This is a genomic window from Centipeda artemidis DSM 19719 (assembly GCF_000426665.1).
GTDB classification, from domain to species: domain Bacteria; phylum Bacillota; class Negativicutes; order Selenomonadales; family Selenomonadaceae; genus Centipeda; species Centipeda artemidis.
The window spans coordinates 1-105726 of sequence record NZ_AUFU01000009.1 but is presented as its reverse complement, the minus strand read 5'-3'; the positions used below and the strand labels follow the sequence as shown (position 1 = coordinate 105726).

Here is a 105726-nt window from a genome sequence, read left to right as displayed (position 1 = left end):
TGCTCTTTGTGTTTTTTGGGGCTTTCGGATGTATGTTTACCGGCGCACATCAGATCGCACCGCAAAATATATCTCATAAAGAATGGAAATATTGGATGCTGACTTTAGCCGGGTTCTGGATCGTATGCTGTGGTGGTCTAGCTGCACTGACATTTTTATAAGGCGTCATAATGGGGGAGAACAGCAATTAGCTTTATGGACAAGGTTTATATGGAAAGTCTTCCAATGGTTCTCCGGAATGATCTTTCGTTATAATATTTTGCAGCAAACCAAATGAAGAGTGGTAAAACATATGAAGAAAAATATCAGTATTCTTGTGGCTGTCATTGGCGTATTTGCCGGTCGAGCCTTGGCGAGTCAGGGAAATACGGATATGGAAGTCATTATATTAATTTTAGCGGCATTGCCCGTACTTTCTTTTGGTGTCTACGTCTATAAAAAACGCATACCTGGTTCTTTCTTATAGGAGGCATCTTACTGTTTGGCTGCCTACCCTTCATCAATAAATTGGGGGACATTGGAAAAGTTTCTCATGTCATGTTTTTTGGGGCATTTAGCGTTGTATTTTTTGCGTTTTGTATGGCTATCGGTTGTCTGTTCACCGGCTGCTGTCAAATCTCACCGCACGCTATATCCCGGAAAAAATGTAAATATTGTCTCATAGGATTAGCCTTAACGTGGGGGCTATGCTGCGGAGGTGTAGCAGCCGTGTTGTTTCTATTGGAACCGCCGAATAGATAGAGTGTAGAATTATCTTTATTGATAGGCTTATTCAGAGCAATCTTAAGGAGACTTTCGGAACGATTCTTTCGGTAATCTAAACGGAGGAGAGTAGGTAATTGTGAAAAGAAATATCGGTATTTTTTTCGCCGTCATTGGCGTATTTGCAGGTAGAGCCGTGTCAAGATGGGGAAATTCGGAGCTGCAGCTCATAGTATTTTCTTTGGCATTTCTAGGGATACTTCTTTTTGGGCTCTATATTTACAAGAAAAACCATAATTACTTTTTACCATTGGGATGCGTGTTGCTGGTTACTTGTCTGCCTCTTCTTGAAGTGCTGCAAGACAGCATAAAATCTTCTGAAGTTACCTTTTTTTGTGTCTCTAACGGGGTGATCTTTCTTCTTTGTTTTGCTGTTGCTTGCATGATTACCGGTGCACATCAGATCGCACCGCAAGATATATCTCACAAACAATGGAAATACTGGATGATGGCTTTAGCCGGGTTCTGGCTCGTATGCTGCGGCGGCGCAGCGGCACTGACATTTTTATAAGGCATTATAATGGGGGAGAACAGCAATTAGCTTTATGGACAAGGTTCATATGGAAAGCCTTCAATGCTTCTCTGGAATGATTTTTCATTGTCTATGAGGGTAAGCTTATGAACGTTGGGACGTACAAGCGTATCATGGGATCGAAACTTGCCGCACTGAAAAAGTAAACGGTACAACTAAAAAAGCCGACGATGCTCCACACAGCTATGCAGCCTCGTCGGTTTTTTGAGTGCCTTGTATCCTAAAAAATATAGAAAATATATTGCTCTCCTAAATAAAATAAAAGAAAGAACCAATATCTTTAAGGTAAAAATAACAGGACTTATTATATTTTATAATAATAAAGCGGGAAAATAAATCTGTATAGTAATACTGGCAAGGAGGAATTGAAATGAACGATAATAATAACGACAATTCCTATGGCGGCTACGGCAGCAACGATGCCGATTCCGGCGACAATTCCTATGGCGGCTATAGCGGTGATGATGTAGGCAACGGTTACGGAAGCGATGATACGAATGACGGCTATGGCGGTTACAGCGGCGGTAATGATGGCGGTGACTATGGTGCAGACAACGATTCGTCCGAGGGCTATGGCGGCGACGGCTGGGGCGGTACCGGAGACGATGCCGATGGCGGCTGGGGGGATATCGGTGAGGAAAATGGCGGATATGGCAACGACGATTCCGACGACAATTCCTATGGCGGCTATAGTGGTGATGATATAGGCAGCGGCTACGGAAACGACGATACGAATGACGGCTATGGTGGTTACAGCGGAGATGATGACGGCGGCTATGGCGCAGACAACGACTCGTCCGAAGGGGTTGGCGGTTGGGGCGGCTTTGGTCAAGAGGTCGACAGCGCCGAACTCTCCGATGAAAACGATAGCAGTTGGGGTGGCTTTGACGACGATGCGGTCGGCGGTTGGAGCAATGATGGGGAAGAAACCGGCGGCTGGGGCGGCATCGGTAGTTGGGGCGGCTTTGGTCAAGAGGTCGACAGCGCAGAGCTCTCCGATGAAGACGACGGCAGTTGGGGTGGCTTTGATGACGATGCAATCGGTGGCTGGAGCAGTGATGGGGAAGAAAGCGGCGGCTGGGGAGGTATCAGTAGTTGGGGTGGCTTCGGTCAAGAGATTGACAGCGCAGAACTCTCCGGTGACAACGATGGCAGTTGGGGTGGATTTGACGACGATGCGATCGGCGGTCGGGACGATGATGGAGAAGAAAACGGCGGCTGGGGAGGCATCAGCAGTTGGGGCGGCTTCGGTCAAGAGATTGACAGCGCAGAACTTTCCGATGAAGAAGACGACAGTTGGGACGCCTTTGACGATGATGCGATCGACGCATGGAGTGGCTTCAAGGATACTGATATGGAGACCACGGAAACTTATGGAGCAGCTTTAGCGGCGACCTCTTGGGCGCCTTCTAAAGATGAGACCTCTTTGGCAAAGAACAGTATCGTTGCCATAGATAATAAGATGATAGATGCCATGCTTGATGAAGCGAGTAGTTCCAAAGGAATTGCGCGAGGTTCTTTGTCAAAGGCGGTAAGCAAGGCGGGACCTGCATCCGTTCTGTTTTCTGCCAATGACATCTACAATGATTTGGCTGGACATCAATATAATGATATGACGACAGGATACAAGGCAGCTGCTATTGATATCGGTGCCTTCGCGACAGGAGCCGTTCTAGTTGATGCAATAGAAACTGTAGCTGCTGCAGTGGTAGCAGCAGCGCTTGCGCCGGAAGCTGCTGTTGCCGTAGCAAGTTTGGGCTTGATTGCCTATGTCGGATATAAAATAGATAAAGTCGTGGATATCACAAAAGCACAAGTTTGTGACGAACCAAACGAAGGGCAATAAACTTTATGAAGAAAGAAAATAGGATACTTTTGCTTGTCGGCGGGCTGCTTGTCGGTCGAGCCTTAGCGAGATGGGGCAATACGGATCTGCAGGTCATAGTATTGTCTTTGTCGTCCGTAGTTGTATTGGCTTTTGCTGCCTATATCTATAAGAAAACACATAATCTGCTTTTTCCTCTGGGGTGTATACTGTTACTTTCTGGGGTGCCCTTCCTTGAGTTGGTACAGGATAGTGTAAAGTCCTCGAATCTTATGCTTTTGGGAGTGTTTAGCGGGGTGTCCTCCCTTGGCTGTCTTGCTTTTGCCTGTATGATTACCGGCGTTCACCAGATGACGCCGCAAAATATATCTCGCAAACAATGGAAATACTGGATAATGACTTTAGTTGGGCTCTGGCTCGTATGCTGCGGCGGTCTGGCGGTGCTGATATTTCTATGAGGAAGTGCATAGCGAGAGGATAGATCGGTGGGGATAACAATAAACTTCATGAATCGGTTTATACGGAAAGATTTCCAATGGTTCTCGGGGGCGATCCTTCGTTATAAAGTATATTTGGCGGAGATCGTCATGGCAGCCTTTCTGTTCCAGCTTCTTGGATTGGTCGTTCCGCTGTGCACGCAGGTCATTATCGACAAGGTGATTGTCAACCGGGGGCTCGTTACCCTCAACGGTCTGGCGATAGGCATGGTCATCGTTATATTATTTCAGTTGATCATGGACAGTATGCGCCGGTACCTCTTTTCTCATACAACGAATAAGATTGACATTATTTTGGGGACTGCTTTGTTCCGTCATTTAATGCAATTACCTCTGCAATATTTTATACGACGGCGTGCCGGGGATATCCTGATGAAGGTTTCCGCGCTTGAAAATGTGCGCGAGTTCCTCACGAAGACGGCGATCAATGCATGTATTGATATCGTATTTTCGGTAGTATTTTTTGCCGTTATGTTTTACTACAGCTTTACGCTGGGGCTGATTGCGCTGGCAGCCGTACCTGTGCAGATTGCACTGAATGTATGGGGGGCGCCGCGCTATCGAAAAAGAATTACGGATGCATGGAATTATGAGGCACGCAATCAATCATTCCTGGTTGAGGCTGTCGCGGGCATAGATACTGTCAAGGCACTGTCTCTGGAGCCGCGGTTTCGCTATCATTGGGAAGCTATGTTGAGCCGCAGCGTATGTAAGAACCTGGATGCCGCTCAAATGGGGGCAGGACTAAATGAAGGCGTTAGCCTGGTGCAGCGTGTGACTAGTTATCTGATTATCTGGGCAGGCGGCGTTATGGTCATCTCTTCCTCCCTGACAATCGGTCAGTTTATTGCATTCCAGATGATTGCCAATCAAGCAGCAGCACCGATCCTGCGGTTAGCGCAGGTCTGGCAATCCTTCCAGCAGATGAAATTATCCATGGAGCGGATCGGCGATCTGATCCATGCGGAGCGTGAACCCGGCTGGGATACCGGCACGGCGTCCGGCGCTCCTAGTCGCGGCGATATTGTCTTTCAAAACGTCTCGTTTTCATATGAATCCAAGGATCCTCCGGCGCTAGACGACGTATCATTGCATATTAAGCCCGGACAGCGGATCGGCATTGTCGGTTGTTCCGGATCAGGGAAAAGTACCATCGCAAAACTGCTGGATCGTCTCTATCTGCCTCAAGAGGGGCATATCTTGTTGGATGGGCAGGATATACGGGAGCTGTCTCTTTCCGCTCTGCGGCAGCAGATTGGTATTGTGCTGCAGGAAAACAGATTATTCCCCGGTACAATCAATGAAAACATCTCCTATGGAATGCCCCATGTCGATCCGGATGCCATTCAGGCAGCTGCTGCACTTGCCGGAGCGGACGAGTTCATTCGCGAACTGCCGGAAGGATATGATACGGAGCTGACGGATGACGGCAGTAATTTGTCGGGCGGGCAGCGGCAGCGTATCGCGATTGCCCGAGTACTGCTGCGTAAGCCGAAAATTTTGATTTTTGATGAAGCGACCAGCGCACTGGACTATATATCGGAGCGTATTGTCATGCAAAACATGTCCCGGATAGCGCAGGGGCGCACAACGCTCATCATTGCACATCGCTTAGCCAATGTCCAAGGATGCGATATGATCTTTGTTATGGATCATGGGCATGTTGCAGAGAAGGGAACACACGCGGAGCTGATGGAGAAAAACGGCGCCTATCGTGCGCTATGGGACGCACAAAAAGGATAACGAGAAAGAATTCCTGCCGCCGGGTATTCTTTTTCGGAATATCCGGAACAATGGGAGTATCATGGAGAATTTTATGTTCGATTGGCTGAAGAGAAAGAGAAAGAATCTTCCCCGACTGAAAGAAATAGAAAACTATTCTGCACGGGAAGCGGAGTTCCTCCCGGCAGGGCTTGAGGTCGTAGAGACACCGCCCACCTATGCCGGGCGTATTGCTGTTTGGACAATAGCGGCTTTGATGGCAGCGATCTTACTCTGGGCTATTTTTGGCACGGTGGACGAAGTAGCGGTTACCACCGGAAAAATCATCCCCGACGGCTATGTACGTACATTGCAGGCTTACGACAAAGGCATTGTGAGGACAATATATGTAACCGAAGGTCAGAAGGTCAGCAAAGGCGATGTGCTTATGGAGCTGGATCCGACGATATCGGAAGCCGATCTGGCTAAGGTAAGAAAGCAAGCCGCCTACGCTCGCCTTAGACTAGAGAGACTGCAGGCGGAAAAAACCGGGAGTTCCTTTCATCCGGATAGGAACAGTACCGATTTAGACGAAAAAGAGATTTCGTCAGAGCAGGCTCTTTTTGCCAGCCGGGAAACCGACTACCATACCCGCCTATATGCAGCTCAGCAGGAAGCAGCAAAAGCCGAAGCCGAATTACGGAGTTCAAAGATCGACCTGGATAAACTCCGATCTTTATATGCGATAGAGGCGGACAAAGAAAATCGTTATGCCGCCCTTGTAGATGAGGCCGCTATTGCTGAAATTTCCCTGATCGATCAGCGTGGAAGACGCATTGCGGTGGAAGAAAGCGCAAACGAGCAGGAGGAAACTGTATCCGGGAACAGCGCAGCGCTTTCTAAAGCAATATGGGATCTTGCGAATGTGAAGGCAGAGCGGCAATTGAGTATTGATCAGGAGATCGATCAAACACAGCAGGAATTGTTCCAGGCAAATGAGGAGCTAAAAAAGGCTGCCGAGCAGCATGAACTCATCAAGATACTGGCTCCTGACGACGGTTATGTAAGCAATCTGCAGGTGCATACGCTTGGCAGTGTCGTAACGACCGCACAGGCATTAATGGAACTGGTGCCGGAAGGAACTCGGCTAGAAATTGAGACATGGGCTCAAAATAAGGATATAGGCTTCCTGCAGGAAGGGCAGGAGGCGGATGTCAAGATCGAATCATTTGATTATCAAAAATACGGCGTTGTCTCTGCAAAACTGACTAATATCAGTCCAAACTCTATAGAGGATCCGGAGCAAGGTCGTGTGTACCGCCTGCTTTTGACACCGGAAAAAGATACCATAGACATCGAAGGAAGGAAAGTTCCTCTGTCCAGCGGAATGAACGTTACGGCAGAAATAAAAACGCGTAAAAAACATATATACGAGTTTTTCCTGGAGCCGTTCAAAACCTATAAGAGTGAATTTTTGAGGGAACGATAAGCATGCGACAACGTGCACAAGAAATGGAAGATCCCGCGCTGCAGTGCCTGGTTGCCGGGGCTCGACTGGTGGGAGTCAATATCAATGCGAAGCAGCTTCGTCACTCCTATGTTTTCTCAAATGCTGCTATGGATGAAATAGCTGTTGTCAGAGCAGCACGGGAACTCGGGCTGCGCGCCGGTATACTTTCTTATGCCGAGGAAAAGCCGCTGCCCATGATACCGTGTCCGGCGATCGCTCCCCTGCAGGACGGGAGTTCGATCCTTCTGTTGGGGCAAGACGGCAGTCAGCTGCAATGCTGGATTCCCCAACACAATAAAATTATGCTGATCAGCGATGAGCAATTGCGTCAACGCTGGAAAAGGCAATTAATCCCGATCGCAAAGAAAGACGCGTCGGCTTCCCCGGTTGAAAAGCTTGACTGGAAATGGCTGATCCATGCTGCCTCAAAGTATAAAAAGGGCTTTGGAATCGTTTTGATATTTTCCGTCTTTATGCAGGGATTTAATATCATAGCGCCGCTTTTTATGCAGGAAACGATCAACTATCTCCTGGTACATCATAGCCTGGATACGTTGAATGTATTGGCGTTTGGCATGATATGCGCCTGCTTTTTCCGCGGCTGGCTGGCCGTATGGCGACGATTTATCATGAATCATTATGCCAGTAAGCTTGATACCGTGCTCAGCGCCAAGCTTTTCTATCATTTACTGCGTTTGCCCCTCAGCTTTTTTGAGCGCATGAAAACCGGCGATATTATAACGAGAATGCGCGAACTGGCTAGTATACGCCGCTTTGTGGTAAGCGCAGGTCTTACTGCGCTGCTTGACGTGCTTTTCGCTGTGATATATTTGGTAATCTTGTTCCTGTATAATACGCAGCTGACCTTGATAACTCTTGTCGCTTTGCTTTGTTTTATCATCATAAATCTAGTGCTGACGCCATATTTGCGCCGCAGGCTAAAGACTAAATTTCAGGTTGAAAGCCGCAAGCAAGGGTTTCTGTTCAATATATTACGCGGCATGGAAACGATCAAGACCTTGTCTGTCGAAAAGAGCTGTCGTCAACGCTGGGATGAGCTCATGGCCGCGCAAGTGAGAGCTTCTTTTGCCATTGATAATATAAACAATGCCGGCAACAATCTGGCTCGCACGATACAACAGCTGACGATCGTTGCGATCCTTTGGTTTGGCGTGCAAGAAATCATGGATGGAAATTTTACCGTTGGGGAACTTGTCGCCTTCCAAATGTATACCGGCTATGTGATCTCACCCATTGTGCGCCTGTCGAATATGTGGCAGGACTATCAACAAACAAAGGTATCCCTGCACTATTTGGATGACATTTCCATGGAGCCGCCGGAAGATACGCTCAATGCTAAAAACCTAACAACACCTACGGTCAAAGGTGATATTAGATTCGAAGACGTGAGCTTTCGCTATCCGGGAGCCGCGGGGGATAATCTGTCGCATATTGACTTACATATACCGGCCGGAGGAAAAATCGGTATCGTCGGTAAATCCGGATCCGGGAAAAGCACATTAGCAAAACTTATACAGCGATTTTACCTGCCCAGCCGTGGAAATATACTGCTCGACGGTCTCGATGCTGCCAATATAGAGACATCGTGGCTGCGTCAGCAGATGGGCGTCGTCACCCAGGATACAAAACTTTTTCGCGGCACGATACAAGAAAATATTGCACTGCCGAAAAACGGCGCCTCTCATGAAGAAATCAGAAAAGCCTCGATCATTTCCGGAGCGGACGCATTCATCCAAGAGTTACCGCAGAGATATGGTACTCTAGTATCGGAAGGCGGCAATACTCTTTCCGGAGGGCAGAAGCAACGTGTTGCGATTGCCAGGGCGCTTATCAGAGATCCGCAGATCTTGATTTTTGATGAGGCGACAAGTGCGCTTGATACAGAGTCGGAACAGCTGCTGCGCCAAAATCTCCAACAGATTTCTGCCGGACGTACTCTTTTGATGATTGCACATCGATTGAGTATGGTGCAGGACTGCGACTGTATCATCTACATGGAAAATGGCCGCATATTGGAACGCGGTACCCATGATGCCCTCATGGAGAAAAAGGGAGCTTATTATCACCTGTATTGCCAACAAGCAGGATAAAAATACGCATCGGAATTTCTGAGAAGAGATGAAAAACGGGGCTGTAACAAAATATTCCAAACAAAAAATGGGCATCGTCATGCGGTGCCCAATTTTTGTGTTTTTCTCTGACGAGGTCTATTCTTCAGCGGTCTCCGCTTCAAGATAGATATCGACGCATGCCTTCGGCGAGACACGCACCTCTGTGCCTGCGAGGTCGATGATCGCCGTATGGTCGAACGACTCAAAGCCCTTGACAGTGAACGTTTGACCCAGCGCGAGACCAATGTGTTCGACGTATTCGAGGAGCGCCGTATTGTCCGGGATGCGCCGCATGGTATAGGTGATGCCGGGCGTACTCTCTGAGAGTGGTACGAGCCCTGCAAGTTCCTCGGCCCGGTTGGCGAAGATCGCACCGCCGTGCGGACATGCTGCGGGGCGGTGGAGGAAGTCGTTGAGCTTTTCAAAGAGCTCGTCGCTCGTGACGTTCTGGAGGGCACTTGCCTGTGCGTGGACGTCCTTCCAGTTGAAGTTCAGTGTTTCGGTGAGAAAGTATTCCCACAAGCGGTGTTTTGAGATGATGCGCTTGGCCGCGGCTTCCCCCGCGTCCGTGAGCGCAATGATATTCTTGCCGGGCGCGAGAATGCCCTCCGTCTGCATCTTTTTGATGAGTTCGGTGACGAGCGAGGGTGAGACAGAGAGCCATTGACTCAGCTCCTTGTTCGTTGCCTTCCCTTGACGCCGGTTCATCTTAAAAATCGCAATGATGAACTCTTCCCACTGCGGTTGTATTTCCATACCCATGTTGATTCCCCTAAATATAATATCTGCTGCACAGCATCCGGTAAGTCTCCGCGCCGCGCTCGGTCAGGAGGTAATAGTCGCCCTCACGTTCCAGCTCCCCTTTTGAAAGCAGTGCGTTTGTGACCGCTCGGACACGCGCCGCTCCCCATTTGAGGTGATTTCCGATCTGGGCGGCGTGGTTCTCGGGGCTGTGCAGATCCTCCGCCGTATGCTTGCCGATATGGAGGATGAACAGTTCTTCGCGGAGCAATTTCCTGTTCCGTGCGCGGCGGATGTATGTCGTGACAAATCCCTTCGGATTGACGAGCAGAGCGAGCATATAGACGAGCGTATTGACGACCGCACACAGACCCGCAATAGAGGCGTTCGTATGTACGGCGATTTCATAGCCTATGATACTGTTTATCATACTAAAAATCACAGAAATAATCAAAGTCTGTGTTAAATTTTTTGTGAAAAGGAGTGCCGTCGCCGCAGGTGCGATGAAAAATGAGATGACGAGGATCGAGCCGACCGCGTCGAATGCGGCGACCGTTGTGAGCGACGTAAGGGACATGAAAGCGTAAAAGAGAATGCCCGTCGGGACGCCGATGAGTTTTGCATATTCCGTGTCAAAGGTGGAGACTTTCATCTCTTTGTAGAATACGGCAATAAAGGCGATGATGCCGACGAGTAGCCCGCCCATTTTAAGCGCAGCTTTCGGAACCTCAATGCCGCCGATCTGTGCGGTGTTCAGCCCCGAGTAAATGACTTCGCCCATGAGCACCATATCGGTGTCGAGATGAGCGTTGCCCGCAAATTTACTGATGAGAATGACCGCAATGGCAAAGAGCAGCGGGAAGACGACGCCGATGGCATCGTCGTATTTGACAAGGTTCGTCTTGCCGAGCAGCTCGACGAGCGAGACGGTTACAACGCCCATAACGGCGGCGCCCAATAAGAGCCACGGAGAACCGAGGTCATAGGTTAGAAAGAATGCGAGCACGATCCCGAGCAGGACGGTGTGACTGATTGCATCCGACATCATCGACAGGCGGCGCAGGATGAGGAACGTGCCGAGCGCGGAACACGCGGCGGCGGTAAGGATCAGTACGAGCAATGCGTCATCCATGATCTTCCCTCCGATTGAGCAGACTGCCAAGGATGCCTTTGGGACCGAGCAGTATGGAAAAAAATGCGATGAGACATGCGACGAGAATGATGCATGGGCCTGTGGACATCCCCTGCTGTGCCGTACTGATATAGGTTCCGATAAAGGCGGAGGCTGCGCCGATACCGCTGCTGATGAGGAGGACATGTAAGAAGTTGTTGGACCATTGATTTGCGGCAACGCACGGGATGATGAGGAAAGAGCTGATGAGAATCGCGCCGACCGCCTTAATGCCGATGCCGATGACCGAGATTGTCATGACGAGCAGGAGGACGTTCAGCAGGCGGCAGGGGAGTCCTGCGACGCGCGCGTATTCGGCGTCAAAGACAAAGAGCTTTAGTTCCTTATAGAATGCGAGGAGGATGAGGAGGCAGAGGAGCGATACGCCGGTAATGAGCATGACATCGACCTCGAGCATATATGCCGCCTGTCCAAAGATATAGGTGCCGAGCCCTGCCTGCGATGCGCCGGCATAGTCCGGATTGCCCTGAATGAAGCTCTTGAGCGCCATGCCGAGCCCAAAGAAACCGGAGAGAAAGATCGCAAGGTTGGCATCAAGACCGAGACGCTTATCCTCATGCGCGAGCTGGATCAGGGCATAGCTCGCCGCACCCGCTGCGATCGCCCCGCAGAGGAGGATGACGGGGCTGCGTGTGGCAAAGACCATATAGGCAAGAATGATGCCGGGAAATGTCGAGTGTCCGATGGCATCGCCGATGAGACTTTGCCCCTTGTAGACACTAAACGCACCGACAGAACCGGCGGTAATCGCGAGCACAACGCTGCCGAGTGCGATGATTTGAAAGGTGTAATTGAATAAAATGTCCATCGCTTACTCCTTCATCCGATAGGCGCGGGCGAGGGCGGCATCCTTGTCGAGACGCGCCATATAGTCACATGCCTTGACCGTGCGGTTGAGGACGATGAGGAAGTCGAAATAGCTGTCGAGCGTGCTGAGGTCATGGTGTACGGCAATGACGGTTTTGTGTGCGCGCTGCAGATCCATGAATTTATCCATAATGATGCGTTCCGTCGTTTCGTCGACGCCTGCAAGCGGCTCGTCCATGATGTAGAGATCGGCGTCCTGTGCGAGAGCACGCGCGATAAAGACGCGCTGCTTTTGCCCGCCGGAGAGCTCGGAGATTTGGCGGCCGGCGTAATCAACCATCTTCATCTTTTCAAGGGCATCAAGGGCAAGCTCTTTGTCCAGTTTTCCGGGGCGCCGCATCAGACCGATATGCGCGTAACGTCCCATCAGCACGACATCAAAGACCGTTGTCGGGAAGTCCCAGTGTACCGAGCCTCGTTGGGGAACATAGGCGATGCGCTTGCGTACCTCATCAAGAGGATGCCCCCATAGACGCACCTCGCCTGAAACCGGAGCGAGGAGCCCTAGAATGCCGCTGAGCAGCGTGGACTTGCCTGCGCCGTTGGGCCCCACGATTGCACAGCGTACCTCTCCCGGAATATCAAGATCGATGTCCCAAAGTACGGGCGTCTCACGATACGCCATCGTAAGATCTTCCACATGGACGACACTTTTATTTTTATCCATCGCGTTCCTCCTTGAACAAAAAGAGGCGGGATCTTTCCCGCCTCCGGCAAAAATTCTTACTTCAGATGGCTGACGATCAGATCGACATTGCTCTTATACATATCGATGTAAGTGTCGCCCTTCTGTCCGGCGGGTGCGAGTGAATCGGAGAAAAGTTCGTTGCCTTCGCCGCCCACGATCTCAACGTCAAAGCCCTTCGTTTTGCAGACCTCCTGCAGTTTCTTCATGCGCTCCGGATTCGTCGTGCTCTCTGCGAATACCGCCTTGACTTTATGCTCGACGATGAAGTTCGCCGTCTTTTCGACGTCCGCGTTCGCAACCTCGGAATCGGTGCTGACGCCCTGCGGTGCAACGACGTTCATGTGATAGCGATGCGAGAAATAATTGAACGCGTCATGCGGCGTGACGAGATTGCGCTGTCCCTCCGGGATGGTCGCGATTTTTTCCTTGATCTCATTGTCGAGTGCATCGAGCTGACCAAGGTACTTCTTGAGATTTGCCTCGATGTCTGCTTTGTGATCGGGGAGGAGCTTTTCAAGCTGCGCGGCGGCTTCTTCCGTTGCCTTTTTATAGAGTGCGACGTCAAACCAGAAATGTGGATCGACAATGCGCTTGCCGTCCTCCTCCATGTAGTTGATTTCGCTGTCCGTGAAATCCTTCGTCACAGCGGCGCCCTTCTTTTCGAGCACTTCCGCCATCTTGCCCTCGAAGTGCAGACCGTGATAGAGGAGAAGATCCGCTTTCTTGATCTTCTCGAGGTCGGCAGGCTGGGCCACATAGAGATGCGGATCCTCACCCGCCGGGATGATGAGCTCGATGTTCACATAGTCGCCTGCGAGCTGCTTCGTCATATCCTCAAGGAACGAGGTCGTGACCGTGACCGTTTTCTTTGCATCCGCCGGCTTATCTCCGGCGCTTTTATCCGCAGAAGTTCCGCCGCATCCGCTCACAAGGGACGCGAGGAGAAAACAACATGCGAGAAGTACATAAACAAAACTTTTTTTGTGCTGCATGGGCTGCACCGTCCTTTCTTTTTTCAGATTATAGCGATATTTTTTTGATTTGTAAATAAGAAATTCATATTTATAAAAAATATTTTTTACAACAGAAAATATGGGAGAGAAGCAAGCCGACATACATAAAATTGGGGCAGGACGTGAAAAGAATCATGTCCTGCCCCAATTTGAGTATGCAGTGTCATTTAGATGATGAAACGGGAGCCAGTGTTCCTGCAATCCGTGCTATATCCTTCGGCAGGGGAGATGCGACGGTGAGCAATTCCCCCGTGTGCGGCAGGCGTAGGGAGAGCCGTGCGGCGTGGAGGGCGTGACGTGCGATCTCGTCCGTGTTGCCGCCGTAGAGGTCGTCGCCGAGCAGGGGGTGTCCGAGATGCGCGAGATGCACGCGAATCTGATGCGTGCGCCCGGTCTCAAGAGAGAGCCGCAGGAGGCTGTATCTCTCGGTCGCTGTTTCTGTCGCGTAATGCGTCCGGGCGGGTTTTCCGTCCGGCGAGACGCGGCGCAGGATGATGCTCGGCAGGGCGCGCGCGATGGGGGCGTCGATGATGCCTGATGCGGGCGTTAAACGTCCCTCAATGAGCGCGAGGTATGTGCGGCGTACGGCGTCCCGATGCTTCGTAAAGTAATACTGCACCTCGGGACGCTTTGCGATGAGGAGCAGTCCCGTTGTATTGCGGTCGAGCCGGTGACACGGGTGAAAATCAAGCGTGTCGCCGCGCGCCGCATAGCGTCCAAGTACGGCGTTCGCGATCGTGCCGCGTGTTTCCTGCGTCGTCGGATGAACGAGCATTCCGGCTGGCTTATCGATGATGAGCAGATCGTCGTCCTCGTAGGCAATCGCGAGCGGGAGGTCTTCGGGGACAACGCTAGAAACAATAGGAAGCGCATAGGAAAGCACATCCCCGTCACGGACGGCGGTGCGCGCCGCGATGGCGGGGACGCCGTTGTGCGAGAATGTGCCGCTGTGCTTGATGCGTTTCCAGAGACCGCCGGAGACGCCGCATTTTTTCGTGAGATATGCTTTTGCAGGCATCTCTTCACCGGGCGGCAGGGAGATGTGAATCTCCGTCATTCGCCTGAGATTTGCCGCGAACGGCGCAGTGCGAAGATGATGCGGAAGGAGACGGAGAGGATGATGGCGATGACGGTTGCGAGCGACATGCCGCGCAGGGTGACGGTGCCGATCGTCAGGCTTGCCGTCGAGACGCCGACGCCCATGACGATGGAGGTGAGGAGGAGGTTCATCGGATTGTTGTAGTCCACCTTTGCCTCGACGAGGATACGGATGCCCGAGGCGGCAATGACGCCGAAGAGCAGCATCGAGACGCCGCCCATGACGGGCGTCGGGATGCTCTGGATGAGCGCGGCGAGTTTGCCGAGACACGAGAGCAGGATGGCAAAGACAGCGGCGCCGCCGATGACCCATGTGGAGTAGACTTTCGTGATGGCGAGGACGCCGATGTTTTCCCCGTACGTTGTGTTCGGCGTCGAGCCGAAGAACCCGGAGAACACGGTCGAGATGCCGTTGCCGAGGAGCGAACGGTCAAGCCCGGGGTCTTTTGTGAGATTGCGCCCGATGATATTGCCCGTGACGATGAGGTGACCGATGTGCTCCACGACGACGACGATGGAGGCGGGCAGGATGATGAGGATGGCGCGCAGATCAAATTCCGGTGTGTAGAGCGTCGGGATGGCGAACCACGGCGCGCTTTCCACATTCGAAAGATCGACGATCCCCGCGGCGAAGGCGATGACATAGCCGAGCACGACGCCGATGAGGATGGGGATGATGGAGAGAAAGCCGCGGAACGCGATGGATGCAAAGATGGTAATCGCAAGCGTTGCGATGGAGACAAAGATGACCGTGGGATCGGTCTTGTCTCCCGTGAGTCCCGCCATGCCCGCCGCCGTCGGCATCAGCTCGAGTCCGATGACCGCGACGATTGCGCCCATCGATGCGGGCGGGAAGATGACGTCGATCCAGCTCGTCCCCGCGGTATGAACGAGGAGACTCACGAGACAGAACACGGCGCCGACGACGATGAATCCGCCGAGCGCAGCCTCGTAGCTGTACTCCGAGAGCACGAGAAAGACCGGCGAGAGGAACGCGAAGCTCGAACCGAGATACGCGGGGATTTTCCCCTTGCAGAGAATCAGATAGAAGAGCGTGCCGATGCCGTTGAAGAGCAGTACCGTTGCCGGATTCACATGAAAGAGAATCGGGACGAGCACCGTCGAGCCGAACATCGCGAACAGATGCTGCAGGGACAGCGGGATCGTTTGGAGGAGCGGCGGGCGCTCCGTCGTATCGATGGTTTTTTGTGACATGTGGGAATCCTCCGTTTTCGATGAAGAATAGGACGAGTATTATATATGTTTCCAATCAAATAATTTAGCACAGAACCCGTCGCTTGTCGAATTTATTTTATAATATTATAGAAGGGGGATCCATCCCCGGTTTTCGGTATGTCGGCATGTATCCAAGCGCCTTTTCCTTGACGCGCGGGGGCGGCGCTTGTATAATGAGTGCGGCAAACATTGAGAACTGAGGAGGAATTTCCTTGACAAAAGTTTTGGTCAGCGGCGCATGCGGCCGCATGGGGCGCGCAGTACTAAAAGCGGTTATCGACGACGCCGATCTTGAACTCGTCGGTGCGGTTGACATCAACGGCGGCGCGGATACGGGAGACCTCGCGGGCACGGGGAAAAACGGCGTGCTCGTGGAGACCAATCTAGCGGCGGCGCTGAAGCGCCTGAAACCTGAGGTCATGATCGACTTTACACGCCCGGACGTCGTCTATGGGAACGTCCTCACAGCGCTCTCGCATAAGGTCTCGCCTGTGGTCGGAACAACGGGGCTGTCAGATGCCCAAAAGGCGGAGATTAAGGCGGCGGCAGAGGCGAATGATACGCCTGCGTTTATCGCACCGAATTTTGCGATCGGCGCCGTTCTGATGATGCTCATGAGCCGTATGGCGGCAAAATATATGCCCGATGTGGAGATCATAGAGCTCCACCATGACAACAAACTCGATGCGCCGTCGGGGACGGCGGTGCAGACGGCTGCCATGATCGCCGAGGTGCGCGCCCCCCATGTGCAGGGACATCCGGATGAGGAAGAGAAGATTGCAGGAGCGCGCGGTGCGGCATACGAGGGGATGCGGATTCACAGTGTTCGTCTGCCGGGCTATGTGGCGCATCAAGAGGTCATCTTTGGCGGTCTCGGGCAGACGCTTTCGATTCGCCACGATTCTCTGAATCGCGAATCGTTCATGCCAGGGGTTGTGCTCGCGGCAAAGAAGGTGCGCGGACTCAAGTCGCTTACCGTTGGACTTGATAAATTGCTGTAAGGGGATATGGTCATGAAGAAATATCGCGTGGCAATTCTCGGCGCGACAGGCGCCGTCGGTCAGGAGTTTCTGAATCTCATCGAAGAGCGCAAATTTCCATTTTCGGAGCTGCGTCTCCTCGCATCCAGCCGCTCGGCAGGAAAGAAAATCGCCTTTATGGGCGAGGAGTATACAGTACAGGAGGCAGCGGCAGAGTCCTTTGCAGCGATTGACATCGCCCTCTTTGCAGGCGGGGCGGCGAGCGCAGAGTTCGCACCGCATGCGGTCAAGGCGGGCGCAGTCGTCATCGACAACTCGAGCACATTCCGGATGGATCCTGAGGTGCCGCTTGTCGTGCCCGAGGTCAACCCGCAGGCAATCGTACGCCACAAGGGCATTATCGCAAATCCGAACTGCTCGACCATCATTATGGTAATGGGGCTGAAGCCTCTTTACGACCTCGCCAAGATCCGCCGCATCGTCGTCTCCACCTATCAGGCGGTCTCGGGCGCAGGAAAAGAGGGGATGGCGGAGCTCGAGGAACAGGTCGCCGCGCTCGCTGAGGGGAAGGAAGCCGTCGCAAATATCCTGCCCGTCGGCAAGCTGCCGAAGCACTATCCAATCGCATTTAATCTCATCCCGCAGATCGATGTTTTTAAGGATAATCTCTATACCAAAGAAGAGATGAAGATGATCGACGAGACGAAGAAGATCATGGAGGATGATACGCTGCGCATCACGGCAACGACGGTGCGTGTCCCGGTCTATCGCAGTCATGCCGAATCCGTCAATGTTGAATTCAAAGAGCCCATCTCAATCGATGCGGCGCGCGGTGCGCTTGCGGCATTCCCGGGCGTTGTCCTGCATGACGATCCAAGCGCGCAGGAGTACCCCATGCCGCTTTATACCTCCGGCAGGAACGATGTTGAGGTTGGGCGGCTGCGTGTTGACGAGTCGACGGACAACGCACTGAATTTCTGGATCTGCGGCGATCAGATCCGCAAGGGAGCGGCGCTGAATGCGCTCCAAATCGCAGAGTATATGATCGCACATGATCAAATCTAAATAACGGCATCTTTGGATCCGTCGCATTTGAACAAAAATGCGGCGGTTTTTTTATGCAAAGGCACGGGACGTTAAATTGCGCTCCGCGCCTTTTATCATGCGCTTTTTGATGATTTTTTATAAATTGTATACGCGAAAAAAGAATATCTGTTTTCTTGAAAAACTCCTTTATTTTTGCTATAACTGTAAGGAAAGTGGTGAATTGTGGTGGAAAGTGCCATAATGTGGTAAAAGAATCCTGAAAGGTGGTGCGGCTCGGATGTTCATGGGGGAATACGCCCACAGCATTGATGCGAAGGGCCGCGTCATTCTGCCTGCCGACTTTCGGCAGGAACTCGGGGTTTCATTCATCATCACAAAGGGACTCGACGGCAGCCTCTTCCTGTTCCCGCAGGCAGCGTGGGATGAATTCGCGGCAAAGCTGCGCACGCTGTCGATCGCCGATCCGAACGCACGTGCATTCGCACGCTTTTTTATCGCCGGGGCGCGTACGCTTGAATGCGATAAGCAGGGGCGGTTCCTTGTTCCCGCGAATCTGCGCACCTATGCGAACATCGGGCTGAAGCAGGACGTGATCCTCACGGGTGCCGATGCGCGCATCGAGGTGTGGGACAAGGAGAAGTGGCTCAGCTACGCGGGCGAGGTGGATCCGAACATCACGGAGATCTCAAAGCAGCTCTCGAGCTACGGCATTTCGATTTAGGGGAACGGCATCGTGGATTTTCATCATGTGAGCGTTCTCCCCACCGAGACGGTCGCGGCGCTCGCCGTCGTGCCGGAAGGCACCTATGTGGACTGCACGCTCGGCGGTGCGGGACATGCGGGACGCATTGCGGCACAGCTCTCGCCCACAGGGCGCCTCATCGGTATCGATCAGGACGAAACGGCGATCGCGGCGGCGCAGGTGCGGCTCGCATCCGCTGCGTGCCGGGTGTCGCTCGTGCACGATAATTTTCGCAATCTGACGGCGATCCTCACGGCGGAGGGCGTTTCGGCAGTCGACGGCATTCTCTTCGATCTCGGCGTCTCCTCGCCGCAGATCGATACGGCGGCGCGCGGCTTCTCCTACATGCAGGACGCGCCGCTCGATATGCGCATGGATCGGCGGGCGGCGCGCTCGGCGTATACGGTTGTCAACGAGTACAGTGCGGCGCGGCTGACGGAGCTCTTTTACGACTACGGCGAGGAGCGCTGGGCAAAGCGTATCGCGGCGTTCATCGAGGCAGTGCGCAAAGAACGTCCCATCGAGACGACGGGCGAACTTGTCGAGATCATCGACCGTGCCGTGCCGAAGAAGGTGCGCGCAAAGGGCGGGCATCCCGCCAAGCGCGTCTTTCAGGCGATCCGCATCGAGGTCAACGAGGAACTGACGATTCTATCGGATGCGGTGACGGCTGCTGTGCACACGCTGAAGCCGGGTGGGCGGATCGCGGTGATCACGTTCCACTCGCTCGAGGATCGCATTGTAAAGCGCACGATGCAGCAGCTCGCACGCGGTTGTATCTGCCCTCCGCATACGCCTGTCTGCATCTGCGGACATACGCCGGAACTGCGGCTCATCGGCAAGGCGCAGACGGCAAGCCTCGCGGAGTGCGCAGCGAATGCGCGGGCGAAGAGTGCAAAGCTGCGCGTCGCGGAGAAGTTATAGCAATTATTTTTTGAATTAAAGTTTGACCGGAAAGAAGGTGACGCAGATGCCGGCACACAAATACGATCCCTATGTATACGACATACCGGCAGAGCCGGTGCCCGAACCTCGGATTGAGGTGCCGCGCGAACCGCTTCTGCGCCGTAAACTGAATACGAATCTGCGGAATTGTCTGCGCGCCATCTTCTTTCTCATCGCACTCGGGGCGATGGTCGTGACACTGCTCGGCGGCATCGGGGCGAAGAACGGTTACACGCTCCTTGAGACGCAGCAAAAGGCGGAGCAGCTCGAGCAGGAGAACGAGCGGCTGAAAATCGAGATTGCACAGCTCAAATCCCCCGCACGCATCGAGGCGATCGCAGTGCAGGAGCTGAACATGCAGATTCCGCAAAAAATGTATTTTTCGCATGAAGGGGAATGATTGATGATGAAGCGACTCAGTGAACTCGCTGCGCTCGTTCCGGGCGCGCGGATCACGGGCGACCCTGCAGTTGAGATTTTGTCGGTGGAGCGTGACTCGCGCAGAATAGAACCGGGCGCGCTCTTTGTATGCATCAGCGGCGCGCATGTGGATGCGCATACCTTCATACCAAATACGGCGCGGGCGGGAGCTCGCGCTGTTTTGACGCAGCGGGAAAACGTCGATGTTCCCGCGGGCATCTCTGTGCTCCATGTGCCGGATCTGAACGCGGCGCTTGATATGATCGTGCCGTATTTCTACGACTATCCGGCACGGTCGATGCGCGTTGTCGGTATCACGGGAACGAACGGGAAGACGACGACGAGCTATCTCGTGCGTGCGATTCTGCGCGCTGCGGGGCGGCGCGTGGGGCTCGTTGGGACGATCCGGGTGATGATGGAGGACGAGGTGTTCCCCACTGCGAACACGACGCCCGACGTGGTCGTCATGCAGCAGATGCTCGCGGAGATGCGTGCACGCGGCATGGATACGGTCGTGATGGAGGTTTCCTCCCATGCGCTCGATCAGGGGCGTGTGGCGGGCATCGAGTTCGATACCGCCGTCTTTACGAACCTGACGCAGGATCATCTCGACTATCATAAAACGATGGAAAACTATGCGCGCGCAAAGGCGCGGCTTTTTGAGCTTGTTTCCGCACCCGGTGTAAAGGCGGGCAAGACCGCCGTCATCAACGCGGACGATGCGGCGGGGGCAGTCATGCGCGCGCATACGACCTGTCCCGTGCTCTCCTACGGCGTGACGCAGCAGGCGGCGCTGACGGCGCGGGACATCCGGCTCGCGCAGGACGGTATGACGATGCGGCTCGTGCACGGAGATGAGGAATGTGCGCTCACGCTCCATATCACGGGCGAATTCAACGTCTACAACGTGCTCGCGGCAGCGGGGGCGGCACGTGCGGAGGGTATCGGATACGATGTGATACGCGCGGCGCTCGAGGGATTTACGGGCGTACCGGGGCGGTTCGAGCTCGTGCGCGCGGGGCAGGATTTCTCCGTCATCGTGGACTATGCGCACACGCCGGACGGGATGGAGAACGTCCTGCGGACGGCGCGCGCCGTGACGCGGGGGCGCATCATCGTCGTCTTTGGCTGCGGCGGCGACCGCGACCGGACAAAGCGCCCCATCATGGGACGGATCGGCGCGGAGATGGCGGATCTCGTCTACATCACGTCTGATAATCCGCGCACGGAAGATCCTGCGGCGATCCTTGACGAGGTGGAGTCGGGCGCGCTGCCCGTGCTCGGCGGGAAACCGTATGAAAAACTCGTCGATCGGCGCACCGCCATCTTTGACGCGGTACGCGCGGCGCGCCCGGGCGACAGCGTCGTGATCCTCGGCAAGGGACACGAGACCTATCAGATTCTCAAAGAGGGGACGATTCATTTTGACGACCGCGAGACTGCGGCGGAAGCGATAAGGAGTGTACGCTAGTGGCTTTCATGACATGGGATGAGATCCGCGCGGCGACGGGCGGTCGGCTTCTGCTTGGGAAAATGAGAGGAAACGACGCGTTTGCCGGCATCACGACGGACACACGCAAGGTGCAGGCGGGCGATCTCTTTGTCGCGCTGCGCGGGGAGAAGTTCGACGGCGCGGATTTTGCGGCCGGCGCACTCCGCGCGGGGGCTGTTGCCGTGATGCTCCCGGAGCCCGTTTCAGACGCGCATCGCAAGGAACTCGACCGCATGTCGGGGGCGGTGATCGGCGTGCCCGATACGCTCGCCGCATATCAGCAGATCGCCCATGCCTGGCGGATGAAGTTCGATATCCCCGTTGTCGCCGTCACGGGGTCGAACGGCAAGACGACGACGAAGGAGCTGACGGCGGCGGCGCTCTCCGGGCGCGGTGCGGTGTGCCGTACGGCGGCGAATTATAACAACGAAATCGGGCTGCCGCTGACGCTCCTTGGCATGACGGGGGAGGATACCGCCGCCGTCGTCGAAATGGGAATGCGCGGGCGCGGTCAGATCGCGGCGCTCGCCGCCATCGCCGCGCCGACGGTCGGTATCGTGACGAACGTCGGCGAGACGCATATGGAGCTCCTCGGGTCGATCGAGAATATCGCACGGGCAAAATCGGAGCTCGTGGAGGCGATCGCGCCCGGCGGCACGGTGATCCTGAATGCGGACGATGCGCGCGTTGCGGCGATGCGCGCACAGGCAGCGGACGGTGTGCGCATTCTGACGTACGGCATCCGTGCGAAAGCGGATATCCGCGCACAGGCGCTCCGTTCCGCGTGTAATGAGACACGGTTCATGGTGACGTACGGCGGTGAGCGGCATGACTATGCCGTGCCGCTCCTTGGACGGCACAATGTCTACAATGCGCTCGCGGCGCTTGCGGCGGGCTTTTCTCTCGGTCTTTCCCCGCAGGAGATGCAGGCGGGACTTTCCCGTCTCGCGCCGCCGAAGATGCGCTATGAGGTGCATCACGTCGGCGCGTGGACGTTCATTAACGACGCCTACAATGCAAGTCCTGCCTCGATGCGCGCCGCGCTGGAGACAACGGCGCGGCTCTATCCGGGGCGCAGGATCGCCGTGCTCGGCGATATGCTCGAACTCGGCGCTGCATCCGCAGAGGGGCATCGGAGCGTTGGGCGCACGGCGGCGGCAGAGGGCTTTGCCGTCGTTATTACCTATGGGGACGAGGCACGGCGCATTTACGAAGCCGCCGCGGCGGCAGGCTGCCTTTGCCGTCATGCCGCGACGCATGAGGAGGCGGCGAATCTGCTGCGCGGGATGCTCGCGGACGGCGATACCGTGCTCTTTAAGGGATCGCGCGGGATGCGGATGGAGCATATCATGGAGCTCGCCGCGGGGGAAGGAGCGAAACACTGATGGCGCAGATTTTTGACTTCCTCCCGCCGGCAATGGCGCTCCTGCTGGCCGCGCTCACAGCGTTCTTTTTTGTGATCCTCAGCGGCTTCTTCTTTCTGCCGTTTCTGCACCGGCTGAAATACGGGCAGAGCATCCGCGAGGAAGGCCCCGCGAGTCATCAAAAAAAGAGCGGGACGCCGACCATGGGCGGCGTGATGATCGTCCTCGGCGTGACGCTTGCGGCGCTTCTCTTTGCGCCGCTGACGGCGACGACGCTGCTCGCGCTGTTCATCTTCCTCGGGCATTTCGCGCTTGGCTTTGCGGATGATTATATTAAGGTCGTCAAAAAGCGCAACCTTGGTCTGCGCGCTTATCAAAAACTCGCCGGGCAGATTCTCATTGCGGGCGTGACCATCGCGATCGCGCGCACCGTGCTCGGGCACGATACGAGCCTGTGGATTCCGGTGGTCGGGACGTTCGTGGACATCGGAGCGCTCTATTACGTCCTTATTGTGTTTGTGCTCGTCGGTACGTCCAATGCCGTTAATCTGACGGACGGGCTCGACGGACTCGCGGCGGGGACGGTCGCCGTCGCGGCGTTGTTTTACGCGGCGCTGACCTATGGCACAGACGGCGGACTTACGGTGTTTTCAACTGCAATAATTGGTGCATGTATCGGCTTTTTGTGGTATAATCATCATCCGGCGCGCATCTTTATGGGAGATACAGGATCACTCGCGCTCGGCGGGGCGCTCGCGGCAGTCGCGATTCTCTCGCGGACGGAACTGCTGCTGCCCGTTGTGGGATTCGTTTTCTTCTGCGAGGCACTGTCGGTGATCCTGCAGGTCGTTTCATTTCAAACACGCGGCAAGCGTATTTTCCGCATGAGCCCGATTCATCATCATTTTGAGCTGGGCGGGTGGAGCGAAACGCGCGTCGTCTATACGTTTTGGGCGGTCGGCGCGGCGGCGGCGCTCCTCGCGTGGGGACTTGCGGCGCCGCTCTTATAAAAACTAACGGAGTTAAGGGGGACACAGGGATTGTCCTATCGGGGAAAAACTGCGCTCATCATCGGCGCGGGCATCAGCGGCTATGCCGCGGCAAAATATCTTGCGCGCGAAGGGGCGCACGTGACGCTCTCGGATGCGAAATCCGAGCCGGAGCTTGAAAAGGACGCGGAAACGCGTACACATATCGCATCGCTGAGGGCGCAGGGAATCTCCTGCGTCTTTGGCGCACAAGGGGAAGAACAGCTCGCCGGCGTCGATCTGCTCGTCCTCTCGCCCGCCGTTCCGGATCGCATTCCGCTCGTCCGGTCGGCGCGCACGCGCGGCATCCGCGTAACAACCGAGGTGGAACTCGCGGGGGAGGTTGCCTGCGCTCCCATCTGCGCCGTTACGGGAACGAACGGAAAGACGACGACGACAACGCTCCTCGGCGAGCTCCTGCGCGCGCATTTCCCCGCCGTGGGCGTCGGCGGCAACATCGGCGTGCCGCTCATCGACGAGGCTCTTAGAATCCCGGCGGAGGGAGCAATCGCCGCGGAGATCTCGAGCTACCAGATGGAGGCAACGCAGTATTTCCATGTTCATATCGCGGCGGAGCTGAACGTGACGCCCGATCACATCGTACGGCACGGCTCGATGGAGGTCTATCAAGCGATGAAGGAAAAGCTCTTCGCATGGCAGACCCCCGATGATTTCCTCGTGTTGAACGACGATGATCCGCATACGCGCGGCATGGCGGCGCGCGCGAAGGGGCGTGTATGCCTCTTTAGCCGTCGGCACGCGCTCGCGGAGGGCGCGTACATCGACGGCGGGATGATCGTGATCGTTTGGGACGGCGTGCGGCATGAACTCGTTCCCGTTGCGGAACTCGGCATTCGCGGCGGTCACAATGTGGAAAACGCACTCGCCGCGGCGGCGTCGGCGTTCCTCGCCGGGGTGACGCCGGAGGAGATGCGCCCCGTCCTGCGCAGCTTCCGGGGCGTGGAGCACCGCATCGAGCCGGTGCGCGAGATCGGCGGAGTGCCATACTACAACGACTCCAAGGCGACGAATACGGATGCCGCAATCAAAGCGCTCGAGGCGTTTGACGGTCACATTGTCCTCATTGCGGGCGGCGATGATAAGATGACCGATCTCACGGACTTCATGCGGCTTGTGCGGGAGCGCACGGACGAGCTGATCCTCGTCGGGGCGGCGGCGGAGCGGTTCGCGGCGGCGGCGGCAGACGCGGGGATTGCCCCCGCGCACATTCGCCGTGTCGGCTACGATATGGAAGCGGCGGTGCGTCTGGCACATACACTTGCACGTCCGCCGCAGACGGTACTGCTTTCGCCCGCGTGCGCGAGCTTTGACATGTACGGCGGCTATGAGGAGCGCGGACGGGACTTTAAGAGGATCGTGAACGGACTATGAACATCATCGTATCGGGCGGCGGCACGGGCGGGCATATCTATCCCGCGCTTACGATCATCCGTGCGATCGAAAAAAGAGTTCCGGGCGTGCGCATCCTCTACGTCGGGACGCCGCACGGGCTTGAGGCGGACATCGTGCCGCGCGAGGGCATCGACTTCGCAGCGATCGATCTTGCGGGATTTGAGCGGCGGCTCTCGTTTGAGAATGTCCTGCGCGCGGGGCGTGCGCTGCGTGCGCTCGTGCGTGCGCGCGGCATTGTCCGGGTGTTTCGTCCCGACGTCGCGATTGGCACAGGCGGGTATGTCGCGGGACCGATTCTGCTTGCGGCGAGCCTTGCGGGCGTACCGACGCTCGTGCAGGAGCAAAATGTGTGCGCGGGCGTGACGAATCGTCTGCTTGCGCATTTTGCGGCGGCGATTGCCGTGGGCATGGAGGATGCCAGGCGTGTGTTCCCGCAGGAAAAAACCGTCGTGACGGGCAATCCCATTCGCCCGGAGGTGCTGACGGCGACCCGTGCGGAGGGGGCGGCGTCCTTCGGCTTTGATCCCGGGAAAAAGACGGTGCTCATCTCGGGCGGCAGCCGCGGCGCGCGCTCCATCAATCGAGCGATGGTCGAGGTACTCGCGCACGCGGCGGCGCAGAGGGATGTGCAGTACCTCCATGTGACGGGGGCAGACGAGCACGCGGATATGCTCGCACGTCTGAGGGAATTGGGCGTGCGGCTCGAGGATGCGCCGCACATCCGCGTCCTGCCGTATCTCTACAACATGCCGCAGGCGATGGCGGCGGCGGACATCGCCGTGTTCCGCGCGGGGGCGACGGGGCTTGCGGAGCTGGCGGCGCGCGGCGTGCCCGCGATTCTCATTCCGTATCCGTATGCGGCGGAGAATCATCAGGAAAAAAATGCCCGCGCGCTTGAAGCGGCGGGCGCGGCAGAGGTCATTTTGAACCGCGACATCAGCGCCGCGGCACTGGAAGAAGCTCTTTCGGCACTGCTCGCGGACGATGCGCGCCGTGCGGGGATGGCGGCGGCAATGCACCGGCTCGGGAAGCCGGACGCGGCGGATGAGATCGCAGCGCTCGCGCTGCGGATTTGTAAAAAAGAAGGGTGAAAGAATTGCTCAAGGATTTGCACGGTATTCGGCGGATACATTTTGTCGGCATCGGCGGGGCGGGCATGAGTCCGCTCGCGAAAATTCTCCTGCTCCTTGGCTACGAGGTGTCCGGCTCGGATCAGGGCACGTCGCCCATCATCGAGGAACTCGTGCGCCTCGGCGCGCACATCCGGACGGACGGACAGCGTGCGGAGAACGTGCGCGGGGCGGACGCCATCGTTGTCTCGACCGCGATCCCCTACGACAATCCGGAGGTGATCGCGGCGTGGGATCTGCGCATCCCAAAACTCCACCGCTCGGACATCAATGCGGCGCTCGTCAACGAGTACGACGGCATCGCCGTCGCGGGATCGCACGGCAAGACCACAACAACCTCAATGATCGGCGTGACGCTCGACCGCGCGGGCGTATCGCCGACCGTCATCGTCGGCGGCGAAGTCCCCGACCTCGGGACGAACGCAAAGCTCGGCACGAGCCGCTATCTCGTCTCCGAGGCGGACGAGAGCGACGGTTCCTTCCTTAAGCTCCGCCCGCATATCGCCGTCGTGACCAATGTGGAGGATGACCACATGGATCACTACGGCACGATGGAGAAAATCATCGAGGCATTCCGTACGTTCATCTCTCAGATCGACGCGGACGGTACGGCGGTGCTCTGCTACGAGAACGAGATTCTGCGCCGTCTCGGGGCGGAGACCGACCGCACGGTCGTCTCCTATGCCATCGATGCGGCGGCGGATTACCGCGCTGCGGATATCGAGACGTGCGGTTCCGTGATTTCCTTCACCGTCTTTGAGCGCGGTACGGCGCTCGGACGCATCTCCCTCCACATTCCCGGGCGGCACAATGTCCTCAACGCGCTCGCCTGCGTCGCCGTCGCGCGTCTTGCGGGGCTCGATTTTGACCGCATCGCGGATGCTCTCGCGCATTTTCATGGAGCGAAGCGGCGATTCCAGACGAAGGGAAAGGAACGCGGCATTTGGGTGGTCGACGACTATGCGCATCACCCGACCGAGATCGCGGCGACGCTTGCGGCGGCGCGGCAGACGGAGCCGGGACGGCTTGTCTGCGTGTTCCAGCCGCACCGTTACTCGCGCACACAGCTCCTGCGCGCGGAATTCGGCGGTTGCTTTGCCGCGGCGGATCTCCTGCTGCTGACGGATGTGTACGCGGCGGGCGAAGCGCCGATTCCGGGCATCAGCGGTGAAACGCTGATGGAGGAGGTCGCGCGCCAAACAGGGCAGGATGCGGTCTATCTGCCGGAGCGCGCCGATCTCGTGCAGTATCTCGCGGAGCATGTGCGTCCCGGCGATCTCGTCATCACGATGGGCGCGGGCAATATCCTCGAGGTTGGGGAAGAGCTCGTCGCGCGTCTGAAAGAAGGGACGGCGGGGCGTTCCGAGGGACTGATCGCCGTCGTCATGGGCGGACCCTCGACCGAGGCGGAGGTCTCGCGCCGTTCGGGCGCAGCGATTTTGCATGCCCTGCACGAAAAGAATTATCCTGCGGTCGGGATCGAACTGAATCCCGCGACCTTTGCCGAGGAGATCAAAAAACTGCGTCCCGCACTCGTCTTTAACGCGCTGCATGGGAAATACGGCGAGGACGGCGTTCTGCAAGGCACGCTCGATATGCTCGGCATTCCCTATACTGGTTCGGGCGTGCGTGCGGCGGCGCTCACGATGGATAAGACCTCGGCGAAACGCATCTTTGCCGCCGAGGGGATTGCGACACCGCGGTTCCGCAGTTTCTATGCCGGAACGGATACGGGGAAAATCGCGGAGGAGATTCTCGCGGCGTTTTCTCTGCCCGTCGTGGTCAAAGCGCCCGAACAGGGCTCGAGCATCGGCGTCTATATCGTCACAGAGGAGGACGATCTGCGCAGCTCCTTGGACGAGGCATTTTCCTACGGCGGCGAGGTGCTGGTCGAGGAGTTCATCGCGGGGCGCGAGCTGACCGTCGTCGTGTGGGGGGAGACCGGACATGCGGAAGCCTTGCCTGTCATTGAAATCACAACGACCTCAGGACGGTATGACTATGAAAGTAAATACACGCCGGGTGCGTCTGCGCATCTCGTGCCTGCGCCGATCTCCCCGGAATGTACGGCAGAGGTGCAGGAACTTGCGGTGCGTGCATTCAATGCCTGCGGATGCACAGGTGTGGCACGTCTCGACGTCATGCTGAGCGAGACAGAAAAACCCTATGCCATCGAGGTGAACTCCGTGCCGGGCATGACCGAGACCTCGCTCGTGCCGGACGCGGCGCGTGCCGTCGGGCTCTCCTTCCCCGATCTCTGTGAGAAAATACTAGAGATGGCAGGGTATCAACGATGAAGTCACGCCGTATCATCAGGGCGGCGCTCTATCTCCTTGCTATCGGGGGGATTCTCGCGGCGCTCATCTATTCGCCGCTCTTTACGTTCCGGCAGCTCGTCGTGCATGGAAACGTCAACCTCGATGAGCAAGAGCTCTGCCGGATTGCTCGCATACAGTATGGTCAGCGCCTTTTCGAGTTGAAAACGGACGCCATCACGATCAACCTCCTGCACGATCTGCGCATCGAGTCGGCGGTGGTGCGGCGGCAGCTCCCGAACAAGATCGAGATGGACATCGTGGAGCGGGTACCCGTGGCGACCGTCGCGTGCGACTATGGATATCTCGATTTTGATCGGCAGGGAAAAGTCATCGCGAGCTACCGGACACTCAAGGGGGCGGATATCCCCATTATCACGGGCATCAAGCTGCGCGATCTCTTTATCGGGGACGACAATACCGATGCGCAGGTAGCGCAGGTGCTTGGGTTCCTCGGTAAGATTGCGCCGACGGAGGTGGGGCAGATCTCCGAGGTCAATATCACTGTGCCGGACGCCGTCGTCGCGTATACGAAGAGCGCGCTGCCGATCCGGCTCGGACGGCTTGATGGAATAGGGGATAAAGCAGGGCTCACCCAGGATTTTTTACAGGATCAAAAGACGACGCGCCATACGATCGAGTATGTCGATTTCAGCTATGACGCGCCGTCCATCAAACTTGCGGACAAGACCACAGAGGGGAAATAAATGAAACAATTCCGGCAAGGCGGGTGGATGATTGCACTCGTCTGCGTATTGATCGGATTTATGATTGCCGTGCAGTTCCGCACGGTACAGGATACGAAGGGGAGTATCTCTCAGCAGCGTATTGAGGAGCTTTCCGACCGCCTGCTCCAGACGGAGCACGAGCGCGACGAGCTCGGAGAGGAGCTGCGCAAGGTACAGACGGCAGTCGCCGATGCGCAGAGCAGCGTGGATCAGGAGATGCTGCGCTACCGTGCCGCGCTCCTCCCGCTCACGGGGGAGGGCGTTATCGTGCGCATGGACGACAGCACGAAGAAGGTGAAGTCCGGCGAGAATCCGAACCTCTACATCATTCACGATGACGATCTCCTGCGCGTCATCAACGAGCTGCGCGCGGCGGGGGCGGAGGCAATCTCCGTCAACGGGCAGCGGCTCGTCGGCACGTCGGAGATCCGGTGTGCGGGACCGACGCTCTCGGTCAATAACGTGCGCTCTTCCGCACCCTTTGAGATCCGTGCCATCGGGGACAAGAAATCCCTCGAGAACTCGCTCAAGATGCGCGGCGGCGTCGTCGAGACCCTTAGTGTGTGGGGGATTCAGCTCGACATCACGGTGAGCGACGACGTTTACATTCCTCCCTATCGCGGGAGTGTTCATCAGACCTATGCACATGAGACAGAAGAGAGGACGGAGGAATAAAATGATCTACATCGTTTTGGTCAGCGTCCTCATCGGGCTCTTCATCGGCTATATGAGCCCCATTGTGATTCCGCTCGCCTATACAAAGCTGTTCTCCGTCGCGCTTGTCGCCGCGCTCGACGCCGCGTTCGGCGGACTGCGTTCGGCGATCTCGGAACGGTTCGACAAGCACGTCTTCGTCACGGGCTTTTTCTCCAACACACTGCTCGCCGCGGCGCTTGTCTTCATCGGCGACCGTCTCGGCATCGATCTCTATTACGTTGCTCTGCTCGCGTTTGGTTTTCGTATTTTCAAAAACCTTGCGGTCATCCGCCGCTACCTGCTCAGGGACTATCGGGACGGCGCAAAGTAACACATTCCTAGACATATCCTCAAAAATTCTTGTATCACAGAAGGGAATATGTATTTCATGCCATCAGTCATGGAACGACTGGTGGCTTTTTATATGCAAATTTGCCGTAGAATTTATGTAAGGATTATTTTGATAAAATTTTAGAAAATACACTATTCATTTTCTAACTAGTATGCTATAATATTTTTGAGGTGAACAAAAATGAGCGAAATTGAACGAATAGATGCTATAATGAACATATTATATCAAAAAAGCATAGTTAAGAATGAAGAGTTAGAGGAAAAATTTAATGCTTCCTCTGTTACGATTCGCCGTGATTTAGGAAAATTACAGAAAGAGGGGTTGATTGTTCGGTTTCGCGGCGGAGCGATGCTGGCAAAATCTAAACTAGGACATGAGCCCTCCCTAGATGAACGTGAATGTGAAAATTTACAGCAAAAAAGAATGATTGGCATAACAGCTGCCAATCTCGTAGAAAAAGGAGATATTGTCGCATTGGACATTGGCAGCACGACGATGGAAATTGCGAAAGCCTTGCGTTCCCATGAAAACATTACGGTTTTCACGTCGAGTTTGCCGATAGCGAAAATATTCTATAACACAAATGTAAAAGTGTATTTGGTGGGAGGTTTGTTAAAACAAAAGGAATTGTGCCTAGGAGGTCCTATTGCGAGAAGTGTCATTCGGCAATATCATTTTGATAAATTCTTTCTAGGGGCTGCGGGAATTGATCAGAATGGAAGCATTACAGATTTTGACATAGATGAAGTCGAAACGAAAAAAGTGTTTATTGAGCGGTCGGAAAAAGTAATTTTGGCGGCAGATTCCGGTAAAATGGGCAAAACGTCGTTTATCGAAGTTGCCTCTTGTCCTGCAGTCTGCACACTGATTACAGATGGTGAAGCGAATTTTCCGATGCGGAAAAAATTGCAGGAAAGGGGGATGGAGGTTATCATTGCAGATGCATTCAGAAAATCGCCCCATAAATAAATTTATTTAGGAGGGTGCATAATGCAAAAGAAAGTTGTCATACTGGGAAGCAGCGGCGGAAATTTGTATAATCTGGGCGGCAAAGATCCGAATGCGCTGCTGGGAGAGCTAATCCGACAAATACAAAAAGCGGATATGACAGTCAGCGCAATACAGTTTATTGCCGCCGAGGCATCCATGGATCATGTTCATCCTACGACAAAAGCCAGCCTTTGGACATGGGATGGAGGAAGTGCCGGAAAAGTATTCAGCGGCACCTTGGAAGAGGTGAATGCGGAGGCGGTAAAAGAGGATGAGAGAATCGCCGCGTGCATCGAAAACGACGGCATTGACGGGGTGATCCTAGTCAGCGCCGATCCCGAAGGGGCAAACCGACAGGCGCTGCATGCTGCTGCTGCAAAGAAACTAGCTGCGACCGGCACGGGCGGAACATCGATGGCAAAAGCTCAGGCAATGGGGCTGAATGTTGTGGCTGTTTCCGGGACGACAGGGACGACAAACCGAACGCGTGCTATTGCCAACGTATTCGCTTTGTCGAAACATTGGGGCTTGAAATATCAGCCTGCGATCGGAGGTTCGGTCTCCTTACCAGAAGCCTCACAGGGGAGCGTTTGGTCGAGAATCAGCGTGCGGGGCGTTTTGATGGCCTCGTTGCCGGGATTCATTGCCATGGCACTTACCTTGATTCTGAGTAAGATTCCCGGGCTGGAGTCTTTTGAGGATGTATTCAATCTTATGATTGAAGCGCTGCCTGTTATTGTTGCGGCCGTTGCGGCAAAACAGGTCTCAGGATTGGAAGAAGTGGCTGTCGTTGCCGGTGTGATCACGGGCGTGTTGTCTGTGAAAGGAGGCTTGATCGGCGGGATCATCGGAGGAATCTTGGCAGGCGTCCTGGTGCAGTATCTGCTCATGAAATGTCTGAAGCTGGGATTTCCTACAACAACTGCCAATATTGTGTCCGGAGGAATTTCGGGGCTCCTGGCGGGGCTTGCGATCTATCTCTTTATTGGTCCATTGGCGATTATGCTGGGGGATGCCGTCCGCTATGTGATCAATACGGCTTTGGAGATCAATTCGGTACTTTGCGGCGGTATTGCCGGGCTTCTCATTTGGCCGGCAATCATGGGCGGCATGTACCATGGAGCGATTTTGCCGATTATTTTGCTTGAGATGGAAAAGACCGGAAACAGTTTTTTGGGTGCGATCGATATGGTGGGACTGGTGATGGTGTCAGCAGGCATCATGCTGGCAAATGTGGTCTATCCCCGTGTGAAGGACGACCGCACATTGGCTGCACCCGGGCTTTTTATCAACATGGTGTTCGGAACGTTTGTTGAAGCCGCCTATCCGTTCATGTTTTCCAGTAAGATTGTTTTGGGCGGAGCATTCGCATCAGCTTGCATCGGCGGGCTTTTTGTCGGTTTTTTCAACGTTCGTGGGACAGCATATGTGCCGAGCATCGTTGCGCCGACGCTTTCCTCGGATTGGCTCGGGTTTTTGATCAGCATGGCGGTTTCGATGTTCAGCGCGTTTTTATTCACGATTTTGGCGAATAAAATTGCACGTTCCAGAAATCGTATGTCTGAACAGTGATTTTATATGGAGGAACATAGTGATGATAATAGCGGATATGCAAAGAAAAATGAAAATCGCACGCAGGAAAGTTTGGGATGCGATTGAGCAGCATGGCGGCACGACGCTGCTGTCTACGGGAATTACCGGTGATGACGCACGCATGGCGAAGGCTGCGGTAGATGCAGGCGCTAGACTTTTAGAACCGAATCATCCGGCGGTGGCGCTTGCCCGTGGACTTCGTGGGGTAAATAATATGCATGCGGCGGAAGCGATTCGGCATGAGGTTCCTCTGGCAGAGATGGCTGCGGTGGTTTCCGGCGTCCGTGCAGTTGTGGGAGAAGATATTTACATTACGGTCGGCGTACCCGGTGGATTTACTGAGGTGAAGCCAGTCATCCTTTGCGATGCAGACTTCCAAATGCTTTCTTTAGCAGGAACAGATGGCTTGCATATACATAAAACCTCTTTGGAAGATCTGTCCGAGGTGGTTGAACGCGCACATCGTTACGGCCTGCTCGTTGATGCATATATTGGACGTTCATCGGATCTGCACCCCTTTGGTCTGCCTGCCGATACGCCGGAAGATGTCGCCAGAACCGCAAAAGAGATGGAATCAGCAGGTGCCGACATGATCGGTTTAATGACAGGCATGAGCTATGAAGGCACGAAAGCAGGAGAGATTCCATCTGTTATGAAGGAACGCATCCAGGCGCTCGTTGAATCTGTGAAAGTCCCCACATTGGCTGAGGGCGGGATCAACAGTGTCAATCAGAAGGCGTTTCGCAATACAGGAATCAACATCATCGTGGTCGGTACTGCGTTTGATGACTGTGCTGCACAGGCAATTCACAGCAGCGTCCAGTGCTTCCTCCCGAAGGAAAGTAAAGGAGAACATTTTGCTGAAGTATAAAAAAGAGCTTACATTGAAGCCGCTGGCAGCGAACATACAAAAATAAGCTCTTAGGAGAGGAAAACCGACATTTTCCTCTCCTTTTTGTATTATAGCATGAATGTCCAGCAGAATAAAATAATCATTAACTATAGAAGTTTTTACACTGATAAAAACGAGGGCACGGAAGTGGATCATACTGGTGGCGCAGTAAGCATAGATTGGAATAGCAGTGTACGAGACACAGCGCATTTGAAAAACTATGATGGTATGGATATATACCGTAAAAATTTTTCTGTCCTATGGAAATATGACTTGATTCATGGTAAAATAGGCAAGGAAAATCATTACTTATTGATAGACGAAAACGATATGACTACGATATGGAGGCTGAAGCTGTGTTCGAAATGGACGATAACTTTGAGGAACTCGCAAAGATCATCGTTGTCGGTGTCGGCGGCGGCGGCGGCAATGCCGTCAATAACATGATCGACTCCGGGCTGCAGGGCGTGGAGTTTGTCGCGATCAATACGGACGCACAGGCACTGCTCCAGTCCAAGGCGTCGACGCGTATTCAGATCGGGGAAAAGCGCACGCGCGGACTCGGCGCAGGTGCACGTCCCGAGATCGGAGAGGCAGCTGCAACGGAGAGCCGCGAGGCGATCATCGAGTCGCTGCGCGGTGCGGATATGGTATTTATCACGGCAGGTATGGGCGGCGGTACGGGAACGGGCGCCGCGCCTGTCGTGGCGGAGTGCGCGCGTGAACTTGGCGCGCTCACGGTTGCCGTTGTCACGCGCCCCTTCTCTTACGAGGGAATGACGCGCGCACGCAATGCGGATTCCGGCATTGAGAATTTGCAGGCTCACGTCGATACCATCATCACGATTCCGAATGATCGGCTCATGAAGATCATCGACAAGAACACGCCCGTCACCGAGGCATTCAGCAAGGTTGACAATGTCCTTTGGCAGGGCGTCAAGGGCATTACCGATCTTATCACAAATCAGGGCATCGTGAACCTCGACTTTGCCGACGTCAATACGACCATGGCAAACGGCGGCAGCGCCATCATGGGCATCGGTGAGGCGCGCGGTGAGGGAGCGTCCGTTGCGGCGGCAAAGGCCGCGATCGAGTCCCCGCTGCTCGAAACGAGTATCGAGGGTGCAACCTCCGTCATTCTGAACTTCACCGGATCGCGCAACCTCAGCATGTTTGAAGTCAACGAGGCATCCGAGTGGCTCAACAGCATGATTGTCAACTCTGCGAACGGGCGTCGTGCGAATATCATCTGGGGTATTGGTGTGGATGATGCACTTGAGGATACCGTGCGCGTCACCGTCGTTGCCACGGGCTTCGGCATGACTGAACAGGGACTTTCAGACACCGGAACGGGCTTTACCGACGATTGGGCGATTCCCCTGCCGGGAGCAAATACCGCGAAGCAGGCTGCTCCCGCATCGACACCTGCTGCACCACAGCCGCAGGCGCAAGCGCGCCCTGCATCCGCCGTTGTCCCGCCGCATCCGAATACGAACCGCGGCAGCGGACGCATGAATGTTGTCGAGCCGAATACGGGATCTGCCGGAACCGATATCATTGATATTCCGGCGTGGATGCGTCAGCGCTGATATCCCTTCGATAACGATAAAGTACCGCGTCTTAGAGAAAAGATATAGATTTAGAAAAGCTGAGAACGAGCATTTGAGAGCGTTCTCAGCTTTTTTGCAAAAACATGAAAATATCCCGCTGACTGAATAAATTAGGGGTGAAATGAGATGCGGAAGCAGGAGCGATGCACGAAGATTTTAGAAATACTCTTACATCATCGGGATGGGATGACAGGAGCAGATCTTGCGCACAGGCTGGACGTCTCTTCCCGTACCGTCCGTGCCGATATCAAATATTTGCAGGAATGTCTTGCAAAGAGCTGCTGTACACTTCTTGCAATACCCAACCGCGGCTATAAGCTGCAAGGCGCGGAGTACGGGGAAGATCTCCTGCGGCTCATAGACGGTAATAATGCTGCCGTCGGCGTTTTACATCCGAAAGAGCGGCAGAACTATATTGTCAGCCGGTTCTTGGAATGCTGTCTAACAAACACCTCGATCACACAGATGAGCCTCGCCAATGAGATGTACATTGGACTGTCTACCGTCAAGAATTACCTGACCGTGGTGCGCGAGCGATTTGCTGCATACGATCTCAAAATCGTTCAGTATAAGGCGGAAGGGCTGCGTCTTGAAGGTGCGGAGGGGGATCTGCGTGCCTTTATTGTCAATTATCTGCATGAAGTGACCGATGAGAAATTGTGCAGTCTGCTCTTTGACCGTATCGGCAACGAGGCGATGGAGCAGATTCTCACGCAGACGGCGAGCGTGCGGCATCTGCAGCTCACTGACACTGCGCGCAGGGATCTTTCCGTACAAACGGCGCTTGCGATACAGCGATCAACCGGGGGCCATGCGGCCGACTGCCTTTCCAGCATGGCGCAGAAACTGGAAGAAACCTTCGAATATGGCGCGGCGAAAGAGATTGCCAATGAGATTTTCCGCTATACGGGGATCGATGGTGCTCGTTTTAGGACCGGGACCCATCGGGCTCCTCGTCGCGCAGGTCGTTATGGCGCAGGGGGGACGAGTCGTCATGACGGGGCTTACACAGGATCTGCCGCGCCTCACAATCGCCAAAGAGAAATTTGGTGTCGAACACATTGTGGACGTGCAGAAGGATGATGTTAAGGAGCTCGTCGACCGGTTGACGGACGGCTACGGTGCAGACGTCTGCTATGACTGCACGGGCGCTGTGCCGTCTATGCATCTCGGCATGGATCTTCTTAAAAAGGGCGGACAGTACGTACAGGTTGGGCTCTTTGCGCAAAACGAAGTGACTGTAGATTTCTCCAAGATCATTCAGAAGGAGCTGACCGTCGTCGGCAGCCGTAGTCAGAATACGCACGACTGGGAGCCGACGCTGAAGCTCATGAGCGAGCGGAAGATCGACGCGGATAAGATGATTACGCACGAGGTCGGCATCGACGAGTGGGACAAGGCCTATCATCTGCTTAAGAGCGGTGAAGCGACGAAGATCGTCATGCACCCGATCGGGTAATACCGCATAAAAATCTCTAAAAAATCCCCCTAAGATAACGGTTCATATGAATCCGTCATTTTAGGGGGATTCTATCTGTCTGCAGCTGAGCGCTTTATACTTATTGTGCGTCCGATCAAAAAACACTCAAACATCCGTCGGTCTTATAACGCGGGGCATCCATCTAAAAGGACCGAGCGGGCGTCCTGCGTCAGCTAGTTTCTCTGCGATTTTCCGCCAATCTGCTTTTTGAAGGGATAACCCATCTTTTTCTGAGGTTCCCCTTTTACGATTGCTCGTTCCCAAGCTGCCCGGATGTGCCAAAGGATATACCGCTGATTTTACACTACCGATTTCTATCTCAACCGCACCGCTTTCTATTACTTTGTTATAGCCGCCGCGCTTATGACTCTTTCCGCCGGCTTTCAATACGGCAATAAAGATCTCCTGACCAAGACAAAGAATTATTTTTGGTTCGATGATTTCAACCAAGCGCTTAAAGAAGGGGAGGCTCGGGGCTATCCATTTGGGGTTAAAACCGCCCGAATTCCTTTCCATATTCTTCCGGTACCATGGAACAAAATTCGTGAAGAAGAGTTGCCTATATGTATTGCGGTTGTTGCGCAGATCGGGGAAACCGAGTTCGGCGAACAGCTCGCAGAGGTTGTTGTCCGTTGTAGAATACCCGGCGATGTCTTTCAAATAGTCGAATCGATCTTTTTGATAGTCCAATATGGGATTGTCCCCCTCAAGTCCAGAAAAATCCTGCCCAACAAGAAGTATATCGGCATCCAAATGACTGCGGCCGCCCTGCCAATAGCTCCACAGATTGATTTCTTTCAGATCGCTGCGATAATGATTCGAGAATGTTTCTAAATTTATTTCTGACAGCATTTTGGAATCGAAATGATCCACATCAGAGACTAATTGATTATATCGTTTGATTTTCTCTTCGGCTTTATCACGAGAGAGACCGCAGATCGCAATGACTTTTGTGTCCTTATGCATGGTATGATGCTCCTTCGCGTCTTTGTGTACGATATTGTGTTCCTCTCTATCCTTCTCAGGGGAATTTTCAGTAAGAATGCCCAATGAAAGATCAAGGATTTTTGCCAACCTGAGCAGTTTGTCTTGTTCGGGAAAATACACGTTTCGTTCCCATCCGCTAATGGTCTGGGGAGATACGGACAGCAGCTCTGACAACCGGCTCTGTGTGAGTTTTTTATGCGTGCGCGCCTGTTTTAATATTAACCCAAAACTCATAAATCCACTCCATTTAATCTATGTGATATCTTAATATAATTATATCATATGAAATTTAGCACGTACAGCAAGCAAAACTTGAATTGTTAAATTTATAACTCAAGCATAGCTTGAGCATGGAGAAAATAAAAAGAACTCTTGGCAGTAAGAGTTCTTCGAATGGTAATATCTTATATTTTCACTAACGGTGGAGATTACCCCTCCAAATCCGGGCGCAGTCCCGCGGCGCCGCGCAGGTAGATGTGGTGCATCTCTTTTTGTGAACAATTCGTATCGACGAGGAGGAGGGCGCGGATGCAGCGGGGGAGGCTGGCCTCGACAGCGCATTGGCGCGCGTCGAATAGGGGAACGAGGTCAAATCCCGGGAGGCGGCGCGCGCCGGTCGACGGGAATGCCGCGGTGAGATCCTCGGTGACGCTGAAGATGGCGGCGCCGATGTCCTCGGGGGCGATGCCGTTGGCGTCGACGAGGGCGCGGACGAGTTCCTGTGCCGCCTGCCAAATCTCTTCTTTGTCGTTGCGCTCCACAGTTGTGGCGCCGCGTATGCCGCGCATAGACTACACTCCCTTATGAACGTCCCAGATGAGACGCATACTCAGCATGAAGGCAATGAGATACCCAAGCAGTCCGATAACGGGAATGCCTGCGACCTGCGGCTGCATATTCGTCGTGCAGAGGGTGCTCGAGGCGATGAGACTTGCCGCGCACAGGAGCGCGAGGATGAGCTTGTTGATCATCTTGTCAAGCCGCTGCACGGGCTCTTCGGAGCCGGTGAGGTCGATGTTGAGCTTCGCCTGTCCGCTCATGGTCATCTTGAGGAGGTCGGCGAGCTGTTCGGGGATCTGCACGGACTTGCGCAGGAGCATGACGCCTTCCTGCTTTGCCTTATTCAGACCTTCTTTCCACGACATGCCGCTCACGATCCCGAGGGATAAACTGCGGGCAAATATTTCGAGGAAGCTGACCTCCGGGGCACAGCGGCGCATGACGATCTCGACGGTCATGACGCCGCGCGCGAACATGGCAAGCCCGCTCGGACAGCCGATGTGATGCACGCGCAGGATGCCGAGAATCTGATTCGTAAGGACGCCCATGTGAACGTCGGTGAAGTCGAGACTGCCGTACTGCTCCATCATGACGTCGATGTCCTGATAGAGCTGCGCGTGGTTGATGCGCCCCTTGACGATGCCGAGGGAGAGCACGGCGGATTTCATCTCGAATGTATCGTGCGTGGCAAGCGCGAGGATCGCACGGCGCAGGGCGGTACGGTCGCGGTTGCTGAGGCGTCCCATCATGCCGAGATCGAGCCATACGATCGTGCCGCCGCGCACGCGGATGTTGCCGGGGTGCGGGTCGCCGTGGAAGAATCCGTCCTCAATGATCTGCTTTGCGTAGTTCTCGCCGAGCCGCCGTCCGATCTGCGTGACGTCGATGCCCGCCGCATGAAGTGCTTCCGCTTGGTCGAGCGGGATGCCATCGATGTATTCCATGACGAGGATGTGCTGTGTGGAAAGGTCGCGCAGGACGCGCGGGCAGGCGATGAAGGGATTTTCGCGGTTGAGATGGGCGAACTCCTCGATGTGACTTGCCTCGATGAGGAAATCCATCTCCTGTTTTGCGATGTTCCACATCTCGTCCATGAGCGTGCGAAAATCGACAACATCGTCGCGGCTGACGATCCGGATGATGGTCGCGGCGCGCTTCATGAGCATGAGATCCATGCGCATGATGTCGTGGATGCCGGGGCGCTGCACCTTGATGACAACCTCTTCGCCCGAGGCGAGCCGTGCGCGGTGCGCCTGCGCGATGCTCGCGGATCCGAGCGGTGTACTGTCGATTTCGCGAAACACCTTGTTCCAGTCTTTATTGTATTCCTGCTCGACGACGGAGAGGATGACGGAGAAGGGGAGGGGGTTCGCACCCGTTTGGAGCTTCATCAGCTCGTCACAGTATTCGGTCGGCAAAAAGTCCGGGCGCATACTCATGATCTGCCCGAACTTTACAAAGGTGGGACCAAGATCCTCGAAGATAGCGCGCAGCTTCGAGGGCGTCAGTCCGTGCACAATATCGTGGCGGCGCAGGACGGTGACCATCTCGCGCAGACGCAGGGCGGCATTTTTATTTTCAGCGCCCGGCAAAAATCCCGTGAACATGATCGCCACCTCCTGTGCGGCATTTTTGAAACTTAGTTTGCGCCCGCGGCTTTGTATTTCTCTGCGAGCTGCTGTTTGACGGTCTCGTTGGAGAGGTATTCGTCGTAGGTCGAGATGCGGTCGACGACGCCGACGGGGGTGATCTCGATGATGCGGTTTGCGACGGTCTGCGTGAACTCGTGGTCGCGCGATGCGAAGAGGATCGTGCCACCGAACGACATCAGCCCATTGTTGAGGGCGGTGATGGACTCGAGGTCGAGGTGATCCGTCGGCTCGTCAAAGAGGAGGACGTTCGCACCCGAGAGCATCATGCGCGAGAGCATACAGCGGACGCGCTCGCCGCCGGAGAGCACCTCGGCGCGCTTTTGACTCTCTTCGCCGGAAAAGAGCATCCGCCCGAGGAAGCCGCGGACGAAGGTCTCGTCCGGATCCTTGGAATACTGGCGCAGCCAGTCAACGAGGTTCAGCTTTACGCCGTCAAAATACGCGTTGTTGTCGGCGGGCAGGTAGGTCTGCGTCGTTGTGACGCCCCATTTGAACGTGCCCTCGTCTGCAGTCTCTTCGCCCATGAGGATCTTGAACAGCATGGTCTTTGCCGCGCCGTTCGGTCCGACAAAGGCGACCTTGTCGCCCTTTTTGAGGGTAAAGCTGACGTTCTTGAAGAGCTGACGCCCGTCGAGCTCCTTGGAGAGCCCCTCGACGGTCAGCAGCTGATCGCCCGCCTCGCGGTCGGGTGTAAATGCGATGTAGGGGTAGCGGCGTGCCGACGGCTTGATGTCCTCCAGCGTGATGCGTTCGAGGAGCTTCTTGCGCGAGGTTGCCTGCCGGGATTTTGCGGCGTTCGCGGCAAAGCGCTGGATGAAGGTTTGGAGCTCTTTGATCTTCTCCTCTTTCTTCTTGTTTGCGTCTTTCGCCATCTGGAGCGCGAGCTGACTCGACTGATACCAGAAATCGTAGTTGCCCGCATACAGTTCGATTTTCCCAAAATCCACGTCGCAGATATAGGTGCAGACTTGGTTGAGGAAGTGGCGGTCATGCGAAACGACGATGACCGTGTTCGGGAAGTCCGCGAGGAAGTTCTCGAGCCAGTTGATGGACGAGACGTCGAGATGGTTCGTCGGCTCGTCGAGCAGGAGGATGTCGGGCGCGCCGAAGAGCGCCTGTGCGAGCAGGACGCGCACCTTTTCCGCCGCCGCGAGTTCGTTCATCTTAAGGTGATGCTTCGCGTCGGGGATGCCGAGTCCGTTGAGGAGCTGTGCCGCCTCGGTCTCCGCGTTCCAGCCGTCGAGCTCGGCGAACTCCGCCTCTAGCTCGGAGGCGCGCATTCCGTCCTCGTCGGAGAAATCCGCCTTTTCGTAAAGCGCGTCCTTCTCGTCCATGATCTCCACGAGACGCGCGTGCCCCATGATGACGGTGCGCAGCACCTCCACCTCGTCGAACGCGTAGTGATCCTGTTGGAGCACGGCGAGACGGTCGCCCGCGGTGATGTCCACGATGCCGCCCGTCGGCTCGATCTCGCCCGAGAGGAGCTTGAGGAATGTCGATTTGCCCGCGCCGTTCGCACCGATGATGCCGTAGCAGTTGCCGGGGGTGAATTTCAGGTTGACATCCTTATAGAGGACTCGTTTGCCGAATTGTAAGCTCAGATTGTTGACTGTGATCATGTAGCCGTGCTCCTTATCTATTTTTGCAGGATCGCGCGGAACATTGAGAGGATGCTCTGTCCGTAAGAGTCGCCGGGGACTGCCCAGCGTCCGTTGAGATCCTGCCAATGATCGAGTGTGCTTGTGCCGTAGACGTTCCGTACGAGTGTGTAGCGCGGGTCTATGACAGGGTGGACGGGTTTGCGGGTCGATGCGTAGGCGAGCAGATGTTGGATGTGTGCGCGCACGCCCATCTGCGAGGTAGGGAAATAAGCTCCCTTCACCGCCGTGCTCGTCGTCCCGAGCCCGCAGTAATTATTCTGATCCGGGGTCACCGTGCCGCCGTAGCGGAAAAATCCCGTCTCCTTGAGTGCCTGAGCAAAGGCGACGTCCGGGCGGATGCCCTCGCGCGCACCTTCCTCATAGTAGTAGGAGACAAGCTCGCGCGGCGAGACGGAGATGGCGGGATGCGGGTTCACGCTTAGGAGATAGTCGACGCATTGTTCCTCCGTCGCGAGCGGCGTGCCAATGATCGCGGTGTCGTACGCCGAGAGGGTACGCGGCACGCTGAATACCGGTTCCCCATCTGCAGATGCGGGCGGCGCCGTCTCCTGCAGGAGCGCGTTGATACGCGCACGAAAATCTGCCTTTTTCGGTGCGTCGGCCGTGCGCTCCGTATGTACCTTTGTCGCGGTCGCAGGATCGTGGGCACGGCGCGCGTCCGCCGTGACGGACGCGGTGAGGAGTGAGATACTGAGAGCTGCGGCAGTGACGCCGCACAGAACAATTTCCTTTCGCAAAGAAGTGAACCCCCTATATCGATGAGAATTTGACCAAGAAAAAGAAGAGCAGCAGCACGGTGAGGACGACGGTTCCCCAACGCGTTTTGAGCCATGTGCCGCGCGCGATGCCGAGCAGGATGCAGACGAGCAGAGAATCCATCAGCGAGACCTTGATATCGTAGCTCGCGAGGAAAAATATTGCCAGCACGAGGGCATCGCCCCATGTGAGCGGCTCCGGCGACGCCTGCAGGAGGCGCAGACCGCGCGTAAAGAGCATCAGTCCAAAGCAAAAGAGTGCGGCGGCGGGCATCGCGGGGAAATCCGCAATCGCCTGCGCGAGCGGCGCACACGGCAGCAGCAGGACGAGCAGCAGAGCAAAGGCACACGCCGTGAACGGGATGCCCCCGATGCGCCCTTCCTCCCGCGCGGGAAGCACCGCCGAGAGCGGCGCGATCGTCAGCGGGAACGCCCCGAGGAGCGCCGCGCCGAAATTCGCGCCGAGCAGCCGCGTCAGAACGCGGTACGAGCCGCGTTCCGACAACGACTCCACCGCGGCGAGCGATGCACCGCTCTCCACCATGAGCGCAAAAAAGAGTGTCACGCCGACCGTGACGGCGGCTTCGATGCGCATGGGGAACGTGAACGCCCCGAGCGTTTGATCGAGTCCCTCCGGCAGGAGGAACGGCGCGGCGGGAATTTCCCAAAAGCCTTCGAGCAGCGTGAGCGCGCCGACGATCGCCATGCCGATGAGCACGGCGCCGCGCACGTGCATCGTATGCAGCACGAGCGTGAGCACGATGCCGACGATCGTGTAGTACATCAGCGGATCGGAGAGTGCGCCGCCCATCGTAAGCGCCCACGGCGAGGGGAGCAGGATGCGCGCGTAGAGGCACGCCGTCACGAGCATGGAGAATCCGAGCCCGAGGACGAGCCCCGTCCGGACAATCGGCGGCAGGAGATCGATCGGATGCGTCTCGCGCTCTGCATGAAAGAGCAGTGCGTAGAGCAGGGAAACAACGGCGACGATGCCGAGCGCTTCCTGCCACGCGAGCCCGCGCGCGATGATCTCCTCGTAGATGAGCCATGCCGCAATCGCGGGAGAGGGGAGCGCAATCAGCGTCCGCCCGCCGCGCGATATGAGCAGCGTGCCGAGCGCGGCGGAGACAATGCTCACCGCATATGCCGCCGGCAGCGGCACGCCCGCGCGCGCGAGCAAGGAAGCAACGAGGACGAGCGTGAGCGCGGCGACGAGGGCAAGCGGAAGCATCGCGCAGCACGCGCGCAGCATCGCTTTTTTGTCGCTGCTCATCACCGTTCTCCTAGCTTATCTGCCGTTGTCTAAAAAACATTTCTATTTTACCATAAAGAAAGAATTTGCACAAATAAGAATGGACAGACGCGGGGAAGTGCTGAAAAATGAGCGCGGAGCAACGAAAAAGACCGATATGCTTGCACTTAGTGCAGAAGCAGATCGGTCTTGTTTTTTGGGAAAAATTTTACTTCATGTAAATCCGCGAGACGTGTTTCGAGACGAGGCAAAGCACCTCATAGCTGATCGTACCTGCGCGTGCGGCGACTTCGTCGGCGGTGAGCGTCTCCGAACCGAAGAGCGTCACCACATCACCGACTGCCGCCTCCGGGATGTCCGTCACGTCGATCATGCACTGATCCATGCAGATGCGCCCCGCGATGGGGGCACGTCTCCCGTGTAGCTCTACCGAACCGCCCGCATATGCACGCAAGAAACCGTCTGCGTAGCCGACCGAGATCGTCGCGATGCGCGTCTCCCGCGGGGCGATGAATGCTCGCCCGTAACCGACGGAGTCACCCGGCGCGACGGTCTTGATATAGACGATGCGCGCACAGAACTTCATCGCAGGGCGCAGCGTGATGGGGCGGGTGACTTCGCTCGACGGCCAGATGCCGTATTGGATGATGCCCGCACGCACCATATCAAAATGTACGTCGGGCAGATCGAGAATCGCTGCCGATTCTGCGATGTGACGGATGGGGATGTGGATGCCCGCGTGCTCGATGGCATCGCATGCCTCTGCAAAGAGACGAACTTGCTGCATCGCAAAGGACTTGTCCGCAGTGTCGGCGAGGGCGAAATGGGAGAACACTCCTTCGAGCTCCACGTTCGGGAGGGAGATGATCGCCCGTGCCATTGACGCCGCATCCTCGGGACGGACGCCGATGCGCCCAAGCCCCGTGTCGACCGCGAGATGCACCTTGACCGTTTTATTCTGACAGACGGCTTCCGCAGAGAGCGCCTCTGCAAGATCAAGACGGCAGACGGTCTGTGTGATGTCCGCGTCGACGATGTCAAAGGAGTTTTCCGCCTTTGTCAACCCGAGGATAAGGAGCGGCGTTGTAAAGCCCGCCTCGCGCAGCTTCAGCGCCTCGGAAATTGTAGCGAGCGCGAGATATTCTGCGCCGGCGGCAATCGCCTTGCGTGCCACGGCGATCGCACCGTGCCCGTAAGCGTCTGCCTTGACGACTGCACAGAGTTTTGCATCCTTTTGAATATGTTTACGTATTTCGCCGTAGTTATGTGCGATTGCACCGAGATTGATCTCGACCCATGCCGCGCGACTGGGCATAGATGCACTCCCTTTCAAAAATCATTGTATGATTGCGGTTTCTTTGTGGTTCCTGCCTATTCTACCGTACGTTGCGCCATTATGCAATGTATTCATCTCGTGATGAAAGATTTTTGCACGAAAAAAGTGCGCGGGTGTTTCTAAAAGGCGGCGTGATACGGTGGACAATTAAAAACCGGGATGCCGACGCGTATGCGAGGGTATCCCGGTCATGAGGAATATCAACGGGGGTTATCTTTTCTCCCAGCAGCGGTGCTTTTCAGCGTAGGTGTAGTAGAACCCAAGTCCGAGCAGCAGCAGGACGAAGAAGATGACGTTTGTCGTAATGGACAGCGCGTAGATCAGGTAGATGCAGACTACGATGCCGATCGGGGCAAGGACGTAGAGCATCGGGAACCGGAACGTGCGCGGCAGTTCGGGCGCATTGCGGCGCAGCGCAATGAGTCCGACAAAGACGAGCAGGAATGCCGTCAAAACGCCCGTATTCGCGAGCTCGACGATGTAGAGCATCGGAACGCATCCCGCAATGATCGCAATCGAGAGAGAGCCGACGAGCGTGATGACGTACGGCGTGCCATAGTCCTCATGGATTTTGCAGAGAGCCATGGGCAGGAAGCCGTCGCGCGACATTGCGAAGAAGACGCGTGCCTGTCCGAAGATGTAGACGATGAGTGTCGTGATCATGCCCGCGAGGATGCCAACGGTGACGAAGTTCGCAAGCCCCGTATAGCCGATGAGCCGCAGGCAGTAGGCCACGGGATCTGCACGATCGAGATCTGTGTAGTTGATGGTTGCCGTGAGGACGAGCGCGACGGCGGCATAGAGGCAGATGCAGACGAAGATAGAGAGCACAATGCCAATCGGCAGACTCTTCTCCGGTGTCTTGCATTCTTCCGCCGAGGTTGCTACGGTGTCAAATCCCATAAAGGAGAAGAATACGACGGCAGCTCCTGCCATGATCCCTCCGGGGCCAAACGGCAGGAAGGGATCCAGATTATCCGCAACAGCATGGGGGGCGGTGACGGCGACAAAAGCAACGATCGCGCAGAGTGTAATGAGGATCAGCGCCATGTTGAGCTTTGCACTTTCCTTTGTGCCGTGCGCCAGGATCAGCCCCAGTACAAGTGTGATGGCCACAGCGGGGAGATTGATGAGACCGCCCTCCGGCATGGTTGTCGTCAGCGCTTTTGGGATCTCCATCCCGAGCGACGCCATCATTCCTGAGAAGTAGGCGGAAAATCCGACGGCAACGGCACTCGCCGTGACGATGTAGCCGATGATGAGCGACCATCCGCAGAGGAACGCCATGCCCTCGCCGAGTGCGGCGAAGGTATAGGCATATGCGCTGCCCGCAACGGGGATCAGTGAGGCCAGCTCAGCGTACGCGAGACCGACCAACATACAGAGAAGCCCTGCGGCAATGAACGATAGGACAATGCCCGGGCCGGCATATTTCGCGGCACCAATACCTGTCAGGACGAAAACGCCTGCGCCAATGATGCCGCCGATGCCAAGGAAGGTAAGATCAAGAGTGCTGAGCGTGCGGATCAGCTTACTGCCCTCACGCTGCGCACTGAAGTCCTCCAGTGTTTTCTTTTTCCAGAAATGCATAAAACTCTCCCACTTTTTTTACAAAAGGAGCTGTTTCACGGAGCACGGAGATGCAAGGTGAAACAGCTCTTCAGGATTCAATCGTTCAAGGGATTAGAGGAACTTGTCAATTTCCTCGAACGGAATGTTCAGCGCCTCGGAGACGGCTTTGTTCGTCAGATGGCCGTCCACGGTGTTGAGACCGGATTTGAGTCCCGGCACTTCCTTAAGCGCAGCCTTGTAGCCCTTCGATGCGATAGCGACCGCATAGGGAATGGTTGCGTTCGTGATGCCGAGCGTGGAGGTGCGGGAAACGGCACCCGGGATGTTTGCGACGGAGTAGTGAATGACGCCGTGCTTCTCGAACGTCGGATCCTCATGCGTCGTCACATGATCGCAGGTCTCGATGGAGCCGCCCTGATCGATGGCGACGTCAACGATGACGGAACCCTTCTTCATGGTCTTGACCATATCCTCGGTGACGAGGGTCGGGGTACGGCCGCCCGGAACGAGGACGGAGCCGATGAGCAGGTCTGCCTCGCGCACCCACTTTGCGATGTTGTAGCTCGAGGAGTACTCTGTGATCACGCGGCCGCCAAAGATCTCGTCGAGATAACGCAGACGCTCAATGGAGAGGTCGATGATGGTGACGCGTGCACCGAGACCGACGGCGATCTTTGCCGCGTTCGTGCCGACGTTGCCGCCGCCGATGATGACGACCTGTCCCGCCGCAACGCCTGCGATGCCGCCGAGGAGAACGCCGCTGCCGCCGTAACGGCTCTCAAGGAACTGTGCACCGATCTGTACGGACATACGCCCTGCGATCTCGCTCATCGGAGCGAGGAGGGGGAGTCCGACGCCGTTTCTGCCGAGGACGGTTTCATAAGCAATGCCGACAACCTTCTTCTTGAGGAGCGCTTCGGTCAGCGCCGGCTCTGCCGCGAGGTGAAGGTAGGTGAAGAGGATCTGTCCCTCGTGGAAGAGATCGTATTCGGATTCGAGCGGCTCTTTGACCTTGACGATCATTTCTGATTTATCGAAGAGCGCCTTCTTATCCGAGATGATTTCTGCCCCAACTGCCTTATAATCGGCATCGGTGAACCCGCTGCCGACCCCGGCGCCCTCTTCGATCAGTACCGTGTGACCGGCACGGCGCATTGCCTCGACACCCGCAGGGGTCATACCGACGCGGAACTCATTGTTCTTGATTTCCTTCGAAACGCCAACAATCATGCTTTTTCCTCCTACACATACATAACAGAAGGTTTACACGGCAGGTAAACGTTGCAAATTACCCTAGTTAGCATTTTATTATAATTCAGATAGTTTTGTCAAGTAAAAAGAATCGCATTTACTTTTGTATACATAAGATTCTTTTGGCGGTATTGGGTCAAACTTGGACACAACAACCGGCACAAACTGCTGCGCCGGTTGTTCGTATTCGGTGATTAATTTTGTCGTGTCGTTCCCTTTAATGCGATGAACATTGCGATAAGGGCAAAGACGGCGCAGGCGAAGAGGAAATAGAGGGCGTTCAGGCTTCCGGTCATGGTACCGTCCGGGAGCGACGCGGGGACGGTTTGCTGTCCTGCCGCGACGATGCTCGAGACGACGGCGGTTCCGACTGCACCTGCGAGTTGCTGGAGCGTGTTGCAGACGGCATTTCCGTCACTTTGGCGTGCGGACGTAAGCAAGCGCACACCGTTCGTCATAATGTTGCCCGCTGCAAATCCTTGTCCAATCGTATAGACAACATAGATCGCCGTGAGTGAGAGCGTTGTCGATGCAGGGAGGTCGAGCGCAAAGGCGAACGAGGCGAGGGCAATCAGCGTGCAGCCGAAGACGATGGGGCGGCGTGCTCCGTACGTGTCGAGCATACGACCGCCGAACGGGGCGAGAATCGCACCGACAATACACCCCGGCAGGAGGATACAGCCTGCGGTGAAGGGGGATTCTCCATGTACGAGCTGAGAAAAGTTCGGCAGGAGAAAACCGAGTCCGAGCGTGATGAACTGAACGAGGAGGAGCGCGAGAACGCTGAGTGTAAAGCGGGCGTCGCCAAAGATGGAGAGCCGGATGAGCGGTGATTTGCTCCCTCTTGATCGCCGGGCGAACGCGGCGAGGAGCAGGATAAATGCAGCGAGGAGAGCAAGAATTTTTGGATCGCTCCACCCGTCGTCTCCTGCGAAACTCGTTGCGAGAATGAGTGCGATAAATCCCAATGAGAGGAAAACGTAAGACAACGCATCAAAGGAGGGACGATTGAGCGCGGATGATTGGCGAATCGCATACATGCCCGCGATAAATGAAAGCATGAGGACGGGGAGCAGCGAGAGAAAGATTTTGCGCCATCCAAAGGTCTCGACAACCCACCCGCCGAAGGACGGCCCCACGGCAGGAGCAAGCGCACAGATGAGCGAGGCGACGCCCATCATCATTCCCGTACGGTCGAACGGTGCCTGCTCGAGTACAATATTGAACATGAGAGGGAGGGCAATGCCCGTTCCCACACCTTGCAGCAGGCGCCCGACGAGCAGCATGGCGAAACTGTTCGCGAATGCTCCCAGCAGCGTGCCGATGAGAAAGAGGAGACTCGCCGTGAAGAACAGCCGCCGCATTGCGTATCGTGCCTTGAGAAAAGCTGAGAGAGGGATGATCACGGCAAGCATGAGCAGATAGCCCGTCGTGATCCACTGAACGACGGAGATACCGATGTCAAATTCCTGCATCAGTGTCGGGAAGGTGACGTTCATTGCCGTCTCAATGACGACGCCTGTAAAGGACATCAGACCCGCCGCGAGGAGGGAGAGCAGGAGCTTTGCGTCAATACGGCGTTCGAATTGAAATTCCGATGACATAGGTGATCCTTTCTGAAAATATATGCTGTGTGAGATGAAATAAAGAAACAGAGCAAAGACATATGCTCTGTTTCTTTATTTATTCAATCGAAGTTTTAGATATTCAGCGGACGATATTCGGGTGTCCAGCGGATCGCGTCGATTGCCTTGCCGATGTCTGTTTGTTCGGCGAGTCCTTCTTCGACGGCACATGCGGCGACCTTCTCTGCGACAGTGATCGAGAATTCGGTGAGACGCGAGACGGGCGGCAGCACGGCGGCGCCGGGGGAGTCAGGGTCAACGAGTCCGCCGAGTGCGTGTGCGGCGGCGGAGATCATGCGGTCGCTGAGCCGTTTTGCCCGCACAGCAAGCACGCCGAGACCGACGCCCGGGTAGATGAGCGCGTTGTTCGCCTGTCCGATGCGGTAGGTGACGCCGCCAAAGTCAATGGGATCGTACGGGATGCCCGTTGCAATCAGTGCCTTTCCGTCCGTCCATCGGAGAAGATCCTGCGCAGTCGCTTCGGCGAGTTTGGTCGGGTTGCTGAGCGGGAAGATGATGGGGCGCGCGGTATGTGACGCCATTTCCTTCACAACCGCTTCGCTGAATGTGCCGGGGGCAGTGGAAGTGCCGACGAGAATCGTCGGATGTACCGCCCGCACGGCACCGAGGAGATCGGCGCTTGGCGCTCCCTGCGGGAACTCGCTGCGGCTGCGGGCAAAGGGGCGCTGCTCCTCGGTGAGATCGTTCATATCGTCAAAGAGCAGCCCCTGCCGATCCACAAGGTAGAATCTCCTGCGCGCCTCCTCCGGGGAAAGCCCCTGCGCGATCATTTCGCTCATCACAAGATTTGCGATGCCGACGCCTGCCGTACCCGCACCAAAGCACATGTAAGTCTGATCTGTCAGCTTTTCCTTGCTGATGCGCAGCGCGCCGAGGATACCCGCGAGCGAGATGATCCCCGTCCCCTGCACGTCGTCGTTAAATGTCGCAATGCGGGGGCGATACTCGCGCAGAAGGGCGGTCGCATGATCGCGCCCGAAGTCTTCAAAGTGCAGATAGAGACCGGGGAAGAGACTCTCCGCGGCGTCCACGAATGAAGCGACAACGCGGTGATAGGCATCGCCCGTGAGCCGATTCTTTCGTACGCCGAGATAGAGCGGATCGGCGAGCAGTGTTTTGCGGTTCGTGCCGACGTCGAGGACGACGGGGAGCACGCAGGCGGGATCGATGCCCGCTGCCGCAGTGTAGACCATGAGCTTGCCGACGGAGATATCGACGCCGTTTGTTCCCCAGTCGCCGATGCCAAGAATCTCCTCGGCATCCGTAACGACGATCAGACGGATTTTGCGGTCGCCCGCAGCACGGTGGAGGATATCCTTGAACTGTGCTTCATCATTCTCGGTGAGGTAGACGGCGTACTCCGGATCAATAAATTCGTGGCTGTACCCTTCGATACTCTCGGCGATGACAGGATCGTAGACGACGGGCATCATCTCTTCGACGTGCTCGGCAAACACTTTGAAGAAGAGCGTGCGGTTGATGGAGAAGATGCGCATGAGGTACTCGCGTTTTTGCAGGGGTGATGCTTTCTTTTGATAGAGTTCATACGCCTGCGCCGCCTGCTCCTCGAGCGTCTGCACGGCGGGCGGCAGGAGTCCCCGCAGACCGAGGCGGTCGCGTTCCTCCTCGGTGAAGGCGCTGCCCTTGTTGAGGAACGGATTGTTCAGAATGTCATACGGTGTCATGATAGGTCCTCCCATGTCCCATATATCTAAAAGCTAAATCTATCATAACACAAAAACAGGAGAGCCGTTATCTTTTTTTCGAGATCGGATTCGTGCAAAGAATTTTCAATAGACGATATACGACCAATGGAAACATGCCGCGCGTTCGTTTTGCCGTCGCTTAAAGTTGAAGGAGACGCGCGATATTATTCCCTAAGGCCATTTCGGTTGCTGCGGCGGATGGACTGACGTATTCGATCAGCTGCCTGCAAAGGACGGGGGCGCCGAAGGGAGCATCCGAACCGAAGAGGCATCTTTCCGGGACTTCCGTCAGCGCACATTTCACCGAGAGCGTTGTGAATGCTGCCGATAAATCCAAATATACATTGTTGTGATTTTTCGCGAATGCTATGGCCTCCATCCAATGAATGCCGCCCATATGACCGAATATCACAGGAACCGACGGGTATTTTTCGCATAGACGCATGAGGATCTTGAGACCGCCGATCCCGACGGGATGAAATGTGTGCACCCATACGGGCAGCCCGGGGAAAGAAGAAAGTGCGGCAAATATCGGCGTGAGCTCCTCCATCTGCGCATCGGAGCCGGGCGTGAATTCGCCGACGCCTTTCAGCGCGTTGCGGACGACATGTTGTTCTATCCATGCGGATGTGTCCGGTAGGGATAAGCCCAAAGGAACGGGGCCGAACCCGAAAAAACGATCCGGCGCAGAAGCGATTGCACTCGTTAATTCGACGATGCATGCTTTCATTTGCGCGCGCCGCTCTTCCGGTGTATACGTTCCGCCGAGCACGCGGTACAAGACGGCCATTTCTTTGTCGATATCTTTCAGTGCGGCTGTTTTCGCCCGTTCGACATGCGGCGTCGTTGTGAATAAAATTGTCTTGTCGATCTGCGCCTCGTCCATCTTTTGAATCTGGAGGGACGTCGGCAGCATGACGTGTTCGTGATTATCGATGACCATAAAACCCTGCCTTTCTTATGCGTTTTCTGTTATAATCAACCATAGCACGATAGAGAAGGCGCCGCAAGAAGGCACTTTTTTGACGTTTAGCGGCATTTTTGACACCGGCAGAGGAGGCCGAATTATGGCAAAGGCGATGGAAGCTGCGGATCGATGCCCGATGGAAGTCTGCTTAAATATATTGACCGGGAAGTGGACACTGAAACTCCTTTGGCAGATATCCAAAGGACCCGTTCGTTTCAATGAACTGCGGCGACAATTGGCGCCTATTGCGACGAAGACACTGGCACGGCAGCTGCAGACGCTGGAAGAACAAAAAATGATCACAAGAACCGTCTATCCGGAAACGCCGCCGAAAGTGGAATATGCGCTGTCCGCTCTCGGCATGACAATCCGCCCTGTTTTGAAGGAACTTTGCACTTGGGGACGGCACTATCAAGAAACGATTTCAAAAAAACACATGATTGATGGCACGGCAGCGCCCCCCAAAGATTGATGTGACGGCGTCAATCTTTGGGGGGCGTTGAGAACGGTAATGGTAAAGGCGTCCAATGTGCCGGGGCAGTGCAAAATGCCGCGGTGTGTTATCCCTCGGCTTCGCGTGCCGCGATGATGGCGTCGATTTCGCGCTGCTGTGCGCGCTCCATGCGTTTTTGGATGAAGATGTTCGGGATGGAGACGCCGACGACGATGGCGAGGATGATCGTGATGCCGTCGACGCCGAAGCGCAGTGCCTCGAGCAGCTCCTCCACGGAGATGGTCTGTATGTGGAGAATAGCGAAAAGGAGTCGGTAGAGGAGGACGCACGGAACGAGCGGAATGACGGGCGGGATGATGAGGACGGTGTTCGGCGTGTGAACGATGTGGATGATCTTCAGTGCTGCGATGCCGACGACGGCGGCAGCGACGAACGAGCCGATCGCCTGCGGCAGTCCGAACTCGAGCATGATGACATTGCGGATCAGCATGGTCACGATGCCCTCAAGGGCGACGACGGCGAGCAGTTTTTTCGGCGTGTTGAACATGACGGAGAAGCCGCCCGCCGCGAGCGCTGCGGCAACCGCTTGGTTCAGATAGGTATCGGTCGGCTGGATATGCACGTCCGAGATGTTGTGCACGCCCGCGACGAGAATGGCGAAGGCAATGCCGAATGTGAGCCCGCCGATAATGAGCATGGTGTCCATGGCACGCGTCATGCCGGAGGTGGTGAAACGGTTGAGCATGTCGCTCGCGGCATTGACCGACGGGAAGCCCGGCATGAGGAATATGGTACACGCGACGAGTGCGTACCACATGATGGGAAGCCCGAGTACGGTGGGGATGATCCAGGCGCAGAGCGTCGCGACAAAGCCTGTGATCATGGCACATGCATATGGGTTGAATGCATTCTGTGTGCTGAGCCGGTAGGAGATAAATCCTGCGAATGCAGCGATTGTTGCGATCAGCGCCTCGAACCAACTCCCTCCGAAGAGTTTGCACGAACCGCCCGAGCCAATCGCGGCGCCGAGCGCGATTACCCAGTCCGGATAGCAGAGCGGGCGCTGACGGATGCGCTCGATGGCGCGCTCGATGGGATGCATGGCGGTGTTGCCGCGCAGGATGCGCCACGTGAGCTTGCTGACGGCGGCAATGACGGCGAGGTTGACATTGTGCTTCATACACTTGCGGAACTGCGTGAAGGAGCGGTTGCTGTCGCTGACACTCAGCATGAGGGTCGTATAGGTGACGTGCGATTGAATTTGTTCCTGTGGGATGCGCAGATGCGCCGCCGTACGGGTCATATCGCGGACGATGCGCCCGCAGTCCGCACCGTTCTCCATAAGGGTCTGCCCGATGTCGAGCATGATCTTCATCTTGCGGTTGAGCGTTTTATTGTCGTCGCAGGACGCGTCTTGAATGCGCGCTGTTTCCATAGAACCTACCGTGTGCCTTTCTCATCTAATTACAACTTTTACACATTATAGCATAGAGTTGAAGATGGGTGAACTATGATTTTGAAAGTTTTTCTCTATGGAAAAATACGGGTGCTATGGAAGCGGAACGGCAACAAAATCAGTGTCGCCCCGGTCGAAAACGGCGCGCCCCGCCGTGCGGTCGGTCAGCGCGCGTATATGTGCGTCGCAGTCCTCCGGGGGGAGGAGGAGCGTCAGCGTTGCCTCGTCCGTATAGACGGTTTCGCCCGTGTGGAGTGCGGCGTCGCGGATATAGCGCTCAATGGGGGCGAGGAGATCGTAGCCGATATGCAGTCGTACGGTGCGCAGGGGCGTCATGCGGACTTTTTCTGCGGCATCGAGGCCGAGTCCCGCCGCGTGTGCGTAAGCGCGGATGAGACCGCCCGCGCCGAGCTTGATGCCGCCGAAGTAGCGGACGACGGCGACGGCTGCATCCCTGATGCCGCGCGCCTTGATCACCTCGAGGATGGGGCTGCCCGCCGTACCGCCGGGCTCGCCGTCATCGCTCGAACGCTGCTTCTCGGCGGATGCACCGCAGACAAAGGCATATGGCATGTGGCGAGCATCAAAATGCTTCTTTCGAATCTCCTCGAGCCAAACGCGAACATCGCTCTCCTCCTCGGCGTGACGAACATAGGAGAGGAAGCGAGAGCGCTCAATTTCATATATAACAGGGGAGACGCCTGCGATCGGCGTCTCCCCTGTCTTAACGGTGATATAGGACGCAATGGTCATTTGTTTTTACGGTTGAAGTAGTCGACGATGGAGGCGTCGAGCAGAATGTAGGTCGGCCCTGTGCTCGCTGTGAGCTCGCCTGCTTGGAAAATGGGGCAGACGAAGCCGCGCCCGCCGAGGAAGTAGTTGACGGGAACCTCTTGGACGGATTTTTCCGGTCGGATGGGGGTGTTGCGGCCCTGTTCGTTGTAGAGGTGTCCGCTGACCGCTTCGCCGTCGAGATCAGACGGTGTGACATGCACGAAGAACGCAAGCGGAAGCCTCTGCCCCGTCTTTTTGTAATAGACGAAGCCGTAGTCGCGGCGCACGGGCGTGTTCTCGCGCAGGGCATAGCGCAGGTCGGAAAACGTCACGGAGAGGAAATTGTCGTCGTCGAGGTGGACGCGATAGCCGAGCTCACCGCGGTAGAATGCGCCGCTTTCAAACTGTGCGCGGTAGCTTTCCGCGAACGCCCGGATGTCGGCGTTGATGCGATCTGCGGCAGCCGTGTCGTCAAGACTGAGCACGGGATAGGCGACGGAGAGGTTTACCGCAGTCTCGCGGTGGTCGGTGACGGCAGCAGAGGAAATTCCCGCAGTGCCGAAAACGAGGGCGAGCGCAAGCAATAAGGCTCTAAATTTCATAATGTAACGGCCTCCTTAACTATGGATAATCAAATCATAATAAAAATTTACGTTTTTGTCAAATAAATGATAGTAATCGCCGCGGTCTTGTAGTATGATGAAAGCGGTTTTTTAAGGACTGTGTTCAAATGTGAAGAAAGGTTGTGTTATCAAGGCAATGAGCGAATCGACCATGCAGCGTAAGCTGAAGCATCGGCATCTTCAGCTCATCTCCATCGGCGGCGTCATCGGGAGCGGATATTTTCTCGGTACGGGCTATGTGATCGAGCAGGCGGGACCTGCATCCGTGATCTCGTATCTGCTCGGCGGTCTCATCGTCCTCGCGGTTATGCTCTGTCTCGCGGAACTCGCGGTAGAGAAACCGCTGTCCGGTTCGTTTGTTGTCTATGCGCGGGAAAATATTTCGGCGGCGTGGGCGTGCGGCGTCGGGTGGTCGTACTGGGTGACGTGGGTCTCCTATGTCCCCTCAGAGATGATCGCGGCGGGCATCATCATGAACTCATTCCTGCCCGAGGTCGGGACAATTTGGTGGGCGGTGTTCTTCGGACTCATCGTGACAGTCATTAATCTGTTCCGTGTGGATAAATTTGGGGAGAGCGAGTTTTGGCTCTCGCTCTGTAAGATTCTTGCGCTCGTGGCATTTAGTATCGTTGCGCTCCTCATTTGTCTCGGACTCATCGGGGAGGAGGGCTTTATCGGCACGCGCATCCTCCTCGGCAGCGGGGGCTTTGCCCCGCATGGATATTGGAGCATCGCGCTCACGATGGTCATTATCCTTGTCAACTTCCAGGGGGCGGAGATCATCGGGCTTGCAGCGGGGGAGACGGCGGATCCCGCACGCAGCATTCCGTTTGCAGTGCGCAATGTGACGTGGCGCATCATCGCACTCTACATCGTTCCCATCACGCTGCTCATCTCCATTTTGCCGTGGGATCGGGCAACGCTCACGGAGAGTGTGTTTGCGGCAGCGCTCGAAGCGCACGGATTTTCGCAGCTTGCGGCATTCTTCTCTCTCGTTGTGCTGACGGCGGCGATCTCGTGCTCGAACTCGGGACTATACGGTGCGGCGCGCACGGTTCACGCCCTCGCGACGATGGGGATGGCACCGCGGATACTTGGCGGGCTGAACGGGAAGGGAATTCCTTCGCGTGCAATTTATGCATCCATCGCCTTTTGCTGGGTGGTCATCGGCATCTATGCAGCGAACCCCCATGCTGCACTTTACACTTATCTGCTCGCGCTCTCCGGATTCTCGGGGGCGGCGGCGTGGATCTCGATCTGCTGGAGCCAATATCGGCGGCGGCGCACACTCGAGGCACGGGGAGAGGTCTCATTGCTGCGCTACCGTATGCCGCTGTTCCCCTATGTGACGCTCTTCGGCATTTGGGCGCAGGTGCTCTGTCTCGTGTTCATGATCTTTACGCCCGAGCTGCGTGCCGCACTCTATCTTGGCGTACCGATGCTCATCGTACCGATGCTCGTCTATCGCGTTTTGCACCGCACGCGCTGACGTGATATAATGAGGAAAACAGAGAGAGGGAGGAAGTAAATATGTTCGGTTTTTTGGGGAAGAAAAAAGAGGAGTCGGAAGTATCTCTCGCGGATCGGATTAAGGCAAAGCCGCTGACGTCCGGGGATACGCCCAAAGATGCGCCTGCCAAAGCACACGTACCCTTTGAGAGCCTCGGGGCGTCGGTCGTCGGCGCAGACATCAAGACAGCGTATCTTTCGCGCGCGGAGCTGACGGCGGAGCGGCTGCGGGAACTATATGACTTGCCGGGCGGACCTGCCGTTGTTTTGGGATTCGTTTCGGCGGATCTTTCAATGGAAGACGTCTCACGTGCCGTATCCGCAGCTTCACCGCCCAATGTGAAGATCCTTCTCATGACGACCTGCGGGGAGCTTGCCTATGAACAGGGCTCGCGGTCCTATTACTTAGATGCGAAGGAAGGGCGTGCAAAGATCCTGCTGCAGGCGTTCTCTCAGCGGATGATCGTGCAGTCACATATGCTGACGCTCTCTCTGCATAACGACGACATGCGGCGGGGCGTATCCGAGCTAACACCGGCAGAGCGTACCCGGCGCATACGTGAAGATCTGCGCCACGAGAGTATTCCGTTTCCCGTACGGTTTGACGATACGTTCGCCTTTGTTTATGTCGACGGAGTGAGTTCGTGCGAGTCCTTCGTGCTCAAGGGGATCTATGACGCAGGAATCTTGCCTTGCCCCTACATTGGCGGCAGTGCGGGCGGTGCGCTGGATTTCTCGCATACCTACATCTACGATGGGAAAAAGGTTCTTGAGAACCATGCGGCCGTTCTTGTTGTCAAGCTTGCCGAAGGTTACCGCTATGCAATCTTTAAGACACAGGCGGTAGAGGACACGGGGAAGAAATGGACCGTTATCGGATCGGATTCGACATTCCGCACTGTGGATACTGTTGCCGATACCGACGGACATCCGGTGTCCTTTGCCGATGTGTTGATGAAAGAGCTGCATGTTTCCGACATCTCCGGGCTTATAGATGCTATGGCAGGCTATAATTTTGCAACACGTATCGGACGTGAGCTTTGTATCCGGGCATTGCACAGCATCGATGAGAAGACTAAGAGCCTGCGTCTTTACTGCGATATCACGGCAGGTGAAGAAATTCGTTTGGTGCGTCGAACCAAGCTCATCGAAACGCTCAAAGCGGATTATCGTGCGTTCGCAAAGGGGAAACCGACGCCGATCGGTGCAGTGCTCAACGACTGTGTATCGCGGCGGCTTGTTTTTTCGGCCGAACTGGCGGGCGCAGATCTCTTCGCGGGCATTCCTGTGGCAGGGTATTCTGCACTTGGCGAAATCTCGGGGGTGCATCTCAACGAGACGTTGACGGCAATTTTCTTTTATCGGATGTCCGGCGAAAAATTTGAAGACAACTATCTGGATCATTTCCCGACGATCTATGCAGACTGTCAAAAGTCGTTCCTCACGCGTGAAATCACCCACATGCAGATTATCGGCGATTTGAAGGACGGCATCATTGGTGAGTTCGCGTCCTATCGGAGCCAAATGGCCGGGTTGGCGGAGACGATGACGCGTGTCTCCGAGAGCGCCGGAAATGTTTCGGAACTTGTGGGGACTCTGGGCAGCAGTCTTGGCGGGCAAGGGGATATGACCAAAGAACTCCTTGACCGCAACGCTGAGATCACACCAAAGCTGCAGACCCTCACAGAGAGTACAAAAAAAATCGAACAGGTTATGCAGATGATTACGGAGATCTCGGCACAGATCAATCTCCTTGCGCTCAACGCCGCGATCGAAGCCGCTCGTGCGGGCGAGGCGGGACGCGGGTTTGCCGTTGTGGCAGGAGAGGTACGAAAGCTCTCCGAGAATACGCGCGAACGCCTGGAGGCTTCCGATGAGGCGATTACGCAGCTCCTGCGCGATGTGCAGGAGATTGACAAAATGCTTGCGACGAATCAGGAGTTTGAGGAGAAGGTTGAGAACTTTGAACACGGCTTTGACGGACAGATCGAGACCCTGCGTCGGAATCTCGACGGTGCGCTGAGTGCAGTTCAAAGTTCCGGCGCGTCCATCGAAAAAGCGGCAGAGCTCGGAGAGAGCCTGGGGCGGCGCTTTGATGAATTGGAAGCGGTTCTTCGTTCGATTCGCTGAGAAACGTATCCATAAAAAATGCGGTCAATTGACCGCGTTTTTTTATGGCATCAAAGTGATTTCCCCACGATTGAGATAATCGTGTAGATCGAAGCGATGTAGAGGATGACGAAGATAAATTTACGGAAGAAAGATGCGGGGATATAGCGCATGGAGAAATGTCCGGCGATGATGCCGGTGACGAGCGCAGGCAGGAGATAGAGAAACTGATTGAACGCATCCGTGAGCGGGTAGCCGCCGACGAGATAGCTGACAAGCGAAGTCGCGTTGCCGAGGAAAAAGTAGATGAAGCAGGTGGCGCGAAAGACGTCGGCGGGCATCTCCGTATACGCGAGATAGATAAGAAAGGGAAGACCTCCCATCCCCGTCGTGATGGCGGTGAACCCCGAGAGCATTCCCGTGATGATCGTGTTGCGGCGGCACTGGGGGATGCGCCGATGCGAAACATGCATGAGGAGCAGCGTCAGCAGAACAACAACGTTGATGAATACCTTGAGTGCGTCGTTGGAGATATATGTGAAGAAGAAAAAACCGAAGGGCTGACCGAGCAGCATACCGAGATAGAGCGTTCCGATGAGCGGATAGTTTGCCTGCCGCCGCATGAGAAAACCCTGCACCGAGTTGCTGCTGCACGCGATGAGCAGCATGATGGGGACAGTGAGCTTTGGCTCGTAAAAGAACATGAGCAGGGGGGCGGCGATGATGACGAGACCAAATCCCGTGATGGACTGAATGAATGCCGCGCAGAAAACAGCGAGTGCGGGACCTGTGTGCGCAGCGACGCCTGAAAGATATGTGTCCAAGCGAAAATCCCCCTTTGGATGCATCGGATTATTTCGCATATTATAACATAAAAATACATGAGATGCACCGCCGCCATAACATGTATGCATAGTGAAATATAAGAAAAAAGTCCTAATTATTTTTACTGTGGAATTGGAATAGTGATTGACGCTTTCCCTTGCTTTAAGGTATAATACATTATATCTATATATGTGACTAAGAAGACTATGAACTGCGTTCAATTTCTTGTGAGGAACGCAGTTTTGCCATTGTATTTTGGGAGGAGCAAGAGGAACGTGGAGAGATACCGGCCACAGGAGATCGAGGCAAAATGGCAGGAGATATGGGACAAGGAGCATAGCTGTCGGACGCAGCAGGATCCCGAAAAACCGAAATACTATGTGCTCGAGATGTTTCCGTATCCTTCGGGCAACCTCCATATGGGGCATGTCCGGAATTACTCGATCGGGGACGTTGTGGCGCGGTTCCGTACGATGGAGGGCTATAATGTGCTGCATCCGATGGGGTTTGACTCCTTTGGGATGCCGGCGGAGAACGCGGCGATCAAGAACAATGTACATCCCGCCGCGTGGACATATGCAAACATCGAGAATATGAAGCGCCAGCAGCGCGCGATGGGGCTCTCCTACGATTGGGACCGCGAGGTCGTGACCTGTCGTGAGGATTACTATCGTTGGACGCAGTGGATTTTTGAACTCTTTTATAAAAAAGGACTCGCCTATAAGAAGGAAGCGTCGGTCAACTGGTGCGATACCTGCGGCACGGTGCTCGCGAACGAGCAGGTAGAAGATGGGAAGTGCTGGCGCTGCAAGTCCGAGGTGCAGAAGAAAAATCTCGCACAGTGGTTCTTTAAGATCACGGACTACGCGGACGAGCTGCTTGCCGACCTTGACAAGCTGCCGGGATGGCCGGAGCGCGTCAAGACAATGCAGGAGAACTGGATCGGGCGCAGCGAGGGACTGGAATTCCAACTGCCTGCCCCCGCCCTTGATACGGAGATTCCCGTTTATACGACACGCCCCGATACGGCGTTCGGCATTACGTTCCTTGCGCTCGCGCCGGAGCATCCGCTTGTGGAGAAGATCTGTGAGGGCAATCCAAAGGCGGACGAGATTCGCGCATTCTGCACGCGCGTGCGCAGACAGTCGGACATCGAGCGCGCCTCGAGCGAGTCGGAGAAGGAGGGGATCTTCACCGGCGTTTACTGCACAAATCCGTTCAACGGCGAGCAGGTTGAGATCTGGATCACGAACTACGTCCTCTTCGAGTACGGCACAGGTGCCGTCATGGGCGTACCGTCGGGCGATCAGCGCGATTGGATGTTCGCGACAAAGTACGGCATCCGAAAGATTCTTACCTTGCAGCCAAAGGATCGCGCGCTGAACATTGACGAGATGACAGAGGCATACGTCGAAAAGGACGGCGTGCTCGTGAACTCCGGCAGGTTCACGGGGATGGAGATGCACGCGGCAATGTCGGCGATCATGGACGAGGCGGAGGAACGCGGCTTCGGGAAACGCCGCGTCAACTATCGCCTGCGCGATTGGCTGATCTCGCGTCAGCGATACTGGGGGGCGCCAATTCCGATTGTGAACTGTCCGCAGTGCGGAGAGGTACTCGTCCCCGAGAACGAACTTCCTGTGCGGCTGCCCGAAGACGTCTCGTTCGCACAGGGAGCGGTGTCGCCGCTCTCGAGCAGCGAGAGCTTCCTGCACTGCAAATGCCCCAAATGCGGCAGCGATGCGACGCGCGAGACGGATACGATGGATACGTTCATCTGCTCGTCGTGGTATTACTTCCGCTACGCTGACCCGCACAATGCGGAGCGTCCGTTTGACCGCGATGCCGTGAACTACTGGGCGCCGGTCGATCAGTACATCGGCGGCATTGAGCACGCGATTCTGCATCTCCTCTATGCACGCTTCTTTACAAAGGTGCTGCGCGACGCGGAGATGCTCGACTTCGACGAGCCGTTCACGAACCTCCTGACGCAGGGCATGGTTATTAAGGATGGCGCGAAGATGTCCAAGTCGCTCGGCAACGTCGTCTCGCCTGAAGAGATCATTGATCGCTACGGCGCAGATACGGCGCGACTCTTCATCCTCTTCGCCGCGCCCGTCGAGCGTGACCTCGACTGGAGCGATCAGGGCGTCGAGGGGGCGTTCCGCTTCCTCAGCCGCGTATGGCGTATCCTGGGGCAGTTTGAGGAGACGATCCGATCGGCATCCGATGCCTATGATACCGACGCCCTTAGTACCGAGGAGACGGAGCTGCGCCGTGTACTCCACAGTACCGTGAAGAAGGTCACGGAGGATGTACGCGACCGATTCATGTTCAACACGGCGATCTCCTCCGTTATGGAGCTGGTCAATGCATTTTATGCCTTCCAAGACCGTGCGCTGCATCCGGGACTGGCACGGGAAGCGGCCTCTGCACTTGTGCGTATGCTCGCACCCTTTGCACCGCATATTACGGCGGAACTTTGGTCGCGGCTCTTTATAGGGAACGTTCACGCGCAGTCGTGGCCGCAGTATGACGAAGGAGCGTTGGTACAGGATGAGATCGAAGTTGTTCTCCAAATCAACGGGAAAGTGCGCGACCGCGTGAAGATCGCCGCCGATCTTGACAGGGAATCGATGGAGCGGATCGTCGTGGAGTTGCCGCGGGCAAAGGAACTGACCGCGGGAAAGACCGTCGTAAAGGTCATCTGCGTGCCGAAGAAGCTCGTGAACATCGTTGTAAAATAAATCGGGGAATTTTACACAACAGGAAAAGGGAGAGAAAGCCATTATGTTAAAAGCGTTTGCCGTCCGGAGCCTCTTGCCGGACATGCTGATCGGTCGTACGGTCTACGAGGGAGACACGGACGTTGTTCTCATTGAGGGCGGAACCGTTCTCAACCGTGAGATGATCAACCTTCTGAAGGAAAAGGAGGTTGCGTCAGTTTATGTCGATGAGGACAGTATTCTGAGTGCCGTGCAGAAGGAAAAGGCGGCAAAGGTGGAGCGTGCCGCCGAGGAAAAAGAGCCGCTCTTTAACATTGCGGTGCTGCCGGAGCGCGATGCTCTCGTGGACACCAAATACGAAGAGGATTATAAATTCGTCTACGGAGAAATGGAAAAACTCTTTGCGGATGCGGCACTCACGGGCAAGCTCAACATGGACATCCTTCAGCCTGTCATGGCGAGTTCGCGCCTGCGCGACCTTTACAAGGAGGGGGCGACTGCCGTCTCCATGATTTACAGTATGAACCAAGAGGGAGACTACAACATTCACCATTGCGTGCATCTCGCCATTCTCGGTGGACTGATGGCAAAATGGATGCACCTCTCGGGCATTGATCGTCAAAATCTTGTGCTTGCAGGGCTCTTCCTCGATATAGGAAAACAGTTTATCCCGCATGAAATTTTGGAAAAGAAGGGAAAACTCACAGACGAGGAGTTTGACCTCATGAAGAATCATGTCGTGGACAGCTTTAAGCTCGTTGAGGGCAGCCCTCTCGCAGGGCGCAGTGACCTGATGAACGGCATTATTCAGCACCATGAGCGCAGCGACGGATCGGGCTATCCGTCGGCGCTTCAGGGAGAGCAGATATCGACATTTGGGCGCGTGCTTGCCGTCCTCGACAGCTACGACGCCATGGCGTCAAGCCGCGCCTACGCACAAAAGCGCGCACCGTTCGAGGTGTTTAAGGTGCTCTATGCGGACGTGCTCGATGGGAAACTCGACTCGGAATACGCGGTGCTCTTCATGCGCAAGCTCAACGCCGCCCTCAACGGCTGTTGGCTGCGACTTTCGGACGGAACAGCAGGGCGTATCGTTTATATCGACGAGTCGCGTGTCACTGCAATGCCTGTTGTGCAGCTTGATTCGGGCGGATTCCTTGACCTCAATACGGTTAAGGATATCACCGTCGTTGAGATCATGACAGCGGCGGAGGTCAGCGCACTCTAAGCATAGCATCAATCAAAGAGAAAAGAGGATACTGCACGGATCATTCGTGCAGTATCCTCTTTTTGTGTGTTGTTTGACGTATCTTTTATTTGCGTGCGTTCTTTGCCGCGCGTCCGCGTGCCGTACGGTCGAGAATTGCCTTGCGCAGACGGATGTTCTCCGGTGTCACCTCGACGAGCTCGTCGTCGTTGATGTATTCAAGCGCCTGCTCGAGACTCAGGATGCGCGGCGGGGTGAGGCGGATCGCCTCATCCGATGCCGAGGTGCGCATATTCGTGACATTTTTCTTCTTGCACGGATTGATGTCCATGTCGATGTCGCGCGAGTTCTCGCCGACGATCATACCCTCGTAGACTTGCTGTCCCGGCGAGATGAACATCGTGCCGCGGTCTTGGAGGGAGAAAATGCCGTAGCCCGTCGTCTCTCCCTGCTCGAATGCGACCAGCGAGCCGTGCGAACGTCCGCTCATATCCCCCTTGTACGGTACATAGCCGTGGAAGATATGGTTCATGATGCCGTTGCCCTTTGTGCTCGTGAGGAGCTCCGAGCGGAAGCCGATCAGCCCGCGCGCGGGAATGAAGAACTCCATGCGGATGTATCCCGAGAGCTCCGTCATGTTCGAGAGCTCCGCCTTGCGTGTGCCGAGCGCCTCCATGACGGCGCCCATGTACTCCTGCGGCACTTCGACAGTCAGATTTTCCATCGGCTCGCAGCGTTGTCCGTTGATGGTCTTGTAGACCACCTCGGGCTTGCCGACCTGCAGCTCGTAACCCTCGCGGCGCATCTGCTCAATCAAAATCGAGAGATGAAGCTCACCGCGCCCCGAGACCTTGAACACATCCGCCGAGTCCGTCTCCTCGACGTGCATGGCGACGTTCGTCTCGATTTCCTTAAAGAGACGGTCGCGCAGATGACGCGACGTCACGAACTGTCCCTCGCGTCCCGCGAACGGACTCGTGTTGACGCCGAACGTCATGGAGAGCGTCGGCTCGTCGATGTTGATGGTCGGCAGCGCCTCCGGATTTTCCGCATCCGCGACCGTATAGCCGATGCTCACATCGCCGAGACCTGTCAGCGCAACGATCTCACCCATGCCCGCCTCGGTCACATCTACGCGCTTGAGCCCCTGATAGACATAGACCTTGCCGACCTTTGCCTTCGTCTCATGATCGCCGCTGATGACGACCACGTTTTGATTCGGCCTCACAGAGCCGCGGATGATGCGCCCGATCGCCACACGACCGACATAGTCGTCCGCCTCCAGCGTCGTCACCATCATTTGCAAAGGCCCCTCAGCGTCGCCCTGCGGCGCGGGGATCTCCTTCACAATCGTCTGCATCAGCGGCTCGAGGCTGTCGCTCTCGTCCTCCATGTTGAACTTTGCAATGCCGTCGCGCGCCGTCGCATAGATGACGGGGAAGTCGAGCTGATCGTCGTCCGCATCGAGTTCCATAAATAGCTCGAGTACCTCGTCGTACACATCATCCACACGCTGATCCGGACGGTCAATTTTATTGATGACAACGATGGGCTTGAGCTTTTGCTCCAGAGCCTTGCGCAGCACATATTTCGTCTGCGGCATAGGCCCCTCGAACGCGTCCACGAGGAGCAGGACACCGTCCACCATGTTCAGGACGCGTTCCACCTCGCCGCCGAAATCCGCGTGACCGGGTGTATCCACGATGTTGATCTTGATGCCGTCGTAGAGAATCGCCGTGTTTTTCGAAAGAATCGTAATGCCGCGCTCGCGCTCAATGTCGCCCGAGTCCATCACGCGCTCGCCGACCTGCTCGTTCGAGCGGAACACATGACTCTGACGCAGCATCGCGTCGACCAGTGTCGTCTTGCCGTGGTCAACGTGTGCGATAATCGCAATGTTGCGCAGCTTCTCATTTGTACTCATATAAAAATTAACCTCCCCAAGGTACCCGTTCAAAAATAGCTTTTCTATCTTATTACAGCCTGCCCCTTTTGTCAACAAATGAAACGCCGGCGCTCAAATTTTGGCGATAAACCATGGCGCCAATATGCCTTTCTGCTCTCTTCCGGCTTTTTCTATGGCTGTCTATTGCTATTCGTATCCTTAAATCGTATAATGGAGAAATGATTTTTTACGAAGCGGCATAAAGGAGGGCGTGTGATGGCGACGGTTCCAAAACTCAATACGACGAATTTGGGGGAGGAGATCCCGTTCAAGGTTGTTGCGCCCTTTGAGCCGATGGGGGATCAGCCGCACGCGATCGCCGATCTTGCAGGCGGCATTGAGAACGGGCAGACGGCGCAGGTGCTGCTCGGCGCGACGGGCACGGGCAAGACCTACACGATGGCAAAGGTGATTGAGCGCGTGCAGCGTCCGACGCTCGTCATCGCGCACAACAAGACGCTCGCCGCGCAGCTCGCGAGCGAGTTCAAATCGTTCTTTCCAAATAATTACGTCGGCTATTTCGTCAGCTATTACGATTACTACCAGCCGGAGGCATACATCGCGCAGACGGACACCTACATTGAGAAAGATGCGTCCATCAACGACGAGATCGACGAGCTGCGCCACTCCGCGACCTGCTCGCTGTTCGAGCGGCGCGACGTCATCATCGTGGCGAGCGTCTCCTGCATCTACGGTCTCGGTTCGCCGGAGAGCTATCACGAGATGGTGCTCTCCGTGCACAAGGGGCAGACGATCCCGCGCGAGGAGATTCTGCAAAAACTCGTCTCCATCCGCTACGAGCGCAACGACATCGCCTTTGAGCGCGGACGGTTCCGCGTGCGCGGCGACGTCGTAGAGATTTTCCCGGCGGGGTACAACAACCGCGGCGTGCGCATCGAGATGTTCGGCGACGAGGTGGAGCGCATCATCGAGTTCGACGTAGTCTCGGGCGAAATCTACGGAGAACGCCTGCATTCGATGGTCTTTCCCGCGTCGCATTACGTCACCGAGGACGAGGATATGAAAATCGCGATGGCGGATATCCGCACGGAACTCGAAGAGCAGCTTGCCATGCTCAAGGGCGAGGGGAAACTTCTCGAGGCACAGCGGCTCGAGCAACGGACGAATTACGACCTCGAGATGATGCAGGAGATGGGCTACTGCTCCGGTATCGAAAACTACTCGCGGCATCTGACGCACCGCAAAGCGGGCGAAACGCCGTACACACTGCTCGACTACTTCCCCGAGGACTTTCTCATCATGATCGACGAGTCCCATGTGACCTTGCCGCAGATTCACGCGATGTACGGCGGCGACCGCAGCCGTAAGGTCTCGCTCGTGGACAACGGGTTTCGCCTGCCGTCGGCGTTCGACAACCGCCCGCTGACGTTCGACGAGTTCGCGGCGCGCGTCAATCAGATCGTCTACGTCTCGGCGACGCCTGGGAAATACGAGATGCAGCAGGCACAGCAGGTGACGCAGCAGATCATCCGCCCGACGGGACTGCTCGACCCCGTCGTCGAGGTGCGCCCGCTCGACGGGCAGATCGACGACCTGCTCTCGGAGATTCGGCTGCGCATCGAGCGCCGTGAGCGCGTGCTCGTCACAACGCTGACAAAGCGCATGGCGGAGCATTTGACCGACTACCTGCGCGAGGCGGGGGTGAAGGTGCGCTATCTGCATTCCGACATCGCGACCATCGAGCGCGCGGAGATCATTCACGACCTGCGCGCGGGCGAGTTCGACGTTCTCGTCGGCATCAACCTACTGCGCGAGGGACTCGACATGCCCGAGGTCTCGCTCATCGCGATCCTCGACGCGGACAAGGAGGGCTTCCTGCGCTCCGACACCTCGCTCATCCAGACCATCGGACGCGCCGCGCGCAACGCGAGCGGACACGTCATCATGTACGGCGACGTCGTGACCGGCTCCATGCGGCGCGCGATCGACGAGACGGAACGCCGCCGCGAGATACAGGAAGCCTACAATAAAGAACACGGCATCGTGCCCAAGACCATCGTCAAGCCCGTCGTCCCGCTCATCGAGATGACATTGGTCGCAGCCGAGGGGACTGCGCCCTATGGGAAAAAGGATGGGAAAAAGAAAAAACTCGGCAAAAAGGAGCGGGAGAACCTCGTCAAGAGTCTCCTGCGCGAAATGCAGCAGGCGTCGCGCGCCCTCGAATTTGAGCGGGCGGCGGAACTGCGCGATATGATTGTCGAATTGGAGGGCGAACTTCCAAAGAAAAATAGGGGAAAATATGAACGAAAGCATTAAAATAGAGGGCGCACGCGCCCACAACCTCAAGAATATCAACGTCGAAATCCCGCGCGACAAACTCGTCGTCGTGACGGGGCTCTCCGGCTCGGGGAAATCCTCGCTCGCATTCGACACGATCTACGCCGAAGGGCAGCGTCGCTACGTCGAGTCGCTGTCCGCCTATGCGCGGCAGTTTCTCGGGCAGATGGACAAGCCCGATGTGGATAATATAGAAGGATTGTCGCCCGCGATTTCGATAGACCAGAAGACGACGAGCCACAACCCGCGTTCGACGGTCGGCACGGTCACGGAGATTTACGACTACCTGCGTCTGCTCTACGCGCGCGTGGGGCGCCCGCACTGTCCGAGCTGTGGCAAGCCCATCGCGCAGCAGAGCGTCGACCAGATGGTCGACCAGATTAAGGCGCTGCCCGACGGGACAAAGCTGCTCATCATGGCGCAGCTCGTGCGCGGGAAAAAGGGCGAGCACCGCAAGATCCTCGACCGGATTCGCCGCGACGGCTATGTGCGCGTCCGCATCGACGGCGAGGTACGCGACCTCGGCGAGGAAATCGCACTCGAAAAGCAGAAGAAACATACCATCGAGGTCGTCGTTGACCGCCTTGTCGTGCGTGCAGGGATGGAGAGCCGTCTCACGGACTCCCTCGAGACTGCCCTGCGCGCGGGCGGCGGCGTCGTCTATGTGCAGATCGTAGACGGCGAACTCCTCATGTTCAGCGAGAACTTTGCCTGCGTGGACTGCGGCATCTCTCTGCCTGAGATCGCGCCGCGCATGTTCTCGTTCAACAGTCCGTTCGGTGCGTGTCCCGTCTGCACGGGACTCGGCAGTCACAAGGAGTTCGATCCCGAGCTCGTTCTGCCCGACCCGACGCTCAGCGTTGCGGACGGCGTATTTGCGCCGCTCTCGAAAAACCCGAACTCCTACAGTATGCGTGCGATCTCTGCGCTCCTCGACGCGCATGACTACGACGTTCACACGCAGTGGAACCGCATGGACAAAAAGACACAGCATCTCCTGCTGCACGGCGCACCCGACGAATATGTCTCCTTTCGCTATGTCAACATGTTCGGCGAGGAGAAGGAGTACAACGTCCCGTTCGAGGGGGTCCTGCCCGCGCTTGCGCGCCGCTACCGCGAGACGGACTCCGAGGAGATGCGCGAGAGCTACGAGGACTACATGACGGATACCCCGTGTACGGCGTGCCGGGGCGCACGTCTGAAGCCCGAAACGCTTGCCGTCACGATCGGCGGGAAGAACATCGCACAGCTCACCGCGCTGACCATTCACGAGGCGGACGATTTTCTCACGGCGGCGGCACAGGAGTTCAGTCCGCGCGAGGCGAAGATTGCCGTGGAGATATTGAAGGAAATCCACGCGCGTCTGCATTTCCTGCTCGACGTGGGGCTTGACTACCTGACGCTCTCGCGTGCGGCGGGGACGCTCTCGGGCGGCGAGGCACAGCGCATTCGGCTCGCGACGCAGATCGGCTCGGGGCTGATGGGCGTGCTCTACATCCTCGACGAGCCGAGCATCGGTCTGCATCAGCGCGACAACAACCGCCTGCTCGCGACGCTCCGGCACCTGCGCGACCTCGGCAACACGCTCATCGTCGTCGAGCACGACGAGGACACGATGTATGCCGCCGACCACATCATCGACATCGGCCCCGGCGCGGGCGAACATGGCGGCGAGGTCGTCGCGGAGGGCACGGCTGAGGAGATTATGCGCGTTCCCGCCTCCGTGACGGGCGCATATCTCTCGCGGAAAAAATTCATCCCTGTGCCGGAGACGCGGCGCAAGGGGAACGGGAACGCGCTCGAAATCGTCGGCGCGCAGGAGAACAACCTCAAGAATATCAACGTGAAATTCCCGCTCGGCACGCTGACGCTCGTCACGGGCGTCTCCGGCTCGGGCAAATCCACGCTCGTCAACGAGATTCTCTACCGCGGCGTCGCCTCGCGCCTCTATCGTGCGAAGGGAAAGCCCGGCAAACACAAGAAGATCAAGGGACTTGAGCACATCGACAAGGTGATCAACATCGACCAGCAGCCGATCGGGCGCACGCCGCGCTCGAATCCTGCAACGTATACGGGCGTCTTTGACGCGATTCGCGAGCTGTTCAGCCAAGTTTCAGAGTCGCGGATGCGCGGATACAAGGCGGGGCGGTTCAGCTTCAACGTCAAGGGCGGGCGCTGTGAGGCGTGCCGCGGCGACGGCATCCTCAAGATCGAGATGCAGTTCCTCCCGGACGTCTACGTCCCGTGCGAGGTATGCAAGGGCGCGCGCTACAACCGCGAGACGCTCGAAGTGCATTACAAGGGCAAGACCATCGCCGAGGTGCTCGACATGACGATCGACGAGGCGGTGGAGTTTTTTCAAAATGTGCCGCGCATCGCACGCAAGCTTGAGATCATTCGCGATGTCGGGCTCGGCTACATCCGGCTCGGGCAGCCCGCGACGACGCTCTCGGGCGGCGAGGCGCAGCGCGTCAAGCTCGCGACGGAGCTCGCCAAGCGCAGCACGGGCAAGACGCTCTACATCCTCGACGAGCCGACGACGGGACTGCACGCGGCGGATATTCATAAGCTGCTCGTCATCCTCCAGCGTCTCGTAGACGGCGGGGATACGGTCGTCGTGATCGAGCACAACCTCGACGTCATCAAGGCGGCGGACTATGTTATCGACCTTGGTCCCGAGGGCGGCGTACGCGGCGGTACCGTTGTGGCGAAGGGAACGCCCGAGCAGATCGTCAAGGTCAAAGAATCCTACACGGGGCAATTTCTAAAGCCCCTCTTGGAAGAGAAGCATTGAACTGTGGGAATGGGAAATGAAGAAGGTAATTTAAGATGCTCATTTTAGGCCAGATGGTCGTATTTTTTCTAATGATCTTTGCGGGCGCGCTTGCACGGCGGTACAACATCATCATCCCGAACAATCAGGAGCAGTTTTCCTCGCTGATTGTCAACATCGCATGTCCGGCGCTCATCATCTCCGCCGCGATGCACGCGGAGGAACACATGGGGCTCGCGCAGGTCATCGAGACCTATACGGCGTACGCCGTACTGCTCGCCATGATGTGCATCGTCGGCTTCCTCCTGCCGCTCATCCTGCGGTTTCGCGGGCGTCTGCGCGGCGCGGTGAACCTCTCGTTCTGGTTCAACAACTCGCTCTTTATGGGATTGCCGCTCGTGCAGGGCGTGTACGGCGATCAGGCGGTCGTCTATATGACGCTCTTCTTCATCCCCGTGAATCTGCTGTTCTTCGTCTACGGCGTGTCGTCCATCAGCATTCACAAGCGGCGCGGCGCAGACCTCATCCGTATGCTGATCAACCCCGGCATTGTCGCATCGCTGATTGCGTGCGTGATCTATTTTGCCGAAATCCCGACGCCGGCGCTGCTCATGCAGGCGTTCACGATGATCGGCGCGCTCACGGCGCCGCTCGCGATGATGATGATCGGCGCGTCGCTCAAGGACATCCATGTGCGCCATATGCTGACGGATCGAAAACTGCTCCTCTATACCTTTTTGAAAGCGGTGGTGCTCCCGATTCCGCTGCTCCTCATCATGAAACTCTTCGTCACGAATCCGTATATCCTCGGGTGCAGTCTCGTCATCGTCGCCGCGCCGACGGGCGGCATGGTCGCGATGGTCGCGCTGCTCTACAACAAGGTCGCCTATCCGCTCATGACGGAGATCATCGCGCTCTCGACGATGATTTCGGTGGCGACCATACCGCTCGTCTCGGTGCTCACCGGCATCTGAGTTCGTGCAGAAAGGGGCGCCCTTGCTCATATTCACTTTGATCCTCATCGGAGCGGTCGGCCTGATCCTCGGCGCGTCGCTGTATTTCCTGCGCTATCTCGCCGCGGGGCGGCGGCTGTTCTTTGCGCGTCTCGGCGTCTCGGCGTTTGACATCCTCGGTATCGGCAGTCTGATCCTCTTCATTCGCAATGCATTCATGCACGGGTGGGGCGCGGCGGTCGCGTTTCTCATCATTCTGCTCTTTACGGCGCAGTGGATTACGCTTGCGGCGGTCGTCGCGGGCGTCACACTGCGGTATCTGCGACGCAGACTGCTCGCTGCGCCGTATGATCCCGCACGGCGGCGGATGCTCACGGGTGCTGCCGCCTATCCTGCGGTAGGGCTGCTGCTCAGCGGATATGGCGCGTTCTTCGAACGTCTGCATACGGTACAAAACGACTATACGATTCCCATCGCGCGCCTTCCGCACGAGGCGGAGGGCATGGTCGTCGCGCAGATCAGCGACATGCATCTGGGACCCTATTTTTCCGTGGAGGATTTTGAGCAGCTGCTCGGGGAGGTCGCCGCGCGCGGCGCGGATCTCCTCGCCGTGACGGGTGATCTCTTCGACGATGAGCGTCAAAATGAGGCGGCGGCAGAGACGCTTGCCGCACATGTCAGAGATTATTCGAACGGCATTTGGTACTGCATCGGCAACCACGAATACTATCACGACGGGCGGCGCATCGTAGACGCGATGGCGCGCGCGGGGCGTGTGCGGGTCGTGCTGAACGGTGCGGCTGAGGTGCCGGGGCGCGGCATCTATATCGCAGGCGTCGATTATCCCTTTGCGCACGGTGACGGATTTGCGGCGCAGAAGGCGGCGTTTTTCGATGCGGCGATGGCGGATGTCCCGCCGGATGCCGTGACCGTCCTGCTCGCGCATCACCCGGAGTTCATCGACGACGCGGCGGCACGCGGCAATGTACCGCTGACGCTCACGGGGCATACCCATGGGAGCCAGTTCGGCTTCCTCGGGCTTCCGCTGTTCCCCGTATTCAAATACACGCGCGGCATGGTGCGCATCGGCGACAACTACGGCTACGTGCACGTGGGCAACGGAAGCTGGTTTCCTCTGCGCATCGGATGCCCGCCTGAAATCGCATTTTTTAGACTGGAAAGGAAAAAAGAGCAATGAGTTGGATGGAGGACTACAGCGCGATTCGCGAGGATATTCACACGGGATACATCTATGAGGCGATTGAAGCGATCCTGCACATGCGCCGCAACAACGAGATCCCGGACGAGGAACAGTGGCGCTTCTCCGAGATGATGGGCGCGTGCTGCGGCGCGCTCGCCGATACGGAGGGCGCGCTCGCCTCGTATTTTGAAGCGGCGACGGAGGATAAATTTCTGCGGAGTCAGCGCGAGCACTTCTCCAACTACCTCTACCTCTGCCATGCCGTGCCGAACCTCACGCCGAAGGAGCTCAAGGCGCAGTTCGACATGTACGCGACGCTCTACCGCCACGAAGAACCGCTTGCACCGCGTGAGAACGTACGGCATGAGCGTCTGCGCATCGGCTTTATCGCACCGCATTTCCTCGATTCGTCCTCATCGCTCTTTTACGCGGGGCTGATGCGCGGCCTCAGGGAAAAATACGATATTTACGCATACTCGCTCAGCGACCGCGCGGATGCGTTCACGGAGTCCCTGTGCGCCGACGTACGCTATGCGTCTCTTGAGAACATCTCCATCGAGGAGCAGGCGGAGTGCATTCGCACTGATGAGATCGACGTGCTCGTCGACCTCGGCGGACATACCGAGGGCGGCATGACGCTCATGGTGCTCGCACGCTGCCCTGCGCCCGTGCAGATCTCCGGCATCGGCTGGTTCGCGACGACGGGGGTGTCCTTTGTCGACGGCTTCCTGACGGACGAAGTACTCTCGCCGGCGGGGACGGAGGAGTTTTACAGCGAGGAGCTGCTGCGTCTCCCGCACGCGTTTGTCATGACGCCGACCGCCGAGATGCGCGCCGCGAAGGTCTCCGCGCGCCCAGCAGATGAGCCGGTGACCTTCGGCGTCCTGCAAAACTTTATGAAAATCAACGAGGCGGTTCTGAAGGTGTGGGAGCGCATCCTCAAAAAGGTGCCAAAATCGCGTCTCGTGCTCCAAGATGCCGTGGACAGTCCCCTGCGTGTGACGACCATCCTCGAGATGCTTGACGGCATGAAGATGCCGATGAAGCGCATCTTCGTGCGCCGTGGCAAGCAGGACTATCTCGCAGACTACGGCGACATCGACATCGCGCTCGACACATTCCCCTATGCGGGCGGCGCATCCACGGCGACCGCACTCTACATGGGCGTTCCCGTCGTCTCCCTGCGCGGAGAGACCCATGCCGCGCGGTTGGGGGCGAGCATCCTCACGGCGGCGGGACATACGGAGTGGATCGGCGCGGACGAACGCGCCTATGAGCAGATCGCCGTCGATCTCGCGGGACGCATCGGCGAGGTGCGCGCGGGACGCGCGGCACTCCGTGCGCAGGTGGAGACGTCGCCGCTGATGGACGAGGCGGCATATCTGCGTGCCGCCGAGGAAGCGATTGCGCGTATCTGGGCAGAACGCGGAGACTTTGCATTGTGAAAACGGATTTGGCGGAGCTGCTGACCGAAAGCCCCGAGCGGTTGACGATCCTCATTATCGACGGATCGGAGCGGCTCGCGCATCTGCGCGCGCTTTACCCGGACGCCGAGATTCATGCCGTCACGCCTTACGAAGAGGTCGCGGCACATGAAACGCTCGCGCCGCTTCGGATACACTGGCATGTGACGGACTGCCAAAAAGAAATTCTGCCGTTCCCCGAGGAAATGTTCGACCGGATCATCGCGGAGTTTGCGCTCGAGTTCGCACACGAACCCTACGACGTCCTCATGGCGCTGAACCGCAGGCTCAAGGAGACGGGGGCGCTCTACACGAGCTATCCGAACGTGCGCTACCACGGCATGCTCGACCTCCTGCGCGCGGGTGATTTCCCCGTGCGCGGCGAGCGTAGGCTCTATGCCAAGCCCGAGATCGTGCGCCTCCTGAACGACGCGCTCTATAAGGAGATTCACTTTACGCCCGGCGATCGGGACGACGATCTCTCGGCGGGGGAGGAATGGGCGCGTGAGGGCTTCGCAAATGTCAATGACGACCTCTCGACGCGCACATGGCTTGTGCGCGCGGAGCGCAGTACGGCGGCGGGTGCGAATCTAAAGCTGCTCTTTAGCGCCGAGACGCGGCGGGAACTCGCGCGGCTCCTGCATCGCATCGAGTACAGCGTCGCACCGGAGGAGAGCAAGGCGGCACTGCGCGCTCTCTGCGTGCGGGAGGGCATCTTTTCGGAGTATCTTACGGATTTCATCAACGAGGTCTGCGTGCACGACGCCCGCGTTCATGCGGAGCTGCGGGAACTCTTCGAAAATATGTGAAAAAGTAAACGGTAAACTAAATATTTAGTTGACGGGATACGATTCCTGTTTTATAATAAGCAAGATAAAAATTACTTATGATAAGGCAGGGATTTTTGTATGCGCAAAGGATATATCGCAGAACTTACACAAAAGATCATCGCGGGCTATCGTCTTGGACGCGACACTGACCGATCGCTGTTCCTCGAAGCTCCGCTCGAAGAGCTCAAGGAGGGGGCATACCGCCTTCAGCGGCAGTTCTGCGGCAACCATATCGATCTGTGCACCATCGTGAACGGGCGCAGCGGGCGCTGCGGCGAGAACTGCAAATACTGCGCGCAGGCGGCGTGCCACAAGACGGGCGTCGAGACCTACAGCTTCCTCCCGCAGGAAGAGATCATCGCGCACGCAAAGGCGAACCAGGACGCGGGCGCAAATCGGTTCTCCATCGTCACTTCGGGCGGTGCGCTCAGCGGCAAAGAATTTGAACAGGCGATCGATACCTACAAGGAGATCAAGCGCACGCTTACGATCGACCTCTGCGCCTCGCACGGACTCCTCTCGCGCATCCAGCTCCGCCGTCTCCGCGAGATCGGCGTGACGAGCTATCATCACAACATCGAGACCTCCGAGCGCTATTTCCCTGAAATCTGCACGACGCACACCTATGCCGACCGCATCCGTACGATCAAGGACGCGCAGGCGGAAGGGCTCTGCGTCTGCTCCGGCGGCATTATCGGCATGGGCGAGACATGGGACGACCGCTTCGAGATGGCGTTCGCGCTCCAAGAGCTCGGCATCGAGTCCATCCCGCTCAACTCCCTCATGGCGATCCCCGGAACTGCGCTCGAGCATCTCGAGCCGCTCTCGGGCGACGAGATCCTGCGCACGATTGCGATCTTCCGCTTCATCAACCCGACGGCGAACGTCCGCCTCGGTGCGGGACGCAAGCTCCTCCCCGAGAACGGCGCAACCGCGTTCAAGGCGGGCGCGTCCGCATCCATCACCGGCAATATGCTCACTACCTCCGGCACAACGATTGCGGAGGACATGGAGCTGCTGCGTGAACTCGGCATGACGAATAAGGATGAGGATTGTAGGGCTATGACAGGCACTTGCGGCGCTCGTTGAGGCGTGAGACGTGACGCGGGATTTTGGCGCATAGCTGTGTCATTGCGAAAAACGCTTCGGTCGACGTAGCTCTTAACTACGCCTTCCCTCGCGTTTTTCTCATTCCTTGCTCTGCATCCAAACTTCCGCGTCACTTACTGTACGGCATTTCACGTCGTGGGTAAATGTTGCAAATCATGCGCGCCTTCTAGGGGGGGCGGCGTGCCGTGCCCTTGGTCGACCTATGTACGTCTATTATCGTGGGCAAATCAATCGCCTGATGGTTTCGGTATGAGGCAGGATTTTGGCGTATATCTGTCACATCATCGACCTAATTGAAAAAAGCGCTTGTATCAACGTAATTATGCGTTGGTACAAGCGCTTTTTTGTTGTCACAAATACGATTCGAATACATCCATGTCGAGCACGCGGATTTTGCGTCCCGTTGCCTCAATGATGCCTTCGCGCTGCATGGTGCTCAACTCGCGCGAGAGGGATGGGCGGCTGACGGCAAGATATGCGGCGATAAATTCACGGCTGACAGTGAGCGTTACGTTGCCTTCTGCATCCACATGGGGGAAGAGGTAACGCACAATCTTTTCGCGCAGGGTGCCGCTCGCGAGGATCTTGAGTTTCGTGTGCATTGCGTACGCCTTGCCTGCAAAGATTTTCATGAGATTGCGCTGGACGATGAGCGCACTGCGATGCGGTGCTGCGCCAACATCGAGGGTGAATAGATGACTCGACACCTCGAGCAGACGCACCTTCGTCACAGCACGGACATACATGTCATATGGACGGCGCAGGACTTCATAGACCTCACCGAACATATCCCCCGGGTGATCGATCTCCGAGATAAAGATTTGGCGCCCCGAGTAGGTATCCTTGAGGATATGTACCTCGCCTTCGAGCAGGATATAGAGCGAGTGCGGCATATCGCCGTCGTGAAAAATCATCGCGCCTTTTGGGTAAGTGCGCAGCGCCACCTCGGCGGAGGCGAGCAACTCCTCGAGATCCTCTTCGTTCATTCCCGCTGCGAGGGACGTCTTTGCGAGAATCTGTGCCGCGTTTTTCGTGTCGTTCGTCGCCATCATGTACTCCTTTGCACAGAGGGAGAAATATTTTCATTGATTATAACATAGGATGAATAGGGCTGCAAAAATGTTTCGGTTGATTTTCGACATGCAGAATCATTTGAACAACGAATTTATAGATTTTCATTTTCAATGATTGACGATCGGTCAAAAAATGTTAAAATGATGTGGAAGATGAGACTGAAAAAGCCGGAGCAATGTCGAAGCTGTGCCCGTATCGGTCATGTTAAAGGAGGGAAGATGCTTTCGACATTCGAAAAGACGTAAAACTCATAGGATTTAAAGAAAGGATTATTAATGAAAAAGCTTTGTATGTATTTGATGGCGGCGCTGATGCTGCTCGCAGCCGGCTGCGGAGGAAGCGAGCAGCCGAAGAATGAACGCGCCGATAAGGGGGAAATCGTTATCTCTGTCGGTAAATACATGGTCGGCGAGGGATTTGACCCGACGGCAGGCTGGGGGCTGTGGGGACCCGATCCGTTTCATAGCGCGCTCATGGGGCATGACCGCGACAACAATCTCGTGAAGGAGCTCGCGACGGAGGTCAAGCAGTCGCCCGACGGGATGCAGTATGTCTTTACGCTGCGCGATGATGCGAAGTTCTCGGACGGCACGCCGGTGACGGCGGAGGACGTCGTATTCACCTATGAGACGGCAAAGGCTGCCGGCGGCGCCGTGGATCTGACGGCGCTGGCGTCTGCGCGTGTGCTGTCGAATACGCAGGTGGAGTTCACGCTGACGAAGCCGTGGTCGGTGTTCCTCGAGACGGCGGCAAGCCTCGGCATCGTGCCGAAACACGCCTACAAGGAGGGCTATGCGACGGCGCCCGTCGGCAGCGGCCCGTGGAAGGTGGTCTCGTTCCAAAAGGAACAGCAGCTCATCATGGAGCCGAACGAGTATTACTATGGGGAGAAGCCGAAGCTGAAGAAGGTCACGGTGCTGAACCTCGGCGATGACGCGGTGCTTGCGGCGGCGCAGTCGGGGCAGGTGGATCTGATCTTCGCGCCGCCCGAATTTGCGGGCGCAAGCGTGCCGCATATGAACCTCGTGCTCATGGACTCGATCGACAGTTTTTGCATTAATCTGCCGCAGGTACCCGAGCATGACGAAAACGGTGTGCTCATCGGAAATAATGTTACGAGCGATCCCGCGATCCGCCGTGCGCTGAACATCGGCATCGACCGTAAGACCATCATCGAGAATGGGCTCGGCGGATTTGCAAAGCCGACGATGAACTTTGCCGAGGCGCTTGCATGGGCGAACAACGATCTGCAGGAGCCTGACAACCGCGTGGATGAGGCAAAGCAGATCCTCGAGGACGCGGGCTGGAAGGACACGGACGGCGACGGCATCCGCGAGAAGAACGGCGTGAAGGCGGAGTTCGTCATCAACGGGCGCGCCAACGATCTGCAGCGCTACAACACGGCGGTTGCGCTCGCCGACGATGCGAAGAAGCTCGGCATCAATATCATCGCGAAGTCGACGCCGTGGTCGGAGGCGCGCAAGGTTGCGCGGAACATCCCGACGACGTGGGCGTTCGGCGACTACACGCCGCAGGCGCTCTATAACTACTTCCACTCGTCCCAGATCGGCGTCAATGTTATCAATAACCCCGCCGTTTATCACAATCCCGCGGTCGATATGCACATCGACAAGGCGATGGCGGCAACGTCGAACGAGGAGGCGCTGCACGAGTTCAAGGCGGCGCAGTGGGACGGCGTGACGGGACCGAAGGTCGATCTCCCGTATCTCTGGATCGCAACGGTGCAGGTGCCGTATTTTGTGAATGATCGTCTGGATATTGGAGCGCTTCATGTCGGCGAGCGCGGGCAGGGCATGGGTATCCTTGCCAATATCGACGAATGGCAGTGGAAGTAAGCGGATGACGACGCATATGGCACGACTCCTCGGACGCAGTACGCTGCGGCTGATACTGCTGTTGATCGCCGTGAGCATCGTCAGCTTTATCCTGCTGGCGCACTCGCCGATCGATCCAATTGATGCGTACTTCGCGAATAAGACAGCGTCGGCGGAGCAGCATGCGCTGGTTGCGGCGTATTGGGGCTTTGACCGCCCGCCGCTCGACCGATTCCTCTTGTGGGGCGGGCATATCCTGCACGGGGACTTCGGCATGTCCTTCATCTATCGTGCGCCTGTGCTCGATGTCATCGGGGAAAAGTTTCGCTTGACGCTGCTTCTCATGATGACGGCGTGGGCGCTCTCGGGCGTCATCGGCTTCGTCTTCGGGGTACTATCGGGGATGTACCGCGACAGTGCGCTCGATAAGGCGATTCAAGGATTTTCTCTGCTCTGCGTGTCCGTACCGATCTTTTGGCTCGGGCTGCTCTTTTTGATGATTTTTTCCGTTCAGCTGCAGTGGTTCCCGCTCGCGCTCGCAACGCCCATCGGGAAACTGCATGAGGAGGTGACGATGGCGGATCAGATCCGGCATCTGATTCTGCCCGCGCTCACGCTCAGCGTGACGGGCATCTCCTCGATCACGCTCCAAACAAGGGAAAAGCTGCTCGAGGTGATGAGCACGAACTATATGCTCTTTGCCGAGGCGCGGGGCGAATCCCTGTGGCAGCGCGTACGGCGGCATGGACTGCGCAATATCGCTTTGCCTGCAATTACCTTGCAGTTTGCGTCGTTCAATGAGCTGTTCGGCGGCGCGATTCTCGCGGAGACGGTGTTTTCCTATCCCGGACTCGGCGGCACGGTGACGCTGGCGGGACTGCGCGGCGATCTCTCGCTGCTGCTCGGCATCGCGATCTTCAGCGCGATATTCGTCTTTGCGGGCAATCTCATTGCGAACATCCTCTACGGCATTGCCGATCCCCGTCTGCGTGAGGGGAGGGAGACGTCATGATGAAGGCTTTGGCACTGTCTGCAGCAGGAGGGCTGAACCTGCGCCGGCGGTATTTGATCTTTGCCGTGATCGCGGCGGTCTTTCTCGCCGGGCTGTTCCTCTGGGGCGTTACGATGCCGGAGAGCGCCTATGCGGTGAACTACGGGCAGAAGAATCTCGCGCCGTCGATGTCGCACCTCTTCGGTACGGACAATATGGGGCGCGATATGTTTGCCCGCTCGGTCAAGGGGATGTCGATCAGCCTGCAAATCGGATTCGGCGCGGCGTTCTTCAGCTCGTGTATTGCGCTGCTGCTCGGCACGCTGTCCGCCGCCTTTGGAGGGAAAGTGGATCAGGTTGTCCTTTGGCTCGTGGATCTCTGCATGGGGATTCCGCACATCCTTTTGATCCTCATGATTTCGGTCATGCTGGGCGGCGGCGTTGCGGGCGTTTCCACCGGGATCGTCGTGACGCACTGGCCGCGGCTCACGCGCGTGATCCGCGCCGAAGTCATGCAGCTCCGCACGGAGCCGTACATCATGGCGGCGCGGCATTACGGGCACTCGTGGCTGACCGTGGCGCGGCGGCATTTCGTGCCGCACATTCTGCCGCAGTATATCATCGGTCTGGTACTGCTCTTTCCCCATGCCATCATGCATGAGGCGGCGGTGAGCTTTCTCGGCTACGGACTGCCGCTCGACATGCCTGCGATCGGCATCATCCTCTCGGAATCGATGCGCTACCTTGCCCTCGGCATGTGGTGGCTCGCGTTCTTCCCGGGATTTTTGCTGCTCGTTGTCGTATTGCTGTTTGACCGGTTGGGTACCGCACTGCGCGAACTCATTGACCCGCAGCGCGGGCAGGCGTAGGAGGGGATGCGTATGACCGGTGAGATTCTTTTAGAGGTCGCGCACCTCTCGGTGTCCTTCCGCATGTATCGGAACGCGCTGACACACACGCTCTCGTCAGGCGTCGGCGACGTCAGTCTGCGCCTGCACCGCGGCGAAATCATCGCCGTTGTTGGGGCGAGCGGATCGGGCAAAAGTCTGCTCGCGCATGCCGTGCTCGGGATTTTGCCCTACAATGCCGTGATGAGCGGCGAGATGCGCTACTCCGGCGCACCGCTTGATGCCGCGCGACAAAAGACCCTGCGCGGGCGGGAGATCGCGCTGATCCCGCAGTCCGTGACCTATCTCGACCCTCTCATGCGCGTCGGCACACAGATTCGCGGACTGCATGGGACGCAGGAGGATATGGAGGCGACGCTGCGCCGCCTGCATTTGGAGGAACATGTCACCGCGCTGTATCCGTTCCAGCTTTCGGGCGGGATGGCGCGGCGTGTGCTCTTTTCGACCGCCGTGATGACGGATGCCGAGCTCATCATTGCCGATGAGCCGACGCCCGGGATGGATGTCCGGAGCGCTGCCGAGGCACTGCAGATCCTGCGGGAACTCGCGGATACAGGCAAAGGCGTACTGCTGATCACACACGATATTGACCTTGCCGCCCTCGTTGCGGATACGGTTGCCGTATTTTACGAAGGCCGCAGTGTCGATATGGTTCCGGCGGCGGCATTTCGCGGAGACGGTACGGCGCTCGCGCATCCCTATACGCGGGCGCTCTACCGGGCGCTGCCGCAGAATGGATTTGCCTGCTATACGGCGGAGGAAGTGGCGCGGATGACTGCAGCGGGAGGTGCGTAAAATGCTGTCCATACAGGATGTTTCCTATCGATATGGGAGCGCCGCACCTGTTCTGCGCCATGTCTCGCTCGAGATCGCACGCGGTGAACGCGTGGCACTGCTCGGACCGAGCGGCTACGGGAAAAGTACGCTCGCACTCCTGCTCGCGGGTTACCTGCCGATGCAGGAAGGCAGGATCACGCTGGACGGGCAGCCGATCCCACGGAGCGGTTACTGCCCCGTGCAGCTCGTCTATCAGCACCCGGAGAAAGCCATGGATCCGCGTTGGAGACTGGCAAAAACACTCTCCGAGGCGTGGGACATTCCCGCCGAACTCTTCACCGCCATCGGTGCAGAGGAACAGTGGCTATCGCGCTTCCCACACGAACTCTCGGGCGGGCAGCTGCAGCGCCTCTCGATTCTGCGGGCGCTGAATCCTCGGACGGGCGTCCTCATCGCCGATGAGATCACGGCAAGTCTCGATCCTATTACACAGGCACAGATCTGGTCGGTGATACAAACGCAAGCGGCGGCGCACGATATGACGCTCATTGTCATCACTCACAACGAACATCTTGCAAAGCAAATATGCACGCGCATCATTCGTGTCGAGGAATTGCAGGACACTGCGGAACATTGATTTTGTAAAAATACGATTGTTAGAAAAACGCCGGCGGCGAAGGTTTTACCCTTTGCCGCCGGCGTTTTTTGCGTGCGGAAATTTTTATGAAGAATAAGAAAGCATTTTATATCGTCAGCGCCCCGTACCGACCTCGGCATTGCTCAAACCAAACTCCAATAGAATACCGATCAGCTCGTTGCGTGTGCGACCCGTTTTTGCGGACAGATCCTCGATGCCGTCGAAGATTTCCTCCTTGATGCGAATGGAAAAAATCTTATAGCCGTCCTCGCCCTTCGGGGGCTTTTTTGTGATGATCAATTTACCTGTCATACTATCACCTCTGTTACATCATACGAAAGTGTCATAAAACATAGTATGACAAGAACATATATGTATTTTTCAATTTAGAAAAACATATAAAATCATATATATGCTTATTTAGAAAACAAAAATTACGATATAAATATTGTAAGTAAAAATATGTTATAATTTATGTTATAAAATATGGGAGGTGGAGAAATGAAAACAATGTCTGTTCCGCAGTCGCTCGGTGCACTATCGGCAGGGATGCCACAGGAACTCAGGGGGAAGAAGGAGGAGCACGGGGATGTACGGACGAGCTTTGCCGACGTGCTTGCGGCATCGGAGCGGCGCGTGAATTTTTCACGGCACGCTGTGCGGCGGCTCGCCGAGCGCGAGATCGTGCTCTCGCCGCAGGAACTCGAACGCCTTGACGGCATGGTGGATCGCATGGCGGCGAAGGGAGCGCGGCAGGCGCTCATCCTCATGAACGATACCGCATTCGTGCTCGCCGTGCCAAAACGTACTGTCATCACCGTGCTCGACGGCGAACATGCGAAGGACAATATTTTCACGAACATTGACAGCGCGGCAATACTCTGAGCCGGACCTTCGGGGGAGCTCTTGGCTGCTGAACGAGTGAAGCAGCGTGCCGCAGAAAAGGAAGGTTGATTCATTATGATGCGTTCTATGTTTTCGGGTGTCTCGGGGCTGAAATCCCATCAGACACGAATGGATGTCATCGGCAACAACATCGCGAACGTCAACACGACGGGCTTTAAGGCCGGGCGTGTGACGTTTGAGGATATGCTGTCGCAAACCTTGTCGGGGGCAGCAGCCCCGGGGACGACCATTGGCGGGACGAACCCCAAACAGATTGGTCTTGGCGTGAGTGTGGGCAGTATAGATACCATCTTTACCGACGGATCTGTGCAGGGAACGGGAAAGAATACGGATCTCGCTCTTTCCGGTGGTAATTCGACGTTTATTGTGAAACGTGGAGAGCAGACCTATTACACGCGTAACGGTGCCTTTGAGTTTGACGCGAAGGGGAATTATGTCTTGCCGGGTTCCGGACTCCATGTGCAGGGCTGGGTGAATAAGACCACGGAGCACAGCAAAGTATCCACCGAAGGCGCGGTGGAAAATATTGTCGTAGAGACGGGAAAAATGATGCCGCCGAAGGCTACGGAGAAGGCGACCTATTCGGAGAACCTAGACTCCACTACACCTATGATTACAGGGTATACCTTCTCGGATACAAGTACGACTCCGCCAACCGCGGTTGTGCGTACAAGTGCGAACGACGGGATGTATATCACTGCAAGTGAGGCGCAGCCGGTTACACTGAGCCTGAGCGACGGGACGAAACGGACGGTTACATCCGGCACATATACGATTGGTCGTTCTATGCCGAAGGTAACGTCATTTGCTTATTACGATACCTTGGGGAAAAAACATGAGAGCGTCGTCTTTATGGAAAAAGCCATTACCACGACGGTAACCTATACGGATAAGGACGGGAACGCCGTTACGAAGCGTGCCAGCACATGGATTGTGAGACCGGGGAATCCTGAGGTGACCAACACAGACGGTTCAAAGACGAAGCACACAATAGCGGCAACAATGCTTGCGTTTGACGAAGACGGGGCACTGCGTGCAGGCGTGCTCGGGGATACACAGACAGTGCAATCGGATCCGAAAAGTCATGTGACAACACCTGTTGTACCGCCGTCCACAACGGCGAACAGTTCGGAAGTTGCAACCTTGAAAGCAGAGCATACAAAGCCCAATGGAGCAAGGCAAAACAACACAATTTCACTTCAGTTCGCCGACTCCGAATCACCGCTCACCCAGTATGCGGGGCATGATACAATCAAAGCGGCTGCGGACGGCTATACCGACGGTACGTTGGCGTCTGTATCTATTGATACATCCGGCGTGATTACGGGCACCTATACCAATGGCGTTCGAAGAGCAGAGGCTCAGGTAGCCGTTGCCAAATTCCCAAATCCTTCAGGACTTACAAAGCTTGGCGGAAATCTTTATCAGGAATCGAACAATTCCAACGTGAAAACCGTTCAGCCTCAGACTGTTGAGACTGCCGGCGCAAAAATTACGCCGTCCTCGCTCGAGATGTCGAACGTCGACATCTCCGATCAGTTCTCCGACATGATCATCACACAGCGCGGCTTCCAGTCGAACTCGAAGATCATCACCGTCTCCGACGAGATGCTCGAAACGCTGATTAACATGAAGCGGTAATATAATATTTCGGTAAACGAAAACGGGGCGATTGCACGAATCAAAGTGCAATCGCCCCGTTTAGTCATGTTTGTTATACGGCGGCTTCTTTTTGATAGAGCTCGGTGAGCGCGTCCTGCAGGACTTTTGAGATGTTGAGCTTTTTCTGTGCGGCGAACGTATCGAGCCATGCGGGAATCGTGAGGTTCTTGCGCACGGACTTCTTCCCGTATTTCGCGGCGTATGCGTCCATATCGAGAGAGAGGAGACTGACGAAACCCTCTCCAATATCGGGATCGGGATGAATATCGCTGAAATTACTTGCAGAGGGCGCTTCTTTTCCATCCTCAATCTCGCCTAGAATCCATCCGGAAGCCGCATCTGCCCCCATGGCAATCGATTCGGCGAGTGAAGCTCCGCCCGTTACACAGCCCGGAAGATCGGGGACGGTCACACAATATGCGGTAGAATCCGGATCGGGATAAAAAACCGCAGGGTAAACAAGCTGCATATAAATACCTCCGTTATTTCCTATGTTTCCCTTTTTTTCGCCGCTCTTCGGGGGCGTGCTGTTCGGCGGGCACGGTCTCCTTTTCTTTTCGAAAACCAAGCCACACGAACGCGGCGAGGGCGAGGAGTCCGAATGCGAGGGCGCCCGTCTGCGCGCTGGTGAAGAGTCCGAGGTATTTCTCCGTGTAGTCCCCGCGGAAATACTCGAGGAGGAAGCGCACGCCGCTATACAGCATGACGTAGAGGGCGAAACACTGTCCGCGCGCGTGTCCGTAGGCACGGAATGCGAGCAGGAGGGCAAAGATAACGATGTCGAGCTGTCCCTCCCATACCTCTGCGGGCCAGAGCGCCTGTGCGCCGTAGGTGTGGTAGGCGAGTGTGCTCTCGGGATAGAGGATGCCGAAGCTCCCGCCCGTGGGCGCGCCGAACGCGTCGCCGTTGAGGAGGTTCGCACAGCGCCCGAGCGCCTGTCCAAAGACGATGGCGGGGGCGAGGACGTCCATGAAATGTACGGTGTCAAGGTGGTGCCGGCGGCAGTAGAGGATGCCGACCACGACGCCGAGGAAGACACCGCCCTGTATCGCCATGCCTCCCTGCCAGACGTTCAGCAGCTCTGTGAGGTGATGCCGGTAGTAATCCCAGTCAAAGAAGAACACGTCCCACAGGCGCGCGCCGAGAAGCCCTGCGATGCCGCAGTAGATGCCGATGTCCGCGACGTGTTTTTCATAGCCTCTGCCGTCCGCCTTTGCGAGGAAGTAGCCGACACCCGTCGCGAGCAGGATGGAGAGGGAGATGACGACGCCGTAGGCGCGGATGGGGAAGTCCCCGATGTAGAAAAGATACTGATGCAAGGAACGGCGCTCCTTTACTCCGCGGCAAAGAGCGGCAGCTCGGCGAGGAAGATGATGTCCTCTCGTTTCACTGCGTTGCCCTCGGCGAGGACGGCGGCTTGCCCGATGACGTGACCGCCCGCTTTCTCGGCGAGACTGCGCAGGGCAGTCATGGAGCCGCCCGTGCTGATCACGTCGTCGAGGAGGAGGACGTTCCTGCCTGCGATGCGCTCAATGTCCGTGTTCATGAGATAGAGCCGCTGTTTGCCCATGGTGGTGATGGATTCGTCCTCGACCCAGATGGGATCTTCCATATATGCCTTGACGGATTTGCGCGCTGTGACGTAGTAGGGCATACCGATCTGCCGTGCAAGTCCGGCGGCGAGGGGGATGCCCTTGGTCTCGGCGGTCATGATGATGTCGGTCTCCTGCGGAATCTTTTTCGCGAGGTCGCGCGCGCAGCATTCGCACAGCTCGACGTCGCCGAGCATGACGAAGCCCGCGATGGCGAGTGTTTCGTTGAGGTTGATGATGGGGAGGGTACGCTTGCACCCTGCGACGGTCAGATCGTAGAATCTTTTTGCCATTTCCCTTAGAATCCTTTCTCAGTGAGTGTGAGTTCGAGTGCGTTCAGTACGTCGTTCACATTCTCTTTCGTGATGACGAGCGGCGGCTGGAATGCCATGACGTTGCGCCGGGCGCCGTTCTTGCCGACGATGAAGCCGCGGTCTTTGAGCGCCTCGAGCACGGTGTCGAGTTCTGCGGCGGCGGGGGATTTCTCCTTGTCCGCGTGGACGAACTCGGCGCCGACCATGAGCCCGAGACCGCGGACATCGCCGATGATGGGGTGGCGGCGCTGAATCTCCCTGAGCCCCTTGCGGAGCTGCTTGCCGCGCACGTCCGCATTTCCCATGAGATCATGCTCCTCGATATACCGGATGACGCCCAGTCCCGCCGTACTGGAGACGGGGTTGCCGCCGAGCGTCGATGCGCCGGGCTTCGTATAAGTGTCGGCGATTTTCGCAGATGCGATGAACGCGCTGATGGGCGCGCCGTTGCCGAGCGCCTTTGCCATGGTCATGATGTCCGGGACGACTCCGAAATGCTCGATGGCGAACATTTTCCCCGTCCGCGCAAAGCCCGTCTGCACCTCGTCGGCGATGAAGAGCGCGCCGTAGTGCTCAAGGATTTCCTTGACGCGCCGGAAGTATCCCTTCGGCGGGACGATGATGCCCGCGTTGCCCTGAATGCTCTCGGCGATGAAGGCGGCGGGATGCCCCGACGTTACGTTTTTGATGGTGTCCTCAAGGGCGTTCGCGCAGTCGAGACCGCAGGCGGCTTCGGATTTCCGATGCGGACAGCGGTAGCAGTACGGATTCGGCACGAAGTGAATGCCGCCGACGGGATTCGGATCGGTGCGCCACATGGAGATGCCCGTGAGGCTCATGGTGAGCTTTGTTCGTCCGTGCAGTCCGCCGCGCAGGGCGATGAACTCGCTGCTGCCCGTGTAGAGCTGCGCGAGGAGCGCAGCGCCCTCGTTTGCCTCGGTGCCGGTGGAGCAGAAGAAGCTCTTTTGCAGATCGCCGGGGGTGATGCGCGCGAGCTGCTCGGCGAGGTTGACGAAGTTCTCCGTGAGGTAGATGTTGCAGACGTGTTGGAGTGTCTCCGCCTGCGCGGTGACGGCGGCGGTGATCTCCGGATTGCAGTGCCCGCAGTTGATGACGGAGACGCCCGCGAAACAGTCGAGATAACGCCGCCCCTCGTTGTCGTAGAGGTACTGCATCTCGCCGCGCACGATCTGCCGCGGTTCACTGTAAAAATGCCCGAGACAGGGCATGATGTATTTCTTCTTTTTTTCGAGGATGGCGGCGGCGCCAATGTAGTGCGTGTCGCCGCGGGAGGTTGTTCCCATATCGCTCCTTTTTTGAATTAGATGGAATTTCTGCTCTGCCGGAACCGGTAGGTGCCGATGCCGAGCGGGCGCGGGGAGAGTTCTTTGAGCCTATGAAAATCCGCTTCATCATATCCGTCCGCACCTGTGGCAAGGCGGTCAAGCGCGGCGCGGTAGATGTGGACGATCTCGCCCGTGAGCGCGGGGCTGTAGTCCTGTGCCTCGATGCGCAGGGAGCCGAGCCCCATGAATTTCTTAAGGTAGGGGTAGAGACAGAGGTCGTTTGCAAAGTAGATGTGGTTGCGTCCGTACTGGTCGATGCGGATGGAATGCACGCCGCCCGCCTCGTTGCGGAAGGCGTAATGCCGATCCATGACCTCCGGCTGCGAGAGCTCGCTGTAGGCGGGCAGGGACATCGCGGGGAAGTTGTAGTCACAGATCATCGACTCGTACGAGCCGTGCACGACCGCTTCGATGGGGAGCACGGCGTTCTCCGCGATGTCGCGCAGTTGGCGGAAGGAGAGCTCGTAGGAGGCTGTCGCCATCGTGAGACCGTTTTCCCGCAGGAACGAAACGGCGAGATGGTTGAAGATGTTGAACGAGTGATCCGCCTGCACGGGGAGCGTCGTGAGCGACCGCGCGAGTTTCAGTGTGCCGAGGTTGCCGACCATGATGCCGTCCACGGGAAGATCGCGGAGCGCGGTGAAAAACTGTTCGATCTCGCCGCACTCGCGCCGCATCGTCGTACGCGGCGTGAGGGCGACGACGCGTGTCTTTCCGCCCGCGTAGTCCGCGATCTCCGCGTAGTCGCGGAGTTTCCACGGGCGGTTCGGGCGGAGCGCTTCGCCGCCGACGTAGACCGTATCGGCGCCCGCGTCGATCGCCGCGCGTGCCGCCGCGGGTGTGCCGACGCGTACGCTGAGACGATGTTCCGACAGCTCGCGCGCACGGATGGGCTCCTCTGCGCGGAGTACATCGTCGTCGAATCCCGCCTCCTCGACCGCCTTGCTGAAAAAGCGCGGCTCGCGCTCGCCTGTCATGCCGATGTCGACGGCAGTCGGCTGACCAAAGGCGAACGTCGTCGTATAGTCGCGCACGCGGTTATCGTAGAGCGTGCGCCAGCCCTCCTCGTCCGTCGTGTATCCGTTCGGATCGGCGATGTACGTGTCGATGGCGCGGCGGTAGGTCGAGACAAGCCGCGCGATGAACTCGGGCGAGCGCATCCGTCCCTCGATTTTGAACGAATAGACGCCCGCCTGTATCAGCGCGGGGATGGAGCGGTACATGCACATGTCCTTGAGTGCGAGCTTGTAAGGTCCGGTACTGTTTTCGTCGAGCACCGCGCCCGTCTCCTCGTCGATGAGGGCGAACGGCCAGCGGCAGATTTTCATGCAGCGACCGCGGTTGCCGCTCTGCCCGAAGAGGACGCCCGAGTGAATGCATTGACCGCTCTCGGAGATGCACATGTCGCCGTGCATGAAGTACTCGACCTCGATGCCCGTGCGCTCACGGAAGAGCGCGAGTTCGGAGAGCGTCATCTCGCGGCCGACGACGATGCGTGTGATGCCGTATGCCTTGAGTTTTTCAATCGCGTGCTCGTTGTGCGTATTCATCATGACGGACGTGTGCAGCGGGACGCTGACGCCCATTTCATGCACGAGCTGGAGCACGGCAAAGTCCTGCACGAGGATCGCGTCGGGGCGGATCTCGTCGAGATACGCGAGGTAATCGCGCAGCGCGGGCAGCTCCTCGTTGCTGATGAGGTTGTTGAGCGTGACATAGAGCTCGACGTTGTGCGCGTGCGCGTATTCGACCGCGGCTTTCAGCCGCTCGTCGTCAAAATTGAAATCGCCCTCGTGGAGCCGCATATTGAAATGTTTGCCGCCGAGATAGACGGCATCCGCGCCCGCTTCGATGCCCGCGGTCATGGCGTCCCATGTGCCGGCGGGGGCAAGCAGCTCGACGGATTTACGGTGTAACAGCATCGTGAAAATTACTCCTTCTGATCGGAGAACGCGCTCCTGTCAAAGGGGGGGGCTATTCTCCCATGTTATGATGATTATAGCAGGAAAAGTACTTTCTTTCAAATGATGGGCGCCATGCGGACAAAGATAAATTGCATTGGTCTCTGACCTATGCTAGAATACGCGTAGGGCATCGTCTTTTTTGTGGAAAAGACGAGCCGCTGCTTCGCATAAGCATGCGGGGTGGGTGTCGCATCTCGAACGAGAGGCGTGGATTGAAATCGGAGCGATAAGGTATGGGATATTTCTATAAGGCGATATCAATAATTGCAATAATTGGTTCCGGAGTGATAACGTGTGTAGAAACTTAAGGAGATGGTATCATAGAAAAATGAGGAAGAGATAAAAAGTGCGGATTCCATGGGCATGAAATACCGTGCTGATTTTGGGGGATACAAAAGTGCAGGGGAGCATCAATGCACGACTTGCCGAAAAGACCGGATTTAGCGAAGAAGCTAGAAGCTGTATGGAAACTCAAAGAGGTATTACGAACAATGTTTGAAAACGACGACTCATCGGCGCGTCTTAAGGGGACAATAGAGATGCGTCGACTTTATTTTGGATCGAACACAACAATAAAACTAATGTCTTATCGATCGGAAAAGCGCATCGGGGTGTCACCGGGCATAAAAAAGACGGCGTAGATATAGCGAAGTCTCTCGAGGACTACATATTTGATGATAACGTACTTTATGCGCTAGAGGGTGTACTTAAACTGAAGGACAGATATAATGTGCGCCGAGCGACCGAACCCTCGGGTAGAGAGCATCCCCTGCGGGCGGGCGGGGAGGAATGCCGATATACTGGGAATCTCTTTCTAGTAGTTTGGCAGATGAAGTGTTGGGAAAAACTGCTATAGGTTTTATTAGAGTAACTCTTTATGTGTGCGAACGTGGAGTGAACAGAAAATACCGTAATAAAATATAAGAGGAATACCGTATCAAAGGAGGGCTGTGGGACAAAACGGTGAGAAAAAACATATTTGTGGCAAGTAATACCCACGAATATGTGGCAAAAGAAACCTTCCATGGAACCTTTTGCGTCGCGCCGCGCATGCGGCGTGTGGATTGAAACGACAGCTCAAGGCGCGTGGGGCGGAGCTGGAACGGTCGCGCCGCGCATGCGGCGTGTGGATTGAAACCATCTGCAGGTTGGGGCGTTATTTGCTTCGCACGGTCGCGCGCCGACGAGTGCGTGGATTGGCACTTGTAGATTTGTCTACGATTTGCCTACAAAATCTTGCTTCACTTGACACAGTCACGCAGATTAAAATTCATGAGAACTTTTCAATTGATTTTGAAAATTTTATGGGAATAGCAATTGAAACACTTGTACCTTTGCGTTATGTATGATATACTATCGTCATATCCAAGATGAGGGCGCTTGTTTTTTGAGGCGGCGATGTTGCAACTTGTGTTGAATCGCGTGGATTGAAACATTGCCGATCCGTTGAGACCAAGAGCGAGAGTGTATCGTGTCGCCCTAACAACAGCATGGATTCAAACGATATTATAGAAACGACATTATTATAGGCAACAAGAACCGGAGTGTGGTAAGATTTGCTTCACGATATTCAAATCGGCAGATATTTACCGGGGGATTCGTTCCTGCACCGCATGGATGCGCGTGTAAAAATCCTCTTACTGATCGGGTTCTTGTTGCTTATTTTCTTTGTGGAAAATCCGGCGGGATTTGCCGTCCTCTCCGTCGCAGTTGGTGTTCTGATGGTGATGTCTCGTGTGCCTCTGATGATGCAGCTGCGCTCGGTTCGTCCGATTCTGTGGATTGTTGTCTTTACCTTCTTTGTTCATCTCTTTATGACGCCGGGGGAGGAAGCGTTTCGGCTTGGTGTGTTGATGGCGACGTGGGAGGGGCTTGCACGCGGCGGCTATATCGGATTGCGCCTGATCCTTCTCATTTTGCTGAGCACGCTGCTCACGCTGACGACGAGTCCGCTGCGTCTGACAGATGGGCTGGAGGCGCTGATGTCGCCGCTGCGGCGTGTAGGTGTGCCGGTGCATGAGCTTTCGATGATGATGACGATCGCGCTGCGCTTTGTGCCGACGCTTCTTGAGGAGATGGATCGCATTATGAAGGCGCAGAAAGCGCGGGGGATGGACTTCGAACAGGGGAATATTCTGCGGCGAATGCGCGCGATTGTGCCCATTCTCGTGCCGCTATTCCTCTCGGCGTTTCGCCGGGCGGACGAGCTGGCACTTGCGATGGAGGCACGGTGCTATCAGGGTGGCGAGGGGCGTACGCGGATGAAGGAGATGCGCATAGGGCGGCTCGACTACGCGGCGGTTGCGATCTTTTTGACTGGGGCGGCGGGTGTTTGTGCCGTGAGTCTTGGAGGCTCGTATCTTGCGCCCTGAGCATGTGGAGATAATGAAGGCACGTGCGCGTAATATCGCACTGCGCCTTTCCTATGACGGTACGCGTTACCATGGGTTTCAGCGACAATCACTGCCTGTTGTTGCGGTACAAAATGTGCTGGAAAAGGTGCTTGCGGAGGTCTGCGGGGAACCGGTGGAGCTGGCGGCGGCGGGGCGTACGGATACGGGCGTACACGCCTATGGGCAGGTGGTTAATTTCTTCACGGACGGGCGGATTCCGGTTGCGCAGCTGCCGCGTGCGGTGAACGGACTCCTGCCGCCCGATATTGCGGTGACGGCGGCGTGGGAGGCGGGACGGGATTTTAGTGCACGCCACTCTTCGACAGGCAAGGCGTATCTTTACCGCATTGAGCGGTGTACGGTACCGAATCCGTTTACGCGCAATTATGCGTGGCAGATCTTTCGTCCACTCGATGTGGAGGCTATGCGTGCGGTGCTCAGGCTGCTTGTCGGCACACACGACTATAGTTCGTTTCGTGCAGCGGGGGGCGCGCCGATGTCGCCTGTGCGCACGCTGGATGAGATCCGTCTCGATGAGGAGGGCGGGCAGCTTTCCTGCTATATGCACGGAAACGGGTTCCTCTACCATATGGTGCGCAATATCATGAGCACGGTCGTTCATGTGGGGCTGGGGCGTATTTCTACGGACCGTTTCACCGAGATTTTTGCAGCGCACGATCGGCGTTTGGCAAGCCCAACGGCGCCCGCCTGCGGGCTTTATTTGCTCCATGTAGACTATGCGGGGCGCACGGATGTGCCGGACTGAAAGGGGCGGACGCCATGGAGCAAGTGTTTCCGGAGAGACTTGTGGCGGCAGCGATGCGTGATCTGCGCGCCGGCACTCGTGAGGGTGGGGCACAGGGTAGTCCAGTTGTTGCGCTCGTGAACGCGATTCTAGGAGCCGGGCTTTCCGAGGGGGCGACGGACATCCACCTCGAGCCTCAGGGCGGCGGGATGCGTATCCGCCTGCGTGTGGACGGGCTGCTGCGGGAAATTGCGCCGCATCTGCCAAGAGAGCTCGCGCCCGTCGTGATTGCGCGACTCAAGGTGATGGCGGGCATCGATACGGCAAAGCGCAACCGCCCGCAGGATGGTAAGCTCTCCCACTCGCATGAGGGGCGTGTTGTGGATATGCGTGTTGCGGTGCTTCCCGTTATGGACGGTGAGCGGATGGTTGTGCGCATTATGGATGCGGACGCGCGGTTTCTCGGTTGTGCGGAGTTGGGCTTTTCCGCGCGGAATCTCTCACTTTTTGAAAGCCTGATTCGTCGCCCGACGGGGCTGCTCCTCCTCTGCGGACCGATGAACTCGGGCAAGACGACGACGCTCTATGCGGCGATTGCGGCGCTCAGCGATGTGAGCTGTAATATCATGACGCTCGAGGATCCTGTGGAGCGGCGCATCGATGGGGTGAGCCAAATACAGGTAAACCCGGAGGCGGGGCTGACGTTTGTCGCAGGACTGCGCGCGGCGCTCCGGCAGGATGCGCAGAAGATCCTTCTCGGTGAGATCCGCGACCGAGAGACAGCGGAGATGGCGGTGCGTATCGCGCTGACGGGACATGCGCTCTTTTCGACGCTGCACACGGAGGATGCGGTGTCGGCGGTCTTTCGCATGGCGGAAATGAGCGTGCCGCGCTATCTTCTTGCGGCGACGCTCTCGGGGGTGATTGCGCAGCGGCTGGTACGTCGTATCTGTCCGCACTGCCGTGAGCGCTATACACCGGGAGAAAAAGAAGCGGCACAGCTCGGCGCGTTTTATCAGGAGGGACTGCAACTCACACGCGGACGGGGCTGCGCGCATTGTCGCGGCACGGGCTATAGCGGTCGCATGGCGATCCATGAGGTGCTGCCCGTCTCCGAACGCATTCGCAGCGCAATCCTGCGGGAGGAGGACAAAGCGGCGCTCTATGCGGCGGCAGCGGAGGACGGGGTGGAGACGCTGTGGCAGGACGGCGTGGTCAAGGTGATCAGAGGAGAAACGACTCTGGATGAAGTCGGGAGGGCGCTCTATGGATGAGCAGATGCAATGGGAGAAAATCCTGCGGCGGGCAATCGCGGCGGAGGCGTCGGATCTCCATGTCTCTGCACATCAGCGAGTACAAATGCGCTGTGACGGTGTGCTGTGTGCGGCGGAGATGACGCCGACCGCAGACTTTATGCATGTGCTGACGGCCTCGATGCTCTCTGAGGGGCAGCAGGCGGTACTTGCCGCACAGCATGATGTGGACTTTTCGTGGCAGTACGAGGGACGTCGATTTCGTGGAAATGTATACAGGGTACGGGATGTTCCTGCGCTTGCGTTTCGCCTTTTACCGGCGCGGATTCGTACGCCTGGGGAAATCGGGATGCCCGCTTCGCTCCGTGCGCTCGCTGCGGCACGTGAAGGACTGGCACTCGTCTGCGGGGCGACCGGCTCGGGCAAGACGACGACGATTGCGGCGCTGCTCGAGGAGATCAATCAAACGCGGGCGGCGCATATTGTGACGCTCGAGGATCCGATGGAATACATATTTGCGCCTAAGCGCTCGTTCATTAGTCAGCGAGCGCTTGGGCGCGATTTTTTATCCTTTCCGGCGGGCGTGCGGAGCGCGCTGCGTGAGGATCCTGATATCCTGCTCATCGGCGAAATCCGCGACCGTGAGACGATGGAGGCGGCGCTTTCGGCGGCGGCGACGGGGGTGCTCGTGCTCGGTACGCTCCATACACGCAGTGCTGCGCAGACGGCGCTCCGCGTGGAGAGTATGTTCCCGGCGGATGTGCGTGATGCCGTGCGTGCGGCATTTGCCGATACGGTAACAGGCATCTTTGCACAGCAGCTCCTGCCGTGCGTGTCCGGCGGGCGCGTTGCGCTGATCGAAGCGCTTTGCGCGACGACTGCCGTACGCAATATGATTCGGCAGGGACATTATGCGCAGCTTGACTCCGTGATGATGAGCGGTGCAGCGCAGGGAATGCAGACGGCGGCGATGGCGGAGGCGACGCTGCGGGCAGAGGGGCGCATCCGATGAAGTCGTTTTCCTATCGTGCGTGCGCGACGGATGGAACGCGTGTCAAGGGGACGGTTACGGCGGAGCATCCTGTGAAGGCAGTGCGCAGTCTTGCTGCAGAGGGGCTGACGGTGGTCGATCTCAAGGAGCGGCGTCGTCTGCTGCGAGTGGGGGACATTCGCTTATGGTGCCTTGATGTGCCGTCGGAGGAGGAGCGCATCGCACTCTTTGAGGAACTGGCGGCACTGCTGGCTGCAGGGATGCCGGTTCATGAGGCGCTGGGGCAGATCGCGGCGGGGGCGGATGCCGCATCTGCTTACGGACGGCTTGTTGCCGCGCTCCATGCGGATGTACTGTGCGGTACGGCGCTGTCACAGGCGATGGAGCGCCGACCGAGGGTGTTCTCACCGAGTGTTGTCGGCATGGTTCGTGCGGGAGAGGAGAGCGGCACGTTGGATCATATCTTTGCGGAGACGGCGGCGTTCCTCACGGAGGCGCATACACTGCGGGAGTCGATGAAAAGCGCGCTTGCGTATCCGCTCTTTTTGCTCGTGGCGACGGGATTTTCGATCGTGCTCATGACGATGTTTATCCTGCCGGTATTTGCCTCTCTCCTGCGCGACCTCGGGGCGGAGCCGCCGCTTCCGACGCGTCTCCTGTTGCAGGCTGCGGATGTATTTACGACTCATCCCTACCTCGTCCCCGGCGCCGCCGTTTTGCTCCTCGTCGGAATGATTGCGCTCGTGCGTGTGCCTGCGCTGCAGTATTATTTGGATGCGTTGCTGCTTTGTGTGCCTGTATTGGGGCGCTTTCTGCGATTTTCGGCGTGGGGGATGATCCTCAGAACTCTAGCTATCCTGATGCACAGCGGTATACGGCTGGACTGCGCGGTGCATTTAGCACGTTCTGTGGCGGGGAACTGCGTGCTCGTCCGCTCGCTCGGGCGCGTGGAGGAACGTCTCATGCAGGGACGCACGCTTGCCTATGCGCTTGCACAGGAGGGACAGCTCCCTCAGCTTTTGCAGGGAATGCTTGCGGCGGGGGAGACGGCGGGTGACCTCGAGAGGCTGCTGCGACGGTCGGCGGACTACTGTAAACGTGTGTCGAAACAGCTCGCGGCGCGCATTGAGGCGCTTGCTGAGCCGATCATGATCGTCGTGATCGGACTCGTGATTTTCTTCGGGGTACTGTCATTCTTACTGCCCGTCTTTGAGGCGATGGATCGGATGATGTAGTTTTTTCGCCAAACTAATTTGAAGTATCGGCAGGGAGGCTTGTATGGCGCGTGTGTATCTTGCACATATGAAGAAAGACGATTTGAATAGGAAAAACGGCGCGCCCCAAGCGCAGTCGCTTTCTGAGCATCTGCGTCACGTTGCCGGTCTGATGTCGGCATCCGCCGAGGCGGCGGGGCTTTCCTCGACAGCGTATCTTATCGGTATCCTGCACGATCTAGGCAAATGCAGCGAGGCGTTTGCAGAGTATCTCTCTTGGAGTCATGCGCATCCCGGGGACTATAGTCGGAGGGGCTCTGTGGATCATTCCTCGGCGGGCGGGCAGTTATTAATGCAGAGATACGGCGGACAGGGCGACATGAGCAGTATCGTGATTGAGATCGCCGCCCTTGCGATCTTTTCACATCACAGCGGGCTCCTCAACTATCTTGGCGAACATGGGCTGACGAGCGCTGCCGGCGGGAAGGACACATACAGTTTCCTCCATCGGATGAGTAAAGAGGACGTGTTTTCGGGCGTCGATATTGCCTATTTCTTTCGAGAGGTTATCTCGGAGGAGGAGCTGGACTGCCTTTTTGCAGCTTCTGTTCGTGAGCTCTCAGCATGGGAGGAGAATATCGGTAAAGAGAAGCTGGATGAAGTCTACCATTTTTATTGGGGTATGGTTATCAAGCTTCTTTTTAGTATGCTCGTGGATGCGGACCGCTTGGACAGTGCGGAGTTTGAACTGGGCGACCGTCTGACATTCGCATGGGAGACGGAGCCCCTTTGGGAAGAGTTCTCTGCAAAGCTCGAAAAGAAGATTGCGGGCTTTCCCACCCCGCGGGAAGAAAAGGCGAAGAGCATCGCACAGCTGCGCCAAAAGATGAGCGACGACTGCCTGCATGCGGCGGAGCAGACGCCGGGCATCTATCGGCTCACCGTTCCAACGGGAGGTGGCAAGACGCTTGCAAGTATGCGTTTTGCGCTCGCGCATGCAAAGCGGTGGCATAAGAAACGGATTATCGTTGTGATTCCGTACACCAGTATCATCGACCAAAATGCCAAGGAAATCCGTGAGATATTTGACCGGGACGAGGCAATCCTAGAGCATCACTCCAATGTCATCTCAGAGGAGGATGACGGAGAAGACACGGAGGGCATGGATTGGCGGCGCATCCTAACGGAACGCTGGGATGTCCCCGTGATCTTTACGACCCAGGTGCAGTTCCTTAATACGCTTTTTGCCGGCGGAAACAGTTCCATCAGAAGACTGCACGCGCTGCAGGACAGCATATTGATATTTGACGAAATACAGACGCTGCCTGTGAAATGCACTTATATGTTCAATCTTGCGATAAGCTTTCTCAAGGATTTCTGCCGGACGACAACGGTGCTGTGCACGGCGACGCAGCCGCCGCTGGAAAAACTGGATTTCCCGATTGATTCCGGGAGGGACGCCGAGCTGACAACGGATATATCGGAAGTGTTCGAGGCATTCCGACGCGTGCGCATCGAAAATTGCTGCCGAGACGGAGGCAGCTCCGTGGAAGATATTGCCGCGGCGATTTGCAGGAGCGCGGAGGAAGAAGGCGATGTGCTCTGTATTGTGAACCTCACGAAGCAGGCACGGGAACTCTATCAGGCGGTATCTGAGCTCGTTCAGGATGCTGATATAGAGATTCGCGCGGTACACCTGAGCACGAAGATGTGTCCCGCACATCGTAAGAAAGTCCTCGCAGAAGTACGAGAGGAACTCAGGTGCCGCAAAGAACATCCTGAGAGGCGGCTTATTTGCATCAGTACCCAGCTCGTCGAAGCGGGTGTGGATGTGTCGTTCCCCGTCGTCTACCGCGCGCTCGCGGGATTTTCCTCCATTGCGCAGGCGGCTGGGCGTTGCAATCGACACGGCGCGCTGGCGCAGGGGATTGTGCGCGTCTTTACGTTTGCCGATGAAAATCTCAGCCGTCTTGAGGATATACAAGCGGGACAAAAAATTGCGCGCGTACTATTGTTTGAGAAGGAGGCAGACGGGATTCTCTCTCCCCAGGCGATGGAAGAATACTTCCGTAAATTTTATAAGGAGCAAATAGAGGGGCGTATGGGCTACCCCCTGCATGATGGGAATACCTTGCTTGACCTCTTGTCCGTCAACCGCGCGGGGGTGCGCGTATGCAAGGAGCGCGGAGATGAGGTACATACCGGTTTTGCGCACGCATTTCACGACGCAGGCCGGGCGTTTGAAGTCATAGATTCTCATGCAGAGGCTGTACTGGTGCCTTACGCTGCGGGAAAGGAGCTGATTACGGCGTTTGAATCAAAAGATGTCGGGTGGGGGCAGGATTATCGGAAACGATTGAAGAGCGCACAGCAGTACATGGTCAATCTATTTTCATACGAAATAAAAATCCTTGATAGACTAGGGGCGATTAGTCGCATGGAGAGCGGGGTGATTGCGCTGCGCGAAGAATATTACAGTGAAGCATTCGGCGTGCAGTTCGAGGAGCAGGCGAATGCGTACTTCATGATTTAAGGAGGTGATATAAAATGAGAAATGGAATCGAGTTTCAAGTATACGGCAGGATGGCGCTGTTCACTGACCCCATCACGAAGATTGGCGGTGAACGATCCTCGTACTCTGTGCCGACCTATCAGGCGCTCAAGGGCATCACGGAGAGCATCTATTGGAAACCCACGATCTTTTGGGTGATTGACGAGGTGAGGGTGATGCATCGCATAGCCACACAGTCGCGCGGGGTAAAGCCGTTAAAGTACGGCGGCGGTGGAAATGAACTCTCCGTCTACAAATATCTGAGCGACGTTTGCTATCAAGTGCGCGCGCATTTCGAATTCAATACGCATCGCAAAGAGCTTGCAGGGGACAGGGATGAGCATAAGCACCACAACATCGCAAAGCGCATGGTGGAGCGCGGCGGGCGCCGCGATATCTTCCTCGGCACGCGCGAGTGTCAGGGCTATGTCGAGCCCGTCACCTATGGGGAAGGCGAGGGATATTACGACCACGCGGGCGAGATGCCGCTCGGTACGATGTTTCACGGGTTTAAGTATGCCGACGAGACCGGAGGCAATATGCTCCAAGTGCGGCTATGGCAGCCGATGATGAAGGACGGCATACTCCGCTTCCCGCGCCCCGAGGAATGCACCCTTGTCCGCGATGTGCGCAAGGTAACGACCAAGCTGTTTGACAAGAACAGCGTTACGTTTGCGGAGGAAGAACTCAAAGAGCTGGAAGGAGGGCGTCTATGAGCTGGATGGAGCAGTTGGTACAAACCTATAACGAAAACGAGCAGTTCGCCGGCAAAGTCGGCGCTGCCGGCATGAAGACGCTCCTTCCTCCCGTTGGACATATCGTGCAGAACGCTCTGATTGAGATGACATTGAGCGGCGACGGACGGCTCATTCATGCCGAGGTCGTGTCGGATAAGGGGCAGCAGCCGACGCTCATTCCCTGTACGCCGGATTCGGCGTCGCGGACGTCCAGCCCGTCGCCGCACCCGCTGCATGACAACCTGTCCTACATCGCGCGGGATTATCATGCGTTTGTCCCGGCGAAGAAAAAAGACCGGAAGAGCGCCTACGAGCAGTACGCGGAACTGCTGGGGGCATGGGCGCAGTCGGAGGACGCCGAGCCTAAGGTGCGCGCCGTTTATCGTTACATTACGGAGCATGATGCGATTCGCGATTTGATTGCAAAGAAGGTGCTCTATTGTAACGACAAGGGGGAGATTCTTCAAAAGTGGACGGATAAGGAACAGGAAAAGCCTCCGATTTTTAAGGCTGCTGCCGGCGACGTGCTGAAATCGATGGTGCGGTTTCGTGTGGAGCTCGACGGCGACGATTGTCCGGAACTTTGGAGAGACACCAATTTACAAAAGAAATACCGGCAGTTTTTTACGCATCACTTTTCCGATATGGAGCAAAAACTCTGCTATGCGACGGGAGAGATGCTCCCCGTGACGGATAAACACGGGAAGGGAATTCGGTTCGCGGGAGACGGCGCGAAAATCATTTCCTCCAACGACAGCCAAGGCTTTACATTTCGCGGTCGGTTTGCCGATGCGGACGAGTGCATCTCCATCGGTTATGAGACCTCGCAGAAAGCGATGAATGCGCTCATGTGGCTCATTCGCAATCAAGGGTACGTCGTCGACGGGCGCGTATTCCTTGCGTGGGGGCGGCATGCGCAGGAAATTCCCTCCGCGTTCGACGATACGGCAAGGATGACGCGCCGGCGCCGGGCAGCGGACGCAGCGCCATCGATGCCGGTCACGATGGAGGACTGGGCAGCGTCCATGAAGCGCACGCTGGACGGCTATCGCGCCGAATTCAAACGGGCGGAGACGAGTCAAGTCAATGTCATGATTCTCGATGCCGCAACCCCCGGACGCCTTTCCATCTGCTATTACAGCGAGATGGCGGGCGAGGACTTTATCGAGCGCATCGAGAAGTGGCACAGCTGCGGACGCTGGCTCCAGCACGGCTATGACAAGGAGACCGAAAAATCCTATGCGTATTTTGGCGTGCCGGTACCGAAGCGACTGGTCGAAGCCTGTCATGGAGAAAATATCGGTGACAATCAATTAAAAATGGAGTTGGAGCGTATCTTTTGCGCCATTGTGCAGGGACAGGCGCTGCCGCTCGATATGGCAAAAATGGCGCTCAGCAGAACGGTGAAAAGAGCTGCGATTGACGATTATTTCGGTTGGCACAGACGGCTGCTTGAGCCGGCGTGCGCCATTATCTGCAATCGGCTCAATCATGTGAAGGAGGAGTATACTGTGGCGCTTGACGAGGAAAAGAAAGACAGGTCCTATCTGTTTGGCCGGCTTCTTTCAGTCGCGGACCAGATGGAGCGAGCGACGTTTAGTCGGGAGGAGCTTGCGAGCCGCACGACCAATGCGATGCGCTATATGGAAATCTTTTCGGTTCGTCCGGCATCGACATGGATGACCCTGCGGAAAAAGCTGCTTCCGTACGAACAGAAAAGGGAACGATATGGCGGTAAAGAGAGGAAGCTGATTGATAAAATCTGTTGGCTGTTCGACGACAAAGACTTTAGTTCGGACGCGCCGCTCGATGTGAAATTCCTGTTGGGGTTCTCTTGCCAAAATTATGCAATGGAACTTGAGCGGAAAGAAAATCGGCAGAAAGTGGAAGAGAAGAGAGAGGAGAATGTATAATGGCTGCATTAGCAAATAAAATTGATTTTATCGGGTTCGTCGTCGTGGACCATTCAAATCCGAACGGAGACCCTCTAAACGGCAACCAACCGCGTACGGACTATGACGGCTACGGAGAAATCTCCGACGTATGTCTCAAGAGAAAGCTGCGCAATCGTCTGCAGGATGTGGGAGAGGTGATTCTCGTCCAGTCCAACGAACGCGTGGACGACGGTTACGACAGCATCCGTTCGCGTGTCGAAGGCAATCCTGCGATGGAAAAACCGTTGAAAATGAAGGATAAAGAAAAAGGGCGCATTCGTCTCATTGCGGAAGAAGCCGCGAAGGCATGGTTTGACGTCCGTGCATTCGGACAGGTATTCGCGCTCAAGGCGGGCACCGGTGTGGACGCGGTCTCCGTCGGCGTGCGCGGCCCCGTGACCATTCATACGGCGGTCAGCCTTGACCCCGTGACCATCACGGGCGTTCAGATTACCAAGAGCGTCAATAACGAGCCGGGGGATAAGAAGGGCTCGGATACCATGGGCATGAAGTACCGCGTGGACTTCGGCGTTTACAAAGTGCAGGGGAGCATCAATGTCCAGCTTGCCGAAAAAACAGGATTCAGCGAGGAGGACGCGCGCAAGGTCAAAGAGGCCTTGCTCACAATCTTTGAGAACGACGCCTCGTCGGCACGCCCCGAGGGCAGCATGGAGATGAACCGGTTCTACTGGATAGAGCATCACAATAAGACCGGCGCCGCATCAAGTGCAAAAGTGCATCGGAGTGTCGAAGCGCATAAAAAAGACGGCGTGGACATGCCGAAATCCTTGGGGGACTATACGTTTAACGACAGCGCCCTCTACGCGCTCAGCGGCGTTCGCATCGAGAAATATATCGAGGGCAGTAAGGTCGAGTGATATGGGCTATGCGGAGGAAGACTATCTGCAGCTCTCGGAGATTCAGCATTACGCCTTTTGTCCGCGCCAATGGGGGCTGATTCATCTCGAGCAGCACTGGCAGGAGAACGTATTGACCGTGGAGGGAAACGCCCTCCACGAAAAGGCGCACGATGGGGACATCAAGGAAAAGCGCGGCGGCAAAATCATCGTGCGCGGTATGCGCGTGGCGTCCGACCGCCTTGGCATCTCCGGCGCATGCGACGTCGTTGAGTTCCATGCAGATGACGCAGGTGTTGCGATTCCGTCTTATGCGGGACGGTATCGCGTCGTCCCCGTCGAGTACAAGAGAGGAAAGCCGAAGGAAGGAGATGAGGATGTGCTTCAGCTGACACTGCAGGCACTCTGCCTCGAGGATATGCTCGCGGCAGAGATTCCCTTCGGGTTTCTTTACTACGGAGAGATTCGCCGGCGCGTCAAGGTGGACATCTCGGATGAGCTGAAAGCGCAGATTCCCGTTCTGGTTGCGCAGATGCGCCGGTATATCGCACGCGGACACACGCCTGAGGTCAAACGGAGAAAAGGCTGCGCCAACTGTTCGCTCAGCACGGTCTGCATTCCGAAACTGAAACGGCTCGGGTCGGCGAAACGGTATTTGGAGAGGAGGCTAGCCGAAGGATGAAACCGCTCCTCAACACGCTTTATGTCAACCAAGACGAGGCATATCTCGCGCTCGACGGAAACAACGTCGTCGTTCGTCGCGAGAATAAGGAACTCGCGCGTTTTCCGCTCCATAACTTTGAGCAGATTACAACCTTTGGCTATACGGGGGCGAGCCCTGCGCTCATGAGAAAATGCGCCGAAGACAACATCGCGCTGACGTTCATGACGCCGGAGGGCCGGTTCCAAGCGCGCGTCATTGGCAAGACCAACGGCAACGTCCTTTTGCGCAAAGAACAGTACCGGCGTGCGGACAGCGAGGAGGAATCTCTGCCCCTTGCGCAGAACTTTATCCTCGGAAAAATATATAATGCACGTTGGACCATCGAGCGCACGAGCAGAGATCATGTGCTGCGGATTGACGAGGAGAAATTCAGAGGTATTGGCGAATTCCTCCAAACGTCGTGCTATGAAGTGATGAAGACGCAGGATTTAGAAGAACTGCGCGGTGTCGAAGGGAAGGCTGCGGTTGCGTACTTCTCCCTATTCGACGATATGATTCTCAAACAAAAGGAGGATTTCTTCTTCACGGAACGCAACCGCAGGCCGCCGCTCGACAACATGAACTGCCTGCTGTCCTTTCTCTATGCGCTACTCATGAACGATGTCGCATCCGCGCTCGAGGGCGTCGGACTGGATTCCTATGTCGGTTTTCTGCATCGCGATCGTCCGGGGCGGCAGTCGCTCGCGCTCGACATGATGGAAGAACTTCGTCCGACGGCAGACCGCACGGCGTTTTCGATGGTCAATACGAAAAAGATTTGCGGAAGGGATTTTAAAACCGAGGAGAGCGGCGCCGTTCGTCTCACGGATGACGGGCGGAAGAAAATTCTTGAAGCGTGGCACGCACACAAGGAGACGAGCATTACGCATCCCTTTATGGAGGAAAAGCTGAAGAGGGGACTTGTACCGCATGTGCAGGCAATGCTCCTCGCACGCCATCTGCGCGGTGATCTCGACGCATATCCGCCGTTCCTATGGAAGTAGGAGGATGTCATGTATGTTTTGATTACCTACGATATCAAAACCGTCGATCCCGAAGGGAAGCGGCGTCTGCGGCAAGTTGCGCGGAAATGCCGGGCATATGGACAGCGTGTGCAGAATTCGGTCTTCGAGTGCAAAGTAGACCCAACGCAGTGCAAACAGTTGGAACTCGCCCTGCTCGACATCATAGACCTGCAGGAAGACAGCCTTCGGTTTTATTTTCTCGGGAAGGATAAAGGGCCGAAGGTGAAACATTACGGAACCAAAGAGTCTTACGACTTGGAGGCGGCCGTCATCATCTGAGCGGTTCTTTATGAGCGCGAAGGTGAAGTGAACAAAAAATCGCATGATAAAATATAGGCGGAAGAACCGTGCCAAAGGAGGGGCGTGGGACGAACCGCCGAGAAAAATCGTATTTGTGGCGAGTAACACCCATAAATACGTGGCAAAATGTTCCCTTTGTGGGACCGTTTGCTGTCGCACCCCGCGAGGGGTGCGTGGATTGAAAC

At 56.5% G+C, this 105726-nt stretch carries 89 protein-coding genes and 1 pseudogene; 59 read left to right on the top strand and 31 right to left on the bottom strand.

All coding sequences use genetic code 11. From position 1 onward, the window contains the following. The first annotated feature begins 292 nt into the window (after positions 1-292). The 7 genes from K341_RS12785 to K341_RS0106845 all read left to right on the top strand — a co-directional run bounded on the left by K341_RS12785 (position 293) and on the right by K341_RS0106845 (position 8938). Positions 293-466, top strand: coding sequence for a hypothetical protein (locus K341_RS12785; protein ID WP_169713241.1), 174 nt, complete (start codon positions 293-295; stop codon positions 464-466). 375 nt (positions 467-841) lie between these two features. Further along, positions 842-1273: a hypothetical protein gene (locus K341_RS0106870; RefSeq protein ID WP_026762303.1), complete on the top strand. Its 432-nt coding sequence runs from the start codon at positions 842-844 to the stop codon at positions 1271-1273. A 391-nt stretch (positions 1274-1664) separates the two neighbouring features. Further along, entirely contained in the window at positions 1665-3140 is a 1476-nt protein-coding gene (locus tag K341_RS0106865; RefSeq protein WP_009350734.1) for a hypothetical protein, read from the top strand. A gap of 5 nt (positions 3141-3145) precedes the next feature. After that, positions 3146-3577 carry a hypothetical protein gene (locus K341_RS0106860; RefSeq protein WP_009350735.1) on the top strand — a complete coding sequence of 144 codons (432 nt, stop codon included), beginning with the start codon at positions 3146-3148 and terminating at the stop codon, positions 3575-3577. A gap of 114 nt (positions 3578-3691) precedes the next feature. Further along, positions 3692-5359 carry a peptidase domain-containing ABC transporter gene (locus K341_RS0106855; RefSeq protein WP_162141744.1) on the top strand — a complete coding sequence of 556 codons (1668 nt, stop codon included), beginning with the start codon at positions 3692-3694 and terminating at the stop codon, positions 5357-5359. 73 nt (positions 5360-5432) lie between these two features. After that, entirely contained in the window at positions 5433-6806 is a 1374-nt protein-coding gene (locus tag K341_RS0106850; RefSeq protein ID WP_211221211.1) for an HlyD family type I secretion periplasmic adaptor subunit, read from the top strand. A gap of 2 nt (positions 6807-6808) precedes the next feature. Next, a complete protein-coding gene (locus K341_RS0106845; protein ID WP_037349496.1) occupies positions 6809-8938 on the top strand; it encodes a peptidase domain-containing ABC transporter in 2130 nt (709 codons plus the stop codon). Positions 8939-9055: 117 nt separating this feature from the next. Here K341_RS0106845 and K341_RS0106840 read toward each other — a convergent pair whose 3' ends face one another. The 7 genes from K341_RS0106840 to uraA form a co-directional block, all read right to left on the bottom strand. Further along, complete coding sequence (locus tag K341_RS0106840; RefSeq protein ID WP_026762300.1) at positions 9056-9715, bottom strand: metal-dependent transcriptional regulator; 660 nt, start codon at positions 9713-9715, stop codon at positions 9056-9058. 16 nt (positions 9716-9731) lie between these two features. Continuing rightward, positions 9732-10832, bottom strand: a complete 1101-nt coding sequence (locus K341_RS0106835) for a metal ABC transporter permease (RefSeq protein ID WP_026762299.1) — start codon at positions 10830-10832, stop codon at positions 9732-9734. Continuing rightward, on the bottom strand, positions 10825-11700 hold the full coding sequence (locus K341_RS0106830; RefSeq protein WP_026762298.1) for a metal ABC transporter permease: 876 nt from the start codon (positions 11698-11700) through the stop codon (positions 10825-10827). The genes K341_RS0106835 and K341_RS0106830 overlap by 8 nt, the downstream gene beginning before the upstream one ends. Positions 11701-11703: 3 nt before the next feature. Beyond that, the gene (locus K341_RS0106825) at positions 11704-12426 is read right to left on the bottom strand and encodes a metal ABC transporter ATP-binding protein (protein WP_026762297.1); all 723 of its coding nucleotides are present in this window, start codon (positions 12424-12426) and stop codon (positions 11704-11706) included. A gap of 56 nt (positions 12427-12482) precedes the next feature. Further along, complete coding sequence (locus K341_RS0106820; RefSeq protein WP_026762296.1) at positions 12483-13439, bottom strand: metal ABC transporter solute-binding protein, Zn/Mn family; 957 nt, start codon at positions 13437-13439, stop codon at positions 12483-12485. Between the two features lie 184 nt (positions 13440-13623). Then, on the bottom strand, positions 13624-14517 hold the full coding sequence (locus tag K341_RS0106815) for an RluA family pseudouridine synthase (RefSeq protein WP_026762295.1): 894 nt from the start codon (positions 14515-14517) through the stop codon (positions 13624-13626). Beyond that, positions 14514-15773, bottom strand: a complete 1260-nt coding sequence (gene uraA / locus K341_RS0106810) for a uracil permease (protein ID WP_026762294.1) — start codon at positions 15771-15773, stop codon at positions 14514-14516. Before uraA ends, K341_RS0106815 begins: the two co-directional genes overlap by 4 nt. A gap of 233 nt (positions 15774-16006) precedes the next feature. On the opposite strand from uraA, the gene dapB reads away from it, so the two are divergent. The 20 genes and pseudogenes from dapB (at position 16007) to K341_RS11665 (ending at position 36990) form a co-directional block, all read left to right on the top strand. Beyond that, complete coding sequence (gene dapB, locus K341_RS0106805; protein WP_026762293.1) at positions 16007-16795, top strand: 4-hydroxy-tetrahydrodipicolinate reductase; 789 nt, start codon at positions 16007-16009, stop codon at positions 16793-16795. 12 nt (positions 16796-16807) lie between these two features. Beyond that, entirely contained in the window at positions 16808-17839 is a 1032-nt protein-coding gene (locus K341_RS0106800) for an aspartate-semialdehyde dehydrogenase (protein ID WP_026762292.1), read from the top strand. Between the two features lie 259 nt (positions 17840-18098). After that, complete coding sequence (gene mraZ, locus K341_RS0106795; protein WP_009350750.1) at positions 18099-18542, top strand: division/cell wall cluster transcriptional repressor MraZ; 444 nt, start codon at positions 18099-18101, stop codon at positions 18540-18542. A gap of 12 nt (positions 18543-18554) precedes the next feature. Then, positions 18555-19487 (top strand): 16S rRNA (cytosine(1402)-N(4))-methyltransferase RsmH, encoded by a 933-nt coding sequence (rsmH, locus tag K341_RS0106790; protein ID WP_026762291.1) that lies wholly within the window; start codon positions 18555-18557, stop codon positions 19485-19487. 46 nt (positions 19488-19533) lie between these two features. Next, on the top strand, positions 19534-19908 hold the full coding sequence (locus tag K341_RS0106785) for a cell division protein FtsL (RefSeq protein ID WP_009658349.1): 375 nt from the start codon (positions 19534-19536) through the stop codon (positions 19906-19908). Positions 19909-19911: 3 nt separating this feature from the next. After that, on the top strand, positions 19912-21399 hold the full coding sequence (locus K341_RS0106780) for a UDP-N-acetylmuramoyl-L-alanyl-D-glutamate--2,6-diaminopimelate ligase (RefSeq protein WP_026762290.1): 1488 nt from the start codon (positions 19912-19914) through the stop codon (positions 21397-21399). Further along, the gene (locus tag K341_RS0106775) at positions 21399-22805 is read left to right on the top strand and encodes a UDP-N-acetylmuramoyl-tripeptide--D-alanyl-D-alanine ligase (protein WP_009658344.1); all 1407 of its coding nucleotides are present in this window, start codon (positions 21399-21401) and stop codon (positions 22803-22805) included. The genes K341_RS0106780 and K341_RS0106775 overlap by 1 nt, the downstream gene beginning before the upstream one ends. Then, positions 22805-23794: a phospho-N-acetylmuramoyl-pentapeptide-transferase gene (gene mraY / locus K341_RS0106770; protein WP_026762289.1), complete on the top strand. Its 990-nt coding sequence runs from the start codon at positions 22805-22807 to the stop codon at positions 23792-23794. Before K341_RS0106775 ends, mraY begins: the two co-directional genes overlap by 1 nt. 30 nt (positions 23795-23824) lie before the next feature. Further along, on the top strand, positions 23825-25204 hold the full coding sequence (gene murD / locus K341_RS0106765; protein ID WP_026762288.1) for a UDP-N-acetylmuramoyl-L-alanine--D-glutamate ligase: 1380 nt from the start codon (positions 23825-23827) through the stop codon (positions 25202-25204). Further along, entirely contained in the window at positions 25201-26316 is a 1116-nt protein-coding gene (gene murG, locus K341_RS0106760; RefSeq protein WP_026762287.1) for an undecaprenyldiphospho-muramoylpentapeptide beta-N-acetylglucosaminyltransferase, read from the top strand. The genes murD and murG overlap by 4 nt, the downstream gene beginning before the upstream one ends. A 5-nt stretch (positions 26317-26321) precedes the next feature. Continuing rightward, a complete protein-coding gene (murC, locus tag K341_RS0106755) occupies positions 26322-28652 on the top strand; it encodes a UDP-N-acetylmuramate--L-alanine ligase (protein WP_026762286.1) in 2331 nt (776 codons plus the stop codon). Next, positions 28649-29377 carry a cell division protein FtsQ/DivIB gene (locus K341_RS0106750; RefSeq protein WP_009438888.1) on the top strand — a complete coding sequence of 243 codons (729 nt, stop codon included), beginning with the start codon at positions 28649-28651 and terminating at the stop codon, positions 29375-29377. Before murC ends, K341_RS0106750 begins: the two co-directional genes overlap by 4 nt. Beyond that, on the top strand, positions 29378-30073 hold the full coding sequence (locus K341_RS0106745; protein WP_026762285.1) for a DUF881 domain-containing protein: 696 nt from the start codon (positions 29378-29380) through the stop codon (positions 30071-30073). It begins immediately after the preceding gene. Between the two features lies 1 nt (position 30074). Continuing rightward, entirely contained in the window at positions 30075-30425 is a 351-nt protein-coding gene (locus K341_RS0106740; protein ID WP_009350761.1) for a small basic family protein, read from the top strand. Between the two features lie 201 nt (positions 30426-30626). Continuing rightward, complete coding sequence (locus K341_RS0106735; RefSeq protein ID WP_026762284.1) at positions 30627-31415, top strand: DeoR/GlpR family DNA-binding transcription regulator; 789 nt, start codon at positions 30627-30629, stop codon at positions 31413-31415. A 21-nt stretch (positions 31416-31436) separates the two neighbouring features. Next, a complete protein-coding gene (locus K341_RS0106730; RefSeq protein WP_026762283.1) occupies positions 31437-33008 on the top strand; it encodes a PTS sugar transporter in 1572 nt (523 codons plus the stop codon). Between the two features lie 22 nt (positions 33009-33030). Continuing rightward, complete coding sequence (locus tag K341_RS0106725) at positions 33031-33900, top strand: HisA/HisF-related TIM barrel protein (protein ID WP_026762282.1); 870 nt, start codon at positions 33031-33033, stop codon at positions 33898-33900. 362 nt (positions 33901-34262) lie between these two features. Next, complete coding sequence (gene ftsZ, locus K341_RS0106720; RefSeq protein ID WP_211221210.1) at positions 34263-35510, top strand: cell division protein FtsZ; 1248 nt, start codon at positions 34263-34265, stop codon at positions 35508-35510. A gap of 147 nt (positions 35511-35657) precedes the next feature. Further along, positions 35658-36152: pseudogene (locus K341_RS12930) on the top strand (HTH domain-containing protein); the annotation flags it as partial. A 28-nt stretch (positions 36153-36180) separates the two neighbouring features. Further along, positions 36181-36990, top strand: a complete 810-nt coding sequence (locus K341_RS11665) for a zinc-dependent alcohol dehydrogenase (protein ID WP_345936591.1) — start codon at positions 36181-36183, stop codon at positions 36988-36990. A 126-nt stretch (positions 36991-37116) separates the two neighbouring features. On the opposite strand, the gene K341_RS12085 is transcribed toward K341_RS11665, so the two are convergent. From K341_RS12085 to K341_RS0106650, 12 genes are all read right to left on the bottom strand, one after another. Continuing rightward, positions 37117-38232, bottom strand: coding sequence for a helix-turn-helix domain-containing protein (locus K341_RS12085; RefSeq protein WP_051217778.1), 1116 nt, complete (start codon positions 38230-38232; stop codon positions 37117-37119). Positions 38233-38426: 194 nt separating this feature from the next. After that, positions 38427-38786: a chorismate mutase gene (aroH, locus tag K341_RS0106700; RefSeq protein ID WP_009349326.1), complete on the bottom strand. Its 360-nt coding sequence runs from the start codon at positions 38784-38786 to the stop codon at positions 38427-38429. Between the two features lie 3 nt (positions 38787-38789). After that, positions 38790-40385: an ABC1 kinase family protein gene (locus tag K341_RS0106695; RefSeq protein WP_026762280.1), complete on the bottom strand. Its 1596-nt coding sequence runs from the start codon at positions 40383-40385 to the stop codon at positions 38790-38792. A 32-nt stretch (positions 40386-40417) separates the two neighbouring features. After that, positions 40418-42049, bottom strand: coding sequence for an ABC-F family ATP-binding cassette domain-containing protein (locus tag K341_RS0106690; protein WP_009349324.1), 1632 nt, complete (start codon positions 42047-42049; stop codon positions 40418-40420). Positions 42050-42066: 17 nt separating this feature from the next. Beyond that, entirely contained in the window at positions 42067-42828 is a 762-nt protein-coding gene (locus tag K341_RS0106685) for a glucosaminidase domain-containing protein (protein ID WP_026762279.1), read from the bottom strand. A gap of 13 nt (positions 42829-42841) precedes the next feature. Beyond that, complete coding sequence (locus tag K341_RS0106680) at positions 42842-44119, bottom strand: hypothetical protein (RefSeq protein WP_026762278.1); 1278 nt, start codon at positions 44117-44119, stop codon at positions 42842-42844. A gap of 187 nt (positions 44120-44306) precedes the next feature. Then, the gene (alr, locus tag K341_RS0106675) at positions 44307-45413 is read right to left on the bottom strand and encodes an alanine racemase (protein WP_026762277.1); all 1107 of its coding nucleotides are present in this window, start codon (positions 45411-45413) and stop codon (positions 44307-44309) included. Between the two features lie 231 nt (positions 45414-45644). Continuing rightward, complete coding sequence (locus K341_RS0106670; protein WP_026762276.1) at positions 45645-47024, bottom strand: amino acid permease; 1380 nt, start codon at positions 47022-47024, stop codon at positions 45645-45647. 93 nt (positions 47025-47117) lie between these two features. Beyond that, positions 47118-48236, bottom strand: coding sequence for an alanine dehydrogenase (gene ald / locus K341_RS0106665; protein ID WP_009349319.1), 1119 nt, complete (start codon positions 48234-48236; stop codon positions 47118-47120). Between the two features lie 215 nt (positions 48237-48451). Further along, positions 48452-49861, bottom strand: a complete 1410-nt coding sequence (locus K341_RS0106660) for a DHA2 family efflux MFS transporter permease subunit (RefSeq protein ID WP_026762275.1) — start codon at positions 49859-49861, stop codon at positions 48452-48454. A 95-nt stretch (positions 49862-49956) separates the two neighbouring features. After that, positions 49957-51588 (bottom strand): malolactic enzyme, encoded by a 1632-nt coding sequence (locus tag K341_RS0106655; RefSeq protein ID WP_026762274.1) that lies wholly within the window; start codon positions 51586-51588, stop codon positions 49957-49959. Between the two features lie 160 nt (positions 51589-51748). Further along, positions 51749-52495, bottom strand: coding sequence for an amidohydrolase family protein (locus tag K341_RS0106650; RefSeq protein WP_248676882.1), 747 nt, complete (start codon positions 52493-52495; stop codon positions 51749-51751). Positions 52496-52676: 181 nt separating this feature from the next. Between K341_RS0106650 and K341_RS11655 the strand changes: the two genes are divergently transcribed. Continuing rightward, positions 52677-53048 carry a winged helix-turn-helix transcriptional regulator gene (locus K341_RS11655; RefSeq protein ID WP_050788013.1) on the top strand — a complete coding sequence of 124 codons (372 nt, stop codon included), beginning with the start codon at positions 52677-52679 and terminating at the stop codon, positions 53046-53048. Positions 53049-53136: 88 nt separating this feature from the next. On the opposite strand, the gene K341_RS0106640 is transcribed toward K341_RS11655, so the two are convergent. The 3 genes from K341_RS0106640 to K341_RS0106630 all read right to left on the bottom strand — a co-directional run bounded on the left by K341_RS0106640 (position 53137) and on the right by K341_RS0106630 (position 55862). Beyond that, entirely contained in the window at positions 53137-54465 is a 1329-nt protein-coding gene (locus tag K341_RS0106640) for a threonine/serine exporter family protein (protein WP_026762272.1), read from the bottom strand. A gap of 114 nt (positions 54466-54579) precedes the next feature. After that, on the bottom strand, positions 54580-55239 hold the full coding sequence (locus tag K341_RS0106635) for an IMPACT family protein (RefSeq protein WP_009349312.1): 660 nt from the start codon (positions 55237-55239) through the stop codon (positions 54580-54582). Beyond that, positions 55236-55862 (bottom strand): polysaccharide deacetylase family protein, encoded by a 627-nt coding sequence (locus tag K341_RS0106630; protein WP_009349311.1) that lies wholly within the window; start codon positions 55860-55862, stop codon positions 55236-55238. The genes K341_RS0106635 and K341_RS0106630 overlap by 4 nt, the downstream gene beginning before the upstream one ends. 157 nt (positions 55863-56019) lie before the next feature. On the opposite strand from K341_RS0106630, the gene K341_RS0106625 reads away from it, so the two are divergent. Beyond that, positions 56020-57372 (top strand): amino acid permease, encoded by a 1353-nt coding sequence (locus K341_RS0106625; RefSeq protein ID WP_009349310.1) that lies wholly within the window; start codon positions 56020-56022, stop codon positions 57370-57372. A gap of 41 nt (positions 57373-57413) precedes the next feature. Beyond that, complete coding sequence (locus tag K341_RS0106620) at positions 57414-59522, top strand: methyl-accepting chemotaxis protein (RefSeq protein WP_026762271.1); 2109 nt, start codon at positions 57414-57416, stop codon at positions 59520-59522. 50 nt (positions 59523-59572) lie between these two features. Here K341_RS0106620 and K341_RS0106615 read toward each other — a convergent pair whose 3' ends face one another. Next, complete coding sequence (locus tag K341_RS0106615; RefSeq protein WP_026762270.1) at positions 59573-60325, bottom strand: sulfite exporter TauE/SafE family protein; 753 nt, start codon at positions 60323-60325, stop codon at positions 59573-59575. Positions 60326-60601: 276 nt separating this feature from the next. Here K341_RS0106615 and leuS point away from each other — a divergent pair, with 276 nt between their 5' ends. Continuing rightward, a complete protein-coding gene (leuS, locus tag K341_RS0106610) occupies positions 60602-63073 on the top strand; it encodes a leucine--tRNA ligase (RefSeq protein ID WP_026762269.1) in 2472 nt (823 codons plus the stop codon). A 43-nt stretch (positions 63074-63116) separates the two neighbouring features. Beyond that, positions 63117-64280 (top strand): HD-GYP domain-containing protein, encoded by a 1164-nt coding sequence (locus K341_RS0106605; protein WP_009349306.1) that lies wholly within the window; start codon positions 63117-63119, stop codon positions 64278-64280. Positions 64281-64365: 85 nt separating this feature from the next. Here K341_RS0106605 and typA read toward each other — a convergent pair whose 3' ends face one another. Next, complete coding sequence (typA, locus tag K341_RS0106600; RefSeq protein WP_009658313.1) at positions 64366-66183, bottom strand: translational GTPase TypA; 1818 nt, start codon at positions 66181-66183, stop codon at positions 64366-64368. Positions 66184-66420: 237 nt separating this feature from the next. On the opposite strand from typA, the gene uvrB reads away from it, so the two are divergent. From uvrB to bioB, 7 genes are all read left to right on the top strand, one after another. After that, on the top strand, positions 66421-68481 hold the full coding sequence (uvrB, locus tag K341_RS0106595; RefSeq protein WP_026762268.1) for an excinuclease ABC subunit UvrB: 2061 nt from the start codon (positions 66421-66423) through the stop codon (positions 68479-68481). Then, positions 68465-71296, top strand: coding sequence for an excinuclease ABC subunit UvrA (gene uvrA / locus K341_RS0106590; RefSeq protein WP_026762267.1), 2832 nt, complete (start codon positions 68465-68467; stop codon positions 71294-71296). The genes uvrB and uvrA overlap by 17 nt, the downstream gene beginning before the upstream one ends. Positions 71297-71331: 35 nt before the next feature. After that, positions 71332-72249, top strand: coding sequence for an AEC family transporter (locus tag K341_RS0106585; RefSeq protein ID WP_009349300.1), 918 nt, complete (start codon positions 71332-71334; stop codon positions 72247-72249). Positions 72250-72271: 22 nt separating this feature from the next. Further along, a complete protein-coding gene (locus K341_RS0106580) occupies positions 72272-73426 on the top strand; it encodes a metallophosphoesterase (protein ID WP_026762266.1) in 1155 nt (384 codons plus the stop codon). Then, entirely contained in the window at positions 73423-74874 is a 1452-nt protein-coding gene (locus K341_RS0106575) for an O-linked N-acetylglucosamine transferase, SPINDLY family protein (RefSeq protein ID WP_026762265.1), read from the top strand. The genes K341_RS0106580 and K341_RS0106575 overlap by 4 nt, the downstream gene beginning before the upstream one ends. Continuing rightward, the gene (locus K341_RS0106570; protein WP_026762264.1) at positions 74871-75701 is read left to right on the top strand and encodes a methyltransferase domain-containing protein; all 831 of its coding nucleotides are present in this window, start codon (positions 74871-74873) and stop codon (positions 75699-75701) included. The genes K341_RS0106575 and K341_RS0106570 overlap by 4 nt, the downstream gene beginning before the upstream one ends. A gap of 99 nt (positions 75702-75800) precedes the next feature. Next, entirely contained in the window at positions 75801-76811 is a 1011-nt protein-coding gene (gene bioB / locus K341_RS0106565) for a biotin synthase BioB (protein WP_026762263.1), read from the top strand. A 371-nt stretch (positions 76812-77182) separates the two neighbouring features. Here bioB and K341_RS0106560 read toward each other — a convergent pair whose 3' ends face one another. Next, positions 77183-77881 (bottom strand): Crp/Fnr family transcriptional regulator, encoded by a 699-nt coding sequence (locus K341_RS0106560; protein WP_026762262.1) that lies wholly within the window; start codon positions 77879-77881, stop codon positions 77183-77185. Positions 77882-78181: 300 nt separating this feature from the next. Here K341_RS0106560 and K341_RS0106555 point away from each other — a divergent pair, with 300 nt between their 5' ends. From K341_RS0106555 to K341_RS0106535, 5 genes are read left to right on the top strand one after another with little or no spacing between them, the layout of a single operon-like run. Beyond that, positions 78182-79762: an ABC transporter substrate-binding protein gene (locus K341_RS0106555; RefSeq protein ID WP_026762261.1), complete on the top strand. Its 1581-nt coding sequence runs from the start codon at positions 78182-78184 to the stop codon at positions 79760-79762. Positions 79763-79766: 4 nt separating this feature from the next. Beyond that, positions 79767-80753 (top strand): ABC transporter permease, encoded by a 987-nt coding sequence (locus K341_RS0106550; RefSeq protein ID WP_026762260.1) that lies wholly within the window; start codon positions 79767-79769, stop codon positions 80751-80753. Continuing rightward, positions 80750-81601: an ABC transporter permease gene (locus tag K341_RS0106545; protein WP_026762259.1), complete on the top strand. Its 852-nt coding sequence runs from the start codon at positions 80750-80752 to the stop codon at positions 81599-81601. Before K341_RS0106550 ends, K341_RS0106545 begins: the two co-directional genes overlap by 4 nt. A 12-nt stretch (positions 81602-81613) precedes the next feature. After that, positions 81614-82435 (top strand): ATP-binding cassette domain-containing protein, encoded by an 822-nt coding sequence (locus K341_RS0106540; protein ID WP_026762258.1) that lies wholly within the window; start codon positions 81614-81616, stop codon positions 82433-82435. 1 nt (position 82436) lies between these two features. Then, on the top strand, positions 82437-83054 hold the full coding sequence (locus K341_RS0106535; protein ID WP_026762257.1) for an ABC transporter ATP-binding protein: 618 nt from the start codon (positions 82437-82439) through the stop codon (positions 83052-83054). Positions 83055-83168: 114 nt separating this feature from the next. On the opposite strand, the gene K341_RS0106530 is transcribed toward K341_RS0106535, so the two are convergent. Further along, positions 83169-83366: a ribbon-helix-helix domain-containing protein gene (locus K341_RS0106530; protein ID WP_009438926.1), complete on the bottom strand. Its 198-nt coding sequence runs from the start codon at positions 83364-83366 to the stop codon at positions 83169-83171. 189 nt (positions 83367-83555) lie between these two features. Between K341_RS0106530 and K341_RS0106525 the strand changes: the two genes are divergently transcribed. Then, positions 83556-83939 (top strand): TIGR02530 family flagellar biosynthesis protein, encoded by a 384-nt coding sequence (locus K341_RS0106525; RefSeq protein WP_026762256.1) that lies wholly within the window; start codon positions 83556-83558, stop codon positions 83937-83939. A 75-nt stretch (positions 83940-84014) separates the two neighbouring features. Then, the gene (locus tag K341_RS0106520) at positions 84015-85601 is read left to right on the top strand and encodes a flagellar hook protein FlgE (RefSeq protein WP_026762255.1); all 1587 of its coding nucleotides are present in this window, start codon (positions 84015-84017) and stop codon (positions 85599-85601) included. A gap of 73 nt (positions 85602-85674) precedes the next feature. On the opposite strand, the gene K341_RS0106515 is transcribed toward K341_RS0106520, so the two are convergent. From K341_RS0106515 to K341_RS0106495, 5 genes are read right to left on the bottom strand one after another with little or no spacing between them, the layout of a single operon-like run. Continuing rightward, complete coding sequence (locus K341_RS0106515) at positions 85675-86091, bottom strand: type II toxin-antitoxin system HicB family antitoxin (protein ID WP_026762254.1); 417 nt, start codon at positions 86089-86091, stop codon at positions 85675-85677. Positions 86092-86104: 13 nt separating this feature from the next. Continuing rightward, entirely contained in the window at positions 86105-86941 is an 837-nt protein-coding gene (gene lgt, locus K341_RS0106510; RefSeq protein ID WP_026762253.1) for a prolipoprotein diacylglyceryl transferase, read from the bottom strand. A gap of 14 nt (positions 86942-86955) precedes the next feature. After that, complete coding sequence (locus K341_RS0106505) at positions 86956-87507, bottom strand: phosphoribosyltransferase family protein (RefSeq protein ID WP_026762252.1); 552 nt, start codon at positions 87505-87507, stop codon at positions 86956-86958. A gap of 5 nt (positions 87508-87512) precedes the next feature. Then, positions 87513-88832 carry an aspartate aminotransferase family protein gene (locus K341_RS0106500; RefSeq protein ID WP_026762251.1) on the bottom strand — a complete coding sequence of 440 codons (1320 nt, stop codon included), beginning with the start codon at positions 88830-88832 and terminating at the stop codon, positions 87513-87515. A gap of 17 nt (positions 88833-88849) precedes the next feature. Further along, entirely contained in the window at positions 88850-90796 is a 1947-nt protein-coding gene (locus tag K341_RS0106495; RefSeq protein WP_026762250.1) for a peptidase U32 family protein, read from the bottom strand. A gap of 1106 nt (positions 90797-91902) precedes the next feature. Between K341_RS0106495 and K341_RS12300 the strand changes: the two genes are divergently transcribed. The 13 genes from K341_RS12300 to cas2 all read left to right on the top strand — a co-directional run bounded on the left by K341_RS12300 (position 91903) and on the right by cas2 (position 105520). Next, positions 91903-92187 (top strand): hypothetical protein, encoded by a 285-nt coding sequence (locus K341_RS12300; protein WP_071604404.1) that lies wholly within the window; start codon positions 91903-91905, stop codon positions 92185-92187. 207 nt (positions 92188-92394) lie between these two features. After that, complete coding sequence (locus tag K341_RS0106485) at positions 92395-93210, top strand: energy-coupling factor transporter transmembrane component T family protein (protein WP_026762248.1); 816 nt, start codon at positions 92395-92397, stop codon at positions 93208-93210. Between the two features lie 13 nt (positions 93211-93223). Next, positions 93224-93997, top strand: a complete 774-nt coding sequence (gene truA / locus K341_RS0106480; protein WP_026762247.1) for a tRNA pseudouridine(38-40) synthase TruA — start codon at positions 93224-93226, stop codon at positions 93995-93997. A gap of 14 nt (positions 93998-94011) precedes the next feature. Then, positions 94012-95250, top strand: a complete 1239-nt coding sequence (locus K341_RS0106475; RefSeq protein ID WP_026762246.1) for a GspE/PulE family protein — start codon at positions 94012-94014, stop codon at positions 95248-95250. After that, positions 95243-96241 (top strand): type IV pilus twitching motility protein PilT, encoded by a 999-nt coding sequence (locus K341_RS0106470; RefSeq protein WP_026762245.1) that lies wholly within the window; start codon positions 95243-95245, stop codon positions 96239-96241. The genes K341_RS0106475 and K341_RS0106470 overlap by 8 nt, the downstream gene beginning before the upstream one ends. Next, positions 96238-97455: a type II secretion system F family protein gene (locus K341_RS0106465; protein ID WP_026762244.1), complete on the top strand. Its 1218-nt coding sequence runs from the start codon at positions 96238-96240 to the stop codon at positions 97453-97455. Before K341_RS0106470 ends, K341_RS0106465 begins: the two co-directional genes overlap by 4 nt. A 43-nt stretch (positions 97456-97498) precedes the next feature. Further along, positions 97499-99967 (top strand): CRISPR-associated helicase/endonuclease Cas3, encoded by a 2469-nt coding sequence (locus tag K341_RS0106460; protein WP_026762243.1) that lies wholly within the window; start codon positions 97499-97501, stop codon positions 99965-99967. 14 nt (positions 99968-99981) lie between these two features. Beyond that, entirely contained in the window at positions 99982-100701 is a 720-nt protein-coding gene (cas5c, locus tag K341_RS0106455; RefSeq protein ID WP_026762242.1) for a type I-C CRISPR-associated protein Cas5c, read from the top strand. Then, positions 100698-102635, top strand: a complete 1938-nt coding sequence (cas8c, locus tag K341_RS0106450) for a type I-C CRISPR-associated protein Cas8c/Csd1 (RefSeq protein WP_026762241.1) — start codon at positions 100698-100700, stop codon at positions 102633-102635. Before cas5c ends, cas8c begins: the two co-directional genes overlap by 4 nt. Beyond that, positions 102635-103534, top strand: a complete 900-nt coding sequence (gene cas7c, locus K341_RS0106445) for a type I-C CRISPR-associated protein Cas7/Csd2 (protein WP_026762240.1) — start codon at positions 102635-102637, stop codon at positions 103532-103534. The genes cas8c and cas7c overlap by 1 nt, the downstream gene beginning before the upstream one ends. 1 nt (position 103535) lies before the next feature. Next, entirely contained in the window at positions 103536-104195 is a 660-nt protein-coding gene (cas4, locus tag K341_RS0106440; RefSeq protein WP_026762239.1) for a CRISPR-associated protein Cas4, read from the top strand. Continuing rightward, positions 104192-105220, top strand: coding sequence for a type I-C CRISPR-associated endonuclease Cas1c (cas1c, locus tag K341_RS0106435; protein ID WP_026762238.1), 1029 nt, complete (start codon positions 104192-104194; stop codon positions 105218-105220). Before cas4 ends, cas1c begins: the two co-directional genes overlap by 4 nt. Positions 105221-105229: 9 nt before the next feature. Next, positions 105230-105520, top strand: a complete 291-nt coding sequence (gene cas2, locus K341_RS0106430; protein ID WP_026762237.1) for a CRISPR-associated endonuclease Cas2 — start codon at positions 105230-105232, stop codon at positions 105518-105520. The last annotated feature ends 206 nt before the right edge of the window (positions 105521-105726 follow it).

Excerpts from the sequence above, each read along its gene's own strand:
- K341_RS0106750 (WP_009438888.1), top strand. The coding sequence starts at position 28,649 with ATGAAGTCACGCCGTATCATCAGGGCGGCGCTCTATCTCCTTGCTATC.
- ald (WP_009349319.1), bottom strand. The coding sequence starts at position 48,236 with ATGATTGTTGGCGTTTCGAAGGAAATCAAGAACAATGAGTTCCGCGTC.
- K341_RS0106550 (WP_026762260.1), top strand. The coding sequence starts at position 79,767 with ATGACGACGCATATGGCACGACTCCTCGGACGCAGTACGCTGCGGCTG.
- K341_RS11655 (WP_050788013.1), top strand. The coding sequence starts at position 52,677 with ATGGCAAAGGCGATGGAAGCTGCGGATCGATGCCCGATGGAAGTCTGC.
- cas4 (WP_026762239.1), top strand. The coding sequence starts at position 103,536 with ATGGGCTATGCGGAGGAAGACTATCTGCAGCTCTCGGAGATTCAGCAT.
- K341_RS0106635 (WP_009349312.1), bottom strand. The coding sequence starts at position 55,239 with ATGACCATTGCGTCCTATATCACCGTTAAGACAGGGGAGACGCCGATC.
- K341_RS0106495 (WP_026762250.1), bottom strand. The coding sequence starts at position 90,796 with ATGCTGTTACACCGTAAATCCGTCGAGCTGCTTGCCCCCGCCGGCACA.
- K341_RS0106655 (WP_026762274.1), bottom strand. The coding sequence starts at position 51,588 with ATGACACCGTATGACATTCTGAACAATCCGTTCCTCAACAAGGGCAGC.
- K341_RS0106630 (WP_009349311.1), bottom strand. The coding sequence starts at position 55,862 with ATGAAATTTAGAGCCTTATTGCTTGCGCTCGCCCTCGTTTTCGGCACT.
- bioB (WP_026762263.1), top strand. The coding sequence starts at position 75,801 with ATGCGCAAAGGATATATCGCAGAACTTACACAAAAGATCATCGCGGGC.
- K341_RS0106845 (WP_037349496.1), top strand. The coding sequence starts at position 6,809 with ATGCGACAACGTGCACAAGAAATGGAAGATCCCGCGCTGCAGTGCCTG.
- cas1c (WP_026762238.1), top strand. The coding sequence starts at position 104,192 with ATGAAACCGCTCCTCAACACGCTTTATGTCAACCAAGACGAGGCATAT.
- K341_RS0106605 (WP_009349306.1), top strand. The coding sequence starts at position 63,117 with ATGTTAAAAGCGTTTGCCGTCCGGAGCCTCTTGCCGGACATGCTGATC.
- K341_RS0106730 (WP_026762283.1), top strand. The coding sequence starts at position 31,437 with ATGCAAAAGAAAGTTGTCATACTGGGAAGCAGCGGCGGAAATTTGTAT.
- K341_RS0106680 (WP_026762278.1), bottom strand. The coding sequence starts at position 44,119 with ATGAGCAGCGACAAAAAAGCGATGCTGCGCGCGTGCTGCGCGATGCTT.
- typA (WP_009658313.1), bottom strand. The coding sequence starts at position 66,183 with ATGAGTACAAATGAGAAGCTGCGCAACATTGCGATTATCGCACACGTT.
- K341_RS12785 (WP_169713241.1), top strand. The coding sequence starts at position 293 with ATGAAGAAAAATATCAGTATTCTTGTGGCTGTCATTGGCGTATTTGCC.
- K341_RS0106460 (WP_026762243.1), top strand. The coding sequence starts at position 97,499 with ATGGCGCGTGTGTATCTTGCACATATGAAGAAAGACGATTTGAATAGG.
- K341_RS0106660 (WP_026762275.1), bottom strand. The coding sequence starts at position 49,861 with ATGTCATCGGAATTTCAATTCGAACGCCGTATTGACGCAAAGCTCCTG.
- K341_RS0106865 (WP_009350734.1), top strand. The coding sequence starts at position 1,665 with ATGAACGATAATAATAACGACAATTCCTATGGCGGCTACGGCAGCAAC.
- K341_RS0106650 (WP_248676882.1), bottom strand. The coding sequence starts at position 52,495 with ATGGACGAGGCGCAGATCGACAAGACAATTTTATTCACAACGACGCCG.
- K341_RS0106825 (WP_026762297.1), bottom strand. The coding sequence starts at position 12,426 with ATGGATAAAAATAAAAGTGTCGTCCATGTGGAAGATCTTACGATGGCG.
- K341_RS0106470 (WP_026762245.1), top strand. The coding sequence starts at position 95,243 with ATGGATGAGCAGATGCAATGGGAGAAAATCCTGCGGCGGGCAATCGCG.
- mraY (WP_026762289.1), top strand. The coding sequence starts at position 22,805 with ATGGCGCAGATTTTTGACTTCCTCCCGCCGGCAATGGCGCTCCTGCTG.
- K341_RS0106745 (WP_026762285.1), top strand. The coding sequence starts at position 29,378 with ATGAAACAATTCCGGCAAGGCGGGTGGATGATTGCACTCGTCTGCGTA.
- K341_RS0106475 (WP_026762246.1), top strand. The coding sequence starts at position 94,012 with ATGGAGCAAGTGTTTCCGGAGAGACTTGTGGCGGCAGCGATGCGTGAT.
- K341_RS0106690 (WP_009349324.1), bottom strand. The coding sequence starts at position 42,049 with ATGATCACAGTCAACAATCTGAGCTTACAATTCGGCAAACGAGTCCTC.
- K341_RS0106620 (WP_026762271.1), top strand. The coding sequence starts at position 57,414 with ATGTTCGGTTTTTTGGGGAAGAAAAAAGAGGAGTCGGAAGTATCTCTC.
- aroH (WP_009349326.1), bottom strand. The coding sequence starts at position 38,786 with ATGCGCGGCATACGCGGCGCCACAACTGTGGAGCGCAACGACAAAGAA.
- K341_RS0106515 (WP_026762254.1), bottom strand. The coding sequence starts at position 86,091 with ATGCAGCTTGTTTACCCTGCGGTTTTTTATCCCGATCCGGATTCTACC.
- K341_RS0106735 (WP_026762284.1), top strand. The coding sequence starts at position 30,627 with ATGAGCGAAATTGAACGAATAGATGCTATAATGAACATATTATATCAA.
- K341_RS0106740 (WP_009350761.1), top strand. The coding sequence starts at position 30,075 with ATGATCTACATCGTTTTGGTCAGCGTCCTCATCGGGCTCTTCATCGGC.
- K341_RS0106840 (WP_026762300.1), bottom strand. The coding sequence starts at position 9,715 with ATGGAAATACAACCGCAGTGGGAAGAGTTCATCATTGCGATTTTTAAG.
- K341_RS0106560 (WP_026762262.1), bottom strand. The coding sequence starts at position 77,881 with ATGGCGACGAACGACACGAAAAACGCGGCACAGATTCTCGCAAAGACG.
- cas7c (WP_026762240.1), top strand. The coding sequence starts at position 102,635 with ATGGCTGCATTAGCAAATAAAATTGATTTTATCGGGTTCGTCGTCGTG.
- cas8c (WP_026762241.1), top strand. The coding sequence starts at position 100,698 with ATGAGCTGGATGGAGCAGTTGGTACAAACCTATAACGAAAACGAGCAG.
- cas2 (WP_026762237.1), top strand. The coding sequence starts at position 105,230 with ATGTATGTTTTGATTACCTACGATATCAAAACCGTCGATCCCGAAGGG.
- K341_RS0106465 (WP_026762244.1), top strand. The coding sequence starts at position 96,238 with ATGAAGTCGTTTTCCTATCGTGCGTGCGCGACGGATGGAACGCGTGTC.
- alr (WP_026762277.1), bottom strand. The coding sequence starts at position 45,413 with ATGCCCAGTCGCGCGGCATGGGTCGAGATCAATCTCGGTGCAATCGCA.
- murG (WP_026762287.1), top strand. The coding sequence starts at position 25,201 with ATGAACATCATCGTATCGGGCGGCGGCACGGGCGGGCATATCTATCCC.
- uraA (WP_026762294.1), bottom strand. The coding sequence starts at position 15,773 with ATGTCACAAAAAACCATCGATACGACGGAGCGCCCGCCGCTCCTCCAA.
- K341_RS0106780 (WP_026762290.1), top strand. The coding sequence starts at position 19,912 with ATGATGAAGCGACTCAGTGAACTCGCTGCGCTCGTTCCGGGCGCGCGG.
- K341_RS0106640 (WP_026762272.1), bottom strand. The coding sequence starts at position 54,465 with ATGGAAACAGCGCGCATTCAAGACGCGTCCTGCGACGACAATAAAACG.
- K341_RS0106785 (WP_009658349.1), top strand. The coding sequence starts at position 19,534 with ATGCCGGCACACAAATACGATCCCTATGTATACGACATACCGGCAGAG.
- cas5c (WP_026762242.1), top strand. The coding sequence starts at position 99,982 with ATGAGAAATGGAATCGAGTTTCAAGTATACGGCAGGATGGCGCTGTTC.
- K341_RS0106835 (WP_026762299.1), bottom strand. The coding sequence starts at position 10,832 with ATGGATGACGCATTGCTCGTACTGATCCTTACCGCCGCCGCGTGTTCC.
- K341_RS0106585 (WP_009349300.1), top strand. The coding sequence starts at position 71,332 with ATGCTCATTTTAGGCCAGATGGTCGTATTTTTTCTAATGATCTTTGCG.
- K341_RS0106540 (WP_026762258.1), top strand. The coding sequence starts at position 81,614 with ATGACCGGTGAGATTCTTTTAGAGGTCGCGCACCTCTCGGTGTCCTTC.
- K341_RS11665 (WP_345936591.1), top strand. The coding sequence starts at position 36,181 with ATGAGAAATTGTGCAGTCTGCTCTTTGACCGTATCGGCAACGAGGCGA.
- K341_RS0106695 (WP_026762280.1), bottom strand. The coding sequence starts at position 40,385 with ATGTTCACGGGATTTTTGCCGGGCGCTGAAAATAAAAATGCCGCCCTG.
- K341_RS0106530 (WP_009438926.1), bottom strand. The coding sequence starts at position 83,366 with ATGACAGGTAAATTGATCATCACAAAAAAGCCCCCGAAGGGCGAGGAC.
- K341_RS0106545 (WP_026762259.1), top strand. The coding sequence starts at position 80,750 with ATGATGAAGGCTTTGGCACTGTCTGCAGCAGGAGGGCTGAACCTGCGC.
- ftsZ (WP_211221210.1), top strand. The coding sequence starts at position 34,263 with ATGGAGGCTGAAGCTGTGTTCGAAATGGACGATAACTTTGAGGAACTC.
- K341_RS0106725 (WP_026762282.1), top strand. The coding sequence starts at position 33,031 with ATGATAATAGCGGATATGCAAAGAAAAATGAAAATCGCACGCAGGAAA.
- K341_RS0106575 (WP_026762265.1), top strand. The coding sequence starts at position 73,423 with ATGAGTTGGATGGAGGACTACAGCGCGATTCGCGAGGATATTCACACG.
- K341_RS0106850 (WP_211221211.1), top strand. The coding sequence starts at position 5,433 with ATGTTCGATTGGCTGAAGAGAAAGAGAAAGAATCTTCCCCGACTGAAA.
- K341_RS0106670 (WP_026762276.1), bottom strand. The coding sequence starts at position 47,024 with ATGCATTTCTGGAAAAAGAAAACACTGGAGGACTTCAGTGCGCAGCGT.
- K341_RS12085 (WP_051217778.1), bottom strand. The coding sequence starts at position 38,232 with ATGAGTTTTGGGTTAATATTAAAACAGGCGCGCACGCATAAAAAACTC.
- truA (WP_026762247.1), top strand. The coding sequence starts at position 93,224 with ATGAAGGCACGTGCGCGTAATATCGCACTGCGCCTTTCCTATGACGGT.
- K341_RS0106800 (WP_026762292.1), top strand. The coding sequence starts at position 16,808 with ATGAAGAAATATCGCGTGGCAATTCTCGGCGCGACAGGCGCCGTCGGT.
- K341_RS0106500 (WP_026762251.1), bottom strand. The coding sequence starts at position 88,832 with ATGGGAACAACCTCCCGCGGCGACACGCACTACATTGGCGCCGCCGCC.
- uvrB (WP_026762268.1), top strand. The coding sequence starts at position 66,421 with ATGGCGACGGTTCCAAAACTCAATACGACGAATTTGGGGGAGGAGATC.
- uvrA (WP_026762267.1), top strand. The coding sequence starts at position 68,465 with ATGAACGAAAGCATTAAAATAGAGGGCGCACGCGCCCACAACCTCAAG.
- K341_RS0106535 (WP_026762257.1), top strand. The coding sequence starts at position 82,437 with ATGCTGTCCATACAGGATGTTTCCTATCGATATGGGAGCGCCGCACCT.
- K341_RS0106625 (WP_009349310.1), top strand. The coding sequence starts at position 56,020 with ATGAGCGAATCGACCATGCAGCGTAAGCTGAAGCATCGGCATCTTCAG.
- K341_RS0106830 (WP_026762298.1), bottom strand. The coding sequence starts at position 11,700 with ATGGACATTTTATTCAATTACACCTTTCAAATCATCGCACTCGGCAGC.
- K341_RS0106505 (WP_026762252.1), bottom strand. The coding sequence starts at position 87,507 with ATGGCAAAAAGATTCTACGATCTGACCGTCGCAGGGTGCAAGCGTACC.
- K341_RS0106525 (WP_026762256.1), top strand. The coding sequence starts at position 83,556 with ATGAAAACAATGTCTGTTCCGCAGTCGCTCGGTGCACTATCGGCAGGG.
- K341_RS0106820 (WP_026762296.1), bottom strand. The coding sequence starts at position 13,439 with ATGCAGCACAAAAAAAGTTTTGTTTATGTACTTCTCGCATGTTGTTTT.
- K341_RS0106860 (WP_009350735.1), top strand. The coding sequence starts at position 3,146 with ATGAAGAAAGAAAATAGGATACTTTTGCTTGTCGGCGGGCTGCTTGTC.
- K341_RS0106555 (WP_026762261.1), top strand. The coding sequence starts at position 78,182 with ATGAAAAAGCTTTGTATGTATTTGATGGCGGCGCTGATGCTGCTCGCA.
- K341_RS0106520 (WP_026762255.1), top strand. The coding sequence starts at position 84,015 with ATGATGCGTTCTATGTTTTCGGGTGTCTCGGGGCTGAAATCCCATCAG.
- mraZ (WP_009350750.1), top strand. The coding sequence starts at position 18,099 with ATGTTCATGGGGGAATACGCCCACAGCATTGATGCGAAGGGCCGCGTC.
- K341_RS0106815 (WP_026762295.1), bottom strand. The coding sequence starts at position 14,517 with ATGACGGAGATTCACATCTCCCTGCCGCCCGGTGAAGAGATGCCTGCA.